The organism is Saccharopolyspora sp. CA-218241, from assembly GCF_050954615.1.
In the GTDB taxonomy this organism is placed as follows: domain Bacteria; phylum Actinomycetota; class Actinomycetes; order Mycobacteriales; family Pseudonocardiaceae; genus Saccharopolyspora; species Saccharopolyspora cebuensis.
In genome coordinates this window covers 1-113797 of the sequence record NZ_CP191860.1, presented here as the reverse complement: position 1 = coordinate 113797, position 113797 = coordinate 1, and the positions used below count along the sequence as shown (strand labels likewise).

Annotated in this window: 103 protein-coding genes, 4 tRNA genes and 3 pseudogenes (1 of these 110 cut by a window edge); 46 read left to right on the top strand and 64 right to left on the bottom strand. The window is 72.4% G+C overall.

The features are described 5' to 3' along the window. The 4 genes and pseudogenes from ACQP0T_RS00660 to ACQP0T_RS00645 all read right to left on the bottom strand — a co-directional run. On the bottom strand, positions 1-1070 hold the 5' portion of the coding sequence (locus ACQP0T_RS00660) for a cytochrome ubiquinol oxidase subunit I (protein ID WP_433870808.1). The gene continues 430 nt to the left of window position 1, outside the view; only the first 1070 of its 1500 coding nucleotides appear in the window; it begins with the start codon at positions 1068-1070; the stop codon falls past the left edge of the window. Positions 1071-1394: 324 nt separating this feature from the next. Beyond that, a complete protein-coding gene (locus tag ACQP0T_RS00655; protein WP_433873876.1) occupies positions 1395-2048 on the bottom strand; it encodes an IclR family transcriptional regulator in 654 nt (217 codons plus the stop codon). A gap of 40 nt (positions 2049-2088) precedes the next feature. Next, positions 2089-3293: pseudogene (locus ACQP0T_RS00650) on the bottom strand (fumarylacetoacetate hydrolase family protein). Continuing rightward, entirely contained in the window at positions 3290-4150 is an 861-nt protein-coding gene (locus ACQP0T_RS00645) for a hypothetical protein (RefSeq protein ID WP_433870807.1), read from the bottom strand. The pseudogene ACQP0T_RS00650 and the gene ACQP0T_RS00645 overlap by 4 nt, the downstream one beginning before the upstream one ends. A gap of 262 nt (positions 4151-4412) precedes the next feature. Here ACQP0T_RS00645 and ACQP0T_RS00640 point away from each other — a divergent pair, with 262 nt between their 5' ends. From ACQP0T_RS00640 to ACQP0T_RS00610, 7 genes are all read left to right on the top strand, one after another. Next, positions 4413-5192 (top strand): DUF2470 domain-containing protein, encoded by a 780-nt coding sequence (locus tag ACQP0T_RS00640; protein ID WP_433870806.1) that lies wholly within the window; start codon positions 4413-4415, stop codon positions 5190-5192. An 87-nt stretch (positions 5193-5279) separates the two neighbouring features. Beyond that, the gene (locus ACQP0T_RS00635; RefSeq protein WP_433870805.1) at positions 5280-6839 is read left to right on the top strand and encodes a trypsin-like serine protease; all 1560 of its coding nucleotides are present in this window, start codon (positions 5280-5282) and stop codon (positions 6837-6839) included. 224 nt (positions 6840-7063) lie between these two features. Continuing rightward, positions 7064-7903, top strand: coding sequence for a hypothetical protein (locus ACQP0T_RS00630; RefSeq protein WP_433870804.1), 840 nt, complete (start codon positions 7064-7066; stop codon positions 7901-7903). 66 nt (positions 7904-7969) lie between these two features. Continuing rightward, on the top strand, positions 7970-8245 hold the full coding sequence (locus ACQP0T_RS00625) for a hypothetical protein (protein WP_433870803.1): 276 nt from the start codon (positions 7970-7972) through the stop codon (positions 8243-8245). Beyond that, positions 8242-8742, top strand: coding sequence for a hypothetical protein (locus tag ACQP0T_RS00620; RefSeq protein WP_433870802.1), 501 nt, complete (start codon positions 8242-8244; stop codon positions 8740-8742). The genes ACQP0T_RS00625 and ACQP0T_RS00620 overlap by 4 nt, the downstream gene beginning before the upstream one ends. Before the next feature lie 151 nt (positions 8743-8893). Continuing rightward, entirely contained in the window at positions 8894-9379 is a 486-nt protein-coding gene (locus ACQP0T_RS00615; RefSeq protein ID WP_433870801.1) for a hypothetical protein, read from the top strand. A gap of 25 nt (positions 9380-9404) precedes the next feature. Next, the gene (locus ACQP0T_RS00610) at positions 9405-9680 is read left to right on the top strand and encodes a hypothetical protein (protein WP_433870800.1); all 276 of its coding nucleotides are present in this window, start codon (positions 9405-9407) and stop codon (positions 9678-9680) included. Positions 9681-9884: 204 nt separating this feature from the next. Here ACQP0T_RS00610 and ACQP0T_RS00605 read toward each other — a convergent pair whose 3' ends face one another. After that, the gene (locus ACQP0T_RS00605) at positions 9885-10232 is read right to left on the bottom strand and encodes a hypothetical protein (RefSeq protein ID WP_433870799.1); all 348 of its coding nucleotides are present in this window, start codon (positions 10230-10232) and stop codon (positions 9885-9887) included. Positions 10233-10335: 103 nt separating this feature from the next. Here ACQP0T_RS00605 and ACQP0T_RS00600 point away from each other — a divergent pair, with 103 nt between their 5' ends. The 3 genes from ACQP0T_RS00600 to ACQP0T_RS00590 all read left to right on the top strand — a co-directional run bounded on the left by ACQP0T_RS00600 (position 10336) and on the right by ACQP0T_RS00590 (position 13645). Then, positions 10336-11148 (top strand): CPBP family intramembrane glutamic endopeptidase, encoded by an 813-nt coding sequence (locus tag ACQP0T_RS00600; protein WP_433870798.1) that lies wholly within the window; start codon positions 10336-10338, stop codon positions 11146-11148. 79 nt (positions 11149-11227) lie between these two features. Next, positions 11228-12424, top strand: coding sequence for an arginine deiminase (locus ACQP0T_RS00595; protein WP_433870797.1), 1197 nt, complete (start codon positions 11228-11230; stop codon positions 12422-12424). Positions 12425-13084: 660 nt separating this feature from the next. Beyond that, on the top strand, positions 13085-13645 hold the full coding sequence (locus ACQP0T_RS00590; protein WP_345359859.1) for a ferritin: 561 nt from the start codon (positions 13085-13087) through the stop codon (positions 13643-13645). Between the two features lie 4 nt (positions 13646-13649). Here ACQP0T_RS00590 and ACQP0T_RS00585 read toward each other — a convergent pair whose 3' ends face one another. The 6 genes from ACQP0T_RS00585 to ACQP0T_RS00560 form a co-directional block, all read right to left on the bottom strand. Continuing rightward, complete coding sequence (locus tag ACQP0T_RS00585; RefSeq protein WP_433870796.1) at positions 13650-14159, bottom strand: hypothetical protein; 510 nt, start codon at positions 14157-14159, stop codon at positions 13650-13652. Next, positions 14159-14737, bottom strand: a complete 579-nt coding sequence (locus ACQP0T_RS00580) for a SigE family RNA polymerase sigma factor (protein WP_345359864.1) — start codon at positions 14735-14737, stop codon at positions 14159-14161. Before ACQP0T_RS00580 ends, ACQP0T_RS00585 begins: the two co-directional genes overlap by 1 nt. Positions 14738-15010: 273 nt before the next feature. Beyond that, entirely contained in the window at positions 15011-15952 is a 942-nt protein-coding gene (locus tag ACQP0T_RS00575; protein ID WP_433870795.1) for a DUF5926 family protein, read from the bottom strand. Between the two features lie 53 nt (positions 15953-16005). After that, entirely contained in the window at positions 16006-16824 is an 819-nt protein-coding gene (locus ACQP0T_RS00570; protein WP_433870794.1) for a glycerophosphodiester phosphodiesterase, read from the bottom strand. A 100-nt stretch (positions 16825-16924) separates the two neighbouring features. Next, a complete protein-coding gene (locus ACQP0T_RS00565; RefSeq protein ID WP_433870793.1) occupies positions 16925-17800 on the bottom strand; it encodes a DUF4328 domain-containing protein in 876 nt (291 codons plus the stop codon). 32 nt (positions 17801-17832) lie between these two features. Further along, entirely contained in the window at positions 17833-18189 is a 357-nt protein-coding gene (locus ACQP0T_RS00560) for a rhodanese-like domain-containing protein (protein WP_433870792.1), read from the bottom strand. A gap of 257 nt (positions 18190-18446) precedes the next feature. Here ACQP0T_RS00560 and ACQP0T_RS00555 point away from each other — a divergent pair, with 257 nt between their 5' ends. Further along, positions 18447-18659: a hypothetical protein gene (locus ACQP0T_RS00555; protein WP_433870791.1), complete on the top strand. Its 213-nt coding sequence runs from the start codon at positions 18447-18449 to the stop codon at positions 18657-18659. A 130-nt stretch (positions 18660-18789) separates the two neighbouring features. Here the strand turns inward: ACQP0T_RS00555 and ACQP0T_RS00550 are convergent, their stop codons facing one another. The 9 genes from ACQP0T_RS00550 to ACQP0T_RS00510 form a co-directional block, all read right to left on the bottom strand. Next, a complete protein-coding gene (locus tag ACQP0T_RS00550) occupies positions 18790-20322 on the bottom strand; it encodes a solute symporter family protein (protein ID WP_433873875.1) in 1533 nt (510 codons plus the stop codon). An 89-nt stretch (positions 20323-20411) separates the two neighbouring features. Beyond that, on the bottom strand, positions 20412-20783 hold the full coding sequence (locus tag ACQP0T_RS00545) for a DUF485 domain-containing protein (protein ID WP_433873873.1): 372 nt from the start codon (positions 20781-20783) through the stop codon (positions 20412-20414). Positions 20784-21015: 232 nt separating this feature from the next. Beyond that, complete coding sequence (locus ACQP0T_RS00540; RefSeq protein WP_433870790.1) at positions 21016-22773, bottom strand: cation acetate symporter; 1758 nt, start codon at positions 22771-22773, stop codon at positions 21016-21018. 75 nt (positions 22774-22848) lie between these two features. Next, the gene (locus ACQP0T_RS00535; protein ID WP_433870789.1) at positions 22849-23256 is read right to left on the bottom strand and encodes a hypothetical protein; all 408 of its coding nucleotides are present in this window, start codon (positions 23254-23256) and stop codon (positions 22849-22851) included. Beyond that, the gene (locus tag ACQP0T_RS00530) at positions 23253-24092 is read right to left on the bottom strand and encodes a LytR/AlgR family response regulator transcription factor (RefSeq protein ID WP_369775457.1); all 840 of its coding nucleotides are present in this window, start codon (positions 24090-24092) and stop codon (positions 23253-23255) included. Before ACQP0T_RS00530 ends, ACQP0T_RS00535 begins: the two co-directional genes overlap by 4 nt. Positions 24093-24429: 337 nt before the next feature. Beyond that, a complete protein-coding gene (locus ACQP0T_RS00525) occupies positions 24430-25323 on the bottom strand; it encodes a S49 family peptidase (RefSeq protein ID WP_345359891.1) in 894 nt (297 codons plus the stop codon). Positions 25324-25332: 9 nt separating this feature from the next. Next, the gene (locus ACQP0T_RS00520; protein WP_345359894.1) at positions 25333-26586 is read right to left on the bottom strand and encodes a GAF domain-containing sensor histidine kinase; all 1254 of its coding nucleotides are present in this window, start codon (positions 26584-26586) and stop codon (positions 25333-25335) included. Positions 26587-26752: 166 nt separating this feature from the next. Continuing rightward, the gene (locus tag ACQP0T_RS00515; RefSeq protein WP_433870788.1) at positions 26753-27604 is read right to left on the bottom strand and encodes an Fpg/Nei family DNA glycosylase; all 852 of its coding nucleotides are present in this window, start codon (positions 27602-27604) and stop codon (positions 26753-26755) included. A 36-nt stretch (positions 27605-27640) separates the two neighbouring features. Next, positions 27641-28078 carry a DUF983 domain-containing protein gene (locus ACQP0T_RS00510; RefSeq protein ID WP_345359900.1) on the bottom strand — a complete coding sequence of 146 codons (438 nt, stop codon included), beginning with the start codon at positions 28076-28078 and terminating at the stop codon, positions 27641-27643. A gap of 201 nt (positions 28079-28279) precedes the next feature. On the opposite strand from ACQP0T_RS00510, the gene ACQP0T_RS00505 reads away from it, so the two are divergent. Both ACQP0T_RS00505 and ACQP0T_RS00500 read left to right on the top strand, forming a co-directional pair. Next, the gene (locus ACQP0T_RS00505; RefSeq protein ID WP_433870787.1) at positions 28280-28678 is read left to right on the top strand and encodes a PPOX class F420-dependent oxidoreductase; all 399 of its coding nucleotides are present in this window, start codon (positions 28280-28282) and stop codon (positions 28676-28678) included. Positions 28679-28744: 66 nt separating this feature from the next. Beyond that, positions 28745-28817: transfer RNA gene (locus tag ACQP0T_RS00500), tRNA-Gly, on the top strand. A gap of 51 nt (positions 28818-28868) precedes the next feature. On the opposite strand, the gene ACQP0T_RS00495 is transcribed toward ACQP0T_RS00500, so the two are convergent. From ACQP0T_RS00495 to ACQP0T_RS00485, 3 genes are all read right to left on the bottom strand, one after another. Next, positions 28869-29078 (bottom strand): dodecin, encoded by a 210-nt coding sequence (locus tag ACQP0T_RS00495; protein WP_433870786.1) that lies wholly within the window; start codon positions 29076-29078, stop codon positions 28869-28871. 167 nt (positions 29079-29245) lie between these two features. Further along, a complete protein-coding gene (msrA, locus tag ACQP0T_RS00490) occupies positions 29246-29908 on the bottom strand; it encodes a peptide-methionine (S)-S-oxide reductase MsrA (protein WP_433870785.1) in 663 nt (220 codons plus the stop codon). Positions 29909-29925: 17 nt separating this feature from the next. Then, the gene (locus ACQP0T_RS00485) at positions 29926-31749 is read right to left on the bottom strand and encodes an acyltransferase family protein (protein WP_433870784.1); all 1824 of its coding nucleotides are present in this window, start codon (positions 31747-31749) and stop codon (positions 29926-29928) included. Between the two features lie 225 nt (positions 31750-31974). Here ACQP0T_RS00485 and ACQP0T_RS00480 point away from each other — a divergent pair, with 225 nt between their 5' ends. Beyond that, positions 31975-33135, top strand: coding sequence for a hypothetical protein (locus tag ACQP0T_RS00480; RefSeq protein ID WP_433870783.1), 1161 nt, complete (start codon positions 31975-31977; stop codon positions 33133-33135). Between the two features lie 37 nt (positions 33136-33172). Here the strand turns inward: ACQP0T_RS00480 and ACQP0T_RS00475 are convergent, their stop codons facing one another. Together ACQP0T_RS00475 and ACQP0T_RS00470 are read right to left on the bottom strand one after the other, a co-directional pair. Next, positions 33173-33502: a transposase gene (locus ACQP0T_RS00475; RefSeq protein WP_433870782.1), complete on the bottom strand. Its 330-nt coding sequence runs from the start codon at positions 33500-33502 to the stop codon at positions 33173-33175. A 122-nt stretch (positions 33503-33624) separates the two neighbouring features. Then, entirely contained in the window at positions 33625-36852 is a 3228-nt protein-coding gene (locus ACQP0T_RS00470; RefSeq protein WP_433870781.1) for a glycosyltransferase, read from the bottom strand. A gap of 209 nt (positions 36853-37061) precedes the next feature. On the opposite strand from ACQP0T_RS00470, the gene ACQP0T_RS00465 reads away from it, so the two are divergent. The 3 genes from ACQP0T_RS00465 to ACQP0T_RS00455 are packed head-to-tail and all read left to right on the top strand — an operon-like array spanning position 37062 to position 39452. Next, positions 37062-37340, top strand: coding sequence for a hypothetical protein (locus ACQP0T_RS00465; protein ID WP_345359924.1), 279 nt, complete (start codon positions 37062-37064; stop codon positions 37338-37340). After that, a complete protein-coding gene (locus ACQP0T_RS00460; protein ID WP_433870780.1) occupies positions 37324-38793 on the top strand; it encodes an ATP-binding protein in 1470 nt (489 codons plus the stop codon). Before ACQP0T_RS00465 ends, ACQP0T_RS00460 begins: the two co-directional genes overlap by 17 nt. Further along, on the top strand, positions 38790-39452 hold the full coding sequence (locus ACQP0T_RS00455) for a response regulator transcription factor (RefSeq protein ID WP_345359930.1): 663 nt from the start codon (positions 38790-38792) through the stop codon (positions 39450-39452). The genes ACQP0T_RS00460 and ACQP0T_RS00455 overlap by 4 nt, the downstream gene beginning before the upstream one ends. Before the next feature lie 340 nt (positions 39453-39792). On the opposite strand, the gene ACQP0T_RS00450 is transcribed toward ACQP0T_RS00455, so the two are convergent. After that, positions 39793-40935 carry a hypothetical protein gene (locus tag ACQP0T_RS00450; protein WP_433870779.1) on the bottom strand — a complete coding sequence of 381 codons (1143 nt, stop codon included), beginning with the start codon at positions 40933-40935 and terminating at the stop codon, positions 39793-39795. Positions 40936-41187: 252 nt separating this feature from the next. Between ACQP0T_RS00450 and ACQP0T_RS00445 the strand changes: the two genes are divergently transcribed. From ACQP0T_RS00445 to ACQP0T_RS00435, 3 genes are all read left to right on the top strand, one after another. Continuing rightward, entirely contained in the window at positions 41188-42087 is a 900-nt protein-coding gene (locus tag ACQP0T_RS00445) for an EamA family transporter (protein ID WP_433870778.1), read from the top strand. A gap of 401 nt (positions 42088-42488) precedes the next feature. Then, positions 42489-43970, top strand: coding sequence for an SLC13 family permease (locus ACQP0T_RS00440; protein ID WP_433870777.1), 1482 nt, complete (start codon positions 42489-42491; stop codon positions 43968-43970). A 26-nt stretch (positions 43971-43996) separates the two neighbouring features. Further along, positions 43997-45151 carry a glycerate kinase family protein gene (locus ACQP0T_RS00435; RefSeq protein ID WP_433870776.1) on the top strand — a complete coding sequence of 385 codons (1155 nt, stop codon included), beginning with the start codon at positions 43997-43999 and terminating at the stop codon, positions 45149-45151. 70 nt (positions 45152-45221) lie between these two features. On the opposite strand, the pseudogene ACQP0T_RS00430 reads toward ACQP0T_RS00435, so the two are convergent. Both ACQP0T_RS00430 and ACQP0T_RS00425 read right to left on the bottom strand, forming a co-directional pair. After that, positions 45222-47023: pseudogene (locus ACQP0T_RS00430) on the bottom strand (gamma-glutamyltransferase family protein). A gap of 143 nt (positions 47024-47166) precedes the next feature. Continuing rightward, on the bottom strand, positions 47167-48465 hold the full coding sequence (locus tag ACQP0T_RS00425; RefSeq protein WP_433873871.1) for a UDP-glucose dehydrogenase family protein: 1299 nt from the start codon (positions 48463-48465) through the stop codon (positions 47167-47169). A 205-nt stretch (positions 48466-48670) separates the two neighbouring features. On the opposite strand from ACQP0T_RS00425, the gene ACQP0T_RS00420 reads away from it, so the two are divergent. The 3 genes from ACQP0T_RS00420 to ACQP0T_RS00410 all read left to right on the top strand — a co-directional run bounded on the left by ACQP0T_RS00420 (position 48671) and on the right by ACQP0T_RS00410 (position 51793). Next, positions 48671-49615 carry an aldo/keto reductase gene (locus tag ACQP0T_RS00420; protein WP_433870775.1) on the top strand — a complete coding sequence of 315 codons (945 nt, stop codon included), beginning with the start codon at positions 48671-48673 and terminating at the stop codon, positions 49613-49615. A gap of 311 nt (positions 49616-49926) precedes the next feature. After that, a complete protein-coding gene (locus ACQP0T_RS00415; RefSeq protein WP_433870774.1) occupies positions 49927-50685 on the top strand; it encodes an SDR family NAD(P)-dependent oxidoreductase in 759 nt (252 codons plus the stop codon). Between the two features lie 61 nt (positions 50686-50746). Next, positions 50747-51793, top strand: a complete 1047-nt coding sequence (locus ACQP0T_RS00410) for an NAD(P)-dependent alcohol dehydrogenase (RefSeq protein WP_433870773.1) — start codon at positions 50747-50749, stop codon at positions 51791-51793. Between the two features lie 8 nt (positions 51794-51801). Here ACQP0T_RS00410 and fxsT read toward each other — a convergent pair whose 3' ends face one another. Together fxsT and ACQP0T_RS00400 are read right to left on the bottom strand one after the other, a co-directional pair. Further along, a complete protein-coding gene (gene fxsT / locus ACQP0T_RS00405; protein ID WP_433870772.1) occupies positions 51802-54168 on the bottom strand; it encodes an FxSxx-COOH system tetratricopeptide repeat protein in 2367 nt (788 codons plus the stop codon). A 43-nt stretch (positions 54169-54211) separates the two neighbouring features. Further along, complete coding sequence (locus tag ACQP0T_RS00400) at positions 54212-55834, bottom strand: TM0106 family RecB-like putative nuclease (RefSeq protein WP_433870771.1); 1623 nt, start codon at positions 55832-55834, stop codon at positions 54212-54214. Between the two features lie 155 nt (positions 55835-55989). Between ACQP0T_RS00400 and ACQP0T_RS00395 the strand changes: the two genes are divergently transcribed. Next, positions 55990-56595, top strand: coding sequence for a DUF6474 family protein (locus tag ACQP0T_RS00395; protein WP_433870770.1), 606 nt, complete (start codon positions 55990-55992; stop codon positions 56593-56595). Between the two features lie 54 nt (positions 56596-56649). Here the strand turns inward: ACQP0T_RS00395 and ACQP0T_RS00390 are convergent, their stop codons facing one another. The 3 genes from ACQP0T_RS00390 to ACQP0T_RS00380 all read right to left on the bottom strand — a co-directional run bounded on the left by ACQP0T_RS00390 (position 56650) and on the right by ACQP0T_RS00380 (position 57613). Then, a complete protein-coding gene (locus ACQP0T_RS00390; RefSeq protein WP_433870769.1) occupies positions 56650-56814 on the bottom strand; it encodes a hypothetical protein in 165 nt (54 codons plus the stop codon). Between the two features lie 95 nt (positions 56815-56909). Then, positions 56910-57305 carry a type II toxin-antitoxin system VapC family toxin gene (locus tag ACQP0T_RS00385; protein ID WP_433870768.1) on the bottom strand — a complete coding sequence of 132 codons (396 nt, stop codon included), beginning with the start codon at positions 57303-57305 and terminating at the stop codon, positions 56910-56912. Next, positions 57302-57613, bottom strand: coding sequence for a hypothetical protein (locus ACQP0T_RS00380; protein ID WP_433870767.1), 312 nt, complete (start codon positions 57611-57613; stop codon positions 57302-57304). Before ACQP0T_RS00380 ends, ACQP0T_RS00385 begins: the two co-directional genes overlap by 4 nt. A 124-nt stretch (positions 57614-57737) precedes the next feature. Here ACQP0T_RS00380 and ACQP0T_RS00375 point away from each other — a divergent pair, with 124 nt between their 5' ends. After that, complete coding sequence (locus ACQP0T_RS00375) at positions 57738-57941, top strand: DUF397 domain-containing protein (protein ID WP_433870766.1); 204 nt, start codon at positions 57738-57740, stop codon at positions 57939-57941. A 140-nt stretch (positions 57942-58081) separates the two neighbouring features. Here the strand turns inward: ACQP0T_RS00375 and ACQP0T_RS00370 are convergent, their stop codons facing one another. The 5 genes from ACQP0T_RS00370 to ACQP0T_RS00350 are packed head-to-tail and all read right to left on the bottom strand — an operon-like array spanning position 58082 to position 63365. Then, a complete protein-coding gene (locus ACQP0T_RS00370; protein WP_433870765.1) occupies positions 58082-59098 on the bottom strand; it encodes a glycine betaine ABC transporter substrate-binding protein in 1017 nt (338 codons plus the stop codon). Beyond that, the gene (locus ACQP0T_RS00365) at positions 59095-59862 is read right to left on the bottom strand and encodes an ABC transporter permease (RefSeq protein WP_433870764.1); all 768 of its coding nucleotides are present in this window, start codon (positions 59860-59862) and stop codon (positions 59095-59097) included. Before ACQP0T_RS00365 ends, ACQP0T_RS00370 begins: the two co-directional genes overlap by 4 nt. Next, on the bottom strand, positions 59859-61055 hold the full coding sequence (locus ACQP0T_RS00360; RefSeq protein ID WP_433870763.1) for an ABC transporter ATP-binding protein: 1197 nt from the start codon (positions 61053-61055) through the stop codon (positions 59859-59861). Before ACQP0T_RS00360 ends, ACQP0T_RS00365 begins: the two co-directional genes overlap by 4 nt. Continuing rightward, complete coding sequence (locus tag ACQP0T_RS00355) at positions 61048-61695, bottom strand: ABC transporter permease (protein ID WP_345360002.1); 648 nt, start codon at positions 61693-61695, stop codon at positions 61048-61050. Before ACQP0T_RS00355 ends, ACQP0T_RS00360 begins: the two co-directional genes overlap by 8 nt. Then, positions 61692-63365: a BCCT family transporter gene (locus tag ACQP0T_RS00350; RefSeq protein ID WP_433870762.1), complete on the bottom strand. Its 1674-nt coding sequence runs from the start codon at positions 63363-63365 to the stop codon at positions 61692-61694. Before ACQP0T_RS00350 ends, ACQP0T_RS00355 begins: the two co-directional genes overlap by 4 nt. 318 nt (positions 63366-63683) lie before the next feature. Between ACQP0T_RS00350 and ACQP0T_RS00345 the strand changes: the two genes are divergently transcribed. The 5 genes from ACQP0T_RS00345 to ACQP0T_RS00325 all read left to right on the top strand — a co-directional run bounded on the left by ACQP0T_RS00345 (position 63684) and on the right by ACQP0T_RS00325 (position 66638). Next, complete coding sequence (locus ACQP0T_RS00345; protein ID WP_433870761.1) at positions 63684-64268, top strand: hypothetical protein; 585 nt, start codon at positions 63684-63686, stop codon at positions 64266-64268. A gap of 60 nt (positions 64269-64328) precedes the next feature. After that, positions 64329-65042: a YcnI family copper-binding membrane protein gene (locus tag ACQP0T_RS00340; RefSeq protein WP_433870760.1), complete on the top strand. Its 714-nt coding sequence runs from the start codon at positions 64329-64331 to the stop codon at positions 65040-65042. Continuing rightward, positions 65039-65557 (top strand): copper resistance CopC family protein, encoded by a 519-nt coding sequence (locus ACQP0T_RS00335; RefSeq protein ID WP_433870759.1) that lies wholly within the window; start codon positions 65039-65041, stop codon positions 65555-65557. The genes ACQP0T_RS00340 and ACQP0T_RS00335 overlap by 4 nt, the downstream gene beginning before the upstream one ends. A gap of 281 nt (positions 65558-65838) precedes the next feature. Beyond that, positions 65839-66306 (top strand): hypothetical protein, encoded by a 468-nt coding sequence (locus tag ACQP0T_RS00330; protein WP_433870758.1) that lies wholly within the window; start codon positions 65839-65841, stop codon positions 66304-66306. Then, the gene (locus tag ACQP0T_RS00325) at positions 66303-66638 is read left to right on the top strand and encodes a winged helix-turn-helix domain-containing protein (RefSeq protein WP_433870757.1); all 336 of its coding nucleotides are present in this window, start codon (positions 66303-66305) and stop codon (positions 66636-66638) included. Before ACQP0T_RS00330 ends, ACQP0T_RS00325 begins: the two co-directional genes overlap by 4 nt. A 189-nt stretch (positions 66639-66827) precedes the next feature. On the opposite strand, the gene ACQP0T_RS00320 is transcribed toward ACQP0T_RS00325, so the two are convergent. The 3 genes from ACQP0T_RS00320 to ACQP0T_RS00310 all read right to left on the bottom strand — a co-directional run bounded on the left by ACQP0T_RS00320 (position 66828) and on the right by ACQP0T_RS00310 (position 69561). Further along, positions 66828-67115, bottom strand: coding sequence for a hypothetical protein (locus tag ACQP0T_RS00320; protein ID WP_433870756.1), 288 nt, complete (start codon positions 67113-67115; stop codon positions 66828-66830). Between the two features lie 146 nt (positions 67116-67261). Continuing rightward, complete coding sequence (locus ACQP0T_RS00315; protein ID WP_433870755.1) at positions 67262-68197, bottom strand: phosphotransferase enzyme family protein; 936 nt, start codon at positions 68195-68197, stop codon at positions 67262-67264. Between the two features lie 56 nt (positions 68198-68253). After that, positions 68254-69561 carry a helix-turn-helix domain-containing protein gene (locus ACQP0T_RS00310; RefSeq protein ID WP_433870754.1) on the bottom strand — a complete coding sequence of 436 codons (1308 nt, stop codon included), beginning with the start codon at positions 69559-69561 and terminating at the stop codon, positions 68254-68256. A gap of 121 nt (positions 69562-69682) precedes the next feature. Between ACQP0T_RS00310 and ACQP0T_RS00305 the strand changes: the two genes are divergently transcribed. Beyond that, positions 69683-70102: a hypothetical protein gene (locus ACQP0T_RS00305; RefSeq protein WP_433870753.1), complete on the top strand. Its 420-nt coding sequence runs from the start codon at positions 69683-69685 to the stop codon at positions 70100-70102. Between the two features lie 13 nt (positions 70103-70115). After that, positions 70116-70454: a hypothetical protein gene (locus ACQP0T_RS00300; RefSeq protein ID WP_345360032.1), complete on the top strand. Its 339-nt coding sequence runs from the start codon at positions 70116-70118 to the stop codon at positions 70452-70454. Between the two features lie 424 nt (positions 70455-70878). Here the strand turns inward: ACQP0T_RS00300 and ACQP0T_RS00295 are convergent, their stop codons facing one another. Continuing rightward, positions 70879-74349 carry an L-tyrosine/L-tryptophan isonitrile synthase family protein gene (locus tag ACQP0T_RS00295; RefSeq protein ID WP_433870752.1) on the bottom strand — a complete coding sequence of 1157 codons (3471 nt, stop codon included), beginning with the start codon at positions 74347-74349 and terminating at the stop codon, positions 70879-70881. Between the two features lie 508 nt (positions 74350-74857). On the opposite strand from ACQP0T_RS00295, the gene ACQP0T_RS00290 reads away from it, so the two are divergent. Beyond that, on the top strand, positions 74858-75436 hold the full coding sequence (locus ACQP0T_RS00290) for a TetR/AcrR family transcriptional regulator (RefSeq protein ID WP_345360610.1): 579 nt from the start codon (positions 74858-74860) through the stop codon (positions 75434-75436). Here ACQP0T_RS00290 and ACQP0T_RS00285 read toward each other — a convergent pair. Next, the gene (locus ACQP0T_RS00285; protein WP_433870751.1) at positions 75406-76584 is read right to left on the bottom strand and encodes an amino acid deaminase/aldolase; all 1179 of its coding nucleotides are present in this window, start codon (positions 76582-76584) and stop codon (positions 75406-75408) included. The two genes, ACQP0T_RS00290 and ACQP0T_RS00285, sit on opposite strands and share 31 nt — an antisense overlap. A 505-nt stretch (positions 76585-77089) precedes the next feature. Between ACQP0T_RS00285 and ACQP0T_RS00280 the strand changes: the two genes are divergently transcribed. After that, complete coding sequence (locus tag ACQP0T_RS00280; protein ID WP_433870750.1) at positions 77090-78406, top strand: D-arabinono-1,4-lactone oxidase; 1317 nt, start codon at positions 77090-77092, stop codon at positions 78404-78406. A 39-nt stretch (positions 78407-78445) separates the two neighbouring features. Here ACQP0T_RS00280 and ACQP0T_RS00275 read toward each other — a convergent pair whose 3' ends face one another. The 4 genes from ACQP0T_RS00275 to ACQP0T_RS00260 all read right to left on the bottom strand — a co-directional run bounded on the left by ACQP0T_RS00275 (position 78446) and on the right by ACQP0T_RS00260 (position 81763). Next, positions 78446-79102 carry an SDR family oxidoreductase gene (locus ACQP0T_RS00275; protein WP_433870749.1) on the bottom strand — a complete coding sequence of 219 codons (657 nt, stop codon included), beginning with the start codon at positions 79100-79102 and terminating at the stop codon, positions 78446-78448. Positions 79103-79713: 611 nt separating this feature from the next. Next, the gene (locus tag ACQP0T_RS00270; protein WP_433870748.1) at positions 79714-80346 is read right to left on the bottom strand and encodes a hypothetical protein; all 633 of its coding nucleotides are present in this window, start codon (positions 80344-80346) and stop codon (positions 79714-79716) included. A 249-nt stretch (positions 80347-80595) separates the two neighbouring features. Further along, positions 80596-81384 carry an IclR family transcriptional regulator gene (locus ACQP0T_RS00265; protein WP_433870747.1) on the bottom strand — a complete coding sequence of 263 codons (789 nt, stop codon included), beginning with the start codon at positions 81382-81384 and terminating at the stop codon, positions 80596-80598. Positions 81385-81680: 296 nt separating this feature from the next. Continuing rightward, a tRNA-Leu gene (locus ACQP0T_RS00260) sits at positions 81681-81763 on the bottom strand. A gap of 208 nt (positions 81764-81971) precedes the next feature. Here ACQP0T_RS00260 and ACQP0T_RS00255 point away from each other — a divergent pair. The 7 genes from ACQP0T_RS00255 to pknB are packed head-to-tail and all read left to right on the top strand — an operon-like array spanning position 81972 to position 91455. Further along, entirely contained in the window at positions 81972-83285 is a 1314-nt protein-coding gene (locus ACQP0T_RS00255; RefSeq protein ID WP_345360613.1) for an FhaA domain-containing protein, read from the top strand. 50 nt (positions 83286-83335) lie between these two features. Continuing rightward, a complete protein-coding gene (locus ACQP0T_RS00250) occupies positions 83336-83800 on the top strand; it encodes an FHA domain-containing protein FhaB/FipA (RefSeq protein ID WP_345360050.1) in 465 nt (154 codons plus the stop codon). After that, positions 83797-85233: a PP2C family protein-serine/threonine phosphatase gene (locus tag ACQP0T_RS00245; RefSeq protein ID WP_433870746.1), complete on the top strand. Its 1437-nt coding sequence runs from the start codon at positions 83797-83799 to the stop codon at positions 85231-85233. The genes ACQP0T_RS00250 and ACQP0T_RS00245 overlap by 4 nt, the downstream gene beginning before the upstream one ends. Continuing rightward, positions 85233-86675: an FtsW/RodA/SpoVE family cell cycle protein gene (locus ACQP0T_RS00240; RefSeq protein ID WP_433870745.1), complete on the top strand. Its 1443-nt coding sequence runs from the start codon at positions 85233-85235 to the stop codon at positions 86673-86675. The genes ACQP0T_RS00245 and ACQP0T_RS00240 overlap by 1 nt, the downstream gene beginning before the upstream one ends. Continuing rightward, positions 86672-88123 (top strand): peptidoglycan D,D-transpeptidase FtsI family protein, encoded by a 1452-nt coding sequence (locus ACQP0T_RS00235; RefSeq protein WP_433870744.1) that lies wholly within the window; start codon positions 86672-86674, stop codon positions 88121-88123. Before ACQP0T_RS00240 ends, ACQP0T_RS00235 begins: the two co-directional genes overlap by 4 nt. Positions 88124-88126: 3 nt before the next feature. After that, positions 88127-89500: a protein kinase domain-containing protein gene (locus ACQP0T_RS00230; protein WP_433870743.1), complete on the top strand. Its 1374-nt coding sequence runs from the start codon at positions 88127-88129 to the stop codon at positions 89498-89500. Then, on the top strand, positions 89497-91455 hold the full coding sequence (gene pknB, locus ACQP0T_RS00225; protein WP_433870742.1) for a Stk1 family PASTA domain-containing Ser/Thr kinase: 1959 nt from the start codon (positions 89497-89499) through the stop codon (positions 91453-91455). Before ACQP0T_RS00230 ends, pknB begins: the two co-directional genes overlap by 4 nt. Before the next feature lie 248 nt (positions 91456-91703). Here pknB and ACQP0T_RS00220 read toward each other — a convergent pair whose 3' ends face one another. The 3 genes from ACQP0T_RS00220 to ACQP0T_RS00210 are packed head-to-tail and all read right to left on the bottom strand — an operon-like array spanning position 91704 to position 93336. Next, positions 91704-92345 (bottom strand): aminodeoxychorismate/anthranilate synthase component II, encoded by a 642-nt coding sequence (locus ACQP0T_RS00220; RefSeq protein WP_433870741.1) that lies wholly within the window; start codon positions 92343-92345, stop codon positions 91704-91706. 22 nt (positions 92346-92367) lie between these two features. Beyond that, positions 92368-92523: a hypothetical protein gene (locus ACQP0T_RS00215; RefSeq protein ID WP_433870740.1), complete on the bottom strand. Its 156-nt coding sequence runs from the start codon at positions 92521-92523 to the stop codon at positions 92368-92370. 15 nt (positions 92524-92538) lie between these two features. Further along, positions 92539-93336: a class E sortase gene (locus ACQP0T_RS00210; protein ID WP_433870739.1), complete on the bottom strand. Its 798-nt coding sequence runs from the start codon at positions 93334-93336 to the stop codon at positions 92539-92541. Positions 93337-93597: 261 nt separating this feature from the next. On the opposite strand from ACQP0T_RS00210, the gene crgA reads away from it, so the two are divergent. Beyond that, positions 93598-93864: a cell division protein CrgA gene (gene crgA / locus ACQP0T_RS00205; RefSeq protein WP_345360077.1), complete on the top strand. Its 267-nt coding sequence runs from the start codon at positions 93598-93600 to the stop codon at positions 93862-93864. Positions 93865-93942: 78 nt separating this feature from the next. Beyond that, a complete protein-coding gene (locus ACQP0T_RS00200; protein WP_433870738.1) occupies positions 93943-94359 on the top strand; it encodes a PH domain-containing protein in 417 nt (138 codons plus the stop codon). Positions 94360-94629: 270 nt separating this feature from the next. Here ACQP0T_RS00200 and ACQP0T_RS00195 read toward each other — a convergent pair whose 3' ends face one another. Both ACQP0T_RS00195 and ACQP0T_RS00190 read right to left on the bottom strand, forming a co-directional pair. After that, on the bottom strand, positions 94630-95553 hold the full coding sequence (locus ACQP0T_RS00195) for a rhomboid family intramembrane serine protease (RefSeq protein WP_433870737.1): 924 nt from the start codon (positions 95551-95553) through the stop codon (positions 94630-94632). 36 nt (positions 95554-95589) lie between these two features. Further along, complete coding sequence (locus tag ACQP0T_RS00190; RefSeq protein ID WP_433870736.1) at positions 95590-96105, bottom strand: peptidylprolyl isomerase; 516 nt, start codon at positions 96103-96105, stop codon at positions 95590-95592. Positions 96106-96284: 179 nt separating this feature from the next. On the opposite strand from ACQP0T_RS00190, the gene ACQP0T_RS00185 reads away from it, so the two are divergent. The 3 genes from ACQP0T_RS00185 (at position 96285) to ACQP0T_RS00175 (ending at position 98091) form a co-directional block, all read left to right on the top strand. Then, positions 96285-96839, top strand: a complete 555-nt coding sequence (locus tag ACQP0T_RS00185; RefSeq protein WP_433870735.1) for a hypothetical protein — start codon at positions 96285-96287, stop codon at positions 96837-96839. A 497-nt stretch (positions 96840-97336) separates the two neighbouring features. After that, on the top strand, positions 97337-97546 hold the full coding sequence (locus tag ACQP0T_RS00180) for a helix-turn-helix domain-containing protein (RefSeq protein WP_345360092.1): 210 nt from the start codon (positions 97337-97339) through the stop codon (positions 97544-97546). Next, positions 97543-98091 carry a Clp protease N-terminal domain-containing protein gene (locus tag ACQP0T_RS00175; protein WP_433870734.1) on the top strand — a complete coding sequence of 183 codons (549 nt, stop codon included), beginning with the start codon at positions 97543-97545 and terminating at the stop codon, positions 98089-98091. The genes ACQP0T_RS00180 and ACQP0T_RS00175 overlap by 4 nt, the downstream gene beginning before the upstream one ends. Here the strand turns inward: ACQP0T_RS00175 and ACQP0T_RS00170 are convergent. The 12 genes and pseudogenes from ACQP0T_RS00170 to dnaA form a co-directional block, all read right to left on the bottom strand. After that, positions 98052-99290 carry an MFS transporter gene (locus tag ACQP0T_RS00170; RefSeq protein WP_433870733.1) on the bottom strand — a complete coding sequence of 413 codons (1239 nt, stop codon included), beginning with the start codon at positions 99288-99290 and terminating at the stop codon, positions 98052-98054. The genes ACQP0T_RS00175 and ACQP0T_RS00170 overlap by 40 nt on opposite strands. 880 nt (positions 99291-100170) lie before the next feature. Then, positions 100171-100243, bottom strand: a tRNA-Ala gene (locus ACQP0T_RS00165). 103 nt (positions 100244-100346) lie between these two features. Further along, a pseudogene (locus ACQP0T_RS00160) lies at positions 100347-100454 on the bottom strand (DLW-39 family protein); the annotation flags it as partial. Positions 100455-100507: 53 nt separating this feature from the next. Next, positions 100508-100581 (bottom strand) — tRNA-Ile (locus ACQP0T_RS00155). A 92-nt stretch (positions 100582-100673) separates the two neighbouring features. After that, a complete protein-coding gene (locus ACQP0T_RS00150; RefSeq protein WP_433870732.1) occupies positions 100674-101516 on the bottom strand; it encodes a DUF3566 domain-containing protein in 843 nt (280 codons plus the stop codon). Between the two features lie 36 nt (positions 101517-101552). After that, positions 101553-104051, bottom strand: a complete 2499-nt coding sequence (gene gyrA, locus ACQP0T_RS00145; protein WP_345360104.1) for a DNA gyrase subunit A — start codon at positions 104049-104051, stop codon at positions 101553-101555. 77 nt (positions 104052-104128) lie between these two features. Continuing rightward, complete coding sequence (gene gyrB, locus ACQP0T_RS00140; RefSeq protein ID WP_433870731.1) at positions 104129-106102, bottom strand: DNA topoisomerase (ATP-hydrolyzing) subunit B; 1974 nt, start codon at positions 106100-106102, stop codon at positions 104129-104131. A gap of 405 nt (positions 106103-106507) precedes the next feature. Beyond that, positions 106508-107065, bottom strand: coding sequence for a DciA family protein (locus ACQP0T_RS00135; protein WP_433870730.1), 558 nt, complete (start codon positions 107063-107065; stop codon positions 106508-106510). 82 nt (positions 107066-107147) lie between these two features. Further along, positions 107148-108323 carry a DNA replication/repair protein RecF gene (gene recF / locus ACQP0T_RS00130; RefSeq protein WP_433870729.1) on the bottom strand — a complete coding sequence of 392 codons (1176 nt, stop codon included), beginning with the start codon at positions 108321-108323 and terminating at the stop codon, positions 107148-107150. 186 nt (positions 108324-108509) lie between these two features. After that, a complete protein-coding gene (gene gnd / locus ACQP0T_RS00125; RefSeq protein WP_433870728.1) occupies positions 108510-109430 on the bottom strand; it encodes a phosphogluconate dehydrogenase (NAD(+)-dependent, decarboxylating) in 921 nt (306 codons plus the stop codon). A gap of 169 nt (positions 109431-109599) precedes the next feature. Next, on the bottom strand, positions 109600-110724 hold the full coding sequence (gene dnaN, locus ACQP0T_RS00120; RefSeq protein ID WP_433870727.1) for a DNA polymerase III subunit beta: 1125 nt from the start codon (positions 110722-110724) through the stop codon (positions 109600-109602). A gap of 1243 nt (positions 110725-111967) precedes the next feature. Then, positions 111968-113797 (bottom strand): chromosomal replication initiator protein DnaA, encoded by a 1830-nt coding sequence (gene dnaA / locus ACQP0T_RS00115; protein WP_433870726.1) that lies wholly within the window; start codon positions 113795-113797, stop codon positions 111968-111970.

Sequence of the window (113797 nt, the reverse complement as noted above, 5' to 3'; positions counted from 1 at the left end):
AACCGGAAGCCCCAGTAGGTCGCGGGCAGGTTCGGCACGTAGTCGACCGGCTGCCCGGCCAGCGACCCGAGCCGCGGGTCGTCCGGGTAGTGGGTGCCGAAGCGCTCCTGGTACTCCGGCAGCAGTTCCTCGACGCCCTTGACCTCGCTGTGCAGGTCGCCGTTGGCCAGCGCGGACAGCACGTAGGGCACCGTGATGCTCTTGACGCTCTCGCAGTCGGGACGGCTGACGTCGCCGACCGCGAACACCGAGAAGCCCGCCGGGGCCTCGGAGTGGCACAGCGCCTCGGCGGAGGCCATCTTCATCGGCTGCTGCTGGAACATCAGCTTGGCCTGGAAGTCACCGGAGATCGCCAGCCCGGCGAAGGCCACCACGCCGACCCAGGCGCCGAGGCGGATCGACCCGTGCCAGACCTTGCGGTCCTCGTCCTCCGGCGAGGAATCGCGGTGGTTCTTGGCGAGCTGCCAGGCCGCGATGCCGACCAGGAACGCCCCGGCCACCGCGAAGCAGCCGAAGATGGTGTGCGGGAACGCCGCCAGCAGCGTGTTGTTGGTCAGCACCGCCCAGATCGAGTTCAGCCGGGGCGTCCCGTCGACCACCTCGACGCCCACCGGGTGCTGCATCCACGAGTTCGCGGCCAGGATGAAGTACGCCGAGGCGACCGTGGCCAGCGAGAACGCCCACACGCAGGCCAGGTGGACGCCCTTGGACAGCCGGTCCCAGCCGAAGATCCACAAGCCGAGGAAGGTCGACTCGACGAAGAACGCGACCAAGCCCTCCATCGCCAGCGGCGCGCCGAACACGTCGCCGACGAAGCGCGAGTACGCGCTCCACGACATGCCGAACTGGAACTCCTGCACGATCCCGGTGACCACGCCCATGGCGAAGTTGATCAGCATCAACTTGCCCCAGAACTTGGTCATCTTCAGGTAGCGCGGGTTGCCCGTCCGGTACCACGCGGTCTGCATCCCGGCGACCAGCACGCCGAGCCCGATGGTCAGCGGCACCATCAGGAAGTGGTAGACGGTCGTGATCCCGAACTGCCACCGTGCGATGTCGAGCAATTCCACGGGTCCACCCTGCGTCCGGGCGGGGACCGCCCCGCAGGGGCGGGCGTCCCGATGTCACCGGACCAGGGGCCTGAGATCAGCGGGACCAAGGTCCCGCCGGGCGCCGCACGCGTCCTTCCGTTGTAGCACCCGCACGCCGACGGCGGAAGGCTTTCCAGCATCGCCGCTGGTCAACGCGGAACCCGGCCGCGCGCACCGGAAACCGCGCGGCGCCCGCTCCCGGCCCGCGAACCACCCGTTCGGGTGCTGAGTGAGGGGCACCCTTGACCAAGTAACTCGGGCAAGGGTGCCCCTCACCTCGCGAAGATCACCTGGTCGGGTGGGTCAGCGGAGGGAGTCCGCTACCGCTTCGGCCGCTTCCACCACCAGGGGGCCGATCTCGTCGGACTTGAGCGGTTGCAGCGCGACCACGCCGACGCTGGCGCGCAGGCCGGGGACGCCGCGGACCGGGGCGGCGATCGCGCAGGCGCCCGGCTGCGGATCACCGGTGCTGCTGAGCCAGCGCGGGCCGCCCGGCGGCAGGTCCACCGCCCGGCCCGCCGCGCCGCGCTGCACCGGGTGCCTGCTGCCCACCCGGTAGGACACGTGATAGCTGGTCCAGGACGGTTCCACCACGGCGATGGCCTGCGCCTCGGCGCCGTCGGCCACGGTGAGGTGCACGGTGGCGCCGACCCGTTCGGCCAGCGCGCGCAGCGCGGGCAGCGCGGCGGCGCGCAGCTGCGGCAGGACCTGCCCGGCCAGCCACAGGACGCCGAGCCCGAGGCGCACCTTGCTGCCCTCGCGGCGCACCAGCCCGCGGCGCTGCAACGGCCCGAGCAGCCGGTACACGGCCGCCCGGCTGACCCCGACCCCGGCGGCGAGCTCGCTGATGGTGGGCGCCTCGCTGTCGGCGTCGGCGATGGCCTGGAGCAGGCTCAGGCCGCGTTCGAGGGTCAGCGAGCTCTCCTTGGGCTGCGGGACCTCGCGCTGACCGCCCATCGGAGTGCGGATCGGTTCCGGGGTGGGCGGGGCCATCACGTCACCTCCGCACCGCGGCCAGGACCGTGCCGGTCACCTCGCCGAGCCCGACCACGGAGCCGTCCGGGCCGGGCGCGGTGCCGCTGATCGACACCCGGTCGCCGTCCTGCAGGAAGGTGCGCTGCTCGCCGTCCTCCAGGGTGATCGGCTCGGCCCCGCCCCAGGTGAGCTCCAGCAGGCAGCCGCGCTGCTCGCGCTCGGGCCGGAGACGGTGCCGGAGGCGAACAGGTCACCGGGCCGGGCGGTGGCGCCGCCGACGGTCAGGTGCGCCAACTGCTGCGCGGGCGTCCACGCCATGTGCTCGAACCGCGGCCCGGCGACGGGGGTGTCGTTGCAGCGCACCTCCAGCCGCAGGTCCAAGCCCCAGGGCTGGTCCTCGACGAGGTAGTCGTGCAGCGGGTGCTCCGGTTCCGGCGGGCTCACCCGGGCGTGCTCCAGCGCCTCCAGCGGGGTGATCCAGCCCGACAGCGAGGTCGCGAAGGACTTGGCCAGGAACGGGCCGAGCGGCTGCGACTCCCAGAGCTGGATGTCGCGGGCCGACCAGTCGTTGACCAGCGCCACCCCGAAGACGTGGTCGGCGAAGTCGGCGGTGCTCACCCGGGAGGTGGGCGTCCCGCCGCAGACGAACCCGACCTCGGCCTCGAAGTCCAGCCGCCGGGTCGGCCCGAACGCGGGGTTGACGTCACCCGCGGCGCGGCGCTGCCCGCTGGGCCGGTGCACGTCGGTGCCCGAGACGCACACCGTGCCCGCCCGGCCGTGGTAGGCCACCGGCAGGTGCGCCCAGTTCTCCGGCAGCGTCGCGGCGGCCCGCCGGAAGATCCGGCCGACGTTCTCGGCGTGGTGCCGGGAGGAGTAGAAGTCGACGAAGTCGGCGACGGTGAACGGCATCGCCACGGTGTGCCAGTCGGTGCGCACCAGGGTGGCGCCTGCCGGGGCGCGGTCGGCGGTGACCAGTTCGGTGAGCCGTTCCCGGAGTTCCCGCCAGGCGTCCCGGCCCGCCGCCAGCAGCGGGTCGAGCGAGGCGGCGGCGACCGGTTCGGCGAGTCGAGGACCCAGGTGCTCGGCGATGCCGCGCAGCGGGATGGCGTGGCGACCGACCCGGACCGCGACGCCGGGACCGGAACCGGTCACCAGCACCCCGTAGGGCAGCGTCTGCGGCCCGAACGGCCGGTCCGGGCCGAACTCCGGGTCCTCGATCCAGCTCACAGCAGTCCCAGTCCTTCCAGGTCCGCGACGGGGTCCGTCAGCGAGCAGCCGCCGTAGGAGGCGAAGACGTCCCGCACCGCGTTGGCCGCGTCCGTCGACAACGACCCTGCCTCCTCGGCGAGCGCGGCGCCGTCCGTGGCGACCAGGGCCTCCCGCACGTCGGTGCCGGACAGCGAGCGCGCGGTGGCCACCAGCAGGTTGAGGAAACCGTGGTGCTCGACGCCGGAGCGTTCCGCGCGCACCGCGGTGTGCAGGCCGGTGGTGGCCTTGAACGGCACGTCGAGGCTGCTGGCCACGACGAGGAAGTCCTTCACCACCTCCGCCGGCGGCACCGATTCGGTGGTCGGCCCGGAGACGCGCAGCTTGGGCCAGCAGCCGTGCTCGGCGACCCGGCGCACCCCGTCGAGCCAGCCCTCCCCGCCGCGGCGGGGTTCGACGACGCGGATGACGTCCTCCGGCACGAATTCCGAGACCCGTTCGAGCCAGACGTCGTCGACGTCGGACGGCGCGGGCATCTCGACCATCCGCAGCGAGAGCAGCTCCTGCCGCCCCTCGATGATGGACAGCGACTTCGGCACGCCGCCGAGCCCGCTGTCGCAGACCAGCGAGAGCGGGACGGGTTCGGCGGGCTTGATCTTCGCCAGTTCGGTGATCAGCTCGGCGAGCCGGGACGCCTGGCACAGCATCGGTCCCAGCACACCGGCGAACTTGCCGCTGCGCGCGTCGAGGTGGGCGCTCACCGCCTCCGGGACGGTCGCGGTTCCCGGTGGGAACAGCGCGGCGTCGTCGACCAGTCGGGCGAACAGGGGCGGGATGCCGCGCGGACCAGGCGCGCGAAGCTCAACAGCGCTTGACACGGCTGACACGCTAGTGCCGCATCGCCCAGCGAACAAAGGTGCCCGGAAAACGGACGCGGAAACGGACGCCGAAACGCTCGCGGACCGCACCGGAACCCGCCGGGCACCCCCATCATCCCCGCTTCGCCGGATTGGTCCGGTCCGGGCCCGCGAACTCACCCTCCGGTGCCTCCCGGCACGCCTGATGACCTGGTAGGACGGAACGACGACTTTCCTTCGCCGAGTGGTCTAGGTTAGGCTTACCTAAGTTGGAGGTGATCCCGTGGGCGAAACGACCACCCGGCGGCCCGCCACGCCGAGCCCCGCCGAACGTGCCAGGAGCATCGCCAGGCGCGGCGGTCGAGCCGCGCTGCTGCCGTCCGGAGAGACCTCGGCGCGGATCGTGCCCCTGCTGCACCACGTGCACCGCGACGGCACCGCCACCGTCCTGCTCGCCGACGAGCACCCCCTGGTCGCCACCACCTGGCAGGCGCCGCAGCGCGAACTCGCCGCCGTGCTGGAGGTCGCCGACCCCACGCCGGTGCGGCTGCGCGAGCCGGTGCGCGGCCTGCTGTGGCTCACCGGCCTGCTGCGGCCGGTCGAGCCCGAGCAGGCGCGCGAGCACGCGCTCGCCGTCGCCGAGGAACGCCCCGACAGCAGGCTGCTCGACGTCGGCCACGGCGCCAGCGTGCTGCGCCTGGACGCGGCCTCGATGGTGCTCGCCGACGCCGAGGACACCGGTCCGGTGGTGGCCGAGGATTTCCGCGCCGCCGCGCCCGACCCGTTCTGCCTGATGGAGGACGGCTGGCTGCGGCACCTCGACCTCGCCCACCGCGACGTCGTCGGGCTGCTGTCCCGGCACCTGCCCGAACACCTGCGCGGCGGGCACATCCGGCCGCTCGGGCTCGACAAGTGCGGTCTGCGGCTGCGCGTCGAGTCCGGCGACGGCGACCACGACGTGCGGTTGGCGTTCTCCCGCCCCGCCATGACCACCGCCGACCTCGGCCGGGAACTCCGCCACCTGGTCGGCTGCCCCTTCCTCGCCCAGCAGCGCACCGGCTGACGTCCCCGCCGGGCGCGGCGCTCGCCGTTGCCGGCCCATGACGTGGTGGTGGCGCCGCGCGGACGGGGACCGGCCAGGGTCGTGGGCATGAGACTCCGCCCTCGATCCTCCGCGCTGCTGGCCGGGCTCGCGCTGCTCATGACGATGGCGAGCGCGGCCCCCGCGTCCGCCATCATCGGCGGCACCGAGGCCACCCAGCCGTACCCGTTCATGGCCTCGTTGCAGTACGACTCGCCCCGCCCGGACGGGCACCGGTGCGGGGCGGTGCTCATCGACCCGGAGTGGGTGGTGACCGCGGGCCACTGCGCCAACACCCCGACCGGCGCCACGGCGGGCGTTCCCCGCGATTGGCAGGTCCGCGTCGGATCCCCGGACGTCGCCAGCGGTGGCGAAGTCGCCGAGGTCGACCGGTTCTACCGGCGCCACAACACGTACAACCCCGCCGGGGAGGACATCGCGCTGCTGCACCTGAGCGAGCCGGTGCAGGCCGAACCCGTGCGGCTCGCCGGGACCACACCCGCCGTCGGCACGCCCGTGCGGCTCCTCGGCTGGGGCGCGACCTCGCGGGACTGCTTCGGCGACTTCACCGACCCCACCTGCTTCCCCAGCGAGCTGCGCGAAGCCGATACCGAGATCGTGCCGCTCGGCCAGTGCCTCGACGACGACGGGAGCACCATGCCGCTGTGCGTCGGTCGGGCCGATCCGCCCGTCGGGGCGGCGAACATGGACTCCGGCGGGCCTGCCCTGGTCCGCGACGGCGACGGCTGGGCGCTGGCCGGAACGGTCATCGGTCCCGGCATCCGGGGCGCCGACCTGCCCGTCATGTACACCGACGTCTCGAAGAACGCCGACTGGATCGGCGGCATCGTGAACGGGACCGACGTGCCGCCGCTCAGCCCGATCCCGAACGTGGAAGGTGCCGCCACGGTGGGCAACTGCCACGGTTCGGTGGTGCGCACCGACACCGCGCGCCCCGAGGACCCGGCGCTGGCGCTGACCAACGGGCATTGCCTGCCGAGCGGACGGCCCACGCCGGGGACGGCGGTGGTGGACCAGCCCGCCGACCTGGCGGACCCGGTCACCATCAACGACTCCGCCGGCTACCCCCTGACCAGCGCCCGCGCGACCCGGCTGGAGTACGCGACGATGACCGGCACCGACATCGCGCTGTACCGGTTGGACAAGACCTACGGCCAGCTCGCCGCGGAGGGCGCGAAGGTCTTCGAGTTGTCCAGCACCCCGATGCGCGGTGGTGACCAGTTCCTCCTGGGCACCCGGAGCAGCCGTCCGGAGTGCGCGGTGGAGGCCGTGGTGCCGCACCTGCGGGAAGCCGGTTTCCAGCAGGACGACGCGGTGCGCTACGCCCCCAGCGACACCTGCGGCAGCAGGCCCGGCTACTCCGGTGCGGCGCTGCTGAGCCCCGACGGGAACGCGGTCGTGGGCATCAACAACACGTCCAACCGCGACGGCGAGCGGTGCACCGAGGGCAACCCGTGCGAGGTCGCCCAGGACGGGACCGCGACCGCGGTGCGGGGCCGCAGCTACGGCCAGCAGGTCCACCGGATCACCGCCTGCCTGACCGAGGGTTCGCGGGTGGACCTGTCCCGCACCGGCTGCACCTTGACCGGGGCCACCAAGAACCGCTGACCGGATTCGCACCCCGGCCCGGGTACCCGGGCCGGGGTGCTCAGCGCAGGTCGGGCCGGGGCACCGGCCATCGCCGGACTCCCCACCTCGGTCCCACCGCGCGGGGCAACCACCGATCACCTGAGTTCTTCATGATTTTTTCCTCCACCGCTTCCCGGCTTTCGGCTACGGTGATCAACAAGCGCCCGGCTGCGGACCCTCGAACGGAAGAGGCAAGTACTCCCATGCCCGATCAGGACGAGTTCGCGGAACGGCTTGCCGAGCGGAGGAGGGCGCTCGAAGCCGTCCGGGCGGGGGCCGAGGGCCCCGAGGCCCCGGCAGCCGAATCCGTCGGCAGGTCCGCTGACAAGCTGATCGAGATCACCGTGCGCGACCACCGGGTGGCCACGGTGGTGGTCCACCGCGCGGTCCCCGGCCGCCCCGTGCCCGAGATCAAGGAGCGCGTCGCCGAGGCGGCGAACTCCGCCCTCGCCCAAGCCCGGACGAAGGCCCCGTCCGCCACCGACCCGCTCCCCGACCTCGGCGCCATGCGGGAGCAGCTCCGCGAGGTCGACGAGCGCAGCGGGCGGCTCATGCGGATGGTCGGCTCAGCGATCGACGACGTGGTGGACCAGGTGGGCCGCCGCACCGGGATGCATGGCAACCCCGCGCCGGACGGGGTGGACGCGCTGCTCGGCCGAGCCGCGGGCGCACTGCGGGCGGCGGAGGACTCGCTGGCCGGCTTGCGCGGACCTCAGGTCACCGGAACCGGCCACGACGAAGGCAACGAGATCAGCGCGGCCGTCGACCCGGACGGCACGGTGTCCATCGCGTCGATGTCCACGGTGGCCCGGCACATGGCGAGCGAGGAGCTGGGCGGAGCGCTGCGCGAGGCCGTCAACGCCGCTTTGGCGGACTGGGAGTCGCAGCGCCGCGAGGCCATGCCGTCGGCCGACGACGTGGACGCCGAATCCTTGCAGCGGCTGTCCGACCAAGCGGCGGCGCTGGGCGAGCACAGCATCGAGCACCTGCGCGGGTACACCGCGAATCTGACCGCGATCATGCGCAGCATCGGCCCACCTTGACAGGGAGCACCATTGTCCGACGGAATCCAATTCACGGTCGCTTCGGTGACCCGTTCCGGAGAAGGCATGTCCGAGAGCTCGGAGCAGCTCCGGGACGAGCTCAGCCGGTTCCAGTCCACATTGGAGGGGTTCGGCAACCCGTTCGGGGAAGATGAGATCGGGTCCCTGATGCAGTCGGTCTACGACGTGATCCGCGAGGCCGCGATGGAATCCTTCGAGGACAACATCACCCGCGTCGGGGAGACCGGTGGCGAGGTCGTCGCGATGGCCGAGGACTACGCCGAGGTCGACCGGGCCAACAGCGACATGTTCGGCGAGCTGATGGGCGGGATGGGCCGATGACCACCGGGATGGTGCTGCCGTCCGAGCTCAGCGGGCTGCTCAACACGCTCGGCTTCACCTGGCCCGAGGGCGACGAGGGCAAGATCTTCGACATGGCCGGCGAGTGGTCGTCCTTCGGCGACGCGCTGCGCCCCCGGATCGACGAAGCGCACCAGCACGCCGAAGAGGTGTGGAAGCAGAACCAGGACAAGGCGATCGAAGCCTTCCGGTCCTTCTGGGACGGTGACGAGGCACCGAAGAAGAACCTCGACGACGGCGCCGAAGCGGCGGCCATGGTGAGCGCCGGCTTGCACGTCTGCGCCGGCGCGCTGATCGCGCTCAAGGTCGCGGTGATCGCCCAGCTGGTCGTGCTGGCGGTCCAGATCGCCCAGGCCATCGCCACCGCCGTGCCGACGTTCGGCGCGTCGCTGGCGCAGATCCCGATCTTCAAGGAGATCACCGGGTTGCTGATCGACCAGGCCATCGACGTCGCGATCAACGCCGTGCTCAATGGGTAAGCGCGGCGGAGGCGGCAACGCCGGCCTGTTCAACCACATCAAGGAATGGCTCCGCAAGAGCACCGGCCGCGGCAAGGAAAGCAAGGCACCCCCGCCGCCGAACCCCCCATCGACCCCGAACGGCTCCCCCCGGTACCCGAACCAGCGTCCCATGCTGGACAAGTACAAGGACGAGACGAGCCCGAACAACAGCCTCTTCCCGGGGCAATCGGTGCGACGGCTCACCCCGTCCGAGCTCGAAGCGCACCGGGTGTACCTCGACAAGAAGGGCACCATGCGCTCGGCCAATGACGGCAAGCCCTTCGACACCAAGGACGGGACCTCCGTCCACCGGGACGGCCGGGCCATCTTCACCATGGACGGCAACGGCAACATCTACGCCTCGAAGTACCAGGCATCGGGGAACTTCCACCATTCGACGCTCGGCAACGGCAACCCCGTCGCCTCAGCGGGAGAGATGTCGGTGACCAACGGCAAGGTCAACTTCGCCACGGCGACCAGCGGGCACTACCAGCCCCAGATCGACCACATGAAGAACCTCAACACCGAGTTCAACCGGCACGGCATCAATCCCCCGATCTACGACTACTCGGGGAACATCCAGATGAACAACCCGAAGCACAACCTGTTCAAGTAGGTGGCAAGGACGAGGATGTGATGCCATGACGATCGAGCACCCGGGCGAGATCAACGCGCTCGTCTACACGCTTTTCAGCGCTCCCGGACTCGAGCGGGAGGACGCCGCCAACCTGGTGCGGACCATCCTTCGCGGCGAGTACTTCCCGCGCGGACCGGCGGCGTACTCGAGAGCCATCGAGCAGGCCCTGGCCCAGCCGGACCCGGTGACCGCCGCCCTGGAGCCGCCGTACGACGAGGACCGGGTGCGCCGGTTCCTGCGCCTGATCCACGAGGAACTGGAGAAGGTCAAGCCCTGGTAGACCCGCCGCCGAGGGCCGGCTCGGCCCCGGCGGCGAACTACCGGCCGCGCCCGTGGTCGTCGAGCAGCGGCCCCGCCGTGACCGCGTCGGCAGGAAGGCCGCGGTGCCATCGGGGTTCCCCACGTCGTGCACCGGCGGTTGAGCGCGGGCCGACATCGCTGCGGCGGCTGATCCGGGAGGAGCGCGGGGCAGCGGGTGCGGGGTTCAGCGGGGCCGGGGCATCGGGCGGAACCGCCCGTCGCTGAACCGCAGCGGTTCCGCGCCGCCGCCGAACAGCACGGCCTCCTCCACCCGGCCCCACCGCGTGATCACCCACAGGAACGAGTGCGCGGCGATCCACGCGCGCCCCGCCGCTTCCGCGTCGAGGAACCGCACCGCGAGCCCGGCCGGACCCACGCCGCGCAGCTCCACCAGCACGCCGTCGCGCAGCCCCACCAGGTCGGCCGCGCCCAACGGCCCGTCGAGGACCTGGAACGGGCGCAGCGCGGTCATCGCCCGCACCGCGTGGTCGGCGTCGGCCCCGCCCCACAACAACACCCGCAATCCGTCCACACCGCTCCTCATCACCGCCACCACTGGTGTCGACGCCCAGCCCGGCCGCCGCGTTGTGCCGGGATCCTCACCGGATTTCCCGGTACGGGTAGTCTCGGCGCGCGTGAGCGGCACCTTGCGCAGTTGGCTCGTCCCGGCGCGTCCCCCGGAACCGCCCTCGGTGGTGGACCCGGCCGAGCGCCGCGCGATCGTCATCGAGCTGCTCGTGGTGTTCACCGTGACCCTCGGGCTCTCCGCGGTGCAGAGCCTGCTGTCGCTGATCGACGCGCTGCTGCGGCCCGAACCGCTGGCCGCCCAGAACGCCGCGATCAACGTCTCGCGCGCCGACCTCGGGATGCTCGACCTGCTCCAGCAGCTCACCAACGTGCTGCGGCTGTGCGCGTGGGGCGCGCTCGGCGCGCTGCTGCTGTGGCGCGGCGGGATGGCGCTGTGGCGGATCGGGTTGGACCGGTCGCGGCCGTGGCGCGACGCGGCGGGCGGCGCCGGGCTCGCCGCGCTGATCGGCGTCCCCGGGCTCGCCTTCTACCTGACCGCGCACTCGCTCGGGCTGAGCCTCACCGTGCAGCCGTCCACGTTGGACGAAGCGTGGTGGCGGGCGCCGGTGCTGGTGCTGTCGGCGTTCGGCAACTCCTTCGCCGAGGAGGTGCTCGTCGTCGCCTACCTCATCACGCGGCTGCGCCAGCTCGGCTGGTCGGAGAACCGGTCGCTGTGGTTCGCCGCGGTGCTGCGCGGCGGCTACCACCTGTACCAGGGCTTCGGCGGATTCCTCGGCAACGTCGTGATGGGCCTGGTGTACGGGCGGGTGTGGCAGCGCACCAACCGGCTGTGGCCGCTGGTCGTCGGGCACGCCCTGATCGACGTGGTCGCCTTCGTCGGGTACGCGGCGCTGCGCGGCAGGGTCGGCTGGCTGCCCTGATCCCCGGTCGGGCCCTGATCCCGGTCGGGAACCCGTCACGGACGGGTGATGGCGGGCGTCGGCGGCTAGGCTGCGCGGTGTGAGCGAACCGCAGGTCCGAAGCGAAGTAGGCCCGCTGCGCACGGTGGTGCTGCACCGGCCGGGCACCGAGCTCAAGCGCCTCACCCCGCGCAACAGCGATCAGCTGCTGTTCGACGCGATCCCGTGGGTGGACCGGGCGCAGCGGGAGCACGACGCCTTCGCCGAGGTGCTGCGCGGGCGGGGCGTGGAGGTGCTGCTGCTGCGGGACCTGCTGGCCGAGGCGCTGGCCGACGAGCGGGCGCGCGCGGCGGCGGTGCTGGCCGCGGTCGACGAGCTGCGGGTGGGCACCGACATCGCCGACGCGCTGTCCTCGCACCTCGCCGGGCGGGACGACGCGGCGCTGGCCGAGGTCCTGATCGGCGGGATGACCTTCGAGGAGCTCCCGGCCGGCGAAGGCCGTTCGCTGGTGCGGCGGATGCACCACCCGCACGACTTCGCGATCGAGCCGCTGCCGAACCTGCTGTTCACCAGGGACTCGTCGATCTGGGTCGGCGAACGGGTCGCGGTCGGCTCGCTGGCGCTGCCCGCGCGGCGCCGGGAGGCCGCGCTCACCGATCTGATCTACGCCTACCACCCGCGCTTCGCGCACGCCGGCCGCGCGTACGGGGCGCACTCGGCGCCGGTCGAGGGCGGTGACGTGCTGCTGCTGGACCCGGGCGTGGTCGCCGTCGGCGTGGGCGAGCGGACCACCCCGGCGGGCGCGGAGTCCTTCGCCCGCTCGCTGTTCGCCGACGACCTGGCGCACACCGTGCTCGCGGTGCCGATCGCGCAGGCGCGGGCGTCGATGCACCTGGACACGGTCTGCACGATGGTGGACCGGGACGCCGTGGTGATGTACCCGGCGGTGCAGCACTCGTTGCAGGCCTACGTGCTGCGCCCGCAGGACGGCGGGATCGACGTGGCCGGACCGGAACCGTTCCTGACCGCGGCCGCCGAGGCGATGGGGATCGACGCCCTGCGGGTGATCGACACCGGGCTGGACCCGGTGACCGCCGAGCGGGAGCAGTGGGAGGACGGCAACAACACGCTGGCGGTGGCGCCGGGCGTCGTGGTGGCCTACGAGCGCAACGTGGAGACCAACGCCCGCCTGGAGGAGGCCGGGATCGAGGTGCTGCGGATCGACGGCTCCGAGCTGGGCACCGGCCGGGGCGGGCCGCGCTGCATGTCCTGCCCGACCCACCGCGACGCCCTCTGAACCACCTCCCGGAAGGGGATGGAGTGAGGGGCACCCTTGTCCCAGTAAGGACCGCTTTCGCCAATGATCTGCGTGGCGGTGCGGGTGGCGGAACCTCAGCGGTCCCCTCGCTGCGCCGATCGCCTCCTGATGTACCAACGACGTACCCGGCGTCGGCGCTGTCCTCGCGAGAAGACCGCTGAGCGGTCACGTCCGAGCACGGGCCGCGCTGCCGGTTGACGGCCGCACCGCATGCGGCTCCGCCGCATTCTGAAAAGACCCCTAACTTGGGCAAGGGGGCCCCTCACCTACGGTTGTTCACCCGATCGAGCAGCGGTGCGCGGTTCGGTCGGGGTCGGTGCGGTTCCGGCGGAAGCGCGGGACACGCCGCGCGCGAGCACCGGAATGGCGTTATCTTTTTCCGCGGCGCGTTCCGTGACGGGGACCTCATTCCGCGAAGCGCATTCGCGAAGATCATTCCTGGGCGCGCCGGGGAATGGGAACTCCAGAGTGGCGATCACGGCTCTGACCTGCGGTTGTGGTACGGGGGTGGGGGGTCGGCTCGGTGAGGTTCGGTTTGCCTTGGTGAGGTGAGCCTTCCTTTTCCGAAATGAGGGTCACCGCATTCTTCTTAGGTTGCCCTGGGATGAAACTGGACTCATTCCAGAGTAGCTTGGGGGCATGGCATTCAGCGCGAAGAAGATCGAGCAGCACGAATCCGGTTTCCACCGCCTCCTCCAGGAGCAGGTGGCCAACGAGTTCGCCGCGTCGCAGCAGTACATCGCGCTCGCGGTGTGGTTCGACAACAACGACCTCCCCCGGCTGGCGAAGCACTTCTACGCGCAGTCGCTGGAGGAGCGCAACCACGCGATGATGATCGTCCAGTACCTGATGGACCGCGACGTCAGCCCGCGCATCCCGGGGATCGAGCAGGTCCGCAACGACTTCGGCGACACCCGCGAGCTGGTCGCGCTCGCCCTGGAGCAGGAGCGGGAGGTGACCCGGGAGATCGAGGCCCTCGCCCGCACCGCGCGCGAGGAGAACGACTACCTCGGCGAGCAGTTCGTGCAGTGGTTCCTCAAGGAGCAGGTCGAGGAGGTCTCCCAGATGTCGACCCTGCTCAACGTGGTCGACCGCTCCAACGGCAACCTGTTCGACGTGGAGAACTACCTGTACCGGGAGTCGGTCGGCGACGCGGGCGAGGACGCCACCGCACCGCCCGCCGCGGGCGGCGCGCTCTGAGCGCTCAGCCGGCGGGCTTGTCGTCGCGCTGGCTGGGCTGCGTGGTCGGCGGCTGGTCCTGGGACGACGGGACGTCCTGGCCGCTCGACTCCGGGACCGAGGAGGACGTCGGCGGCGGGGCGCTGGTCGTCTCGCTCAGCACCACCGGCTCCGTGGTCGTGGTGACCGGCGTGTGCCGGGGCGGCTCCCAGTCCGGCGGCTCGGGGACGAACGGGGGCGGCTCCTCGACCGGCGGCCGGGTCGTCTTCGGTTCGGACTCCGACGTGGAGGTGACCACCGGGTGCGGCACCGCGGGCCGCAGGTAATCCGGCGGGTCGGGCATCGCGACCAGCGCGATGCCGCCGCCGAACAGGGCCGCGGCGGCGACCGCGCCCCCGGTCAGCGCCGCGACGTGGTGGCGCCGCCTGCGGCGACGTGCGCGCTCGACCAGCGACCACTCGACCCCGGTCCGCACCGGGACGTCGAGCCGCTCGTCGTCGGACAGGACGCGACGGAGCTCGTCCTCCAGGTCCATCACACGTCACCTCCCTCCGCCAACGGCCCGAGCCGCTTGCGCAGTGCCGCCAGCGCCTTGCTGGCCTGGCTCTTGACCGTCCCGGCGCTGATCCCGAGGCTCTCGGCGATCTCGGCCTCGGACAGGCCCTCGTAGTACCGCAGCACCACCACCGCGCGCTGCCGCGGCGGCAGCGCCCGCAGCGCCGCCCACACCGGCTCGTCCTCCAGCCGGTCGTGGCGGGATGCGGCGGGCATGTCCGGGAAGTCGGCGAGCAGCGTCTCCCGCCGGGTCCGCCGCCAGCGGCTGACGTGGGTGTTGGCCATCGCCTTGCGCACGTACGCCATCGGGTCGGCGCAGCTGCGGTTGATCTTCGACCACCGCGCGCCCACCTTCTCCAGCACGGTCTGGACCAGGTCAGCCGCGTCGTGCGGGTTCCCGGTCAGCGCGTGGCCGTAGCGCATCAGCCCGGGCAAGGCCACCCGGACGAATTCCGCGAAGTCGTCTTCCGCCGACGCCATGTCCCCTCGACGCGCCCCCTCGCGCCACGCGCCCGTCGCCTCGGGAACGGCGGGCGCAGCGGGAAGCTGCGCGGTCATCCGCACCACCCCCTCCGCATCCACCGGCCGTACCCGAGCACGTCAGCGCGGTCCCCACCGTTGCCCGCGAACCCGGATACCACCCGTTCAGGGCAACGTGGTCTCCAGTTGATCGTCCGCCACCAGTGGACCACGGGCGGTCACCGCGACCGCCACCGGCACCCGGACGGGTGGTGCGCGCACAGGTGAGGGGCACCTTCATCCGGCATAGTCGGATGAAGGTGCCCCTCACCAGTCAGGGCCTGTCCCGCCTGCGGGCCGGTGCTCGCTCGATCAGCGGATGGTGACCTGGCGGCCCCGGAGGCCGTCGCGGGCCCGGCGCTCGGCGGCGTCCAGCGGCTCCGACTCCAGCGAGGCCAGCGCCTCGTCCAGCCGGCGGCCGAGCGCGGCGGCCGGTTCGTCCCACTCGCGGGCGTGCTTCTCGCGGTCCAGGTCCCACACCGGCACCAGCAGGCCGTGCGCCCGGAACGAACCCGCGTACCGGCTGTCCTCGTCCAGCGCCAGCTCGCCCCGCGCGCTCAACCGGGCCAGCGCCGCGACCAGCTTCTCCTCCGGCTCCGGCCGCACCCAGCGCAGGTGCGCCTTCTCCCCGGCGTCCACCCAGTACGCCGAGGTCACGCCCTCGGCCCGCAGCCGGGAGGTGGGCATGATCGCGGCGTTGGCGCGCTCCAGCGACAGCGCGACGTCGCCGGTGGGCTCCACGTCGTCGGGCATCCACCAGGAGAAGTCCTCGTGCACCTCGACGTCGAGCTCGGCCTCCGGATCCACGAGGTCCTGCAACCGGACCAGCTCGCCCCCGCCGGTCTCCGGCCCGACCACCGGCAGCGACGCGCCGGTCTCGGCGGTGCGCACCCACTCCACGGCGCGCGCCAGGTCGCGGCTGATGTCACCGGACTTGGTCTGCACCTGGAGCCCGACGAACGCGCGGTCGTCGTTGCGGCGCAGCGCCGCCGCGGCCATCGGCAGCACCGTGGCCAGGGTGAGGGACCCGCCGTCGCGCAGCGGCAGCGGCGCGGTGCCGGACGGCACGAACTCCCGCAGCGCGACGAGCTCCGTCTCCGCCGCCAGGCCTTCGAACGGCCGGGTCACGATGACGTCGGCCGCCCCTCCCGCGGCACCGTGGCAAGCCTTGTAGCGCTTGCCGGAACCGCACGGGCAGGGCTGGCGCCGACCGATCCCGCCGTCCTCGCGGGTGGGGGCAGTTCGCTTGGCCACGGAAGTCTCCTCGTCGTCGGCGCTGCTGGAGCGCCGACGCTACCGAAACCCGGTCAGGAACCGGACAGGTGGGAGCGGGTGGCGGCGGGCGCGTCGGTGGCCACGAACCGGACTCCGGCGTCGCGGCACAGCGCCACGTCGCGCGGATCATCCACCGTCCAGCAGTAGGTGTCCCGGCCGTGCGCGGCGATCCGCGACACCAGCCCGGGATCGCGGCGCACCACCCGGATGCCCGGACCGGCGAGATCGGCCCACGGCGGCAGCACGCCCCGGCGCAGCGCCCCGCGCGCCTGCTCGAACAGCAGCACGGTCGGCACCCCGGGGGCTTCGGCCCGGAACCGGCGCACCGCCGGGGCCGAGAACGACATCATCAGCACCGCCGACTCGTCCCGGACCGGCGGCGCGGCCAGGCCGTACCGGCGCAGCAGCCGCGCCAGCTCGCGCTCCACCAGTCCCCGGTAGCGCACCGGGTGCTTGGTCTCGATGAACAGCCGCACCGCGCGCCCGTGGTCGCGGACCAGGCCGAGCAGCTCCTCCAGCCGCAGCACGCCCTCCGGGCCCGTCGGCGGCGCCAGCCCGGCCGAGGAGCGGAACCAGCCGGTGAAGTCCAGCGCCGCCATCGACTCCGCGGTGCGGCGGCTCACCACCCCGCGACCGTCGGAGGTGCGATCGATGCGGCGGTCGTGCACGCACACCAGGTGCCCGTCGAGGGTCACCCGGACGTCGCACTCCAGCCCGTCGGCGCCCTGCTCCAGGGCCAGCTCGTAGGCGCCCCGGGTGTGCTCGGCGCGCTCCGCCGACGCCCCCCGGTGCGCCACGACTTCGAGGCTCCGCGTCGACACGCCGCCATTATGCGGAACCCGCTCGTCCACCAGCTCACCTCACCCTCACCCGTTCGATACCTGAGTGAGAGGCCCCTTCATCCGACCATGCCGGACGAAGGGGCACTTCCCCGGAAACCTCGGCGGGTGGTCAGCGGGGGGTGTCCTGGGGTCGGGGGGCCTTGGTGGGGCGCGGGGCGCCGTGGACGTCGAGGACGCGGAGGCGGCGGAGCTCGGTGGGGTCGACCGGGGCGACCAGCGCGGTGATCTCCTTGATCAGCCGGAGGGTGAGCAGCGCGAGGACCACGACCGCCGCGTTGTTGACCGCGTGCAGCAGCACCCCGTCGGCCATCGCCTGCACGCTGGTGCGGAACGCCCAGGCGAACGACAGCCAGCCGAGCAGCAGGGTCGTCGTCCACGCCGCCCACCAGAACCGGACCAGCAGCGACGGGGACGGCCGGGTGCCGGGGGCGCGGGCGCCCTCGCCGACCAGCACGGTGTGCTCCAGCTCGGCCAGCGCCGCTCCGGGCACGACGAGGTTCAGGCCGGGCACCAGGGTGCCGACGACCACCTGCCAGTCCGGGCGGGCGCTGGTGACGCCGGCCCGCTCGTTGGCCGCCACGCGGGTGCGCAGCGCCCACACCAGCACGATCACCGCGCTCACCGCGCCGAGCAGCCAGGTGAGCAGGCCGGTGGTGCCGACCAGGGCGTCGGAGATCGTCAGCACCACCCGGGACAGCGCCTCGTCGCGGCTGCGCAGCAGCAGCAGGTAGCGCCACACCTCGGCGACCGCCGCGAGCCCGGCGACCCCGGTGGTGATCCACAGCGCGGTCACGGCGGTGGCGCCGGAGGACTCCGCGCGGACCGTGGCGTCGGCCTGCGGGCGCAGCGGCAGCGCCAGCGGCCAGCGCCAGGCCAGCAGCGGGAAGCCCCACCGGGGGACCGCCGGGTACGACGGCGGACCGGTGTAGCGCGGGCGCCGGGCCGGGCGGCGGACGGGACGCGGGTCGCCGGGCGGCGTGGCCACCCACTCCACCCGGGTCCGCGGCGGTCGGCGGGTCACAGCACGCAGGGCTCGCCGGGGCCGTCGGACACCAGCGGCCTGCCGGTGGCCGCCCAGCCGTTCATCCCGCGCTCGACGTTGACCGCGTCCCAGCCGTTGGCGTTGAGGTAGGCGGTGACCCGCGCCGACCGGCCGCCGGAGCGGCACACCACGTAGAGCCGGTCGGCCTCCGGGATCTCGTCGAGCCGCTGCGGCAGCTCGCTCATCGGGAGGTGCACCGCCTCGGCGGCGTGCCCGGCGCGCCACTCGTCGTCTTCGCGGACGTCGAGCAGGGCGCTGCCTTCGGGGAGGTCCGCGGGCAGGTCTTCGGGCTGGACGCCGGGGATCTGATCAGGGGGAACCGGAGTAGTCACGTCCCCGATGCTGCCACGCGCGGCGTGGTGCGGGTGTGAGGACTGCCCCACGTCCGCGCGACCCCCGTTCGGGAGGTTCCTGCGGGGCGCTCATCACCCGGCCCGCCCGCTCGGCCGCAGCGATCACTCGGTCAAACGTTCGGGTGGGTGTCAGCCACTCGTTCGTATGACTTGACGGAATGTCGCACAACCGGAGGGACTTACTACTGCCTACGGTTCGCGGGTTCGAAATCGCTCCGATGGGAAGAAGGAATCTCGTGTCTCGACGTGCCATTCTGCGGTGGTCGGATGAAGGCGAGTGGGGGCACCTCGCGGTCGTCGAGGAAGGCCGGTCGCGGTTCTGCGGCTTCGTGCGGCTGTCCGAACCGCGCCTGCAGGTGCTGCTCGACCGCTCACCGGCCAGCCTGGACGACACCGAGGTCTGGGAGCTGTCGATCCCGCTCATCGCCGGGCAGCCAACCGCCGCCTGATCGCCGGACCCGCCGCGCCGAACCCGCGGCCGCCCACCGGCGAAAGCGCTCCGCGGCACCGCACCGCGCGACCGCCGGACGCGGACGGCCGGGACCGGGGCGGACCCCGGTCCCGGCCGTCGGCGCGGGTTCAGTGCGGGTTGGCCTTCTCCGCACCGGCGCCGGTCAGCGAGCGGACCTCCATCTCGGCGTACTTCTCCTTGTTGAACGGCTCCTTGCTCAGCACCGTGCCGAGGTAGCCGAGCAGGAACGACAGCGGGATCGAGACCAGGCCCGGGTTCTTCAGCGGGAACCAGGCGATGTCGATCCCCGGGAACATCGCGGACTCGTTGCCGGACACCGCCGGGGAGAACACGATGAGCACGATCGTCACCGCGAGCCCGCCGTAGATGCTCCACAGCGCGCCGGTGGTGTTGAACCGCTTCCAGAACAGCGAGTACAGCAGCGTCGGCAGGTTCGCCGAGGCCGCCACCGCGAACGCCAGCGCCACCAGGAACGCCACGTTCTGCCCGTTGGCCGCGATGCCGCCGAGGATCGAGACCACGCCGATGACGACCGCGGTGATCCGGGCGACCCGCACCTCCTGGTTCTTGTCGTCGACCGCGCCCTTCTTGATCACGTTGGCGTAGATGTCGTGCGCGAAGGACGCCGAGGCGGTGATGGTCAGGCCCGCGACCACCGCGAGGATCGTCGCGAACGCCACCGCCGAGATGAAGCCGAGCAGCAGCGGACCGCCGAGTTCGAGGGCCAGCAGCGGCGCCGCCGAGTTCACCCCGCCCGGGGCGTCCTGGATGGCGTCCGGCCCGACCAGCGCCCCGGCACCGTAGCCGAGCACCAGCGTGAACAGGTAGAACAACCCGATCAGCCAGATCGCCCAGACCACCGAGCGGCGGGCCTCCTTGGCGGTCGGGACGGTGTAGAAGCGCATCAGCACGTGCGGCAGACCCGCCGTGCCCAGCACCAGGGCGATGCCCAGCGACACGAAGTCGAGCTGGGTCGCCGGGCTCTCCCCGTACTGCGCGCCGGGGTTGAGCAGCGCCTCACCGCCCGGTCCCGCGGTCTGCACCGCCGCCCCGAGCAGCCCGGAGAGGTTGAAGCCGTGCAGCGCCAGCACCCAGACGGTCATCACGAACGCGCCCGCGATGAGCAGCGCGGCCTTGATGATCTGCACCCACGTGGTGCCCTTCATGCCGCCGACCAGCACGTACAGGATCATCAGCGCACCGACGACGGCGATCACCGCGGCCTGCCCGCCGGGGTGGGTGATGCCCAGCAGCAGCGCGATCAGCCCGCCGGCCCCGGCCATCTGCGCCAGCAGGTAGAAGAACGTCACCGCGAGCGTGGACAGCGAGGCGGCGGTGCGCACCGGGCGCTCCCGCATCCGGAAGCTGAGCACGTCGGCCATCGTGTAGCGGCCGGTGTTGCGCAGCAGCTCGGCGACCAGCAGCAGCGCCACCAGCCAGGCGACCAGGAAGCCGATCGAGTACAGGAACCCGTCGTAGCCGTAGACGGCGATCGCCCCGGCGATGCCGAGGAACGACGCCGCCGACAGGTAGTCGCCCGCGATGGCGATGCCGTTCTGCGGTCCGGTGAACGCCCGGCCCGCCGCGTAGTAGTCGGAGGCGGTCTTGGTGTTCTTGCTGGCCCGCAGCACGATCACCATCGTGACCGCGACGAACACGGCGAAGATGCCGATGTTGAGCCAGCGGTTGTCCGCGGTCTGGTTCTGCGCCAGCGCGGTCAGCGCGAGGTTCACTGCGCCGCTCCTTCCACGCGGTCCCGGATCTCCTCGGACACCGGGTCGAGCTGCCGGTTGGCGTAGCGGACGTAGAGGGTGGTGATGGCGAAGGTGGAGACGAACTGGAGCAGGCCCAGGACGAGGCCGACGTTGATGTTTCCGACCAGCCTGATGCTCATGAATCCGTGCGCGTAGTCCGCGAGGAGCACGTACACCAGGTACCAGGCGAGGAATAGGCCGGATACCGGGAAGACGAAGGCGCGCAACCGCCTTCGCAACGTGGCGAATTCAGGACTGCGCTGCGCGTCCGCCCAGGCTTCCGCGTCGATTTCCGATTCGGACCCGCTCTGGCCCGTGCTGCTCACGGCGTCCTCCCCCGCGTGCATGGCCCGGCGCGCTACCGCCTGCGACCTCGTCGTTCGTTGATCAAGGCGAAAAACTACGGAGTCGCGCGGGAGCTGTGAAGGCCCGTTGGGAGCAGTGCGGCTAACGATCGAATGAAGAAGTCCTGACCCATTGAGATCACCGAAATGCCCTTTTCGAAGCAGCATTGGGCCGTTCAGCGGATTGCATTCGGAGGAAATTCGCGCACGGAATTCGCGGTTCGGGTCTTTCGCGTCATTCCAGGCGGCGCTGGTGCCGGCCACCGGTGGGCGGCACCGTGTCCTCGCCCGGGCGGCGGGTCTGGTCGCGGACGAAGCCCAGCCGGTCGGGCGCGTGCATCCGGAGCATCTCCCGCCCGACCCCGGGCGGCACCCGGTGGGGGGTGGCCCGGCTGACCACGACCGTCACCGCGAAGGCGAGCGGCACGGTGAGCAGCGCGGGCTGCTCGATCAGGGTCGCGTACCAGGTGCCGGTCGGGCCGAACACCCGGTTGACGACCATGGCCAGCGCGACCAGCACGCCGCCGACGGTCATCCCGGCCGCCGCGCCCACCGCGGTCAGCCCGCGCCACCAGATGCCCAGCACCAGCAGCGGGCTGAACGTCGAGGCCGCCATCGCGAACGCCATCCCCACGCTGCGGGCGACGTCCTGCTCCAGCCCCGGGAACGCCAGCACCACCGGCGGCACGCAGGCCAGCACCGCGACCCACCGGAAGTCGCGGATGCGCCCGCGCAGCACGTCGGTGGACAGCACGCCCGCGACGCTCATGATCAGCCCCGAGGAGGTGGCCAGGAACGCCGCGAACGCACCGGCCGCGGTGACCGCGCCCAGCAGGCCGCCGACCCAGTTGCCGAGCATCGCGTGCGGCAGCATCAGCACGGCGGCGTCGGTGTCCCCGGTGACCAGGAGCTGCGGCACGTACAACCGGGACAGCAGCCCGAAGATCGTGGGGAACAGGTAGAACGCGCCGAGCATCGCCAGCACGTACAGCGTGGTGCGCCGGGCGCCCTGCCCGCTGGGGTTGGTGTAGAAGCGGGCCAGCACGTGCGGCAGGCCCATCGTGCCCAGGAACGTCGCGATCAGCACCGAGTAGGTCTCGATCAGCCCGGTGGGTCCGCCGTGCTGCGGGCGCAGCCAGTCGGCGTTGTTCGTCTCGCCGCCGACCACCACCGGCACGGCGGCGCCCTCCGGGAAGTGCAGCACCGAGCCCGTCGGCACCGAGTACTCCCCCGGCCGCAGGTACAGCGCGTCCGGCCCGTCGGCCAGCCACACCGGCGCGGTGACCTGCAACCGGACGTCGGTGTGCACGTGCACCGAGGTGTCCTCCGGGAACACCGGCGGCAGCGGCCGGTCCAGCGCCTGCGCGCGCGGTCCGCCGGTGGACAGGAACACCACGAACAGCGCGAAGGCGGGCAGCGTGATGGCGAACAGCTTCACCCAGTACTGGAAGGCCTGGACCAGGGTCACCGCCCGCATCGCGCCGGAGACCACGCTGGTCAGCGTGATCACCGCGACCACCAGCAGCGCGACCCAGTACGGCATCGGCAGGATCGCCGAGAGCGTCAGGCCGGCGCCCTGGAGCTGCGGCACCAGGTAGAACCAGCCGATCACCAGCACCAGCGCGGTGCACAGCGAGCGCAGCGGGCGCGAATCCAGCCGCGCCTCGGCGAAGTCGGGCAGCGTGAACACGCCGGAGCGGCGCATCGGCGCGGCGACGAACAGCATCAGCGCCAAGTAGCCCGCGGCGAAGCCGATCGGGTACCACAGCGCGTCGGCGCCGTCCTTGAGCACCAGCCCGGCCACGCCGAGGAACGAGGCCGCCGACAGGTACTCGCCGGAGATGGCCGCCGCGTTGCGCTCGGCCGGGACCATCTGCCGCGCGGTGGAGAAGTCCGAGGTGGTGCGCGCCGACCGGGAACCCCAGATGCCGATCGCGAAGGTCGCGACGACGATCAGCGCGACTCCCACGAGCGACCAGGCGTTCGGATCCATCGCACCGCCCTCGTTGCCAGCCGTCACCGTCGGGCCCAGCGGGCCGACCCGATCATCCCAACCGCGTCGCGGCGGTCATTGCTCGACCATGTGGACGAAATCGCGCTCGTGCCGCTCCGCCGTCCGGGTGCACAGGTAGCCGGCGACGACCAGGGCCGGGTAGGCGAGCACCCCGAGCAGCAGCCAGGCCAGCCGGATGCCGAAGACCTCGTAGGTGCCGAACGCCGGGAAGAAGTAGAACGCGGTGGGCAGCGCCAGCAGCACCAGCGCGACCGCTCCGCCGAGCAGCAGCGCGCTGCGCAGCTGGACCCGCACCAGGTGCTGCACCAGCACCTCGCCGACGCTGGTCTGCTCCTCCAGCTCGGACATCGTGCGGGCCACCTGGCGGGTGCGCCTGCGATCGGCGAGCACCACCCGCCTGCGGCGCGGCCGGGCCGGTTCGCCGTTGCGGTTGCGCAGCTCGAAACCGTGCTCCGGGCTCAATTCTGCTGCTCCCAGCCCTGCCGGGGCGCCCGCACCAGGCGGTCCTTGAGCTCGCGGGTGTGCCTGCGGCTGACCGGCAGTTCGCGCTGCGGCCCGCCGCCGAGCACCACCGAGTAGCCCGAGGACGACATCCGCAGCTCGGTCACCAGCGGCAGCGCCACCAGGTAGGACCGGTGGATCCGCAGGAAACCGGCGTCGGACCAGCGTTCCTCCAGCTGCGCCAAGGGAATCCGCACCAGGTGCGAGCCGTCGGTGGTGTGCAGTCGGGCGTAGTCGCCCTGCGCCTCCACCCAGCGCACCGACGACCGCGGGACGAGCTTGGTGGTGCCGCCCAGCTCCACCGGGATGACCTCCTCCTCGTCCGGGGCCTGCGCCGGGGCGGCCTCCAGGGCGCGCTTGACCCCGGCCTGGGCCTTGCGGCGCTCGATGGTGCGCAGCGCGCGGTCCACCCGCTCGGCGTTGGCCGGTTTCATGATGTAGTCGAGCGCGCCGACCTCGAAGGCCTCCAGCGCGTTCTCCTCGTGCCCGGTGATGAACACCAGCGCGGGCGGGTGCTTGAAGGCGGTCAGCACCCTGGCCAGTTCCATCCCGCTGAGCCCGGGCATCGAGACGTCGGCGAACACCGCGTCCACCACCGGGGCGTCCTGCTCCGGACCCGGTTCCTCGGTGCGCAGCTCGCGCAGCGCCTCGGCGGCGTCGAACGCCGTCAGCACCTTGGTGACCCGGGGGTTGCTGCCGAGCAGGAACTCCATCTCGTCCAGCCCGGCCGTCTCGTCGTCCACGGCCAGGACGACCAGCCCTCGCGAACTCCCCTGTGCGGTCACCGCAACGTCCATCCCTGCCATGCTCGGATGCCCCGTTCCCACCCCGTTGGATCACTCTGGCACCACGTCGGGCCGGAGAGTGAGCTGAGTCACTCATGCGCGGTTCCACGCTAGTGGTTAACCCGGCGCGGCCGGACACCAGGGGCCCACTTTCCCCGTTCCCCAACGGAAAGACACCCATGATCGCCCGAAAAGAGCAGTGCCGTGCCATCTCCCGGGTGGTTCCGTCCCCGAAAGCACGAACCCGCGCCACCCGTTCGAGAGATGAGTGAGGGGCACCTTCATCCGGCATGGTCGGATGAAGGTGCCCCTCACTCGGGAAATCCGGCGCGCGCGGTCGCCGGGGAGGTCACAGGCCGAAGCGGCTCCAGTGGGCCTTGTGCTCCAGCGCCTGGAACGCGGCCAGCAGCGATTCCGGTCCGCGCACCGAGTTCGCCACGCCGAGGCGGGCCAGCAGCGGCTTGCGCGGTTCGACGGTGAGCAGGTGGGCGTCCGGGAACTTCTCCTTCACCACGGTGCGCAGGGTGCCGAGGCCGTCGACGAGCCCGAGCTCGCGGGCCTTCCGCCCGGTCCACACCTCGCCGGAGAACAGGTCGTCGTCGGAGCCGGCCAGCTTGTCGCCGCGGCGCTGCCGGACCCAGTCGCGGAACTGTCCGTGCAGCTCCTCCTGCATCCCGTGCAGCCACCGGACGTCGTCCTCCTTCTCGGGGAGGAACGGGTCCAGCCGCATCTTGTTGGTGCCCGCGGTGTAGACCCGGCGCTCCACGCCGAGCTTGTCGAGCAGGCCGGTGAGGCCGAAGCTGGAGCTGATCACGCCGACGGAGCCGACCATCGAGGTGGGGTGCGCGTAGATCTCGTCCCCGGCGCAGGCCAGCCAGTACCCGCCGGAGGCCGCGACGTCCTCGCAGAAGGCGAGCACCGGGACCTTCTTCTCCTCGGCCAGGCCCCGGACCCGCTCGGCGACCAGCGCGGACTGGGTGGCCGACCCGCCGGGCGAGTTGATCGCCAGCGCCACCGCGCTCAGCCGCTCGTGGCTGAACGCGCGGCCCAGCGCGGAGTCGACGTTCTGCAACGAGATCGACTGGCGGTTCACCGGGGTCGGGTTGGGCGTGATGACGCCGTGCAGCTTGACGACGGCGACGACCGGACCGCGCTCGGTCCGCTCGGCGAGCTTGCCGGGGAGCTTGGCGGACAGCTTCTCGCTGAGCGCGTCGGTGAACTTCTGCGGAGCCTTGTCGGTCATGCCCCGACGTTACCGGCTGGCAGGCGCTCCGGCCGCGAGGTCGAGGCCCGGGTCGTCGAACTCGTGCGCGGCCAGCGGGCGCACCCCGGGCGCGTACTTCGGCACCCGCATGATGACCTTCATCCCGGCGCCCTCGTTGGTCTCCACGACCAGCCGGTACTCGTTGCCGAAGGTGGCCCGCATCCGGCTGTTGATGTTGCCCAGGCCGACGTGCGCGCCGGTGAGGTGGGCGTCGGCGAGCTCGGCGTCGAGCCGGTCCGGGTCCATCCCGATGCCGTCGTCGTCGACGCTGATCAGCGCCTCCGCCCCGTTGTCCTCGGCGACCACGGTGAGGGTGCCGCCGCCGGGCTTGTTGGCCAGCCCGTGCCGGACCGCGTTCTCCACCAGCGGTTGCAGCGCCAGGAACGGCATCACCACGGGCAGCACCTCGGGGGCGATCTTGAGCTGCACCTTGAGCCGGTCCGGGCCGAACCGGGCGCGTTCCAGGATCAGGTACCGGTCGACGTTGCGGATCTCGTCGGCCAGCGTCGTGTAGAGCCCGTTGGTGCGGAACGAGTAGCGGGTGAAGTCGGCGAACTCCTGGAGCAGGTCGCGCGCGTGGTCCGGGTCGGTGCGGATCAGCGAGCTGATCGTGTTCAACGCGTTGTAGATGAAGTGCGGCGAGATCTGCGCCCGCAGCGCCCGCACCTCGGCCTGGGCCAGCCGCTCCTTGGACTCCTGGAGCTCGGCGAGTTCGAGCTGGGTGGACACGAAGTCGGCCACCGCCGCGGAGGCGCGCAGCAGCCGCTTGCGGTCGAAGTTGGCGATCAGCGCCAGCGCGCCGACCGTCTCGCCCTCAACCTCCAGAGGTACCACGATGGCGTGGCGCATCGGGCACGGCCGGTGCGGGCACAGCAGTTGGCCGTGGTCGAGGAACTCCCGCTTGCCGGTGCGCAGCACCGCCTCGATCCTGGTCCGCAGGTCCGCGTAGTGGTGGTTGGCCTCGCCGTCCCAGCTCAGCAGCGTGCCCTCGGCGTCGATCAACCCGACCGCCACGCAGGCGCCGAGTTCCCGCAGGTGGGGCGCCGCCCGGTCGGCGGACTCCTGGGTCAGGCCGTCCCGCAGGTGGGGGGCGGCGCGGGTCACGCGTTGCAGCGCCGACAACGTGGCGTCCTCCACCGAGGTGGACACCCGTCTGGCGCGGCACAGCATGACGAACATTCCGAGCACGGCGAGCGCGGCGAGCGAGGTCAGCACCGTGCGCTCCGTCAACAGCTCCGGCACGGTCCCAATCTTCGTGGTCGGCACGCCCGGAATCAAGGCGACTACGCTGGGTGTCGCCATTCCATCGGTGAGCGGTCACCCGTGTTCTGGTCAGCGGAACCCGGTATCACCGTCCGGAGCAACGCCGAGCCTGGCGAGCTCGCGCGCACCTCGTGGCAGCGGTCCTTCACTTCAGCAGCCGCGACATCCGCCGGTCCGCGAGCGGCTTGCCGCCGGTCTGGCAGGTGGGGCAGTACTGCATCGAGCGGTCGGCGTAGGACACCTCGCGCACCGCGTCGCCGCACACCGGGCACGGCAGGCCGGTGCGGGCGTGCACCCGCATCCCGGAGCGCTTCTCGGCCTTGAGCCGGGCCGCGTCCTGCTCCAACGAGCGCCGCAACGCGTCCTGCAGGATCTCCCGCAGCGCGCCGTGCAGCCGCTCCACCGCCGCCCGGTCCAGCTTGGCGGGCGTGGCGAACGGGGACAGCTTCGCCGCGTGCAGGATCTCGTCGGAGTAGGCGTTGCCGATGCCGGCGATGGCCGACTGGTCGGTGAGCAGGTTCTTCAACCGCTCGGTGCGGCCGGACAGGATCGCCGCCAGCTCGTCGAGCTCCAGGCCCAGCGCGTCCGGACCGAGCCGCCCCAGCCGCTCCACCTCGGCGGGGCGGTGCACCACCCAGGCGGCGAGCTTCTTCTGGGTGCCCGCCTCGGTCAGGTCGAACCCGGGGCCGCCGAGGTGCACCCGCAGCGCGATCGGCCCCCGCCCCGGCTTCGGCGGCGCGGCCGGGAGCGCGTCGGACCAGCGCAGCCACCCGGCGCGGGCGAGGTGGAACACCAGGTGCGCGCCGTCGCAGTCGAGGTCCAGGAACTTCCCCCAGCGGGTCGCCCCGGTGACCTCCCGGCCGGTGAGTTCGGTGATCGGCGGCTGGAAGGTCTTGAGCACGCTCATCGACACCACGTCGACGCGCGTCACCGCCCGGCCCACGGCGTGCTCGCGCAGGTGCTGGGCCAGCGCTTCGACCTCGGGGAGTTCCGGCACTCCCCCAGTGTGCCCCAGCGCGGCCCGGCGGTCGCGCTACTCGGTGGGCTGCAGCTCCCCGTTCATGTCCGGCTCGGCGTAGAGCTCGATGTGCCGGGCCACCTGCGCGACCTCCTGGCGGACGTTGAGGAAGCCGCGCACCACGCCGACCCAGGTTTCCGGCGGGTTGTCGTCGGCGTCGCCGGGCGTGGACGCGGTGATCGTCCACGGGCGCCGCACCAGCCAGCGGACCGGGAAGAAGGCCGCCGCCGCGATCAGCGCCAGGACCAGCCAGATCGGCACGTACACCGCGGGCGGCGTCCACAGCACGAACAGCACCACCAGGAACAGCAGCGCGCCGCCCATCAGGATCGCGGGGGCCGAACCGCCGCTGACCTCGTGCTCGAAGTCATCGCCGGTGATCGGGTTCGACCACTCCAGGTTCGCCTTGATGTTCCACACGCGGCCGTCGGAGCCCCGGACACCCCGGTTCATCGTCGCCTCCCCGCCCACCCGGGCTGGTCGCATCGGATCTCGTCCCGCCGGGCCGACCTCCGGTCACCGAGCGTGCTGCAACGGTACCGCGTGCGGCATGGGCCCGATGGGTGAAAGTGAGCCCATTGTCGATCATGCCGCCGCCCGCGCCAAGCCCGCCGCGCGCCTACCGTGGAACCGTCCCCGACGAAGGGAGCGGCCGTGGACCTCGACGAATCCCACCGGATCGTCGCCGAGCAGCACCGCGCCGTGCTCGGCACGCTGCGCGCCAACGGCGAACCGCAGCTCTCACCGGTGCTGATCACCACCGGCGGCCCGGGCGTGCTCGCGGTGAGCACCACGGCGGGCGCGGCGAAGGTGCGCAACCTGCGCAGGCACCCGCGCGCCTGGGTGTGCGTGCTGCCCGAGGCGTTCTTCGGGCGGTGGATCCAGGTCGACTGCGACGCGGAGGTCGTCGACCAGCCCGAGGCGCTGCCGCTGCTGGAGGACTACTACCGCTCGATCTCCGGCGAGCACGAGGACTGGGACGCCTACCGCGAGGCGATGCGCGGCGAGGACCGGGTGCTGCTGCGGCTCACCCCCACCCGTGCGGTGGGCTGACCGACCCCCCTTCGAGGGGCTTGTCCGGATGGGTTAGAGTATTCCCATCACGCCGACAACGGCGGTGCGGATGTAGCGCAGCTGGTAGCGCATCACCTTGCCAAGGTGAGGGTCGCGGGTTCGAATCCCGTCATCCGCTCGCACTGGCGAAGGGCCCCGTCCGCGGACGGGGCCCTTCGCCGTTCGCGGCTCATTCGTCCAGGCGGAAGCCGATCTTCAGGCCGACCTGGAAGTGCCCGACCTGCCCGTCCGCCACGTGGCCCCGGATCGAGTCGACCTCGAACCACTCCACTTCGCGCAGCGTCCGCGACGCGCGTTCGATGCCCTTGCGGATCGCGTCGTCGATCCCCTCGCGGGAGGAACCGACGACGTTCGTCACCCGGTAGATGTGGTCGTCCATGCCCGCAGCGTGGGACCGCCCCGACCACCCCGCAACCGCGACCGGCCCGACCTCGCACCCCGCTCGCCGTCGCCCCGCACCCGTTCGAGAAGTGAGTGAGGGGCACCCTTGTCCGGCTATGTCGGATGAAGGTGCCCCTCACCCAGGTTCGGGTGGACCCGATCGGGTCAGGTGGAGACGCCGGTGCCGACCGGGCAGGCGACGCCGGTGCCCGCGATGCCGCAGTAGCCGTTCGGGTTCTTCGCGTCCGAGAGGTACTGCTGGTGGTAGGTCTCGGCGTAGTAGAACTCGCCCAGCGGCGCGATCTCGGTCGTGATGTCGCCGAGGTGCGCGGTGCGCAGCGCCTCCTGGTAGCGGTCCCGGCTGTTCTCGGCCTGGACCCGCTGCCGGTCGTCGGTGTAGTAGATCGCCGAGCGGTACTGGGTGCCGAGGTCGTTGCCCTGCCGCATCCCCTGCGTCGGGTCGTGGTTCTCCCAGAAGAGCTGGAGGACCTGCGGGTAGCTGATCACCTCCGGGTCGAACACGACGAGCACCACCTCGGCGTGCCCGGTGCGGCCGGAGCACACCTCCTGGTAGGTCGGGTTCGGCGTGTGACCGCCCGCGTAGCCCACCGCCGTGGTCCACACGCCCTCGGTCCGCCAGAAGATCCGCTCCGCGCCCCAGAAGCAGCCCATCCCGAGCACCGCGACGGACGTTCCCTCCGGGAACGGGGGCACGATCCGGCGATCCGGGAACACCGCGTGCTGCGGATCCACCGCCAGCGCGGTCGAACGCCCGGGCAGCGCCTCGTCCGCGTCGATCATCCGGGACTTGTCACCGAAGAGTGCCATGCCTCCAGGGTACGCGGTCAGCGCCGGTCGATCCGGTCCGAACGCGGGTCCCGGAAGCTGGGCCGGGTCGCCTCCTCGGCGGGCTCCGGCGCACGACCGTGCCTGCTCCCCGGTGGGCGCGGCGGCGCCGCCGGGCGCTCGGGAGGCGGCGGCGCGAGGTCCCCGGACAGCGACGCCTCGTCGGGCGCGCGCCACGGCCCCGGCCGGGGCGCCGCCGGACGTCCCGCGGGCGGGCGGGCGGCCGGACGCCGGGCCTGCGCGGGCGGTCCCGGAACGGGCAAGCCGTTCGCGGGGGTGCCTGGGGCGGGAGCGCCGTTCACCGGCGGGCCGGGAGTCCGAGTGCCGTTCAGCGGAGGGCCCGGAGCTCGACCGCCGTTCGACGCGGCGCCCGGGCCTGGAGCGCCCGGCGCGGGGATGCCCGGTGCGGGAGTGCCCGGTGCGGGAGTGCCCGGTGCGGGAGTGCCGGGTGGCCGCGCACCGTGCCGGGGCGGGCCGCCCCGGCCGGGCGCGGGCAGGCCGCCCGCCGGGGTACCGGGGTTCGGCAGGCCCGGCGGCGGGGTCGCAGGCGGGCGCGGCGGCCCCGGGCGGGCCGGAGCGGGCGGCGGTCCGGGGCGCCCCGGCTGCGGACGGCGGTGCGTCGGCGGCTCGGGGCGCACGTCCTCCTCCGGCTCCTCCCCGTAGTCGTCGCGGTCGTCGTAGTCGTCGTAGTCGTAGTCGTCCTCGTCGAGGTCGTCCTCGTCGTCCTTCGGGCCGACCGGATCGTGCCGCGGCGAGCGCTGCGGGGCGATGTAGTGCCGGAGCTGCATCGTCGGCTCCTCGACGAACTTCCACGACAACGTGCCCAGCACGTAGGCGATCGGCATCGCGCACACCAGCATCAGGTACTGGTTGGCGACCCCGGCCATGGCGAGCAGCTGCTGCACCGGGAAGCCCCACACGTAGACGCCATAGCTGCCGTTGACCCACAGCCCCGGCACGGTCAGCCGGGCGGGCCAGAAGTGCCCGACGACGATGACCGCGTAGCCCACCACGAACGTCATCAGGAAGGACGCCGCGACGCTGTTGGGCATCAACGCCACCACCGCGATCCCGGCGACCATCGCGGTCGGCGACAGCGGGATCCGGTAGAGGTTGAGCACCACGCCCAGCGCGAAGGCCACCAGGAACGCCACCAGCGACTCCACCGGGACCGCCAGCAGCGAGCCCGCCGACTCCGGTTCCGGCTGGTGCTCCAGGTGCCGGTCCCAGATCACCAGCGCGACCAGCGCCGCCACCGAGATCCAGCGGAAGCGGTGCTTGGCCGCGCCGATCAGCAGCAGGGCGTAGAGGCCGGCGTAGGCCAGCAGCTCCATCGGCAGGGTCCACAGCGAGCCGTTCACCGCGTCCGGCCACGGGTTGTCGGTGAACACGCCGGGGAGTTCGTGCTCCAGGGTGAGCAGTCCCGCGTTGTTGATCACATAGCCCCAGGTGTCCCGGGAGCCGAAGTAGTCGCCGAGCGACAGCGTGGTGATCAGCGGCCCGACGATCAGCGCCATCCCGATCGACACGGTGAGCATCGGCGGCCACAACCGCAGCACCCGCTTGACGGCGAAGCGCAGCGGGTGCGGATCGCGCATCCAGCTCTCGGTGATCTGGAAGCCGCTCATGGCGAAGAACCCCATGAGCACGCCTTCGTCCGGCTGCACCGGCCACTCCGGCGGGAACAGCTCCCCGGAGCCGACCAGCGGCGAGCAGTGCCCGTAGATGACCAGCAGCGCACCGATCATCCGGATCCAGGCGAAGCCGTGGTGCGGCTGGGCGAACGACTCAGGGTTGGTGTGAACGACCCGAGCGTCACCCACTCAGATCACCCCATCAGCTAAAAAAGGCCCCCACGACCTGCACGACGCCGGGTAGCGTATCTCCCACGAACGGGTTTGGGCGGTCATTGCCGCCAGTCGGACGCACCCGACCAGCCACCTGCTCCGATCGTTATCCGGCCGGTGCACCCGCGAACCTCGGCACCGTGCAGAATGGCGATCGATCGCATGTGGGGGCGTTTCGCGCGAACGGGAAAGGGCGCATCGGTGACCTGGCAAGACGAGCTGCAGAACCTCGACGCCGAGCTCGCGGCGGGGCGGATCTCAGCTGAAGAGTACCGCCAGCGGCGGGACGCGGTGCTCGGGCGGGCCCAGAACGGACCGTCCTCCGGTGGCTTCCCGCAGCAGGGCCCGAACTCCGGCGGCTTCCCGCAGCAGGGGCCGAACTCCGGCGGTGTGCCGCAGCAGAACCCGTTCCCGCCCGCGTTCAGCTGGGGCGAGGCGGCGCAGGCCGCCCAGCAGGACAACAGCACCCAGGTGGTGCCGAACCCGAACTCCGAGAGCACCCAGGTGGTCAACGTCGGCCAGCAGGGCTGGGGGCAGCAGGCGGCCTGGGGACCGCAGCAGTCGAGCTGGGGCAACGAGAGCGGCAGCACGAACACGCCGTGGGGCGGAACAGACATGCCCCCGCCGCCGCCCCCGCAGGACCGCGGCACCGAGCCCGCCTGGATGCGGCAGGGCCCGGAGGTCTTCGAGTCCGCGGGCAAGTCCAAGAAGGGCCTGTGGGTCGGCGTCTCGATCGGCGCCGTGCTGGTCGTGGTGCTCGTCGTCGCTGGCGTCTTCTACTTCACCAGCGGCGGGGAGGAACCCGATCCGCAGGCGCAGCAGACCCAGCAGGCACCTCCGCCGCCGCCGACGCCCGAACTGCCGGCTCCCCCGGCGGCCGAGCCGGCCCCGCCCGGTTCGGCCGAGGCGCTGATCCCCGCACCGGGACCGCCGCACACCTGGAGCGGCCCGCTCGACGTGCCCGCGCTGCAAGGCGCCAAGGGCGGTCTGCTGATCCCCGAGGTGCTGGAGCCCGCGTTGCAGGCCGGCCTGGTCGACGGCTGGTTCAACGGCAGCGACCCGAACGCGCCCGCGCCGCGGGTCACGCTGCTGGCGTTCCAGATGCCGGACGAGCAGGCCGCGCTCGACGTGGTCGAGAACTACATGGACCGCCAGACCGGGCTGTCCGAGGTGGACGACCTGTCGTACCAGGGCGTGCCGGTGGTGACCACGGGCAACACCTTCCGCACCGCCTACGTCGGCCACCAGTGGGCGGTCATCGTCGACGTCTCCGCCGACCAGGACGCGCAGGCGAGGCAGGTCTTCGACGACCTGCTCACCCAGCAGCTCAACCACCTCCCGCCCACCCACCTGGGCGAGTGACCGCTGAGGGGCGCCCCCGGCCTGCCGGAGGCGCCCCTCACCAGGGCTCGGGGAAGGCCATCGCCGACCGGGTGAAGTCCACCCGGTAGGCGGACGGCAACCGGTCCCGCAGGATCGGCCGCAGCTCCGCCCACACCCCGGTCCGCTGCCATTCGGCCAGCCGCCGCTGGCAGGTCGCACCGGAGCCGAACCCCACCTCCGGGGGCAAGTGCTCCCAGCGGAGACCGTTGTAGAGCACGAACAGGACGCCCTGCAACGTCGTGCGGTCGTCGGGATCTCCGGGGGACGTGTCCTGCGGCCGGGGCAGCAACGGCTCGACCATCGCCCAGGTCCCGTCATCGACCTCCCACGGCTTCTGGCGTGCCACGCCCCGCGAGTCGGATTCATCCCGAACCCACCCGGCACCTGCCTTCACCGAACGTGCCTTGAGTGAGGGGCACCTTCATCCGAGTAAGCCGGCTGAAGGTGCCCCTCACCTGGATCCGGGTGCTACGCCGGGCTGGTGCGGGGGTCGGGGCTGGTGCGGAGGTCGGCGGTGGTGAGGCCTTCGACGGTGGTGAGCAGCTCGGTGAGGCAGCGCTTCGAGACCTCCGGGCCGAACTGGGCCTCGATGGCGTCCCGGCCGGAGGCCGACATCCGCAGCCAGTGGTCGTCGTCGGTGAGCAGCCGGATCACGGCGGCGGCCAGCCCGGCGGCGTCGTCGGCGACCAGCACGTCGCGGCCGTGGTCCAGGTGCATCCCCTCGACGGCCATCGTGGTGCCCGCGACCGGCACGCCCAAGCTCAGGCTCTCGCCGACCTTGCCCTTCACCCCGGCGCCGAAGCGCAGCGGCGCGAGGGTGGCGCGGGCCCGGTCGTACATCGGCCCCAGGTCGGCGACCCAGCCGTGCACCTCGACGCCCGCTCCGGCCAGCGCGCGCACCTCCTCGGTCGGGTTGCTGCCCACCACGTGCAGCACCGCGTCCGGGCACACCTCGCGGACCAGCGGCATGATCTCCCGCGCCGCCCAGCGGGCCGCGTCGGTGTTCGGCGGGTGGTCGAAGCCGCCGACGAACACCACGTCGCGGCGGCCGTCGAGGGTCACCGGCGTGCGGTCCGGCAGGTGCACGTTGGACAGCACGCGCACGTCGGCGTCGGGCACCAGCTCGCGCAGCAGCCGCTGCTCGGCCTCGGAGACGACCAGGGTGACGTCGCAGGAGCGGGTCAGCCCCAGCTCCATCTCGCGGGAGGCGAAGGACTTGCGGCGCAGCGCGGCGGCGCGGTCCCGCTCGCCCTCCCGCTCGGCCAGCTCCGCCTCCCGGTCCAGCCGCAGGAAGTGCACGTCCACCGTGTCGTAGGCGATGACGGCCTGGGGAGCGCAGGTGCGCAGCTCCTCGACCAGGCTCCACGCGACCTGCGGCCGGGACAGCAGCGCCAACGAGATCTCCTGACCCGCCTCGGCGAGGAACGCCTGCTGGAGCTCCGGCGCGGGCAGCACGGTCACGCCGAGCTGCTGCAACTCCTCGGTGTAGCGCTTCGGCGCGGCGTGGTTGGCGGGGAAGAACACCACCCGGCAACCCAGCGCGACGAGCTGCTCCAGCACCCGGCTGATCCGCACCGAGCCGGAGTCGAAGTCCGGCCGCGGCACCTGGTGGTCCTTGACCAGCACGAGCGGACCGCGGTGCCCGCGGGTGCCGCGCTGCCGGGCCAGCCACAGCGCGGTCGGCGAGGCCTCCGGCAGGTGCTCGGCGGCGAGCACCTCGCCCCACTTCTCGACGAACACCTGCCGGTTGAGCTCCTGGTGCTTCTTCACCCCGGTGGTCTCGTCGGTGCCGTGGGAGACGCCTTCGTGGTGCACGACGACGGCCTTGGGCTGCACCACCGTGCGGTACCCGGCGGCGCGCACCGCGAAGGCCAGGTCGGTGTCCTCGTAGTAGGCCGGGGCGAAGCGGGTGTCGAACCCGCCGAGCTGGTGGAACACCTCGGCGCGCACCAGGATCGCCGCGCCGGAGCAGTAGTCGACGTCGCGCAGCACGTTGAACTCGGCGCCCTCGGCGGTCCGGTTCCGGCCGTAGTTCCAGCCGGTGCCGTCGGACCAGACGATGCCGCCCGCCTCCTGGAGCGTGCCGTCCGGGTAGACCAGCTTCGCCCCGACCAGCCCGATCCGGTCGTCGGAGTTCATCGTGTCCATCAGCACGTCGAGCCAGGACTCGGTGACGGTGGCGTCGTTGTTCAGGAAGAACAGGTGCTCGCCCCGGGCGTGCTCGGCGCCGAGGTTGCAGGCGCCGATGAAGCCGAGGTTGCGCTCGGCGCGGACCAGCCGGACGCCCTCGCACTCGGCGAGCTTGGCAGCGCTGTCGTCCGGGGAGGCGTCGTCGACGACGATCACCTCGAACGGCACCGTCACGTGGTGGCCGCCGAGGAACCGCAGGCACTGCCGGGTGTAGGACCACTTGCCGTGCACCGGGACGATCACGCTGACCACCGGGTGCTCGCTGCGCGGCACCGGCAGCGGTCCGGTGCCGACCTCCTCGACCGGCCGGGCGGCGCCGGGCTCGCGGCCCAGCGCGATCTCGTAGACGTCGCGGCGTCCGGTGCCGCGCGGCGCGACCCGCTCCACGAGCTGCCGGTACTTGGTCACCGCGCGCTGCACCAGCGCGGAGTTCTGCGCTTCGAGCTCGGCGTTGCGCTCGGTGAGCTCCTCGGCGCGGCGCTCGGCGCCGGCCACCCGGCCCTCCAGCCGGGCGATGGTGTCGGTGAGCCACTCGATGCGGACCTCGGCGCGCTCGGCCTGCTGCCGCGCTTCGAGCAGCTCGACCCCGGCGCCCTCGGCGCGCTCGGCCTCGACGCGGCGCAGCTCCTCCAGCCGGGCCACGGCGCCCTTGAGCTCCTCGGCGTCGGCCTGCACCGCCCGGTGCAGGTCGTTGAGCCGCGCGACGTCGGCGACCGCCCGGTCCCGCTCGGCGCGGACGTCGGCGCCGGGTTCGGGGCCGACCCGGCCGTCGGCGTCGAGCAGCAGCGCCGCGGCGGGCAGCTTCGGGAGCTGGCGGTCGGAGGCGACGCCGAGCAGGTAGGTGTGCGGCACGCCGGGCTCGACGGTCCAGCCGGTGCCGTCGCGGCGCAGCGTCTGCAACCGCACGCCTTCCACGACGGTGTCCAGGTCGCCGGGGTCGGTCGGCGTGAGCAACGACCCGGCCGCGACGTTCTGCTTGAGCACCGCGACGTGCCGGAAGGCGCCTTCGAGCAGGCCGGTGAACTCGGTGGCGGTGAGCTCCTCGACGTGGAACGGGTTGTCGGCGGCGTGGGCGGTGGTGTCCGGCGTGCTGATCAGCGCCAGGCCGCCGGCCGCGAGCCGGGCGCGGACCAGGGCGAGCACCGCGTCGTGGTCGGCGACGTGCTCGATCGCCTCGAAGCACACCACCACGTCGAACGGCGGCTCGTCGGCGAGCAGGTCGGCGTCGGTGAGCGAGCCGATCTCGAAGCGGACGTCGGGGTAGCGGGCCCGGGCGTGTTCGACGGCGGCCTCGTCGACGTCCACGCCGACCACCGCCGCGGCCTCGCGCGCCAGCAGGGCGGCGCCGTAGCCTTCACCGCTGCCGAGGTCGAGCACCCGCTTGCCGCGCACGTGGCGTGCGGCCAAGGCGTAGCGGTGGTAGTGCTCGTAGACGACCTGGAGGTCATCGGCCCACGGCACGCAACGTTCCCCGGTCCAGTCGAGCGGGGTGTCGGTCTCGTTCATCGAAAGTTCCTCATGACCTGCGCGAGTGGCGGAGCGAGCGCCGTTGCCGAAGGCAGGCTAGCGCTTCGGCGGGTCCGCTGTTCGGGGGACTGGTGAGGTCGTGGTGCTCACCCGGCGGGGTGGCGGTCGACGTGGCAGGTCGGCGCGGATGAAAGAGTTCTCATTCGCCCTTCATCTCCGCTTCCGAAGATCACGACACGCTGAGGACCATGAGATCGGTTCCCAGAGCGGCCCTGCTCCTCGCGGCGTTGGCGCTGCCGATCGCCGCCGTGCTGCTGAGCTTCGCCCTCACCGGCGGCCCGCGCAGCCCCGAAGTGCCCGCGAAGGTCGAGGTGGGCAGCTCGCCGGGACAGCAACCGCCCGCACCCCCGCCCGAGCCGAACCCGGGCTCGAACCCCGGCGCACCGCCACCGCCGCCGCCCGACCAACTGCCACCGCCGCCGCCCGAGGACGATGACGACGACGATGACGATGACGACGACGACTGAGCGGGCCACCGAGCCCGCCCGTCGGCAGGGCACCCGCATCCCGGCCCGCGCGCAGATCATGGGCTGGCTGCTGCTGGTGCTCGTCGTCGTCCTGATGGCGATCATGCTGATCGTCCGGCAACACCTCTACAACGACTCCGAGGACCAGGTCACCCAGGCGCTGGAGCAGGAGGCCGGGGAGTTCGTCGCGTTCGCCGAACGCGGCCGGGACCAGCGCGGGCAACCCATCGCCGGCGCCGAGTCGCTGTTCCTCAGCTACCTGGAGCAGCAGTACCCCGACCAGGCCGAGGCGCTGGTCGGGGTGTGGGAGACCCCGACCGGGCTCAGCCGACCGCTGTCGCAGGGCCAGGAGGACGAGCTGGAGCGGCTCGCCCGCGATCCGGCGCTGCTGGCCCGGATCACCTCCTCCCCGCTCCCGCACGGACAAGTCGACACCGCCGCCGGGCCGATGCGCTGGCTGCGGGTGCAGGCCGACACCGGCACCGGCGAGCGGGCCTGGTTCGTCACCGCCCACTTCACCGCGGGCAGCATCGCCGACACCGAGCGGACCGTCCGGATGCTGCTGCTGATCAGCGCGTTCGGCGTGCTGCTGGCCGCGGCGCTGTCCTGGGTGGTGGCCGGGCTGATCCTGGCGCCGATCCGGCAGGTCCGGCAGACCGCCGCCGAGATCAGCGAGCAGGACCTGACCCGGCGCATCCCGGTGGCCGGGCGCGACGACATCGCCGCGCTGTCCGACCAGTTCAACGCGATGCTCGACCGGCTGGAGGACGCCTTCCGCATCCAGCGGCAGTTCGTCGACGACGCCAGCCACGAGCTGCGCACCCCCATCACCATCGTCCGGGGCAACCTGGAACTGCTCGGCGACGATCCGGCCGAGCGCGAGGAGGTGGTCCGGCTCTGCACCGACGAGCTGGACCGGATGACCCGGATCGTGGAGGACCTGCTCATCCTGGCCAAGGCCGACCGGCCCGACTTCGTCCGCCCGGCCCCGGTCTCGCTGGCCGAGCTGACCAGCGACATCGAGGCCAAGGCGCGGTCGCTGGCCGACCGGCAGTGGTCGCTGGAGGCCATCGGCGAGGGCGAGGTGGCCGTCGACGAGCAGCGCGTCACCCAGGCGATGATCCAGCTCGCGCAGAACGCCGTGCAGCACACCCAGCCCGGTGCGCGGATCAAGGTCGGCTCCGCGCTGCGGCAGGGCGTGGTGTCGCTGTGGGTCACCGACACCGGTCCCGGCATCGCGCCCGGCGACGTGGAGAAGATCTTCGACCGGTTCGCGCACGGCCCCGGGCCGGGCAAGGGCGGCGCCGGACTCGGCCTGGCGATCGTCAAGGCCATCGCCGACGCCCACCACGGGCGGGTGCGGGTGCTCTCCGCCCCGGGTGAAGGCGCCACCTTCGGGCTCGAACTGCCCGCCTTCCCCCCGCACGCCCCGACCGAGGAGACCACGGCATGAGCAAGATCCTGATCGTCGAGGACGAGGACCGGATCGCCGCGTTCATCGAGAAGGGCCTGCGCGCGAACGGCTTCGGCACCACCGTCGTCGGCGACGGCGACACGGCCCTGGACTACCTGCTGACCGGGGACTTCGACCTGGTGGTGCTCGACCTCGGGTTGCCCGGCAAGGACGGCTTCTCGGTGCTGCGCGCGGTGCGGTCCCAGCACGTCACGGTCCCGGTGATCATCCTGACCGCGCGGGACTCGGTGCACGACACGGTCGCCGGGCTGGAGGGCGGCGCGGACGACTACATGACCAAGCCGTTCCGGTTCGAGGAGCTGCTGGCCCGGGTGCGGCTGCGGCTGCGGCCCGGCGACCGGGCGCCCGAGGTGACCGTGCTCCGCGACGGCGACCTGTCGCTGGACCTGCGCACCCGGCGGGCCCAGGTCCCGGAGGCCGTCGTCGACCTCACCGCCCGCGAGTTCGCCATGCTGGAGCTGTTCCTGCGCCACGCGGGCCAGGTGCTCTCCCGCGAGCAGATCCTGTCGCACGTCTGGGGCTACGACTTCGACCCGGGTTCCAACGTCGTCGACGTCTACGTCCGGGCGCTGCGCCGCAAGATCGGCGCCAAGCGCATCCGCACCGTCCGCGGCATGGGCTACCGCCTCGGCGCCTGAATCCCCCGGCATCCCGCACCGGCGCGGCCCGCACCGGCGCGGCCGGGGGAGCACCCGTTCGTGGCATGAGTGAGGGGCACCCTTGCCCAAATTACTCGGGCAAGGGTGCCCCTCACCTACTTCCCGAACGGGTGACGAACGGGCGCGTCGGGATCGGGACCCGCCACGGCACCTCGGCGCGGGGCGCGCGGGCGGGGCGTGTGCGCGGGCCGGAGCGGCGGCCGCTCCCCGCGTCGTCGCACCGCATGAGTTGTGAGTGAGGGGCACCCTGTACCGCGTGACTTGGTACAGGGTGCCCCTCACTCAGTTCACGTTCGGGTGACGGGCCGGTGAGGGGTGCTCAGGCTGGTGGGCGGTAGCGGAGGATCGCCGCCACCGGGCCTTCGCCGGGGATGTCCGGGCGGCGGACCGCCAGGACCCGCCCGTCGGTGAGCCAGACGCGCCGGGCGATCTCGTCCACCACGCCGTAGTCGGCGGCGGACTCGGCCGGGCTGGGGTCGCTCCCGGTGAAGGTGACGCCCCCCGCGTCGTCGACGTGGCCGGGCTCGACGCTGTCGATGTCGACGAAGGCGGTGTCCACCGCGCCGAGGGTGGCGAGCCGAGCGACCTCGGCGACGTCGGTCGCGGTGAGCGCCTGGCTGACGCGGGCGTCGAAGCGCTCGTGCACGGCGCGCAGCTCGTCGGCGTGGACGTCGTCGAGCACCGCGCGGGCGTGCGAGGCGAGCTCGCGATCGGTGCTCTCCTCGGGATTGCCGGTGAGCCCGACCGGGGCCAGCTCGGCCGCGCCGCAGATCGAGCGGAAGGTGCTCTGCAACGGCTCCGTCGCGGCCAGGATCAGCGGCATCCCGCTGCCGGTGACCAGCGGGCGCAGCGCCCGGTCGACCTCCCGCGCGTACTGGGTCAGGCGCAGCTTGCGGCCCTCGTCGCCCTGGAGGCGGCGGATCGGCGACCGGTCGTCGGTGTAGTAGTGCCCGAGGATCGTGTCGATGTTCTTCGGCAGGTCGCGGACCTCCACGTGCTTCGGGTCCATGTCCGAGACGATCTGGAGCACCCGCACCGAGTTCTGCGCCAGCGCGAGCAGCAGCGCGGTCTGCGGGAAGGTGACCGCGCGCAGCAGCGGTTTCACGTGGAACCTGTCGGCGACCTCGACGCCCGGCTGCAACCGGTTCGGCAGCCGGAACGTCCGGATCGAACCCGGCGTGGCGAAGACGGCGAGGCTGCGGGCCTGGAAGCGCCAGAACTCGGTGTCCTCGATCAGCGCGACCAGGTGTTCCTCCACCGCCGCCACGTCGTGCTTGTCCACCCCGCCCGCGCGGAGCTGGTCCAGCGCCTCGCGCCCGCGCCCGCGCAGTTCGAGCTGGTTCGAGTTGTCGATCGCGGTCGGGTCCGTGACGAGGTAGAGCGAGGCGCTGGCCCGATCGCGCGCCGCCAGCAGGGCGCTGATCTGCCTCCGGGTCGGGATGTCGGTGTGCAGGATCGCCATGAAGACCTCCCCGTCGGGCTCCGGTTCCGGACGCTACCGGCGGCGCCCGGCCGCCGCGATTTCGCGGAACCGTCGCTCCCCCGGACCGCCGGGCGGGGCGGGGCACCTAGGGTTGGGCCGTGAACTCGCACTGGCACCGCGTCCTGCCGCCCCCGTCCGCCTGACGGGCGGCGTCCTCCACCGCACCCCCGTCGTCGCGGGGGTGCCCTCGCGCGCCCGTTCGCCCGCGTCCCCGCGAACGGAAGAGTTCACATGGATCTGCACACGTCCGTCCCGCCGAGCCGGCTGCGCACCTTCGCCGCCGGACCGCTGCCGGTGCTCGTCGCTGCGGCGCTCTGGGGCACCACCGGCACCGCCGCGTCGTTCGCACCCGCCGACCCGGTGTCGATCGGTGCCGCGACCATGGGTTTCGGCGGCCTGCTGCTGCTCGCCCTCGCCGGGCGTTCGGCGCTCACCGCCGCCCGCGCCGCCGGGCCCGGCCTGCTGCTGCTCGGCGCGCTGGCGGTCGCCGTCTACCCGCTGGCGTTCTACACCTCGATGGCGCTGGCCGGGGTCGCCATCGGCACCGTCGTGGCGCTCGGCTCCGCACCCGTGTTCGCCGCGCTGCTGGAGCGCTGGGCCGACGGCGCCCGGCTCGACGGCCGGTGGGCCCTGGCCGCCGCGCTGTCCGTCCTCGGCGGGGCGCTGCTCATCACCGGTGGTTCCCCGGAGGGCGGCGGGGACGGGTCGGTCCTCGGCGTCCTGCTCGGGCTGCTGGCCGGGGCCACCTACGTCATCTACTCGTGGGTCGCCGGTCGGTTGATGCGGCGCGGGCACGGCTCGCGCGCGGTGCTCGGCGCGCTGTTCGGAGCCGGTGCCGCGGTGCTGCTGCCGGTGCTCGCGCTGACCGGCGGGGCGCTGTTGCGCTCGACGACCGGCGTGCTGGTCGCGGGTTACCTCGCGCTGGTGCCGATGGGGCTCGCCTACGTCGCCTTCGGGGCCGGGCTGCGCCGCACGCCGGTCCGCGTCGCCACCACGCTCACCCTGCTGGAGCCGCTGGTCGCGGCGGTGCTCGGCGTGGTCGTGGTCGGTGAGCGGTTCGGCGCGCAGTCCTGGCTCGGCATGGCGCTCCTCCTCGCCGGGCTCGTCCTGGCGGGCACCCGGCGCTCCTGACCCGCCGGAGGGGAACCTTCCTCGCACCGAGTGACAGGAAGGTTCCCCTCCTGCCACCGGTGACAGGAAGGTTCCCCTGCTGGCATCCGATGGCCTTCGGGGGCGCGGGCATTGCCTCACTCGTTCGGGTGGAAGTCGCGGGGCGCGCCGAGCGCGGCGATCGGGGCGGGCCCGGGGCCCGACGGTTTGCTCCACAGATCATGAACGCGGGCTGTGCACAACTGTGGATAACTCTCTCCACAGCTGTGCACAACCCACCCCTCACAGTCGCATTACCGCAGTTCAAGGACCTGTGGATAACTTCATCCACAGGACTGTGGACAACTGGGGCGAAGATGAATGTGAAGCGGTCCTCATGGTTGGTTCACGTGCGCCTCAGCAGTACGACCGACGCTGGCAACATGACCGAGGACCGCACGGACTACGCCACCGCTCCCCGGCCGTCGCGTCCCCGGCCCGCACCCGCGAACGCCGGCGCGGGATGGGCGATCGGCATCACCGCCGCCGCGCTCGCCGCGCTGGGCCTGGTCGCGCTCCCCTCGTCGAGCTTCAGCCTCGACGGCCTCAACGGCACCGGGCTGCTCACCCTGCTGCTCTTCGCCGCCGCGGTGGCGGGCTGGCTGCACCCGCGGCTCGACGACACCCACGTCGCGCTGGCGGCGGCCGCGACCGCGGTGCTGCTCGGCGCGCTGGACCCGGACGCGTTGTTCGCCACCCTCGGCGCGGAACCGATCTGGCTGCTCATCGCCGCCTTCGTGCTGGCCGCCGGGGTGAACACCACGGGTCTGCCCGCCCGGCTGGCGATCGGGCTGGCCGCCCGCGCCCGCGGACCGCGCGGTCTGGCGCACCTGATCACGCTCGGCGTGGTGCTCACCGCGCTGCTGATCCCGAGCACCAGCGGCCGGGCCGCGCTGCTGGTCCCGCTGCACCGCGCGCTGGGCACCGCGTTCGAGGGACGCCCGCTGCTGGTGCGCGCCCTGGCGCTGCTGCTGCCCACCACGGTGCTGCTCTCCGCCGTCGCGACCCTCGTCGGGGCCGGTGCGCACCTGATCACCAGCGAGATCCTCGCCGCGACCACCGGTGCGGGCATCGGTTTCGCCGAGTGGCTGCTGTGGGGACTGCCGTTCGCGGTGGTCAGCTCGCACCTGGCCGCGGAGCTGGTGCTGCTGCTGACCACCGATCACGCCGAGCGCCGCGCCCCGGTGCGGGTGGACGCCGCCGCGCTGCGCGCCGAGCTGGGCGTGCCGGAGCAGCGGACCCGCGCCGAGCTGCGCGCCCTGCTGCTGCTCGGCGGCGTCGTGCTGCTGTGGAGCACCGAGCCGCTGCACGGGCTGCCGCCCGCCCTGGTCGCCCTGGCCGGTGCGCTGCTGATCACCTCGCCGCGGATCGGCGTGGTCAAGCTCGGCAAGGCCGTCGGGGAGATCCCGTGGTCGCTGCTGCTGTTCATGGCGGCCACCGCGGCCCTCGGCGCGGCGCTGGCCGCCTCCGGCGCGGCGACCTGGCTGGCCGACCTGGTGCTGGACGAGGCGGAGGGCACCGCGCTGCTGATCGCGGTGGTCGTGGTGAGCACGGCCGCGCACCTGGTGGTGCAGTCCCGCTCGGCGCGCTCGTCGGTGCTGGTGCCGCTGGTCGTCGCGGCGGCGCTGGAGAGCGGGCTGAACCCGGTGGCGCTGGCGTTCGCCTCCACCGCCGCGGCCGGCTTCTGCCACACGCTGCCCTCGTCGGCCAAACCGGTCGCGATGTTCTCCCGGCTCGATCCGCCGCTGGCCTGCCCGCCGCGCGACCTGCTGCGGCTGTCCGCGCTGCTGGCGCCGCTGACCGGCGCGCTGGTCGTGGTGTTCGCCCTCGTCGTCTGGCCGCACCTGGGCCTTCCGCTGTTCTGACCCGCCCCGTCCACCGAGGAGAGATCATGATGCGTTTCGTCGTCGCCCCCACCGGGTTCAAGGAGTGCTTGGACGCCGATGCGGTGGCCGACTGGATCGGCGTGGGCATCCGCCGCGTCGTCCCGGCCGCGATCGTCGACACCATGCCGCTGGTCGACGGTGGTGAGGGCTCGGCCCGGTTGCTGGCCGGTTCCACCGGGGGCGAGCTGGTGCCCGTCGCGGTCACCGGCCCCGTCGGGGAGCGGATCGACTCGCACTTCGCCCTGCTCGGCGGCCCGGGGCCGCGCACCGCGTTCGTCGAGATGGCCGCCGCCGCCGGGCTCGCGCTGGTCCCCCCGACGCAGCGCGATCCCGGGGCGACGACGAGCCGGGGCGTCGGCGAGCTGATCAGCGCGGCCCTCGACCTCGGCGTCGAGCGGATCACCATCGGCTGCGGCGACTCCGGCACCTGCGACGGCGGGGCCGGGGCGCTGCGGGCGCTGGGCGCGCGGATCCTCGACGTCGACGGCCGGGAGACCGGGGAAGGCGGGCGGCACCTGGCCGAGGCGGCGCGGATCGACATCGCCGACCTCGATCCCCGGTTGGCGAAGGTGGAGCTCACCGTGGCGGTCAACCCGGACAACGTGCTGTGCGGCCCGGTCGGGGTCGCCCGCCGGTACGGGCCGCAGAAGGGGGCGACGCCGGAGCGGATCGAGCAGCTCGCCCGGGGGATGCGCCGCTGGTCGGCGCTGCTGGCCGAGCACAGCGGGACGGACTACTCCGGGCTGCCCGGCGGCGGTGCCTCCGGCGGGCTGGGCGCGGGGTTGGCCGGGGTGCTCGGCGCGCGGCTGGAGTCGCGGTTCGACGTCTTCCTCGACGGCGGCGAGCTGGTGCACCGGCTGCGGGCCGCGGACCTGGTGATCACCGCGGAGGGCTCGATCGACGCCTCCACCGCGCTGGGCAAGATCCCGGCCGAGATCGCGCGGCGGGCCAAGCGCCACGGCAAGCCGGTGATCGCGCTGTGCGGCACCATCGGTCCGGGCGCCGAGAGCAGCTACGACACCGGCATCGACGCCTTCACGGGCATCCTCACCGGCCCGGTCGAACTCGCCGACGCCATCACCCGCGCGCCCGAGCTCATCGCCGACGCGACCGCCCGCACCCTCCGGATGCTCCTCGTCGGCCGCGCCCTCACCGCCTGATCCACCCGCAGGTGCGGGGCACCTTCATCCGGCTTGCTCGGATGAAGGTGCCCCGCACTCACTTCCGGCGTCAGCGGCCCGCCGCGTAGCCCTGGGCGCCCGGGCGTTGGCCGCCGCGCGGAGCAGGCCGGTCTCCGGGTCGCGGGAGACCGCCGAGAGGCGGCCGAGGGCCCACTCCCCCGCGTCGAGGACGTCGTGACCCCGGCGGCGCAGCTCGTCGAGGCGGTCGGCGCCGAGGCGGGACTCGGCGACCAGCCGACCGGGTTCCCAGCCGCGCGGGTAGAACGAGGCCGGGAACGCGCCGGTGTGCCAGGCGGGGGCGTCGATGGCCTCCTGCAGGTTCAGCCCGCCGTGCACGTGGGCCAGCCAGAAGCAGAGCTGCCACTGGTCCTGCTGATCCCCGCCGGGGGTGCCGAAGGCCAGCGCCGGAACCCCGCCGCGCAGCGCCAGCGACGGGCTGAGGGTGATCCGGGGGCGCTTGCCGGGGGCCAGCGAGTCGGGCAGGCCCTCCTCCAGCCAGAACATCTGCGCCCGGCTGCCGAGGCAGAAGCCCAGCTCCGGGATGGTCGGCGAGGACTGCAACCAGCCGCCGGAGGGCGTCGCGGTCACCATGTTGCCCCAGCGGTCGACCACGTCGAGGTGCACGGTGTCGCCGCGGCTCTCCCCGGTCGGCGAGACGGTGGGCTCGCCGATGCCGACGCCGCTGGGGTCCTTCGGGGCCTCCAGGCCGCGCCCCTCGGCGACGTAGCGGGGCAGCACCGGGGTGCGGCCCCCGGGCGCGCCGGGGCGCAGTTCGAGGGAGGCGCGGTCGCCGATCAGCTCGCGCCGCGAGGCGGCGTACTCGCGGGAGACCAGGTCGGCGAGCACGGCGGGGTCGGCGGAGTCGCCGTACCAGGCCTCGCGGTCGGCGAAGGCGAGCTTGGCGGCCTCCACCGCGGCGTGCACGGTGTCGGCGTCGGCGATGCCGTCCTGGTAGCCGACCGGCAGCCCCTCCAGCAACCGGAGCTGCTGCGCCAGCGCGGGGCCCTGCGTCCAGATGCCGAACTTGGCCAGCGTCCAGTCCTCGCCCAGCTCGGCGGTCAGCGGCTCCTCGTAGGTGGCCTGGTAGTCGGCCATGTCCTGCGCGGTGAGCACCCCGGCGTGGTCGCGGCCGGAGTTGTCCCGGTGCGGGGTGGCGACGAACTTCTCCACCGCCTCGGCGACGAAGCCCTGCGACCAGGCGCGGCGGGCGGCGTCGAGCTGGGCCTCCCGGTCCGCCCCGGCGGCTTCGGCCTCGGCGAGCAGCCGTTCCCAGGTGTCGGCGAGCGCGGGGTTGCGCAGCAGGCCGCCCGGGGCCGGGGTGGCGCCGTCGGTGAGCCAGAGCTGCGCGGAGGTCGGCCAGTGCTCGGTGAACATGGCGCGGACGGTGTCGATCGTGGTGCGGATCTTCTCCACGGCCGGGAATCCGCCGCGGGCGTAGCCGATCGCGTACTTCAGCACCTCGCGGAGCGTCTTGGTGCCGTGGTCGCGCAGCAGCAACAGCCAGCCGTCCCAGGCGCCGGGGACGGTGGTGGCGAGGAAACCGGTGCCGGGCACCAGTTCCAGGCCGAGTTCGTCGCGGTAGTGGCCGAGGGTGGCTCCGGCGGGCGCCGGGCCCTGCCCGCACAGCGCGCGCGGGCGCGGGTCCTCCGCGGTGGCGAACAGCGCGGGCACCTCACCGCCCGGACCGTTGAGGTGCGGCTCGACGACCTGGAGGACGAAGCCCGCGGCGACGGCGGCGTCGAAGGCGTTGCCGTCGTCCTCGAGCACCGCCATGCCCGCCGCGGAGGCGAGCCAGTGGGTCGAGGCGACCATCCCGTGCGTTCCGGCGATTTCGGGGCGAGTGGTGAACACCTCGACACCTTAGGCACCTCTCACCCTTCCGGGCGATAGTGCGCGGGGACGGGATCGGAGTGAGGGACACCCTTGCCCAACACACTGGGACAAGGGTGCCCCTCACTCCGTTCACGACCACCCGGACGAGCGCGCGGCCCGGGTCAGACTCCGGTGGTGTCCGGGGCGGGGTGGCCGATGCCGTGCCAGACCAGACCCGCCCGGCCCAGCGCGTCCGGATCCAGGTGGTTGCGGGCATCGACCACCACCGGCGAGGCCATCAACCCCGCCACCCGCGCCCAGTCCATCGACCGGAACACCGGCCACTCGGTCAGCACCACCAACCCCGCCGCACCCTTGACCACCTCGTACGGATCCTCCACCAACGCGATCCCGTCCACCGGATGCGCCAGCCCCGGATCACACCCCACCAGCTCCGCCCCCCGCTCGGCCAGCAACCCCGCCACCGCCAACGCCGGCGACTCCCGCACATCATCGGTACCGGCCTTGAACGCCAACCCCCACAACCCCACGCGCTTACCGGCCACCGACCCCCCGCACGCGGCCACCACCTTGCCCACCACCCGCTCCCGCTGCCGCTCATTGGCCGCCACCGCCGCCCGCAACAACCCGAACTCGAACCCCACCGACTCCGCCACCCCCAACAACGCCGCCGTGTCCTTCGGCAAGCACGACCCACCCCACCCCGGACCCGGCGCCAGGAACGACCCCCCGATCCGCCGGTCGTACCCCATCCCCTCGGTCACATCCCCGATATCGGCCCCCACCCGCTCGCACAACTCCGCCACCGCATTCACATACGACAACTTCATCGCCAGAAAACAATTCGCCGCGTACTTCACCATCTCCGCACTCGCCGCATCCGTGAGCACCGTCGGCGCCCCCAACCGCGCGTACAACGCCGCCACCCGCTCCGCCGCGTCCTGCGACTCCGACCCCACCACGATCCGGTCCGGACGCAGGAAATCCTCCACCGCCGAACCCTCCCGCAGGAACTCCGGATTGCTCACCACCCCCACATCCGGCCGCCCCACCAACCCCCGCAACCGCGCCGCCGTCCCCACCGGCACCGTCGACTTCGTCACCAGCACCGCACCCGGAGCCAGCACCGGCCCCACCTCGGCCACCACCGACTCCACCACCGACAGGTCCGCCAAACCCCCCGCACCCATCGGCGTCGGCACGCACAGGAACACCACCTCCGCCCCCGCCGCCGCCTCCGCCGAACCCACCACGAACTCCAACCGCCCCGCCGACAACCCCTCCGCCACCAACTCCCCCAAACCCGGCTCCCGAATCCCCACCTCACCCCGACGCAACGCCGCCACCTTCACCGCATCCACATCGCTGCACACCACCCGATGCCCCAACGACGCCAGGCACGCCCCCGTCGTCAACCCCACATAACCGGTCCCCACCACCACAATCCGACGGGCGAACATCCCGGATCCCTCCCTCGACACGCTCGTGACCAGGGGCAGCGTGGCACAGCGGAGGCGCTCGCCGAGCCGCATCGGCAACTGTTCACCACCCGTACGTCCCAGGTGACGCGGTGGTGATCGGGCGTTCAGCCGTCCGCCGACGCCGGGCCACCGCCCGCCGACGACCGGCCTCGGCGCGCGCCGGGCCAGCACTAGGCTCCCGGGCGTGGAGCAGCGGCGGTTGGGCGAATCAGGTCTGGTGGTCAGCGCGGTCGGGCTCGGCTGCAACAACCTGGGCAGGCCGGGCACGGCGACGGAAACGCTGGCCGGGGCGCGGGAGGTGGTGGACGCGGCGCTGGACAGCGGGATCACGTTCTTCGACGTCGCCGACGTCTACGGGTCGCCGCGCGGGCGCAGCGAGGAGCTGCTGGGGCAGGCGCTGTCGGGTCGCCGGGAGCACGCGGTGATCGGCACCAAGTTCGGGCAGGACATGCAGGGCTCCAACGGTCCGGACTTCGGGGCGCGCGGGTCGCGCCGCTACCTGCGCCGGGCGGTGGAGTCCTCGCTGCGGCGGCTGGGCACCGACTGGATCGACCTCTACCAGTTGCACCGCCCCGATCCGCTGACGCCGCCGGCCGAGACCCTGGACGCGCTGGACGACCTGGTGCGCGAGGGCAAGATCCGCTACGTGGGGCTGTGCAACATGGCGGCCTGGCAGCTCGCGGACGCGGTGTGGACGGCCTCGGACGCGGGCGGCACCGTCCCGATCGCGGCGCAGAACCACTACTCGCTGCTGGCCCGGGAGGCCGAGCGGGAACTGGTGCCGGCGTGCCTGCGGTTCCGCGTCGGGCTGCTGCCGTACTTCCCGCTGGCCAACGGGCTGCTCACCGGCAAGTACCGGCGCGGTCAGACCGCACCGCCGGGCAGCAGGCTGGCCGAGCGCGGGCACCTGCTGGCCGACGCGCCGTGGGAGCGGATCGAGCGGCTGCGGTACTTCGCCGAGCAGGCGGGGGTGCCGATGACCGCGGTGGCGCTGGGCTGGCTGGCCGCGCAGCCGGTGGTCGGCTCGGTGATCGCCGGGGCGACCACGCCGGAGCAGGTGCGGACCAACGCCGCCGCGGGCCGGTGGCGGCCGGACGCCGCCCAGCTCGCCGAGCTGGACGCCCGGTGAACCGGGACGCCCGGTGAACGATCACCCGCCGTGACCGGCGGAATCCCTCGGACGGCGCGGAGAATGGCACCTGCGGCAGACGCGCGGCGCGGGCGGTGACGACCACCCTCGGGACATGGAGCTGATCGGGATCGCCGCCATGTTCGCCCTGCTCGCCCTGCTCGCCGCCGTGCCGCTGGTGGTGCTGCTCGCCGTCGTGGAGGGCAGGTCGCGCCGGGACCCGTAGCGCGGGACCGGGCGCTCGGGCTCCCGGGTGCTCGCCTCGGGGTGCTAGACAGGACGCCGGCACCCGGACGCGAGGAGCACACCTGATGTTGATCTCGGACACTGCGGCGATCGTCACCGGCGGGGCCTCGGGCCTCGGCGCCGCCACCGCGCGGGCGCTGGCGGGCAAGGGCGCGCTGGTGTTCGCCGTGGACCTGCCGGAGGCGATCAGCTCGGCCCCGGTGGTCGACGGCGTCACCTACGTGGCCGCCGACGTCACCGACGAGGACCAGGTCCGCACCGCGGTGGCGCAGGCGGCGGGCGGCGGCAACCCGCTGCGCATCGTGGTCAACTGCGCGGGCATCGGCCCGTCCGCCCGGGTGGTCGGGCGACAGGGCCCGCACGACCACGCCCTGTTCAGCAAGGTCGTCGAGGTCAACCTGATCGGCACCTTCACCGTGCTGCGGCTGGCCGCCGCGGCGATCGGCGAGACCGAACCGGACGCCGACGGGCAGCGCGGCGTGGTGGTCAACACGGCCTCGGTGGCCGCCTACGACGGGCAGATCGGCCAGGCCGCCTACGCGGCGTCCAAGGGCGGCATCGTCAGCCTCACGCTCCCGGCGGCGCGCGACCTGGCGTCCTCCGGCATCCGGGTGATGACCATCGCGCCCGGCATCGTGGACACCCCGATGATGGCCACGGTGAGCGAGGAGTTCCGGGCGAATCTGGCGGCGGGCGTACCGTTCCCGAAGCGGCTCGGCGTGCCCGAGGACTACGCGCGGCTCGCGGTGGGGATCGTCGAGCACGACTACCTCAACGGCGAGGTCATCCGGATGGATGGCGCGTTGCGCATGGCTCCCCGGTAGTCCTGCGGTCGACGAGCCCGCGCAGCACGATGGGCGCAGTCGGATCAGCGGGAGGAACGGCATGGGCCGGACCATGAAGGCGGTGCAGTACTACGAGGTCGGGCGCGGCCCGCACGTCGTCGAGATCCCGGTGCCGGAGCCGGGTCCGGGACAGGTGCTGCTCAAGGTGACCGCGGCGGGCATGTGCCACTCGGACATCTCGGTGATGAGCTGGCCGGCCGAGGAGATGCCCTACGAGCTGCCGATGACCCTCGGCCACGAGGGCGTCGGCACGGTCGCGGCGCTCGGGCCGGGCACGGTCGGCGTCGCGGAGGGCGAGTCCGTCGCGGTGTACGGGCCGTGGGGTTGCGGCGTGTGCTGGAAGTGCGCGCAGGGCAAGGAGAACTACTGCCTGCGCGCCGCCGAGCTGGGCATCCGGCCGCCGGGTCTGGGCCGACCCGGTGCGATGGCGGAGTACCTGCTGGTCGACTCGGCCCGGCACCTGGTGCCGCTGCACGGGCTCGACCCGGTGCAGGCCGCGCCGCTCACCGACGCCGGGCTCACCCCGTACCACGCGATCAAGACGTCGATCCCGAAGCTGGTCGCCGGGTCGACGGCGGTGGTGATCGGCGCGGGCGGCCTCGGCCACCTGGCGATCCAGATGCTGCGCGCCATGACGCCGTCGCGGGTGATCGCGATGGACATCGCCGACGACAAGCTGTCGCTGGCCCGCGAGGTCGGCGCGCACGAGGTGGTGCGCTCCGACCAGGACGCCGCGGGGCAGGTCAAGGAGCTCACCGACGGCCTCGGGGCGGAGGTCGTGCTGGACTTCGTCGGCAACGAGCCCACCGTGGCCGTCGCCGCGCGGTGCGCCGCGGTGGAGGCCGACATCAACATCGTCGGCGTCGCGGGCGCCCCGCTGCCGGTCGGCTTCGGCCTGCTGCCGTTCGAGGTCTCGGTGTCCTCGCCGTACTGGGGCAGCCGCTCGGAGCTGATCGAGGTCCTCGAACTGGCCCGCGGCGGCATGGTCAAGGCCCACGTCGAGACCTTCGGCATCGAGGAGACCCCGGAGATCTACGACCGCTTCCGCGAAGGCGGCATCCGCGGCCGGGCGGTCATCCTCCCCTGACACCGGGGCTACGACCGCTTCTCGCGCCAGAAGTCGAGGTTGTCGCGGGTCGTGGCCGTGTGCGGGTGGTCCGGGCCGAAGACCCGGACCACGTCGGGCAGCAGCGCCTCGAGCGCGTCGATCGCCGCCGTGACCTCTCCTCGCATGCCGTGCCATTGGGTCAGGTTGCCCCGCGTCATCAGCACGCTCGGGTGGTCGGCGCCCAGCACCCGGATCTCGTCGGCCAGCAGCGCCTCGCACTCCGCCACCGCACCCGCCGCATCGCCCGACCGACCGCGCCACTGCGCCAGATTGCCCCGCATCGCCAGCACGTCCGGGTGCTCGGCACCCAGCACCCGCACCCCGTCGGCCAGCAGCTCCGCCAGCTCGGCCGCCGCCACCGCGGCGTTCTCCGACCATCCACGCAGGTCTGCGAGGAGGCCCCGGATCGTCAGCACGTCCGGGTGGTCGGCGCCGAGCACCCGCACCGCATCGGCCAGCAACTCCTGGTACTCCGCGAGCGCGCCCGCCACATCACCCGACTGACCGCGCCACCGCGCCAGATTGCCCCGCGTCCGCAGCACGGTCGGGTCGTCGGCGCCGAGCACCCGCACCGCATCGGCCAGCACCGCCTCGTACTCCGCGAGCGCACCCGCCACATCACCCGACTCACCGCGCCACGTGGCCACGTTGTCCCGCACCACCAGGGCGCCGAGGTCCTCCGCACCCAGCACCCGAACCACATCGATCGACAGCGCCTCGGATTCCGCGAGCGCGCCCGCCACATCACCCGACTGACCGCGCCACCGCACCAGGTTGTTCCGCGTTCTCAGCACATCCGGGTGGTCGGCACCCAGTACCCGCACCCCGTCGGCCCACAGCGCCTCGTACTCCGCCACCGCACCCGCCACATCACCCGACTCACCCCGCCACCGCGCCAGGTTGCCCCGGGCGAGGAGGTGATCGTGGTGGTCGGCCCCGAGCATCGCGGCCGACCGCGCCACCAGCCGCTCGAAGTGCTCGCGCGCCCGGTCCACGAGCCCGTGCTCGCCCAGGCCGGTCCCGGCATCCGCCAGCACCGGGTGCGCTCGCGGCGTCCAGAGGTGCGCACCGGCGCAGCGCTCCAGCGCTTCGACGTCGTCGTACAGGGCCTGCGCCAGGGGCAGGTCGTGCGCGTGCGGCGGCCAGACGTCGAGGAGGGCATCGGCGGCGGTGCGGGCGACCGCGCCGAGCGCCCCGTCACCGAGCTCGTCGCGGGTGGCCCGCTGGACGAGGGCGTGCACGCGGACCGAGCGGTGCGGGTCGGTGGTGTCGTGGGTGGCCAGCCCCAGGCGGTGCAGGCACCGCAGTGCGCTGCGCACCTGGTCGGCCTCGACCTCCAGGGCGTCCAGGACCGGCTGCGCGGTGAACACCTCCTCGGGCACGCCGTGCGGGTCGAGGACCGAGGCGAGGTCGAGGACCCGGGGCGCCAGGCCGCGCGGCCGGGCGCGTTCGGCCAGCTCGATCGACAGCGACCAGGTGGCCGAGACGGTGGTCCGGTGGTCGTCCGGGAGGGCGTCGGGCTCGGGCAGCAGCTCGTCGAGCGTGCGGCGCCGCTCGGCGAACCTGGCGCGGTAGGCGGCGACGTCCAGGCCCTCGTCCAGCAGGTAGGCGGTGGCCTGCGACAGCGCCAGCGGGAGGTGGCCGAGGTCGTCGGCCAGGCCCGCCGCGTCGCGCTCGGGCACGTCGCCGAGACGGGCCCGCAGGTAGGCCAGCGACTCGGCCGGGCTGAACACGCCGACCTCGACGAGCCGCCGCCGGTCGCCGGTGAGCGCCGCATCCCGGCGCCGGGTGGTCGCCACCACCCGGCCGGTGCCGGTCAGCGGCGGCCACAGGTCGCGGACCTCCTCGGGGCCGCGCAGGTCGTCGAGCACCACGAGCCAGCGGCGGTCCAGCTCCGCGAGGCGTTCCAGGAACCGCCGGGCGCCGAGTTCGGGCTGGTCGCCGGAGTACCAGCCGAGGCGGTCGGCGGCGGTGGCGTAGGCGGCGACGATCGCGCTCGCCGAGCCCGCCGCCACCCACACCAGCAGGTCGAGCTCGCCCGCCCGCCAGGCGCGTTCGGCGTAGTCGGCGGCGAGCTGGGTCTTGCCCACCCCGCCGAGCCCGCTGAGCACCCGGGCCTCGCCGGTGAGCACCGCCGCCTCGCCGCCGGACACGGCCGCGACCAGCTCGGCGAGCACCGCGCGCGGCTGGAAGAACCCCGCCCGGCGCGGCACGACCCCGACTCGCACCGGGCCGACCCGCGCCGGCCATTCCCGTCCGGTGGGCGCGTGGAAGTGCACCCCGCCGTGCACGTCGCGGGCGTTGACCTGCGCGCCGACGTGGCCTGCGGTGGTGTTGGCGGTCCGGTGGTCCACGCCGCCCATGATCCCGCGCGGCGGCCGGTCCGGAGGCCGGTTCCTACAGCTCGGCGGCGAACGGGATGTCGTGGACGGCTTCGGAGGTCATCCAGCGGCGGATCGTCCAGGTCGCCCGGACGTCGTCCTCGTTGTAGCGCAGGATGCGGTCGCGCTGCCCCGGGTCCGGGTCGGCGCCGGTGAGTCCGACCGCGTCGCGGTACCAGCGCATCGAGTTCTCCCCGCTGGCCTCCGGATCGCGCCAGTGGAACCCGGCGCAGGGGGCGATGACCTTGAGGCCCTTGCCGTTGGGGCACAGGAAGTTCTCGCGGACCGAGGCGAACAGGTCGACCCACTGGTCGGAGCGGATGAACCGGCGGACCTCGGAGACCGGCGGCACGCCGGGCTTGCCCGCGAAGCGCTGGGCGGAGGCGAGCAGCCAGCGGTTCTCGGCGAGCTCGTTGTAGCAGTAGGCGCGGAAGGTCAGGCCGCGCCTGCGCGCCTCCCGGCGGACCCCGGTGAACCAGGCCCAGAACTCGGCGAACGAGCGGGCCTCGTCGTCGTCCGGCAGCGGCTCCCAGCTCGCGAAGGCGCGGTAGCCGGGTTCCTGCCCGACGTCGGCGCCGGACAGCCAGCTCCCCCACAGGTAGGCCCCGGCGTCGGCGTAGCTCTCCATGTCGACGTCGACCTCGACGTCGGCGCGGGGCACCGACACCGACCGCACCCGGCGCACCAGCGGCAGTTCCAGCCGCCACGCCTTGGCCAGCAGCACCAGGTCGGCCAGCCGGGGCGCGGCCAGCGGGGTCTCGACGGCGAGCGGGTCGAGCCCGGCGAGGTCGTCGACGGTGCGCACCCCGACCTCGCGCAGCGCGACGGCGTCCTCCCCGCGCACCACCAGGCTGACGTCCCGGTCCGCGGTGAGCTCGCGCTCGCACACCGGCCACCACGGGCAGCCCTTGCACTCGTTGACCCGGGACGGCTGGGCCTGCGGTTCGTCGCCGGTGGCGGCGGCGGTGGCCACTGCGAACCGGTCGGCGAAGCGGGCGTCGTACTCGTCGAGGGCGCTGCGCCCGCCGGGCCAGTTCGGCAGCGTCAGGTCGTGCCAGAGCACCGCGTCGCCGTCCACGCCGATCACCCCGCCGAGCCCGGCCGACGAGCTCATCCCGACGGCGTCGAGCATCCGGGTGAGGTGCGCGAGGCGGAGCAGGTCGCGGGGCTGCGCGCGGACCTTGCGGCGCTGGTCGACGTACGAGGCGGCGGGCACCGGGCGCTCCAGCGGCGAGAGGCGGGCGCCCATCCCGGGGTCGCTGATCTTGTGCCGCACGACCAGCACCGGCAGGTAGCCCGCGCCGTCGCGCACCAGCAGTTCCGCGCTGCCGCGCTTGCCGTCGACCGGCGGCAGGTGGGCGCCGGAGAGGTGGCCGACGCCCGCGCGCATCGCGGCCAGCGTCACCTCGACGCGGTCGTCGACGTCGGCGGCGAGCACGTCGATCCAGTCGGGGGCGAGCAGTTCGCCGAGCACGCGCGCCACGTCGGCGCGGTGCGCGGTGGCGTCGGCGATGCGCTGCTCGATGCCCAGGTCGAGCGGCGCGCGCGGGGCGTCGCGCATCGCCGGATCGTGCTCCAGGTGCACGCGACGGCGACACCGCGTCACCACGCCGGCGTCGAGCAGCACCTCATCTTCCACCCGGAAAGCGTATGCGGTGGGGCCGACCCGGCCGTTCGACACCCCGGCGCCGGGCGCGTCGGACACCCGGCGTGGCCGGGGGTGCGCGCAGCGTTCGCGGGCCGGGGCGCGCGGACTTAGCGTGACCGTGGGGCCGACGAGGGAGGTGGCGTCCGGTGCGTCGCAGCAGGGGCGGGCGGTCGGCGCTCGACCGCCTCGGCAGCGCGGTCGGGTCGGGTCGGGACACCCGGCTGGACCGCGCGGTGGGCAAGCAGCGGCTCAAGGCGGGCAAGCGGGAGGTCAAGCTCGGCAAGCAGCGCGCCAAGGCGCAGCAGCGCGGCGAGCTCGGCCGGTTCACGCCCGGCAACGCCAAGAAGGTGGTGGGCGTGACCAGGGTGCTCGCCCCGGTCGTCGCGCCGTACGCGATGTGGGCCGCCACCGCCGTGCGGGAGAACTACGACCGGTTCAAGGCACGGCGGATGGGCATCTCCGCCGACCAGCTCGGCAGCTACTCCGGCCGGGGCGCCGGACTGCACGCGCGGATCGACGGCGACGCGCAGGCGCTGGCCGCGCTGCGCACCCAGAGCGCCGGGCGCGGCACCGAGGAGCAGCAATCGGTGGACCAGTTCGCCGAGCGGACCAACGCGCGCCTCACACAGCTGATCAGCGCCGTGCGGGCCGCGGAGCGCGTCCCCGCCGGGCGCCGCCGGGCCACCCACCGCTCGGTGCACCGCGAGCTGAACCGGATCGAGAAGGAGCTGATGACCCGCTTCGGGCTCTGAGCGCCGAGTGCGGGGCACCTTCATCCGGCCAAGTCGGATGAAGGTGCCCCGCACTCAGGACGGACTCCCCGGAACGGGGGCGCGGGTGGGCGGCTCGGTGACGGCGACCGCGGGGTCGCCGGTGATCTCGACCCCGCCCGTCTCGATCCCCACCCCGGACAGCACCGCCACCACGACGGCGGCCAACGCCATCGCCGCGAGCACCTGCCAACCCGCCACGCTCCCACCTCCCGGACCCGACTCCTGGTGATCACGTCGCAGCCGGTGGCCGGGGCGTTACCCGCGGTCGCCACCCTCGGGCGTCCGGAGGACCTTCAGAGCGGCATGGCCACGAGGATGCCTTCGTCCTCGGCTGCCGCGGCCAAGCGCTTGTCGTAGGTGACCAGGGTGGGGCTGCTCCGCTGGACGAGCGCGGTGGCCAGGTGCAGGGCGTCCAGGCTGCGCAGGTGCTGTCCGTCGATCCCGGCGGCCAGCTCCAGCACGTCGTCGGCGACGGGGTGCAGGTGCAGGCCGCTGAGGAGCAACGCGGCTCGGGACCGATCGCCGCGGTCGGCTTCCACGCGCGTCAGCGCGCGCATCACCTCGACGCGCACCAGGGCGCTGGCGACGAGCGGCGTGCCGCGGTGCTCACCGAGCCAACCGGTGAGCGCTGCGGTCTCCTGCTCCGGGCGCACGAGCTTCATCACCGCGCAGGAGTCGAGCTGGATCACCGGTCGGTGTCCTCGCGGTCGGCCAGGATCGCATCGGTGCCCGCCGTGTCGAGCGAACCGGAGGGAGTCCGGGTCGGCGAGGCCAGCAGGTCGTCCCAGAGCCTTTCCTGCCGCTCCCGCCAATCGGGGTGAGCAAGCCCGGCGGCGGCCCACTCGTCCATCTGCTGGTGGTCCTCGTCCGGGGCGGTCATGATCGCCACCACCACGCCGTCCCGGGTCACGGTCATCCGCCGTTCCCGCTGGAGGCGGCTCAGGACCTGGCGGTGGCGATGGATGAGGTCCGAAATCGTGACCTGCGCATCTGCCATGCCACCACTGTAGCCAGGAGTCACTCGCTCCTCCACCGGGTAACCGGACGGTCGGCGGAGTTGCTCGGTGGCGTTCGGGCCACTCCGGCCTCATCACCGCTGCGATCGGTCGAACGGAGACGACATGACGTGGGCGGACGCCACCACACCGCGCGGTTGGCGGAAGTCGAGCCGCAGCCACACGGACAACTGCGTCGAGGTCGGCCGCGTCGGCGAGGGCGCCGCCGTCCGCGACACCAAGGACCGCGCCACCGGGTACTTCACCACCACCGGCGCCCAGTGGACCAGCTTCCTGACCGCGATCAAGACCGGCCGCTACGACACCTGAGCCACCCCGGAGGAGCCGCGCACCCGCAGCACCTCACCCGACAGGGACATGAGTGAGGGGCACCCTTGACCAAGTAACTCGGTCAAGGGTGCCCCTCACTCAGCAAAAGTCACCCGGGCGGGCGCTCTCGGTGGGTGGGGTCAGCCGCTCTGGTTCTGCGGGGAGTCGGGGAGCGTGACGAAGCCCTTCTCCACCATCCAGTCGCGGGCGACGTCGGCCGGGTCGCGGCCCTCCACGTCCACCTCGGCGTTGAGCTCCTTGAGCTCCTCGTTGTCCAGCGCCGCCGAGACGGGCTCGAACACCTCGGTGATCTGCGGGTAGCGCTCCAGGATCTCGGCGCGGGTGTTGATCCCGGCGTTGTAGCGCGGGAAGAACTGCCGGTCGTCCTCCAGCACCTTGAGGTCCAGCGCCTTGATCCGGCCGTCGGTGGTGAACACCTCGCCGAAGACGCAGGTCCCGTTGGCGGTGGCCTGGTAGATCGGGCCCTCCATCAGGATGCGGATCTTCGACGGGTCGGCCTTGAAGCCGTACTCCTTCTCGACGCCGGGCATCCCGTCGTTGCGGTTGGCGAACTCGGTGTCGAGGCAGAAGGACCCGGCCTCCGGGTTCTCCCGCACGAGCTCGGCCATGTCGGAGACCGTCTCCAGCCCGTACTTCTCCGCGTTCTCCTGGTTCACCGCGAACGCGTAGGTGTTGTCGACGCCGTAGGCCAGCGCCGTCCACGCCACGTCGTGCCGTTCCAGGTCCATCTTCTTGACGGCCTGGTACGCCTGCTCCGCGTCCGGGATCACCTCGGTCTGGCCGTTGTAGCTGACCCAGGACGTCCCGATGTACTCCCACAGCAGGTCGATCTGGTCGCTCTTGAGGGCGTGCCGCGCGCTGGACGAGCCGACGATGTTGGTCAGGTCCCGCACGTTGGCGCCCGCCGCGTCCAGCGCGAACTCGGCGATGTAGCCGAGCACGAGCTGTTCGGTGAACGCCTTGGAGCCCACCGTCAGCGTGACGCCCTCCAGCTCCGGCACCGGCCGGATCGAACCGGGTTCGACCTGGAGCGGGATCGCCGAACCGGACGACAACCCGCAGCCGGAGGTCACCAGCGCACCGGCCATCGCCAGCGACGCCAGCTTGATCGCACCTCGTCGGGTTCGCAGTTTCATCGCAGCCCCCTCGGCGACAGGTAGGTCTCGGCCAGCGCGCCCAGCCAGTCGACCAGCAGCGCCAGCGCCATCGCCAGCACGGAGCCGACGACCATCACGGTCCAGTTGTTCAGCTTGTACCCGGTGTCGATCAGCTCGCCGAGCCCGCCCGCGCCGACGAACAGCGCCAGCGTCGCGGTCCCGACCGCGAGCACCAGCGCGGTGCGCAGCCCGGCCAGGATGTACGGGACGGCCAGCGGGAGCTCGATGCGCAGCAGCACCTTGCCCGCCGACATCCCGATGCCCCGGCCCGCGTCGATCAGCGACGAATCCACCTGCTGCAACCCGACGATGGTGTTGCGCAGCACCGGCAGCAGCGCGTACAGCGCGATCGGCAGCACCGCGATCCAGAAACCGGTGCTCCCGCCGGTGAGCAGGAAGAACAGCACCAGCAGACCCACCGACGGGGCCGCCTGGCCGATGTTGGCCAGGCCGATCACCAGCGGCGCGGCCAGCCGCGCCCAGGACCGGCTGAGCAGCACCCCGAGCGGCACCGCGAGGAGCACCACGATCAGCGCGACCGCGAGGCTCATCAGGAAGTGCTGCCAGGTGAGGTTCAGGATCGTCGGCCCGTTGATGCTGCGGGCGGTGACGTCGTCGTCGTTGTTGGCGAACGCCCACGCCAGCACGCCCAGCACCAGGACCAGCACCGCGACCGGCTGGGCCAGCAGCCGCAACCGGTCCGCGCGGGACAGGCCCGAGTCGGCGGTGAGCTGAGCGGTCATGAGCTCGCTCCGGCGACGGCGGCCTCGTCCGGTTCGGCGTTCTCCTCGCGCAACGCCTTGATCGCGTTCATCACCGTGTCGATGTCGACCACGCCGGCGTACTCGCCGCGCTTGCCGGTGACCACCGCGACGCCGTCGTCGTCGGTGAGGATCGCTTCCAGGGCGTCCTGCAACGTGGAGGCCAGCGAGACGCTGTCCTCCACCGGGCGACCGGCCCGCTCCAGCGCCGACACCGCGCCGGCCTCCCGCGCGGTGGCCCAGCGCAGCGGCCGGTTGCGGCGGTCGAGCACCAGGCCGATCGCGCCGCGCCGGGTGCCGAGCCGCTCGGCCAGCGCCGAGGGCGCCTCGTCGGCCTTCGCGGTCGGCACCTCGGTGACGTCGATGTCGCGGACCCGGCGCAGGGTGAGCTGCTTGAGCGCGGCACCGGCGCCGACGAAGCCCGCGACGGTGTCGTCGGCCGGGTTGGTCAGGATCGCCTCGGGCGTGTCGTACTGCAGGATCTTCGACCGCTCGCCGAGCACCGCGATCCGGTCGCCGAGCTTGACGGCCTCGTCGAAGTCGTGCGTGACGAACACGATGGTCTTGCCGAGGTCGGCCTGCAGCCGCATCAGCTCGTCCTGGAGCACGCCGCGGGTGATCGGGTCGACCGCGCCGAACGGCTCGTCCATCAGCAGCACCGGCGGGTTCGCCGCCAGCGCGCGGGCCACCCCGACGCGCTGCTGCTGACCGCCGGAGAGCTGCCGCGGGAACCGCTTGGTGTACTCCGCCGGATCCAGCCCGACCAGGTCGAGCATCTCCTCGACCCGCTCCGCGATCCGCTGCTTGCTCCAGCCGACCAGCCCCGGGACCATCCCGACGTTCTCGCCCACGGTCATGTGCGGGAACAGCCCGGCCTGCTGGATCGAGTAGCCGATCTCGCGGCGCAACTTGTCCGGATCCAGCGCGAGCACGTCCTCGCCCGCGATGCTGATCTTGCCGGAGGTCGGCTCGATCAACCGGTTGATCATGCGCATGGTGGTGGTCTTGCCGCTGCCCGAAGGCCCGACCAGCACCACCGTCTCGCCGGCGGGGATGGTCATGGTCACCGACTCCACCGCGGGGGCCTGCTGCCCCGGATACCGCTTGGAGACCTCTTCCAGGTGGATCTCCACACCGTGCCCGCCGGTCGTACCGGGGTTGTTGTTGTCAGCCACGAATTCCCCTCGAAGTGGTCAGCCGTCCGATCAGCACGAAGACGGCGTCCAGCACCAGGGCGAGGACGATCACGCCGATGGTGCCCGCGAGCGCCATGTTCAACGCGTTGGCGCCGCCGAGTTGGGACAGTCCGCTGAAGATGCTGTTGCCCAGCCCGGGCCCCTTGGCGTACGCGGCGATGGCCGCGATGCCCATCAGCATCTGGGTGCTCACCCGCATGCCCGCGAGGATCGGGGGCCACGCCAGCCGCAGCTCGACCTTGGTGAGCACGGAGAAGCGGCTCATCCCGATGCCCCGGGCGGCGTCGACGATCGGCCGGTCGACCGTGGAGAGCCCGACGATCGTGTTGCGCACGATCGGCAGCAGCGCGTACAGCACCAGCGTCAGCACCGACGGCGCCACGCCCAGCCCCAGCACGGGGATGAGCAGGCCGAACAGGGCGAAGGACGGAACCGTGAGGACCGCGCTGGACAGCGCGGTGGCGATCGCCGCCCCGGCGGGGCTGCGGTAGACCGCAACCCCGACGAGGACGCCGACGATCGTCGCCAGCACGATGCACTGCACCACCATGCTGGCGTGCTGGTACGCGTCGACCAGCAGCTGCTGCCAACGCGAACCGACGTAATCGAGGAAACTCACGCCTTACCCGCTTCCTCGGTCCTGCCCTTGCCCTCGTCCTCGTCACCGAGGTCGTCGGAGTCGTCGGAACCGCTGCTCGCGGAGCCGTTCTCGTCCCCGTTGGGCTCGGCGGGAGTGGTGACGAGCTGGAACTCGCCCTCGTGCTCCTCCTCGCCGATGATGACCGCCTGCTCCAGGACCTCGGCGCCCTTGGCGTCGCGCAGCGTGATGTCGTCGCTGCGCAGGTCCTTCATCAACGCGACGCACATCAGCACCATGATCACCGCGAACGGCAGCGCACCGATGAACGTCAGGTTCTGGATGCCGGACAGCGCCGTGTCCCCACCGCCTCCGACGACCAGCATGATCGCCGCGACGGCACCGGTGGCGGCACCCCAGAAGATGACCACCCACTTGCTCGGCTCGATGGAACCGCGCTGGGACAGCGTGCCCATCACCACCGAGGCGGCGTCGGCACCGGAGACGAAGAAGATCGCCACCAGGATCATCACGATCACCGAGGTGGCCAGGGTCAGCGGCAGGTGCTCCAGCACCGCGAAGGTCTGCGCCTCCGCCGTGCCGTCGCCGTAGACGTTGTTGCCCGCCTGCTGGCTGTCGATCCCGGCGCCGCCGAAGATCGCGAACCACACCAGGCTCACCGCGCTGGGCACCAGCAGCACGCCGCTGATGAACTGGCGGATGGTGCGGCCCCGGCTGATCCGGGCGATGAACATCGCCACGAACGGCGTCCAGGAGATCCACCACGCCCAGTAGAAGACCGTCCAGCCGGCCAGCCACTCGTGCATGGGGTCGCCGCCGGTGGCACCCGACCGCGACGCCATCTCGCCGAAGTCGCTCAGGTAGGTGCCCAGCGAGGTCGGCAGCAGGTTCAGGATCAGGATGGTCGGGCCGACCACGAACACGAAGATCGCCAGCACCGCGGCGAGCACCATGTTGATGTTGGACAGCCACTGGATGCCCTTGGCCACGCCGGACACCGCAGAGGCGATGAAGCAGACCGTCAGCACCGCGATGATCAGCACCAGGACCGTGGTCGAGGCGCTGTCCGGGTCCAGCCAGCCCGCGGCCTCCATGCCGCTGCGGATCTGCAGGGTGCCGATGCCCAGCGACGCCGCCGACCCGAACAGGGTGGCGAACAGCGCCAGGATGTCGATCAGCCTGCCGATCGGCCCCTCGGCGTTGCGCTTGCCGATGAGCGGGCGGAACACGCTGCTGATGAGCTGGCTGCGCCCGCGGCGGAAGCTGCTGTAGGCGATCGCCAGACCCGCCACCGCGTAGATCGCCCACGGGTGCAGGGTCCAGTGGAACAGCGAGGTCGCCATCGCCGTCCGGATGGCCTCGTCGGTCTCGCCGGGCACGGTGCCCGGCGGCGGCGAGACGAAGTGGCTCAGCGGCTCGCTGACGCCGAAGAACATCAGCCCGATGCCCATCCCGGCGCTGAACATCATGGCGATCCACGAGACCGTCCGGAACTCCGGCTTCTCGCCGTCGTCGCCCAGCGGGATCCGGCCGTACTTGCTGAAGGCCAGGAACAGGGCGAAGAACACGAATCCGGTGGCGGCCAGCACGAAGCCCCAACCGGTGTTCAGGATCAGCCAGTCCAGCGCGGCCTCCGACACGCTGCTCAGCGAGTCGGTGCTCGCCACGCCCCAGCCGACCAGGACGAACATGATGGCCGCTGTGACACCGAACACGACCCAGTCGGTTCGGGGCCTACCACCGATGTAATCGGGTTTTCCGGGTAATTCCGTGGGTGCCGCCGTGGCGGTACCGCTGTGTTCAGGTTCGCTCGACACAGGTTACGGCGTCGAAAACCGACGCCCCCTCCTCTCCGTCGTCAGTCACGACGATTCGGAACCGTGTGCTCGTGCACGTGTGCAGGGTTTGATCCCGACCGTCTGCAACCTATAAACCGTGACCCAAACGGGTGAACAAGGCAAGCTCACCAGCGTTCGACGTGGCCGAACCGACATCTAGACTTGACCGTCGTGGTGGTCTACGTGGCTCCTGCGCAGGGCCTTGTGCGGGTCCTGCGCGGTGCTGTGCTGGCCATCACATCGTCATCACTGTCCGTAGCGGCACATGCCGCCGCGGGCGGCGCGTTGCCTGGTCCGGGCAGCACCGCAGTGATCATCTCCCTCATCGCCGGTGCCGGTGCGGCGCTCGCTGGTCGCAAGCGCGGGTCGTGGAGCATTCTAGGGGCCTTGGCCGTAAGCCAGGGGGCACTTCACGCATTTCTCCAGCTCATGGGCACTCACCAGCACGGCAGCGGGGTCGCTCCGATGCCGTTCTCGCCCTGGGAGATGACCGCCGGGCACGCCGCCGTCGCGGTCGGCACCGCCCTCGTCATGGCCCACGCGGAGCGCGCGCTGTTCGTGGCCGCCTCGCTGCTCGGACGCCTCCTGCCGCGCCGGCCGTCACCACTCCCCGTAGTCGCCGACGTGTGCGCGATCATGATTCCGGCGCCCGTCGTGCGCGTTCTCGCGGAGTTGATCGGGCAGCGCATTCACGGGCTTCGCGGCCCGCCCGGAACTCCCGTTTCCGATCACGATTCGGTGCCATCCGACACCTGATCGTTGTCAATTCGCATTCGCGCCACTATTCGCGCGCGATACCAGAACGGGAGAACAATCTTGTCCGAGAAGTCTCTCGGCGCGCGGTTCGCCGCCGCCGGAGCGATCAGCGCGCTGCTCGCCTTCGCCGGCGCGGGCACCGCGTCCGCCCACGTCAGCGCCCAACCCGGGGAGGCCCCGAAGGGCGGCCACGCCACCCTCGCGTTCCGGGTGCCCAACGAGCGCCCGGACGCGGGCACCGTGGCGGTCCGGGTCACCCTGCCGACCGACACCCCGCTGAGCTCGGTGCGGACCAAGCCGCTGCCCGGCTGGACCGCCTCCGTGGAGAAGGTCACCCTGGACCGGCCGGTGCAGGTCGCCGGGGCCGAGGTCACCGAGGCCGTGCGCGCCATCACCTGGACCGCCCGGCCCGGCACCCGGATCGACCCCGGGGAGTACCAGGAGTTCGAGGCCAGCCTCGGCACGATGCCCACCGACACCGACACGCTGGTGCTGCCCACCGCGCAGACCTACGACAGCGGTGAGGTGGTCCGCTGGGACCAGCCGCCGGCCCCGGACGGCTCCGAACCGGAGCACCCGGCGCCGACGCTGACCCTGGTCGAGTCCGAGGGCGGCCACTCGCACGGCGGCGGCTCCCACCAGGAGGACGGCGCCGCGGCGGCGGGCGGCGGCTCGGACGACACCGCCCGGTGGCTGGGCGGGGCCGGTCTGGTCGTCGGCGCGCTCGGCCTCGGCGTGGGCGCCGGCGCGCTGCTGCGGAGCAGGCGCTCATGAGGCGGGCGCTGGTGGTGACGGCCCTCGCGGTCGCCGCCCTGCTCGGCGGGGCGGGTCCGGCGTTGGCGCACAACGTGCTGGTCGGCAGCGACCCGGCCGAAGGGGCGCGGCTGGAGACCGGGCCACGGGAGGTGGTGCTCACCTTCGACCAGCCGGTCCGCGCGGGTGAGGACTACAACACCGTGACCGTGGTCGGCCCCGGCGAGACCTACTGGACCGACGGGCAGGTGCGGATCGAGGGCAACTCGGTCGTCGCGCCGGTCCGCGAGCTCGGTCCGGCCGGGGAGTACGTGATCGGCTACCGCGTGCTGTCCAACGACGGCCACCCGGTGTCCGGCAAGGTCACGTTCAGCGTGGCCCAGGCCGGTTCGGGCACCCCGGCACCGCCGCCGGAGGCCGCGTCCCAGGAGGAGGGCACCGGCGGGATGCCGGTCTGGCCGTGGATCGCGGGCGCCGCGGTGCTCGTGGTCCTCGGGATGGTGCTGGCCCTGCGCCTGGGCAGGCCGAAGAAGTGACGTTCGGGCCCGGCCCGAAGTCTGAGTGAGGGTGCCCCTCACCTGGTTCCCGCCAGGTGGGGGCACTTTCTCGTCCGGCACGTCCGCTCGGCGGCGCCACGCCGGGCGGGCGGAACCCGCGCCGAGCGGTCGGCACCTGTCCTCGGGCCACCCGGCGTCCGCGCCCTGACCAGCGATGATGACGTGCGCGGTCGGCGACCCCCCGGGTACGTGTGGCATCTACTTCCCACATCGGTTACGCTTTCCATATTGCAAGTACATGCGAGAGGGGAGCCTTCCCGATGTCCGAGAAGTCCGAGCTCGACCAGGTCGCCGACGCACGCCGCCGCCTCGCGGCCCACGCCGAGTTCTCCACCGCCTACTGGGTGGTCAACGGCGCCCTCCTGGTCCTCGTGGCCGGCCTCCCGATCTGGTTCTCCTGGCTGGACGGGTCCGGTTCGCAGTACCTCCAGTGGGCGCTGGTGGCGGTGGTGCTCGCCGCGGCCGTCCACTCCTGGTCCCGGCGCCGCCGCTCCGGGGTCTACCTCCCGAAGCGGATCTACTCCTACCCCACCGCCCGGCTGATCTGGCTGGCCGGAATCGCGATCGCGCTGGTCGGGTTCGGCAGCCTCTTCGCGCTGGTCGAGAACGGGCAGCGGCAGGTCGCGTTCGTCGTGTACCCGGTCCTGGCGCTCGCCGTGCTCGTCATCCAGATCAAGACCCGCTCGGCGATGCGCCGGGACATCGAATCGGGCAAGGTCAAGCCGTGACCGGCCACGATCCCGGACCGGACCGGACGCCGGACGAGGGCGCGGGGCGGAACCCGATCTTCGAGACCGGACCCCGGCTGGCGCTGTGCGCGCTGCTGCAGGGCGCGAAGTGGGTCGACTTCGCCACGGCCCGCGACATGCTGGGCGCGAGCGACTCCGCGGTCTCCAAGCACAGCCGCACGCTCGAGGAAGCCGGCTACCTCGAAGTGCGCAAGGGCTCGGTGGGCCGCCGGCCGCGGACCTGGTTCCGGCTGACCAAGGAGGGCCGGGTCGCGATCCGCGGGCACCTCGACTGGCTCGCCGGCCTGCGCGACGCCCTCGACTCGACCTGAACCGCAGACCTGGGCCGCCAGACCTTGAGCCGCAGTCCCGTGCACGGCTTCCGCCGCCGTGCACGGGACGAGCACGTGCGCGGACCGGTCGGCGGGATCGGGCGATCACCCCGCCGGGGGCCGTCGGGCCGAAGAACGCCGTCCGGGCTCCCGCTGGGCGGAATATCCCGGATCTCGGTGAGCGGTAGCTCAGATTCGGTGAGTTGCTCCATCCGGGTGGAGCGGATCGCCTTCGAGGCGCCGGAGCGCGGCGCGGCCCCGGGTCTCCAGCTCCCGGCGGGTGATCCAGCCCTGGCTGAAGTGCCGGTACGCCTGGCTCAGCCCGACGAGTTCGGCGAGCCGGTCGGCGGCGCGTTCCCGCAGGTCGTCCGGGAGTTCGGGCAGCAGCGCGAGCTGCGCGTCCACCACCTCGTCCAGGACCCGCGCGGAGCGCAGCGCGCGGCGACGCCGGAGGGGGAGCGACTTGAGGAAGTTCATGGGTAACCCGTTCGCGCCGAGGTGCAGCCCGTTCGCTCGTATGGTTTACCCGCTCGACGCGGCTTTCGTCACCATCCATCACCGAATGCCCGCACAAGCCAGGAGTTTTTCCCCCGAACGGCCCAGCGCATTCGGACGCATGAGCACTAACCGTACGGGGCCCACTGGGTTTCGAAGTCCCGCTCCCGGATCGCCCGCAGCCGGTGCCGCAACTGCTCCCGGACGCCCGGGTTGCTCCGCAGGATCGGCAGCGCGCTCACCGCGATCTTGAGCTCCCGCAGGTCGCGCAGCACCGGGAACCCGGGCCACGTGGTGACATCGCGGCCGTAGGCGGCGGCGAACCGCTCGTAGCGCTCCGCCGGGTGCCCCATCCGGAGCCTGCCGACCGCCAGCGGCGTCAGGTCCCACTCCGGCGGGCCGACGCACATCGAGTCCAGGTCGCACAGCACCGGCCCGTCCGGCCCGGCGATCACGTTGCCCAGGTGCGCGTCGCCGTGCACCACCGTCCACGGCAGCGACAGGCTCATCTCCTCCAGGCGGCGCTCCACGTCGGCGCAGTGCCGCTCCAGGAAGCGCCGGTCCCCGGGGTCGAGCTCCTCGGCGTCGGCGAACTTGCGCCGCACGTCGCGCAACGGCTGCCACCAGGGCAGCACCGCGGGCGCGGGCAGCTCGTGCAACCGGCGCAGCAGCCCGCCGAGGTGCTCGGCGGTCGCCGCCCCGACCTCCGGGACCGCCTCCCACAACGTCGCGACGTGCTCGCCGACCCGCACCGGCTGCTCCACGCCGGGCAGCAGCCGCACCGCCGGGACGTCGTGCTCGGCCAGCCAGCGCGCCGCCGCGACCACGTGCCCGGCGCGGTGCGCCAGCGACGGCGCCAGCACGATGCGCACCACCACGGGGTGCTCGCGCAGCCGGAAGACCGCGTTGTTGACGAAGCGCAGCAGCCGGGCGCCGCGGGGATCGAGACCGGCCGCCGCGCAGACGTCGGCCAGCGCCACCGCCAGCTTCGGGCCGCTGTAGCGCCCCGCGGGCGCGGAACGGGACGACCGCTCGCCGGTGCCCGAGCGGACTTGCGAAACCATGTGCTCCAACCGGGAAGAACCCGCCGCGGCGGGGGTCGTGCGCGAGGACGTCCGGATCAGGCGTCGCGGAACAACCGGACGTCCTCGACCAGCTCGCGGGCGTCGGGGTTCATCCGGTGCCGGGCCGCTTCGAGCTGCAGCGGGCGCATCCGGTCCACGATCCGCTGCGACTTGACCCGCTCGGCGAGCTGCAGCGCCTTGCGGCCGGTCCGGATGCCCTCCTGCAGGTCACCGGAGCGGATGTGGTTCGTCGCCTGCATGCTCAGCCCGAACACGTGCGAGCGCTGCATGCTCGGGCCGTAGGAGGCGTTGGCCTTCATCGTCGCGGCCACCGCCAGCGGCGCGTGCTTCTCCGGCGAGTACACCGCCAGCGCGTCCTGCGCCGAACCGATCATGCAGTGCAGGTCGTTGGCATCGAAGAAGCGCACCCAGTCCGGGGCCTCGCGGCCGTCGTGCCGGGCGAACTCGTCCTTGGTGCGGCCGAGCATCTGGTGCACCTGGTCCGGCCGGTTGAGCATCCCGTAGGCCCACGCCTGGTTGGCGCTGAGCACCGCGACGGTCAGCGCGCAACCGGACTCCTGGGCGGCGACCTGGCCGAGCTGGAACAGCTTCAGCGCCTCGTTGGGCTCCTGGTAGTGCAGGTAGACCCGGCCCATCCGGTAGAGCACGCAGGCCACCAAGCCCTCGTCACCGGCCTGCTTGGCGAACTCCAGGGCCTTGCCGAAGTGGCCGCGCGCCGGGTCGAGCAGCCCGGTGTCGAAGGACGTCCACCCCGCCAGGCTGTGCATGTCGGCCAGCGCGACGAACAGGTGCCTGCGCACCTGCTCGGTGGCGCTGGCGTCGAGGAGCTGCTGGGCCCAGGACAGCTGCGCGACCACCGCGTCGCGGCAGGTTCCGCCGCCGTAGCGGTAGTCCAGGTCGCGCAGCGCCTTGGTGGCGGCCTGGATCTGCTGCACGTCGGTCATGCCGATCCGGGTCGGTGCCGGCGTTTGCGCGCTGGCGGGGTTCCACGCGCTCGCCTCCACACCGAGCACCGCCGCGCCCATCGTCACGGTCGCGGCGTGGGACAGAAAGTTCCGGCGTTTCACCGACTCGTCCTCCTCAGCCTCGGGGTTCTTCGCCGAGCCGACCCGGACCGCCGTGGCCCCGTCGTAGGCGAGGCCCATGAACCCCCTCGGGATACCCAGCCCGTCAGCGATGCGCGCCAGCACGTCGTAGGCCATGACCTGCCGACCCTTGAGGATCTCGGACACCTCGGACTGCGACTGCCCCGTCGACGCCGCGATCTGCCGCTGCGAGACCCCGTGCCTGCGGAGCTGCTTGTAGATCTCGCTGACATCGCGCCGCGCCAACGCGTCCCGCATCTCCCGTTCGTTCCAGGTATCGGGAGTAACGGGCGAGCCGCTCGAACCGATGATGTTCATTTAGACCCCCTGACGCTCTGCACGGGCGTTGGTCGCAGAGTAAGGGCACTCCGTCAATGCGGTGAAGTGCGTTTCGGTAGAGGTGATCGGCAGGGCCGAAGTCCGCCGACCGTTCGTCGTCGCCGTCGGCCCGGTCGTCGCCTACCCGCTAGCCGCGGTGGCCGACGCACTCCAATCTAGTCATCAGCAAGCAACCGAGCACGGACGGGGAAAGGCGGAACCGGTGGACACCACATCGCGGCAGGAGCAGGAGGGGATGGGCCGTCCGGCCGAGTCCGCTCCGGCGCCCGCCGACCGCCGCCGCTGGTGGCGCGTCGACTGCCGCGACGTGACGGGTTCCCGCCGCTTCCTGACCGTGCTGGTCAACCGGGACAGGGTGGTCCTCGTCGGACCGCCCGGCAATTCCTCGGCGCTGACCCGCACCGGAACGGTCCGGGTGAGCACGGCGCTGCGGGATGCCGCTTCTCAGGCGAGAAAGTGACGGTGACGCTTCGGTGGACGAGATACTGGGTCAGGTGCTGCGGCGCGCGGTGTGGGAGCGGCTGGACTTGCTGTCCGAACTGGCCGACCGCGCGGACGCCCCTTCCCTGCTCTCCGTGGCGCGCTCCGAGCTCCCCCGGCTCACGGAGGGGTGGCGGACGCTGCTGGCCGCTCACGACGCCGACGACAAGGGCAACTGCCCGGAGTGCTCGAGCCGCTGGCGCCCCCAGAAAGCACCGTGTTCGGTGTGGCGCTCGGCCTACGAGCACCTGGTGAGCGGTGGCCTGGCCCCCCGTCCCGCCCGGCACCTGCGACCCGCGCCCGACGCGCGACCGGCGGCGCAGGTGCCGTAGACCGGCGGACCCGGGACCGGAAAGCACCACCCCCTCCCCGACCGGTTCCCGGGCCCGCCTGGCGGCGGTCGGCGACGCACCAGCCGTGCGCCCCCGACCTCGGCACCGCGTTCGCCGACCGCCGCTGAAGAACTCCACAGGGGTCCAGATTTCCGCGGGCCGGTGCTGACGCACTCCCCTCCCCCGACCGGTGCTGGTCCGCGGACTCCACCTCTCCGGCTGCCGTTTCCCCGGACGGCCCGGAGGTGGGAAGGCACTGGTGGCTCGTCCCCCCGACACGGGCCACCAGTGCCTTCCGCTTCATCCCCCCGCCTGCGCCGTCAACCGGTCAGCGGCGGGTCCCTTCGGCGAGTGAGGGGCACCTTCATCCGAGTAAGCCGGATGAAGGTGCCCCTCACTCAGGTCACTTCCGGGTCAACGCGTCTCATCGGCGGCGGAGGCGGATCCTGGCGGCGAACTCCGGATCCAGGCGCACGCCCCCGGACACCGCCGGTGGGGGTTCCGCGCCCCGCTGGGCCGGTACCGGCCCCTGGCCCGGCTCCGGCAGTTCGGTGCGGTCGGCCGGGACCATGAGCCAGGGCTGGCGGGGTCCGAGCAGCGGCGAGTACACCGGCACGAATCCCTGGTCCAGCGTCGAGATGGCGAAGTCCACCGCCACCTGGCCCCGGCCGTCGACCACCCCGGTGCCCTGCCACGGCAGCAGCCCGGACCCGCCGAGGTAGGTGAAGCCGAGGCATCCCGGGCGCGACGCGGTGACGGTGAGCCGGACCCGGTGGCCGAACATCCGCTCGTAGCCGAGGTCCTCGTCGACCTGCAACGTCGCCAGGTAGCGGATCGCGGCGCGCCACGCCCGGCGCAGCACCGCCGACCGCTCGGCGCGCACCGCGGCGGGCACCCCGCGATCGGTGGTGTTGTAGATGTCGGCGTAGACCGCCGCCGACCAGGCCAGCCGGTCGCCGCCGGGCGGCTCGCCCACCGGCACCGAGTAGATCAGCGACATCAGCATCTCGCGGAACAGCCCGACGATGTGCGGGCGCAGGCCGGTGATGCCCGCGGTGCGCTCGTGCACCCGCTCCAGGGTGCGCAGCGGCTCGTCGGTGATGTCGAAGTCCCGCAGCGAGTCCGCGAGCAGCGCCCGGTAGCGGCTGATCCGCGCCGCGCGCACCGCGTGCAGGTCCGGCCCGAGCCGCTGCCCGGCCACCTCGTCGATCTCCTCGACCGTGGTGCAGTCGGCGATGCCCACCAGCTCGACGTACTCGCGCAGCTTGCGGCGGTACGCCTCGGTGATGGCGGGCGGGCGGCTCCGGAAGTGCCGCCCGTCGCTGAGGATGTTGAAGTGCAGCCCCGGCGGGTGGATCGCGCTGACCGCCCGCTGCAGCTCGCGCAGCCGGGCCAGCCCACCGAGCTCGGCCAGGTCGGGCAGCGGCCCGGCGGCCTTGAGCCGGTTCAGGCACTGCTTGACCGGGAAGCCCAGCAGCACCACGTCGATCGGCCGGTCCTGCCGGAGGAACGGCTCGACGTCCCGGCGCAGGTCCTCGACGGGGTAGTGCGCCCGGGCGCCCTTGATGAACTGCTTGCGGGTGAGCACGTGGTGCAGCGCCCGGATCACCCGGTCCCGGCGGTCGGGCAGCGCGCGGCACCGGTCCAGGCCGAACTTGGCGGCGGCGCCGCGGGCGACCCGGGCCGCGGCGCGGTCCCCGTCGGCCAGGATCGACCCGACGATGGACAGCGACTCCGACTCGCTCAGGTGCACCGCCCAGCGCCGCGCGAGCCGGTTCTGCCGCAGCGCGCCGACCTGCAACTCCTCCAGGGAGTGCGTGTGCGACAGGCGCGGTCCCGACCGCGGCCGGGGGCTGGTCTCGAAGGTCGCGATCACCGCGTCGGTGTCCACCGCGGGTTCCTCCGGCGGGTGCTCGGTGGCCAGTCCGGGCGCGGCGACGGCCACCGGCAGCGCGCCGGTGAACTCCTTGGCCACCGCGAGCCGGTTGGCCACCAGGTCGTCGAACACCGCCACCACGTCGACCGGGCCGAGGTCGCGCAACCGCTCGACGGTGAGCTCGCAGCGCGGGCGGGTGCGGTCGTCGGGCAGGAACAGCAGCGTCGCGGCGGGCACCCCGGCGGCGCGCAGCACGTCCTCGGTGTGCTCCCGGTAGCGCTCCCGCCTGCCGGTGCAGAACACCACCCGGCCGCCCGCGTCCTGCACGTCCCACACGAACCGGGCCAGCCCGGCGTTGACGCCGTCGCCGCGCAACCGCTCCTGCGGCCGGGACAGGAAGGCGCGCAGGAATTCGGTGCGCACCTCGTGCCAGTCCACCTCCGGGTACCGGCCGCGCAGCCCGCAGCGGTCCACGAAGTGGCGCCAAGTGGAGACCGCGTGGGTGGGCAGCACCGGCAGCGCGCCGGGTCCGGAGAACTCCGGGATGCCCTCCGGCGCACCGGGGCGCGGACCGGACACCGAGCGCACCGCGTCGAGGATGCGCTGCAACGGCAGCAGCGCGCACAGGTCGACGTCGATGACCACGGCGGGCTGCGGCAGTCCGGGATCCCACCGCCGCCGCCGGGTCCGCTCCTGCACCCGGCCGAGCACGTCGGTGAGCACCGCGTGCTGCTCCTCCGGCACCGAGTGCACGAAGCACCGCAGCGGATGCCGCCCGCCGAGCAGTTCCGCGGTGCGCGGGGCGAGGTAGCGCAGCTCCTCGCCGATCACCCGGTCCACCGCCCGGCGCACCGACCGGTAGCCGGGTCCGGTCCGGCCGAACCCCTCGCTGAGCCGGTCCAGGGTGCCGACCAGCGCCTGCACCCCGGCGGCGACCTCGGCCTCGGTGGGCCGCTCCGACACCCGCGCGCAGTCGGTGACCACCACCCGGCCGGTGGCCTCCAACTCCGGGGACAGCTCGAAGCCGACCCCGGCGGCGTCCAGCGAGAACAGCCCGAGCCGGTGGCCGTCCAGGGCGAGCCGGAAGGTGCGCAGCAGCGGCCGGACGAAGTGCTCCAGGAAGTGGTCCAGGCCGTCCTCGTGCCGCTCGAAGCGGTTGCCGACGACCGTGCGCAGCAGCTTCGGCGGCTCTCCCGGGCCGCCGAGCAGCGCGGCGAGCGGGGCGACCACGGTGCCGCCGGGATGCGCGGGATGCGCGGGTGCCGGGTCGGGGACGCGGGCCAGCGCGGCCGTTCCGCTGCCCGCGTCGACCACCGCTGCCGGGGTCGGCTGCGTCGCGCAGTGCATCCGCAGCACCGGGTCGGACTCCACCGCCGCCGCCAGCCGCCGCCAGCCCCGGATGCGGTGCAGCACCTCGGTCCGGTCACCGACCGCGTCGAGCTGCAACGACCGCCCCGCGTGGGCCGCCGGCCGCGGCGCGGTCCCGGTCAGCGCGGCGACGCAGTCGCGGACCAGGTGGTCCTCCGGCCCGGCGGTGATCACCTCGCCGGGCGGGGCGGGCGCGGCCGGCCGGGCGGCCCCGGGCAGCGAAACACCGGTCAGCGAACCCCCGGGCAGCGAACCGGTCAGCCGCCGCAGCCACTCCGGGTCGTAGCGCTGCCGGGTGCGGCGCAACCGGATCAGCGCCCGGTAGAGGTCGGTCCAGCGCGGTTCCCGCCCCAGCGGCAGGCCGCGCCCGGTGCCGAGCCCGGTGAGCAGCAGCCGACCGCACCGGTCGCGGTCCAGCCGGAGGCCGTAGCGCCCGGCCGCGAGCAGCGCGTCGGCCTCGGCCGGGTCCAGCGGCGACCACGGGTCGGGCGCCGGCGGCGGCTCGGTGTCCCGGTGGACCGGGTGGAGTTCGGCGAGTCGGGCGGTCACGGGGCCGTGCGGCCCGCCGCTCGGCGGTCTGCTGGTGCGGGTCCTGCCGTGCGGGCAGCCGACGTGGCGCGCCGCCCGCTGATCCCCCCTGCTGGTGTCCATCGAGCCAGCACAGCACGATGAACGCACCGGAAACGAGAGGCGTCTGCGCAGTAACCCACGTTGACCTTCCTGCCGCGGAGCACGACGACGGACTCACGCTAGATAGTGACCTTGCGCGCTGACAACATGACTGAATGCATATGCCGCAGCCGTAACGCGGCGCTCCCGTCCGCCGATCGCCCCGGCGCCGGGGGCTCCGCCGCTGGAAGGAACGGTCAAGATGTCTGACCCGGAATCACCTGTTCGTATGATCAACTTTCGGCGAGTCCGGGACGCGTGCGGGCATTTCGACCGGGAAACTGTCCAGAGCACCGGATTCGAGGACAATCCTCACCGGACCGTCGTCGTCCCGACCGTCGAGCACCCGCTCGGCAGCCCCGCCGCCGCCGGCGGTGGGCGATCGGCGGCGCGGGCCGGGTCGCGTGATCGAGGAGTCGCCTTGCCAGCCGAAGCAACCCCCTTGCGCCGCAAGCCCGTCCAGCAACGCAGCGCGCAACGCGTCGAGAAGATGCTCGTCGCCTGCGCCCAACTCATCGACGAGGTCGGCTACGACGGGTTGACGACGACCCTGATCGCCGAGCGGGCCGGCGTGGCGGTCGGTTCGCTGTACCAGTTCTTCCCGGACAAGCGGGCGGTCGTGCAGGAGCTGACGCTGCGCAACCTGGACCGCTTCGTGCGCACCATCTCGGCCCGCTTCGAGGAGCTGGAGCTGGAGCACTGGTGGGACGCGGTGGGCGCGGTCTTCGACGTCTACCTCACCATGCACCGCGAGGTCCCGGCGTTCAGCAGGCTGCACTTCGGCGACGTGGTGGACCTGCGGCTGCTCGACCCGGGCAAGGACAACAACGCGGTCATCGCCGAGCAGCTCACCACGCTCATCTCGGCGCGGTTCGGCATCGAGCTGACCGACCTGGCGCTCCCGCTGGCGGTGGCGGTGGAGGCCGCCGACGCCATCCTGCACATGGCGTTCCGGCGCGATCCGGCGGGCGACGACGCGCTGGTCGCCGAGGCGAAGGAGCTGGTGCGCGGCTACCTGTCCACCCGGATGCCCGCGGATCAGCCGAAGCACCTGCCCTCGCCCCGGTAGGTCGGGGTGGCTTCGACCGGCCCGTCCGCGCCGATCAGGTGGTAGTGGGTGAACCGCTCGGCGAGCTCCCCCGCCTTGGCCGGCCGGAACCACACCCGGTCGCCGAGGCGGAGCCGCCGGGCGGCCGGACCGGTCACCGGCGTCTGCACCTCGCCCGCGCCTTCGGTGCCGAGCAGCCGGAGCCCGGCGGGCAGGTGCGGCGCCGGCACCTTGTCCGCGCCCGCCGGGCCGGAGGCGATGTAGCCGCCGCTGAAGGCGGTGACGACCCGGCGGGTCGGCCGGTGCACCACGGGCAGCGCGTACAGCAGCGCCGGCTCGGGGTGGAACGCGCGGTACCGGTCGAACAGCGTCGGGCCGATCAGCCCGGATCCGGCGGCGACCTCGGTGATCGCGCCGTCGGCCCGGGTGCGCTCCAGGCTCCCGGTCCCGCCGCCGTTGACGAACTCGAGCGGGGCCAGCGCGCCCACCGCGCGCACCACCTCGGCCCGGCGGTCGGCGAGCTCGGTCGCCGAGCGCCGCTGGATCCAGCGCAGCACCGCACCGCGCACCGGCGCGCCGGTCGGCGCGTCGCCGAGCCCGGCGATCTGGCCCTCGTAGGCCATCAGCCCGACCAGCCGGAAACCGCGGCGCCGCACCAGTTCCTCGGCCGCCCGGCGGGCCTGGGCGGCGGTGTGCACCGGCGAGCGGCGGGTGCCCACGTGGACGCCGGGCAGCGGCCGCCAGGACGCGTCGACCTCCAGGCAGAGCCGGATCTCCGGGTGCGCCGCGCCGAGCGCCGCGTCGATCACGTCGAGGTGCTCCGCGGAGTCGACCACCAGGGTGATCGCCGCCGCGGCGGCGGGGTCGGCGGCCAGCGCGCGCAGCGCGGCCCGGTCGGCCGTCGGGTAGGCGACCAGCAGGTCGTCCGAGGTCCCGCACCGGTGCAGCCACAGCGCTTCGGCCAGCGAATAGCACATCAGCCCGGCGAAACCGGGCCGGTCGAGCACCCGGCGCAGCAGCTCGCGGCAGCGGACCGACTTGGTGGCGATCCGGATCGGCACCCCGGCCGCCCGCCGGACCAGGTCGTCGGCGTTGCGGTCCAGGGCGTCGAGCCCGACCACCGCGAAGGGCGGGTCGAGCTCGGCGGTCACCGCATCGAGCGTGCGCACACCACCAACGGTAAGCCGCGAACCCTTGTTATGCGAATCCGTTTCACATAACTTGCCCCAATCAGCACCCACCGCGCCCGCCCGGAGGTGTCCGGCCCATGCCGCAACCCCCACCCGAAGCGAGGCGCCCGCCCGGACCAGCCACCCCGGCACCCGCCCGGGAAGCAGGAGCAGGTGAGGGGCCCCCTTGCCCCAGCGAGGACCGCTTCCAGGATGGCCTGCGTGGCGGTGCCGGTAGCGGAACCTCAGCGGCGGTGCCGGTTGCGCGCCTCACCGCATGCGGCTCCGCCGCATTCCGAAAGGACCTCAAACTCGGGCATGGGTGCCCCTCACCTGCCCCTCGAACGGGTGAGGACGGGGGCTTCAAGGTGGTTTGCGGAGGCCGCTTCACCCGGACGGTTGATGAGTGCGGGGCACCTTCATCCGACATACCCGGAGGAAGGTGCCCCGCACCCGGTTCCCGGAGCGCGGGTCGGGCGGGGCTGGTGGTGATGGGGGCGTCGTGGTGAGTTCTTGGTCGAACTGGGCGGGCACGTCCGCCGCCGAACCGTCCGGGCGGCTCCGGCCGCTCGACGTCGACGCCGCCGCCGAGGCGCTGCGCGCCGCCGTCCGCGACGGGCGGACCGTCCGGCCGCTGGGCAGCGGCCACTCGTTCACCGACATCGGCGCACCCGAGGGCGCGCTGGCCCTGGACCTGTCGGCGTGGTCCGGGATCGTGCGCGCCGACCGGGACAGCGGCCTGGTCACCGCGCGGGCGGGCACCCCGCTGCACCGGCTCAACGCCGAACTCGACGCGCTCGGGCTCGCCCTGCCCAACCTCGGCGACATCGACCGGCAGACCGTGGCCGGCGCGCTGGCCACCGGCACCCACGGCACCGGCGCCCGGCTCGGCGGGCTCGCCGCCCAGGTCGCCGAGCTGGAACTGCTGCTCGCCGACGGCACCACGCGGCGCTGCTCGCCGACCGCGCACCCGGAGCTGTTCGCCGCGGCGCGGGTCGGGCTCGGTGCGCTCGGCGTGGTCACCGAGGTCACCCTGCGCTGCGTCCCCGCGTTCGCGCTGGCCGCCGACGAGCGCCCGGTACCGCTCGACGCCGTGCTGGAGGGGTTCGACGAGCTCGTCGACGGCAACGACCACGCCGAGTTCTACTGGTTCCCGCACAGCCCGCTCGCCTTGGTCAAGCGGAACAACCGGCTGCCCGCGGACGCCGAGCCCGCGCCGCTGCCGCCGTGGCGGCACCACGTCGAGTACGAGCTGCTGGAGAACCGGCTGTTCGGCGCGGTGTGCCGGGTCGGCCGGGCGCTGCCCGGGCTGGTCCGGCCGCTGAACCGGTTGTGCGGCGCCACCTGGTCGGCCCGCTCCTACAGCGACCGCTCGCACCGGGTGTTCACCACCCCGCGCAGCGTGCGCTTCGTCGAATCCGAGTACGCGGTGCCCCGCGAGTCGCTGGTCGACGTGCTGCGCGAGCTGCGCGCGGCGGTGCGCGGGCTGGAGCACCCGGTGATGTTCCCGGTCGAGGTGCGGGTCGCCGACGCCGACGACGCCTGGCTGTCCACCGCGCACCGGCGCCGCAGCGCCTACGTCGCGGTGCACCAGTTCGTCGGGATGCCCTACCGGCACTGGTTCTCGGTGCTCGCCGACATCGCCGACGCCGCGGGCGGCCGACCGCACTGGGGCAAGCTGCACCGGCTGGACGCCGCGGCGCTGCGCGAGCGGTACCCGAGGTTCGACGACTTCGGCCGAGTCCGCGCCGAGGTCGACCCCGGCGGCACGTTCCGCAACCCCTACCTCGACCGCGTCCTCGGTCCCCGGCCCTGTGGATAACTCGCCGGACCGGTGGAGCACCGAACGGGCGAACCGGGCTCAGCTCAGGGTCGCCCGGACCGCCTCGTCGATCGGCACGTCACCGCCGACGACCTCCAGCGCCCGGTGCGAGGTGCGCGGCTGGTCGAGCAGCGCGACCACCACCGAGGCGACGTCGGCGCGGGTCACCTCGCCGCGCTCGACCGAGACCTCCAACCGCACCCGGCCGGTGGCGTCGTCGTCGGTGAGCCGCCCCGGGCGCAGGATCGTCCAGTCGAGGTCGCGCTGCCGCAGGTCGGCCTCCGCCGCGCGTTTGGCGTCGAGGTAGGCGCCGAAGACCTCACCCACGTCCGGCGGGTTCGGCCGGGTGGTCCCCATCGCGCTGATCTGCACGAACCGCCGGACACCGGCCCGTTCCGCGGCCTCGGCGAGCAGCACCGAGCCGCCCCGGTCGACGGTGTCCTTGCGGGGCGCGCCGCTGCCCGGACCGGCCCCGGCGGCGAACACCGCGGCGTCCGCGCCGGTGATCAGACCGACCAGCTCGCCCGACTCCGCGGCCTCCAGATCGACGATCGCGGGCTCGATGCCGTCGGCCCCCAGCTCGTCGGCGTGGTCCTGGTTGCGGACCAGCCCGAGGACCGAGTCACCGCGTCCGACGAGCTCGCGTCCGAGTTGGCGGGCGATCTTCCCGTGGGCTCCGGCAATCACGATGCGCATGGTCCTCACGGTACTGACGGCGCGCGGTTCCGGCGCGGCACCGACCTGTGGACAACTCCCGCGGACCTGTGGACAACTCCACGGTGCCCACCGGCATCTCGCGCCCGATCCCGGTGGGCACCGCACGCGTCGGACCGGCCCTCGGGGCGGCCGGGGACGCGGAGGCCACCGCGTCGACGGGCAGCCTCCTCAGCGGCGCCCCTCGGGGGTGGGGACACCGCGGGCGCTGCGGGCGGCAGCGCGGTCGGGACGGGGGAGTCCCGCGAACACCGGTCCCGGGAAGCCCCGCACAGCGGCGAAGCAACCAGAACCGGCTCAACACCAAGCAACCGACAAGGCAACCACACGAGCACAAAGCAACCGCCAGACAAGCGGCGAAGCAACCACACGCGCCACCCGCAACCACCGTCAGGCAAGCGGCGAAGCCGCTTCCGCTTTACCCCACCTGAGCAACTGGCACCGCCACGGGTTCTCAGCGGCCTTCTCGCGAGGACGCCCTGACGCTGTGTACGGGTGGTACATGAGGAAGGGCGCCCGGAGCGAGAAGGCCGCTGAGGTTCCGCCACCCGCACCGCACCGCACCGCAACCCGGCCACAACGCCTTCCAGACGTCAACCTCTCGAAGGGGCTGGTACTTCTGTTGCTACCAACTGCCCGTACACCACCTCGTTCACCCAGCGCGAGATGGCGGTGTCCTCCCCCGGCTCCGCGAAGCCGCGGCCGGGCAGTTCCACCCGCACCTCGTCGGCGTCCGCGCTGAGCACCGCGATGCCGAACTGCCGGGCCCGGATGAGGCAGGTCTCGGCGAAGTCCGGGGCGACCGCGACGCTCTTGGGCACCACGATCGCGGTCGCGGCGAACCGGGCGAAGGGCACTGCCGCGGTGAGCGCGGTGCGCCAGTGCCGGGCCGGGGCCAGCAGGCCGCTGATCCGGGCGGCGGCCGGCGGCACCCGGCCGGACATCTCGGGCCAGACCCAGGTGGCGATCTCGGCGCGGTCCAGCACCGGGGCGCTGCCCAGGCACAGCCGCTCGGCGTGGGCCTCGGGCACCAGCTCGGCGACGGCCACGACGCGGCGGCCGAGGAGCTTGACCGGGGGCAGCACGCTGCCCGGCCAGCCCAGCGGATCCACCGCGGCCTCGAGGAGCGTGCCCATCGCGGTGGAGAAGCCCAGCGGTGACCGATCCCCGGCCGGGTCGACCCGTGCCTCGCCGTCGATCGCGGTACGTCCCGGTGTTCCGGTCACGACTTTCCGCCTCCTTTGAAGCACCTCGCTTGCACTTCCGCGGGCCCGCCGCAGCGGGCCTCCCCGATTTGAACAGCTCCTCCGACGGACCGCGCTGTCCAGCGGGGGTGCTGCGACCGGCGGCGCGCTTGGATCGGTGACTGGTCGACGAATGACAACGGGACTTCAGCCCAGCGATGCCGCCATTCAGGTGAGCGACCGCGGCGCTGCTCCCGGTCGCGCCACGCGGATCACCGGCGAAGGCGGTCGCTAGCGGGAGACCGCGTCGTGCCCGGCGCGCTCGTGCTCCAGCAGCCGCTGCCGGATGCCCTCGGCGGCCGGGAACAGCGGCTTGACCAGCTTGGCCACGTCGGCGCGGACGCTGTGCGCCACGATCCCCAGCGCGGCGATCACCTCGCCGGTCGCGCCGAGCACCGGCACCGCGACCGAGCAGTTGCCCAACGTCATCTCCTCGTTGGCCCGGGCGAAGCCGCGGGTCCGCACCGCGTGCAGCTCCTGGTTCAGCCGCCCCGGCTCGGTGATGGTGTACGGCGTCCGGCGGGCGAGCCCGCGTTCGCAGCACTCGTGCACCACCGACGCGGGCGCGTGCGCCAGCAGCACCTTGCCGACCCCGGTGGCGTGCAGCGGCAGCCGTCCGCCGGTGCGGGACAGGATCGGCACCGCGCGCGGGGTGGACAGCTTCTCCACGTAGACCGCCGCGAGTTCGTCGCGCACCGCCAGGTGCACGTTGTCGTGGGTGCTGGCGCACAGGTCCTGGAGGAACGGCAGCGCGACCTCGCGCAGGCTGCTGTTGACCGGGGCCAGCAGGCCGATCTCCCACAACCGCAGGCCGATCGCGTACCGGCCGTCGCCGTCGCGGGTCAGCGCGCCCCACATCTCCAGTTCGCGGACCAGGCGGTGCGCGGTGGCCAGCGGGATGGCCGCGCGGCGGGCGATGGCGGTCAGGGTCAGCCGGGTGTGCTCGACGTCGAAGGCGGTGAGCACGCTGAGCGCTCGGGCCGTCACCGACCGGCCCGGATCCCGACTGTTGCCCGCCATCTCGCCTCCCGTGGTCCGCGAATGGCGTTCAGCCCAGCACAACCGGACCCGGGAGCCAAGACCTCGGAACCTCTTCGCGGACCGGCCCGCGCGGTGGCGCCGGCGCGCTGTGGAGAAGGCCACAGGTGGCGGGAGTGCCAGAGACCACAGCCCGCGGCGCTCAGCTCCTGGCGAACGAAGAATCGCGCGAAAACCGGGCTTCGGCGCACGAAGGGAACGCATCGGGCGCGAATCGGGGCGGTGAATCGGAGCGGGCGCGAAAAAGGCCCCCGGTCGAAACCGGGGGCCTTTCCGAGTGGGCGAGGAGGGAGTTGAACCCTCACGTCCTTACGGACACACGGACCTGAACCGTGCGCGTCTGCCATTCCGCCACTCGCCCGTGGCTTGGTCCGAACTCTACACCGCTCGATTCCGGACCCTGGCACCGGGGTCGCTTTCGCGTCCGCTGCCCTGTTGGCTGAGGCAGATTAGCACGCGCTGACGAGCCGCTTCGGCGGGGGGTCGCGTCAGTTGGGAACTGGGCGGTGTCCCGGCCCGTTGACCCGGATACGATGGTGGCAGGAGTCGTACGCGTGGAGGGGATTGCCGTGGGCCTCGTGCAGCGCTTCGAGCGCCGGCTCGAAGGCATCGTGGGAAACAGCTTCGCGCGGGTGTTCGGCGGACAGGTCGTCCCCCAGGAAGTCGCGCAGGCGCTGCAACGGGAAGCCGAATTGCAGGTCCGCGAGCTCGCCGGGGGCCGGTTGCTCGCGTGCAACCACTACGTTGTGCAACTGAGCCCGTCCGATCACGGTCGGCTCGCCGACGACGAGGACCGGGTGACCGATCTCCTCGCCGATTGCGTTCAGGAGCACCTCACCGAGCAGGGGTGGGACACATATGGTGACGTCGTAGTCTCCCTGGAGCGCTCTGAGACGCTGCACACGGGACAGTTTCGAATCAGCTCGACCGTCGACCCCGACGTGACTCGACGGCCGGCACAACCGCGTACCGCAGGAGACCGACCCATGAGCCAGCCACCAGGCCACTACCCCCAGGGAGATCCGTACAACCAGCAGGGTCAGTACGGCTACGACCAGGGCTACGGCCAAGGCCAGTACGGACAGCAGCCGGGGGCCTACGACCAGGGCTACGGCCAGCCCCCGGCCGGCTACGACCAGGGCTACGGTCAGCCGCAGCCCGGCTACGACCAGGGATACGGCCAGCCGCCCGGGTACGGGCAGCCCGGCGGTTACGACCAGGGTTACGGTCAGCCCGGCGGCTACGACCAGGGTTACGGCCAGCCGCAGCCCGGATTCGACCCCGGCTACGGCCAGCCGCCCGCCGGTTACGGCCAGCCGCCGCAGCCCGGGTACGACCAGGGTTACGGTCAGCCCCCGGCCGGTTACGACCAGGGCTACGGGCAGGGTTACGGTCAGCCGCCCGCCGGCTACGACCAGGGCTACGGCCAGCCGCAGCCCGGATTCGACCCCGGCTACGGCCAGCCCCCGGCCGGTTACGGCCAGCCCGGTGGCGGCTACCCGCAGTCCGGCGGTTTCCCGGAGCAGGGCTACGGCCAGCCCGGCGGGGCGTACCCGCCGAGCGCGCCGGGCGGCTACCCGGAGGCGCGCCAGGTCACCGCGACGCTGCACCTGGACGACGGCTCGAACCGCTCGTACACCTTGCAGCACGGGTCGAACATCATCGGCCGCGGTCAGGAGGGCCAGTTCCGGCTGCCCGACACCGGCGTGTCCCGCAAGCACATCGAGATCACCTGGGACGGGCAGAGCGCGATGCTGGCCGACCTCGGTTCGACGAACGGCACCACGGTGAACGGCACTCCGGTGCAGACTTGGCAACTGGCGGACGGGGACGTGGTCCGGGTCGGGCACTCGTCACTGGTCTTCCGCGCCCAGCAGGCGTGAGAGCACCCCGGCTCCCACGCGTCCGGATCGAGTAGGAACGGTCACAACAGGTGCCAGAGCTGGTGATGCAGCTGACCAGAGCAGGGTTCCTCGCCCTGCTCTGGTTGTTCGTGCTGGCCGCGCTCCGCGTGGTCCGGTCCGATCTGTACTCGGCCTCCGGGATGCGCGTCCCGATGCCCGGTGCGAGCCGGTCCCCGAGCAAGAAGCCCGGGAACAAGAGCAAGTCGCCCCGACAGATGGTGGTGACGCACGGAGCTCTGGCCGGCACGCGCATTTCCCTGGACGGCCGTCCGATCCTGATCGGGCGAGCCGACGACTCCACGTTGGTGCTCGACGACGACTACGCGTCGACCCGACACGCCAGATTGTCGCTTCGCGGCAACGACTGGTACGTGGAGGATCTAGGCTCCACTAATGGCACATACCTCGATCGGGCGAAGGTCACGGGACCGACGAAGGTTCCGCTCGGCGTTCCGATCCGAATCGGCAAGACGGTGATCGAGCTGCGCTCATGACCCTCGTCCTCCACTACGCAGCCCGCAGCGACCGCGGCCTGGTGCGCTCCAACAACCAGGACTCGGTCTACGCCGGCCCACGACTCCTCGCCCTCGCGGACGGCATGGGTGGCCATGCCGCCGGAGAGGTAGCCAGCAAGGTCGTCATCGCGGCCCTCGCGCCGCTCGACGACGACGAACCGGGCGATGATCTGCTCGGCCAGCTCCGCGACGCCGTCATGGCGGGCAACGGGGCGATCGCCGAACTGGTCTCCGGTGACCCGGACCTCGAAGGGATGGGCACCACCCTGACGGCGGTGCTGTTCGCCGGTACCAGGCTCGGCCTGGTGCACATCGGCGATTCCCGCGCGTACCAGGTCCGCGACGGCGAGTTGACCCAGATCACCCACGACGACACCTTCGTGCAGTCCCTGATCGACGAAGGCCGGATCACCGAGGAAGAAGCCGCCAACCACCCGCAGCGGTCCCTGCTGCTGCACGCGTTGACCGGTCACGAGGTGGAACCGAGCCTGGCGATCCGGGAAGCCCGCGCCGGTGATCGCTACCTGCTGTGCTCGGACGGTCTCACCGGTCCGGTCAGCACGGAGACGATCGCCGACGCGCTGCGCATCGCCGATCCGCAGCAGTGCGCGGACCGGCTGATCGAACTCGCGCTGCGCGGTGGCGGTCCGGACAACGTCACCGTCATCGTCGCCGACGTCGTCGACGTCGAGTTCGGCGACGACGCCCCGATCGTCGGGGGCGCGGCGGGAAATGGCGATGAGCACCCGCAACCCGATTCGTCTGCGGCCCGGGCCTCCGCGGTGGCACCGCGGCAGGTGTCGCAGCGTTTCGAGCCCACCTCACCACCGGAGCAGCCCCGGCGCCGCCGGCGCTGGCTGCGTTCGCTGCTGGTGACCTGTGGCGTGCTCGTCGTGCTGGCAGGAGCCGTGCTGGTCGGGCGTTGGTGGGTGCTCAACCAGTACTTCATCGGGGTCAACGACACCGATGAAGTGGTGATCTTCCAGGGGTTGCAGGGCAGCCTCGTCGGGGTGTCGCTGAACCGGCAGGTCGAGGACTCGTGCCCGCAGGGCTCGGCCGCCGACTGCACCCCCATCACCATCGACGACCTGCAGGAGGCCCAGCGGCCCGACGTCCGCAACGGCATCACCGAGGTCAACGGCCTCGACGCCGCGCGGGACGCGATGCTGCGCCTGCGGATGACCGCGCTGCTGCCCGAGTGCAAGGAGCCGGAGCAGCAGGTCCCGGGCCAGCAGACGCCGGGGCAGCCCCCGCCGCCGGGTGAACCGCCGCAGGGCGAGCAGCCCCCCGGTCCCCCGCCGGAGGGCGAGCAGCCCCCGGGCCCGCCGCCCGGGGAGACGACCACTCCCGGCGCCACGCCCCTGGAGGCCGAGGAGCAGACGCCGGGCGTGACCTGCCGGACGGTGAGCTGATGTCGCAACCGACCGCCGCTCCCCGACCGGCCGGCGGCGGTGACGCCCCGGCCGCGCAGGTCAAGAACCGCCGCGGTACCGAACTGGTCATGCTGGTCTTCGCCGCGCTGATCGTCACCTTCGCGCTCACCGTGGTGGAGCTCAGCCAGGAGAACACGGTCACCAGCGAGCTGTTCTACTACGGCGCCGCGTACCTGGTGCTGTTCGGCGCGGCGCACCTGGCGGTCCGCCGCTGGGCGCCCTACGCCGATCCGCTGATCCTGCCGCTGGTGGCGCTGATCAACGGGATCGGGCTGGTGATGCTGCACCGGCTGGACCTCGCCGAGGTCCCCGGTGCGCCCTACACCGCCAGCCAGATCCTGTTCACCACGGTGGGCGTGGTGCTGTTCGGCCTGGTCCTGGCGTTCATCACGGACCACCGGACGCTGGCCCGCTACGGCTACACCTGCGGGCTGGTCGGCCTCGCCCTGCTGGCCCTGCCCGGTCTGCTGCCGGCGAGCATCTCCGAGTCCAACGGGGCGAAGCTGTGGATCCGGCTGGGTCCGCTCGGTTCGATCCAGCCCGGCGAGTTCGCGAAGATCCTGATGCTGGTGTTCTTCGCCTCGTTCCTGGTGTCCAAGCGCGAGCTGTTCACCACCGCGGGCCGGCGCTTCCTCGGGGTGGACTGGCCGCGCGCCCGCGACCTCGGTCCGCTGCTGGTGGCCTGGTTGCTGTCCATCGGCATCGTGGTGCTGGAGAAGGACCTGGGCACCTCGCTGCTGTTCTTCGGCATCGTGCTGGTGATGATCTACATCGCCACCGAGCGCGCGGTGTGGGTGTTCCTCGGCCTGTCTCTGTTCGCGGCGGGCTGCCTGCTGGCGTTCAACCTGTTCACGCACGTGCAGGAGCGCGTGAACACCTGGCTGGACCCGCTGGCGATCCCCGAGGACCCCGATTCCTACGACCCCGGCTACCAGCTCCGCAACGCGCTGTTCGGGCTGGGCAGCGGAGGCATCACCGGCTCCGGGCTGGGCAGCGGGATGCCGGACCGCACGCCGCTGGCGTTCAGCGACTTCATCATCCCGGCGCTGGGTGAGGAGATCGGCCTGATCGGGCTGATGGCGCTGTTCATGCTGTACGTGCTGCTGATGATGCGCGGGCTGCGCAGCGCGCTGGCGGTGCGCGACTCGTTCGGCAAGCTGTTCGCCGGCGGGTTGTCGTTCACCCTCGCCCTGCAGCTGTTCGTGGTGGCCGGTGGCGGCACCGGGCTGATCCCGATGACCGGTCTGACGGCGCCGTTCCTGGCCGCCGGTGGTTCGTCGATGCTGGCCAACTACATCCTGGTCGCCCTGCTGCTCCGGGTCTCCGACGCCGCTCGCCGACCGCAGGAGACGCCGAAGCCGAAGCCGAAGCAGGCGCCGATCGCCGAAGCACATACCGAACTGGTGGAGCGTCCGCGATGAACAAGCCGCTGCGCCGCGTGGCGCTGGCCATGATGGCCATGGTGCTGCTGCTCATGGGCAACGTCACCTACATCCAGGTCATCCAGGCCGACGAGCTCAAGGACGACCCGCGCAACAGCCGCTCCCGGATCGCCGAGTACGAGCGGCAGCGCGGGCAGATCATCGCGGGCGGGCAGTCGCTGGCGAACTCGGTGGAGACCGACGACCAGCTCAAGTACCTGCGCCAGTACCCGAACGGGCCGATGTTCGCGCCGGTCACCGGGTTCTACTCGTCGATCTACGGCTCCAACGGCATCGAGCGCGCCCGCAACGACGTGCTCAACGGCACCGACGACAGCATGGCGTTCCGCAACTTCTCGGACCTGATCACCGGGGAGCCGCAGCGCGGCGCCAACGTCGAGCTGACGATCAACCCGGCGATGCAGCAGGTCGCCTACGAGCAGCTCACCCAGAACGGCTTCCAGGGCTCGGTGGTGGCGCTGAACCCGTCGTCCGGGGAGATCCTGGCGATGGCCAACGCGCCGTCCTACGACCCGAACCGGCTGGCCACCCACAGCACCGAGGACGCCAGCACCGCGTGGCAGGAGCTCAACCAGGCCGAGGGCGACCCGATGGTCAACCGCGCGGTCTCCACGATCTACCCGCCCGGTTCGGTGTTCAAGCTGATCACCACGGCCGCCGCGCTGGAGAACGGCTACACGCCGAACAGCAAGGTCGAGGACGCCGCCTCGATCCCCTTGCCGCAGAGCACCACGCAGCTGCCGAACTACGGTGGCACGCAGTGCGCGGGTGACACCCTGTCCGAGGCGCTGGCGCACTCCTGCAACACCGCGTTCGCCAAGATCGCCGGGGACATCGGCGCGGACGCGCTGCGCGAGACCGCGGCGAACTTCGGGTTCGGCCAGGAGGTCAACATCCCGATGGGCGTGGAGAACTCCAGCCTCGGCCCGATGGCCGACGAGGCCGCGCTGTACCAGAGCGCGATCGGGCAGCGCGACGTGCGCACCACGCCGATGATGAACGCGATGATGACCGCGGCCATCGCCAACGACGGCACCATGATGAAGCCGCAGCTGGTCAAGAGCACCCGGGCGCCGGACATGAGCGAGCTGGACAGCTTCCAGCCCGAGGAGCTGCGCCAGTCGGTCAGCCCGGAGATCGCGCACACGATCCGCGAGATGATGCTGGAGTCGGAGAAGAACACCAAGGGCTCCGGCAAGATCTCCGGGGTGCAGATCGCCTCCAAGACCGGGACCGCCCAGCACGGCGATCCGGAGGACAAGCCGCACGGCTGGTACGTGGCGTTCGCCCCCGCCGAGAACCCGCAGATCGCCGTCGCGGTGATCGTGGAGAACGGCGGTGACGAGGGGGCCGAGGCGACCGGCGGGTCGATCGCCGCCCCGATCGGCCGGGAGGTCATCCGGGCCGGTCTCCAGGGAGGTGGCTGATCGGTGCTGACCTCCGGCCAGTTGCTCGCCGAGCGGTACCGGCTGGAACGCCGGATCGCCGTCGGCGGCATGGGCGAGGTGTGGCAGGCGGTGGACATCCGGCTGGACCGGACGGTGGCCATCAAGGTGCTCAAGCCGGAGCTGTGCGGGGACGCCGAGTTCCTGCACCGCTTCCGCACCGAAGCCCGCACCACCGCCTCGCTGAACCACCCGGGGATCGCCGCGGTGCACGACTACGGCGAGACCGCCGCCGTCCCGGACGGTCCGCAGGACACGGCGTACCTGGTGATGGAACTGGTCGAGGGTGAGCCGCTGGCGGCGATCCTGGCGCGCGAGGGCCGGGTCAACACCGACCACGTGCTCGACATGCTGGAACAGGCCGGGCTCGCGCTCAAGGCCGCGCACGAACGCGGCCTGGTGCACCGCGACGTCAAGCCCGGCAACATCCTGATCACCCCGGAGGGGAAGGTGAAGCTGACCGACTTCGGCATCGCGAAAGCGGCCGACGCGGCACCGGTCACCCGCTCCGGGATGGTGATGGGCACCGCGCACTACATCGCCCCGGAGCAGGCGCTGGGCGCCGACGCGACCCCGGCCAGCGACGTGTACTCGCTGGCGGTGGTGGGCTACGAGTGCCTGATGGGCCACCGCCCGTTCCTGTCGGACAACGCGGTCACGGTCGCGATGATGCACATCCGGGACCTCGCGCCGCCGCTGCCGCCGGACGTGCCGCCGGGGGCCCGGGCGCTGATCGAGGCGACGATGGCCAAGGACCCGCGGCGCCGCTACGGCGACGGGGGCGAGTTCGCCGCCGCGGTCGCCAGCGTGCGGGGCGGCGGTCCGCTGCCCACCCCGGCGTCGCTGGCCGCGATCCCGCCGCAGCGCAGGGGCGTCACCGGGCCGCAGCAGCTCCCGGCGCAGCTCCCGCCGATGGGCAACACCTACCCGCCCGGGCTGATCCCGCCGCAGGCCCCGGCGCCGGCCCCCGCACCGGCGCTCCCGCCGCGCTCGACGCAGCCGCGCGGTGGGAGGATCGCGGTGTGGATCGTGCTGGCGGCGTTCGCGCTGGTCGTCCTGATCGCCGTGGGGTATGCCACCTACTGGATGCTGGTGGAGAACCGGTCCGGTGCGCTGCGACCGGCTCCGACCAGCGCGTTCGGCGTCGAGCGGGTCGATCCGCTCGCGGGGGCCGACCTGGATATCGGTTCGCGTTTGCGCCACACTGCGCAGCACGCGACCGCGAACGCGTACGAGGCCACTTCGAGCACAACCGAGGTCGGGGGAACCGCGAACGTCGTGCTGGCCGCATCACCCGGGCACGACGGACCGCCTGTGATGGGACGATCGTTGACAAGGATCGGAACGACGCATCGATGAGTTCACCGCGACTGCTCTCCAACCGCTACGAGATCGGTGACACGCTCGGGTACGGCGGTATGTCGGAGGTCTTCCGCGGCCGGGACATCCGGCTCGGGCGGGACGTGGCGGTCAAGATCCTGCGCGCCGATCTCGCCCGCGACCCCACGTTCCAGCTCCGGTTCCGGCGCGAGGCGCAGAACGCCGCCGCGCTGAACCACCCGGCGATCGTCGCCGTCTACGACACCGGCGAGACGGAATCCGACCAGGGTCCGCTGCCCTACATCGTGATGGAGTACGTCGACGGCCGGACGCTGCGGGACATCGTCAAGACCGAGGGCCCGCTGTCGCCGCGCCGCGCGATGGAGGTCATGGCCGACGCCTCGGCGGCGCTGGACTTCAGCCACCGGCACGGCATCGTGCACCGCGACGTCAAGCCGGCGAACATCATGATCACCCGCTCCGGCGCGGTGAAGGTGATGGACTTCGGCATCGCCCGCGCGCTGGCCGACGGGCAAGCCGCCGTCACCCAGACCGCGGCGGTGATCGGCACCGCGCAGTACCTGTCGCCGGAGCAGGCGCGGGGCGAGTCGGTGGACGCGCGCAGCGACGTCTACGCCTCGGGCTGCGTGGTGTTCGAGCTGCTCACCGGGGAACCGCCGTTCACCGGCGACTCGCCGGTGGCGGTCGCCTACCAGCACGTCCGGGAGGACCCGCGCAAGCCCTCCGACGTGGTGCCCACGGTGCCCGCCTCGTTGGACGCGGTGGTGCTCAAGGCGCTGAGCAAGAACCCGGCCAACCGCTACCAGTCGGCCGCCGAGATGCGCGCCGACCTGGTGCGGGTGCTGTCCGGGCAGCGCCCGAAGGCCCCGATGATCATGTCGGAGGACGAGCGCACCGCGATGATGGCGCCGAGTTCGGCGACCGAGGTGATCTCCTCCGGCAGGCACCGCACCGACGAGGGCGGCGAGCCGCCGGAGGTCGACGAGGAGGAGCGCCGCGGCCGCCGCAAGCGCTGGCTCTACGCCGGGGTCACCGCGGCCTGCGTGATCGTGTTCGCCCTGGTCGCCTGGCTGGCAGCCACCGTGTTCACCAGCGAGGAGGAACCCGCCGCGGTCCAGGTCCGCAACTACGTGGGCATGGAGAGCAACGTCGCGCTGGCGCAGGCCCGCGCGGACGGCTGGAACGCCACGGTCACCGAGTGCGCCTCCGAGATGGAGAGCGTGGACAAGGTGGTGGAGCAGACCCCGCGCGCCAACACCCGGGCAGTCCAGGAGGGCCGGACCCTGACGCTGTGCAAGGGCGTCGGTCCGGAGCAGATCCAGGTGCCGGACCTGGCCGGGCTCACCACCCAACAGGCGTCCCAGCGGCTCGCGGAGGTCGGGCTCGGCCTCGGCGACACCGAGTACCGGGAGACCGACAACGAGTCCGAGATCGGCAAGATCATGAGCTGGGAGCCCCGGGGCGTCGCCGTCTCGGAGGGCACCGCGATCAAGGTCGTCGTCGGCAAGGAGATCGAGACGATCTCCGTGCCGGACGTGCGCGGGGACACCTACGCGACCGCCGAGGCGTTCCTCCGGGGCCGCGGGTTCACGGTGAACAAGCAGGTCACCGACTCCGCCGAACCGGCCGACACGGTGATCAACCAGAGCCCCTCGGGCGGCTCCGAGGTGCGGCCGGGCTCCGAGATCACCCTGGTGGTGTCCAACGGGCAGCAGATCCAGGTGCCGTCGTTGCAGGGCATGTCGCCCCAGCAGGCGGAGCAGGCGCTCAAGGACCTCGGCTGGACCGGCCAGCTCAACGAGTCCGACGAGACCACCAACGACGAGAACCTCGACGGCAAGGTCGTCCGGAGCACCCCGTCCGCCGGGCAGAAGATCAACAAGAACCAGTCGGTGACGATCTACGTCGGGGAGTACGAGAGCAGCCCGACCAGTCCCACCACCCCGGACGGCATCCTCCCGCCGTTCAACTGACAAGCTGAGTGGTTTCTCGGAGGGCGTGCGTGGCGGTGCCGGTGGCGTAACCTCAGCGGTCTTCTCGCTCCGGGCGCCCTTCTTGATGGGCCAATACACGGCATCGGGGCGTCCTCGCGAGAAGACCGCTGAGCGGTGACCTCCGAGCACGGACGGCGGTGCACGCTGCGTGCCTCACCGCATGCGGCTCCGCCGCATCCGAAAGGACCCCAACCGGGGCGAAGGTGCCCCTCATTCGGTCCGCGCCGTCAGGTTCGGGCGGCGGCGGCGACCTCGCGCATCCCGCGCTCCAGCTCCGCGACCCGGGGTTCGTCGACCGGGTGCCCGGCGGCGGCCATCCAGTTCGCCAGCATCCGGTGCCCGCCGTCGGTGAGCACCGACTCGGGGTGGAACTGCACGCCCTCGACCGGCAGCTCCCGGTGCCGCAGCCCCATCACGATGCCGGACTCGGTGCGCGCGGTGACCTCGAACTCCGCGGAGACGGTGTCGGCGCGCACGATCAGCGAGTGGTAGCGGGTCGCGATGAACGGCTCCGGCAGACCGGCGAACACGCCCGCGCCGGAGTGGCGGATGTCGCTGACCTTGCCGTGCAGCAGCTCGGGTGCGCGCTCCACGACCCCACCCCAGGCGGCGCCGATCGCCTGGAGCCCCAGGCACACGCCGAACACCGGGCGGCGCTGCTCCGCGCACTGCCCGACCAGCTCCATCGTGCGGCCCGCGCGGTCCGGGGTCCCCGGGCCGGGGCTCAGCAGCACCCCGTCGGCGGCGGCCACGTCGTCGTCGGTGACGACGTCGTTGCGGCGCACCTGGCAGTCCGCGCCGAGCTGGGCGAGGTACTGCACGAGGTTGTAGACGAAGCTGTCGTAGTTGTCGACGACGAGTACGCGCACGCGGCCAGGGTACGCGCCGAGGTCAGCCCGTGGTGACCGCGCTGAACGGCAGCCGCGGCTCCAGCCACGGGAACACCGCGAACAGCAGCACCGCCACCACCGCGGCGACCAGCAGCACCGCCTGCACCGCGCGCACCGGCACCGGTCCGGGCAGGTGCCGCCAGATCCACCCGTACATCAGCGTTCCTCCAGCTCAGCGTTCCTCTAGCTCGGGCGGGCGCAGCTCGGGGTGCGCGGCGTCCTTCGGGTACTGCGCGGCGAGCACCCCGTGCACGATGAGCCGCTGCGCGGCGGAGAACTCGGGGTGGCAGGTGGTCAGGGTGATCAGCCGGGTCCGCCGGTCGGACGGGAGCACGCCCTGCGGCGCGCCGGGCACCGGGTGGATCACCTCGCCGCTGCTGGGGTCCACCACGCGCCTGCCGACCGCGGTGTCGTAGGGCGGGCCGATCGGCGCCACCCCGGCGCAGCGCGGGTCGCCGCCGCGCCCGGACCAGCCGGTCGCCTCGTCGGCCATCGGCAGCACCCGGTAGACGTACCAGGCCGCGACGGTCTCCACGACCAGCGCGTCGCAGGACTCCAGCTCGTCGAGGTCGTTGAACGGGGCGCCGCGGCCGATCCGGTGCCCGGCGACGGCGAAGTTGCCCCGTTCACCCGGTAGGGCGGTGCTCGGGTAGTGGCCGGGTCCGGCAGCGAGGGTGTCCTGGTCGGTGCCTTCGAGCACGGTGAACCGGTGGTCGGGGCCGAAGCGGGGGATGTGGAGCTGGGCGAACCCCTCCCCCGCCACCGGCACGACCGGCTCGGTGATCGGCTGCGGCCCGCGCTCCTGCCAGCGCTGCTGGAGCTCCCGACCGGCCTCGGCCTGCTGCCGCGCGGTGAACAGGTCGGTCACGTGGAGCGTGTAGAAGACGAAGAGCAGCACCACCAGGCCCACCGTGATGAGCAGCTCGCCGAAGACCTGCACGGCGAAGCGCCCCCGCGCCGGTCGGCGCACCGGGGGTGAGGTCTCGGTCGCGTTCCGCTGTTCACCGGAGGAGCCCAACGGATACCTCTCTGGTCACGGGATGGGCCACGGGTGCTCGATCAGCTTCGTGATTACGTTAACGTGGTAGGTGGACAACGAGCCGCAACCGCGCCGGTTCCGGGCGAGTTCGCGCACCCGTTCCGGGCGCGGCCGGTGGACGCCGCCCACAACACGAGCGAGTCAGCCCCGAGCACGAGCGGCCCCGCGCCGCACCACCTGGCGAGGACACGAATGCCGAAGTCCAAGGTCCGCAAGAAGGATTCCCCCGCGCCGGTCACCGACCGCCGCACGCCGGTGAAGGCGAAGACCTCCGGCCCGTCGCACCCGATCTACGTCGCGGTGATGCTGGGCATGATGCTGGTCGGGCTGCTGTGGCTGGTGGTGAACTACCTCGCGGCCGAGCAGATCCCGTTCATGGCCGAGCTCGGGGCGTGGAACTTCGCCGTCGGCTTCGGCTTCATGATCATCGGGCTGTTCATGACGATGCGGTGGCGCTGACACCTGCCGTACGCACCGCGTATGTGAAACACACTCATGTAAGCCATCCCCATTGGGGATAACCCCTGTGGATAACTCGTGAGCAGCTCTCGGGAAAGCGCGCGCAGCTGGTCGCCACCGCTGCCGCTGGTGCTCTGCGGCTGGGTTTTCGCGCTGGTCGCGGCGCTGTGGTGGCTGAGCCTGGACGCGGCGGTGGACCGGCTGTTCGTCGGCACCCTGGTCGTCGTGCTGGTCGCCGCGGCGGCCTTCGGATCCTGGTGCCGCCCGAGGCTCACCGCCGACGACGCCGGCCTGCTGCTGCGGGGCATCACCGGCGCGCGGCGACTGCCCTGGTCGGAGGTCACCGTCCGGGTCCGCCGGGACCGCCGCATCGGCCGCACCGTCGCAGTGCTCGAACTCGACCTGACCGACGGCTCGCTGTTCGTGCTGACCAGGCTGGACCTGGGGGTGGACCCGGCCGACGCGGCCGAGGAGCTGGCAGCGCTGCGCCCCTGACCCCGACCCTCAACGACAACACCCGTTCGAGTGGAATCCGCCAGCTGAGGGGCACCCTTGTCCGAGTTGGGGGTCCTTTCAGCATGCGGCGGAGCCGCATGCGGTGCGGCCGTCAACCGGCACCGCCGCCCGTACTCGGAGTTACCGCTCAGCGGTCCCCTCGCGAGGACAGCCGCGACGCCGTGTACGTCGTTGGTACATCAGGAGCGGCTCCCGGAGCGAGAGGGCCGCTGAGGTTCCGCCACCCGCACCGCCACGCAGGGGCGGTCGTCAGGGGCGGATGCCGCACCTGGTGTCGATGCCCGAGCCCCAGCAGTCCAGCGCTCCGAACTGGAGATCCCGGGTCACCAGCATCGCCACCAGGACCAGCAGCAGGGCGATCAGCACCCCGGCCTGCACGGCGTTGCGGCGTCCCCGCGGCGCGTAGACCAGGGCGGCCGTCGCGGCGACGCCGATCACCAGGCCGCCGACGTGGCCGAGCAGCGAGATGCCCGGGATGGTGACGCTCACCACGAGGTTCAGCGCGATCACGATCAGCACCGGGCGCAGGCTCAGCTTCGTGCGCAGCGCGACGATCGCGATCCCGCCCATCAGGCCGTAGACCGCGCCCGAGGCGCCGGCCACCGGGCGGAGCAGTTCGCCGAACAGGAACACCGCCGTGCTGCCGCCCAGCAGCGACAGCAGGTAGACCGCGCCGAACCGGAGCTTGCCGAGCACCATCTCCAGGTCCCGGCCGAGCACCCACAGGGCGAGCATGTTCATCGCCAGGTGGATGAGCCCGATGTGCAGGAAGCCGCTGCTGAGCAGCCGCCACCACTGGCCGCCCGCGGTGAGCAGCGGGTACAGCGAGAAGTCCGCGAACAGCGCCGACGAGTGGTTGGCCGTGGCGCTGCCCGCCTGCACCGCCGTGGCCAGGAAGAACGCCACGTTGATCAGGATCAGCGCCGGGACCACGACCGGCTTGCGGGACAGCCGCGCCCCGGCGACGGTGACCGCCTCGCGCGCCCCGCGTCGACCCTCGTTGACGCAGTCGACGCACTGGTACCCGACCGACGCCTCCCGGAGGCATTCCGGGCAGGCCGGTCGTTCGCACCGGGTGCAGCGCAGACCGGTGGGCCGATCGGGGTGCCGCGCGCAGCCCGGGAGCTGCTGCGGCGCCCCGTCGGCCCCGGAAGGCTCAGGCGGAACAGTCACGTCGCCGTCCTCGCAGCAGGAGCGGGCGCCTGGGCGTCAGGCTCCGCGCTCGATGGTCACCTTCTCGATGACGATGTCGTTGAGCGGGCGGTCCGCGGTGCCGGTCGCGGTGCTCGCGATGGAGTCCACCACATCGCGGGATTCCTGGTCGGCCACCTCGCCGAAGATGGTGTGCTTGAAGTTCAGCCAGGTCGTCGCGGCGACCGAGATGAAGAACTGCGAGCCGTTGGTGTTCGGGCCCGCGTTGGCCATCGCCAGCAGGTAGGGCTGGGTGAACTGCAGCTCCGGGTGGAACTCGTCGGCAAACTTGTAGCCCGGGCCACCGCGTCCGGTACCGGTCGGGTCACCGGTCTGGATCATGAAGCCTTCGATGACGCGGTGGAAGATGACCCCGTCGTAGAACGGTCCGGAGCGCTCACCCCGGGCGTTCGGCTCGGTGTACTCGGCCGTACCTTCGGCCAGGCCAACGAAGTTGGCCACGGTCTTGGGCGCCTGGTTGGGGAACAGGTTGACCCTGATGTCGCCCTGCGTGGTGTGCAGGGTCGCGGTCACAGTCGTCCCAACGAGCGATCCGTTGTCTTCAGCCACCCGTCCATCCTGCCATCGGAAAGCGCGCAGCCGGTCTCTGGGTGCAGTATGGGTGGTGATCGACGCCCGCGGAGCCGGGGTGACGGGTGCGACGGCCCCCGTGACAGGTCGGCGCACCGCTGGTGACAGCGAACGGAGGCACGATGGACGAGGTGAAGGCGATGTCCCGAGCCGGGGAGAGCGTCGGCAAGGCCGTGGGGACCGGAGTGCAGCAGGCCAGGATCGGCACCAAGCGGGCCGGCGAGGTCGGCGTGGCGCTGTCCAAGCAGGCCGCGGCCCGCGCCGAGCAGGAACTCGCCGAGCGGGGCTTGTCCACCGACGAGCTGCAGGAACTGCTCGCCCAGAAGACGACCGGCATGTCCCGCAAGCAGCTGGCCAAGCGCGCCCGCAAGGCGCGCAAGCAGTGGGACAAGAAGACGGCCAAGTCGCGCGAGCAGCTCGCCCGCAACACCGAGGCGGCCCGCCGCGAGCTGGCTGCCCGGATCGAGCCGGCGCCGCCGAAGCGCCGCAAGTGGCCGTGGCTGCTGCTCGCCCTCGCCGCGCTCGGCGCGGTGGCCGCGGTGGCGCTGTCCCGCCGCCCGGAGGAGTTCCCCGTCGCCGAGGCCGACCAGGACCTCACCAAGCGCGACGGCAACGGCCACCACCCCGACTCGGAGCGGCTGGCCGCCGAGAGCGGCAAGAGCGACCACCTCCCCTGACCCGCGCGAGGGCGCGGACGGCGCGGGGACGCGCCTCCGGTCCGCCTGGGCCTCCCCGCACCCGGCAGCCGTCCGCGCCCGCGCGGTTCGGCGCGCGGCAGCAACCCGCGCATGGGCGACGCGCGCCTGCGTGACGCCTGCACGGGTGAACTTCGGCGCAAGCCAATGGCCTGGGTTCCGCCCGGCCCCCGCAGGACGGGCGACCCGCGCGCCCGGCGACCCCGGACGCTCGGCGGAACGACCGCCCGACGCTCCCGCACCGGGTCGTCGGCCGAGCGCGGCATCGACACCCCGAGCACCCGGCCGCCCGGGGAAGCGCCACGTCCCCGCCCGCTGCCGGTGATGGCACGACGACACCGCCCGCCGGTCGGCACCACCCGTTCGAGTGCTGAGTGAGGGGCACCTCCATCCGGGTAAGTCGGATGAAGGTGCCCCTCACTCAGCTCGGGCCGTCAAACCACGTTGACATGGTGAGTTGGTCAACCTACGTTGACGCCATGACTGAAGCGACGGATCTGGCCTCGGCGGCGGGCAGCCCCGATCCCCGGACCGGGCTCCGGGCGGTCGCCGCGCTGCGCAAGCTCCTCGAACGGCTGGAGGCGGTGCAGGTGCGCAGCGCCCGCGCGCAGGGCTGGTCGTGGCAGGAGATCTCCGCCGAGCTCGGCGTGTCCCGCCAAGCGGTGCACAAGAAGCACGGGAGGCGATGATGTTCGAGCGGTTCGCGGCGAACGCCCGCCGGGCGGTGCGGCAGGCCGTCGAGGAGGCCCGGCGGCAGGAGCGCGACGAGATCGGCGGGGAGCACCTGCTGCTCGCCCTGCTGCGCGACCGGACCGGGGAGGCCGGAGCGCTGCTGGCGGGCCGCGGGGTGCGGTCGGCCGACGTCGAGGACGCCTACGCGCGGTCCCGGCGCCGTGGCGGGCTCAGCGAGGCGGAGTCCGATTCGCTGCACGGCATCGGGATCGACGTGCGCGAGGTGGTGGCCGCTGTGGAGCGGTCGCACGGCGCGGAGGCGCTCGTCCGGCGGCGCCGTCGCCGACGCGGCCTGTTCGCCGGGCACCGGCCGTTCACCGCCGAGGCCAAGGCGGTGCTGGAGCGGTCCCTGCGCGAGGCGCTCGAGCACGGCGACCGCTCCGTTCGCGACCTGCACCTGCTGCTCGCCCTGCGCACCGGCGGCGGCGTCGCCGCCGAGGTGCTGGCGGAGCGCGGGGTCGACTACGCCGCGGTGCTCTCCTCGGTGCGCCGGTCGGCCTGAGCCGGTCGCCGCACCAGCGCCGCGCCGAGCGCGCCCAGCAGACCGATCACCGCGAACGCGTAGAAGCCCCACGGGTAGGCGACCCCGGCCGTAAGCATCGCGCCCCCGAGCAGCGGCCCGCAGATCGCGCCGATCCGCCCCATCCCGGCCGACCAGCCCAGCCCGGTGGCCCGGTTCGCCGCCGGGTAGACCCGCCCGATGTAGGCGTAGACGAGCACCTGCGAGCTGAACACGAAGCAGCCCGCGACGAGCACCGCGACGTAGACGCCGATGCCCGGCAGCCGGATGCTCAGCGCCGCCAGGAAGACCGCCGAGGCGAGGAACCACCCGACGGTCGCCGGCCGCGGACCGACCCGGTCGGCGACCCGCCCCGCCACGACGAGGCCGATCACCGCGCCGACGTTCAGCGTCAGCAGCAGGCCCAGCGCGGCGCCCAGCGGGTAGCCCGCGGCCCGCATGATCTCCGGCAGCCAGGTGTTCAGCCCGTAGACCAGCAGCAGACCCATGAAGGACGTCACCCAGAAGGCGAGGGTGGCGCGGGCGAACCCGCCGCGGAACAGCGAGGCGACCGCCGCGGCGGCCCCGCCGGAGGAACCGCGCGACGGCGCGGCCAGGAACGACTCCGATTCCGGCAGGTAGCGCACCATCAGCGGCACCAGCACCAGGGCCGGGGCCGCGCCGATCAGGAACATCGCGGGCCAGCCCAGGTTCGGCAGCACGGCGATGCCCAGCAGCGCGGTGAGCACCGCACCGACGTGGTAGCCGGTCATGATCGTGGTGGTGGCGCTACCGCTGCGGCCCGGCTTGGCGTACTCGGTGACCAGGGCGATCGCGGTCGGCAGGCAGCCACCGAGACCGAGTCCGGCGAGGAAGCGCAGCAGCCCGAAGACGAACGCGGACGGCGCCACCGCGCACAGCGCCGTGAGCAGCGAGAACGAGCCGACCGCGAAGATCAGCGCCTTGCGGCGGCCGACGACGTCGGTCACGGTGCCGATGGCCAGCGCGCCGATGGTCATCCCGACCAGCCCGGCCGTGGACACCAGCGAAGCCGACGCCGGGGTGAGCCCCCACTGCCCCTCGTCCAGCAGCACCGGCAGCACGCTGCCGAGCACCACCAGGTCGAACCCGTCGAGCAGCACCGCCGTCCAGCACAGCGGCAACACCCACCGGGCGTCGCGAACCGTTCCCCGAGCCGACATGACACCTCCACCTGCCTCATCGCAGCACGACCGCCCCGAACCCGGACGCGGCCCGTCGGGGAATGCTGCACCGACGAGAAGGTGACACCAGCGACGACCTTCCACCCAGCAGAAATCCAACCCCACTCGTAACCAGAACTCGACCTGCAGCAAGCAGCAGCACCAGAAGGCACGGCCAGAACCGGAAACCCAACAGCCGCGCGACACCGAAGACGAAGCCGCTCCAACAAGCGGCCGTACCCGCGCAACAACCCGATCCCCACGAAAGGCCAAGCAAGAACCAGCCCGAGAACGAAAAAGGTGCGGAGTCGACAAACCGACCACCGCACCGCAGAAACCCGCAGGGCTCCAACCCCCGGTCACCACCCGAAGCGACCGAAGACACCCAACCCGCGCAACAACCCCAAAGAAACCCCAGCCCCACACCAGGGGGGGCTGGTCCAAGGCCAGGCCAGGAACAACGAAAATGGTGCGGAGCCGACGGAAGTCGACCACCGCACCGTGGGGGCCCGCGGGGGCTCGGCCCCCGCGACAAGCACAGGCGGGCCACGGCGAAGCCGCCCCAGCCCCACACCACGGGGGCTGGTCCAAAACCAGGCCAGAAACAACGAAAAGGTGCGGAGCCGACGGAAGTCGACCACCGCACCGTGGGGGCCCGCGGGGGCTCGGCCCCCGCGACAAGCACAGGCGGGCCACGGCGAAGCCGCCCCAGCCCCACACCACGGGGGCTGGTCCAAAACCAGGCCAGAAACAACGAAAAGGTGCGGAGCCGACGGAAGTCGACCACCGCACCGTGGGGGCCCGCGGGGGCTCGGCCCCCGCGACAAGCACTGGCGGGCCACGGCGAAGCTGCTCCAGCGAGCAGCATCCGCCGCCTCGGTGGAGACGAGGGGAATCGAACCCCTAACCCCCGCCTTGCAAAGGCGGTGCTCTGCCAATTGAGCTACGTCCCCGGATCGGTACCGGGCCGCCTGAGGCGGCGAAAATCCCGGCGGCCGGTGCGAACTCGCCCGAACCGCCGGGACTACCGGATCTGGGGTTGCCGACTCACGCCTCGGCGGTGGCCTCGCGCCACAGGTCGGCCTCGGCCTTGGCGGCCTTGTTGCGCCGGATGACGAACAGGACGACACCGGCAACGGCGGCGAGTGCGAGCAGCTTCTTCATTCCGGTCGCCTCCTAGTGGGCACGAAGCCTGTGACGTCCCAGTCTCCTGGGGGTGGGCCTAGAAGGACTTGAACCTTCGACCTCTTCGTTATCAGCGAAGCGCTCTAACCGCCTGAGCTATAGGCCCCTGTTCCGTTCTGCACCTACAGTACAGCACGGATCATCCGGTCGGCGCCGGGGGGTGGCGTTCCCGGCGGCCCGGGAACGCCACCCGCGACGTCACTCGCGCTCGGACAGGGTGACCTCGACGCCCCCGGCGAGGTCGGCGGCCACGTTGTAGATGAACGAGGCGACCGTCGACAACGCGGTGATCAGCACGATGTTGATCGCGCCGATGATCATGGCCACGCCGAACACCCGGCCCGCGCTGATCAGCGGTTCGCTGGCCGCATCCTCCGGCTGGGTGAGGTCGGTGAAGGTGCCGTTGAGCTGTTCCCAGACGCCCATCCCGTCGAGCACCCCGTAGAGCACCGCGACGGCGATCATCCAGACGAAGAACATCGCGACGCTGAGCACCAGGGCGAGCTTGAGCACCGACCACGGGTCCAGCCGCTTGATCTGGAGGCTGGCCCGCCGCGGTCCCCGGCTGGGCCGGCGCGCGGCGGTGCCGCTGGCCTGCCCGGCCGCCCCGGCGCCGCCGGTGAAGGAGACCTTCGTGCGCCCGGCGTCCGGCAGCTTGGTGCGGACCGTCTCCTGGTCGTGCACCGGCTTCGGGATCGTCTGGGTGTCCTCGGCGTCCGGCCCGCCGAACAGCGCGCCGCCCGCCCCGGGCGAGCCCGCCGCCGACTGCTGGGGCGCGCTCTGCTGGGCGTCGACCGCGACCGAGGTCGCGGCGCCGCGCTGCCACGGCGGCGGCACCGCGGTGCCCTCCGGCTCGTCGGCGGGTGCCGACTCCTGGCCGGAACCGGACCCGGCCGCCGACTCGGCGGAGTCGGACCGGGAGGTGCCCGGTCCGGCGGGGGCGGCCTGCGCGCTGTCGGCAACCGTCTGCGTGCTGGCCGACGTCCGGTCCCCATCCTGCGGTTGCGAATCCGGGCGATCCGGTTTCTCGGAACTAGTCACGATCGGTCCTTCACTGATCGTCGGCGGCGGTGGTGGTTACTTCTGCTGCTGCTCCGGCCCCGCAGTGTCCGGGTCCGCGGCCTCGTCGGCATTGCGAGCGATGGCCACGAGCGCGTTGCCCTCGTCCAGGTTCATCAGACGAACTCCCTTCGTCTGCCTGCCTGCCTTGCGCACCTCCTTGGCGGAGGTCCGGATCACGCCACCGGAGGAGGTGATCGCGTAGAGCTCATCGTCCACGTCGGCGATGAGCGCGCCCACCAGCCTGCCACGCCTGGTGTCGTGCTGGATGGTCAGCACACCCTTTCCGCCGCGGCCCTGCACGGGGTAGTCATCGATCGGGGTGCGCTTGGCGTATCCCCCGTCCGTGGCGACCAGCAGGAACCGGTCGGGCCGCACGACGCCCATCGCGAGCAGCTCGTCACCCTGGTTGAACCGCATCCCCAGCACGCCCGAGGTGGCGCGGCCCATCGGGCGCAGCGCTTCGTCGGTGGCGTGGAAGCGGATCGACTGCCCCTCGGCCGAGACCAGCAGGAGGTCGTCGTCCGACGAGCAGAGCACGGCGCCGACCAGCTCGTCGTCGTCCTTGAGGTTGATCCCGATGAGTCCACCCGATCGGTTGGAATCGAAATCGGTCAGCTTGGACTTCTTGACCAGGCCCTGCTGGGTGGCGAGGACCAGGTACGGCGCTGCCGTGTAGTCCTTGATCTGCATGACCTGGGCGATCTGCTCGTCGGGCTGGAACGCCAGCAGGTTCGCCACGTGCTGACCGCGCGCGGTCCGGTTGGCCTCCGGCAGTTCGTAGGCCTTGGCGCGGTAGACCCGGCCCTTGTTGGTGAAGAACAGGATCCAGTCGTGGGTCGAGCAGACGAAGAAGTGCGACACGATGTCGTCCTGCTTGAGCTGCGCGCCCTGCACGCCCTTGCCGCCGCGCTTCTGCGAGCGGTACAGGTCGGTCCGGGTCCGCTTCGCGTAACCCGTCCGCGTGATGGTGACGACCACGTCCTCGGTGGCGATGAGGTCTTCCATCGAGACCTCGCCCTCGTAGGGCACGATCTTGGTCCGCCGGTCGTCGCCGAACTTGTCGACGATCTCCTTCAGCTCGTCGCGGATGATGGCGCGCTGCCGCTCCGGCTTGGCCAGGATGTCGTTGAGGTCCTCGATCTCCCGCTCGATCTCGGCGAGCTGGTCGACGATCTTCTGCCGCTCCAGGGCCGCCAGCCTGCGCAGCTGCATCTCCAGGATCGCGTTGGCCTGGACCTCGTCGACGTCGAGCAGCGAGATCAGGCCCTGGCGGGCCTCGTCGACCGTGGGCGAGCGGCGGATCAGCGCGATGACCTCGTCCAGCGCGTCCAGCGCCTTGACCAGGCCGCGCAGCACGTGGGCCCGCTCCTCGGCCCGGCGCAGCCGGTACCGGGTGCGCCGCACGATGACGTCGATCTGGTGCTGGACGTAGTACCGGATCACCTGGTCCAGCCGCAGCGTGCGGGGCACGCCCTCGACCAGCGCCAGCATGTTGACGCCGAAGGTGGTCTGGAGCTGGGTGTGCTTGTACAGGTTGTTCAGCACGACCTTGGGGATGGCGTCGCGCTTGAGGGTGATCACGATCCGCATCCCGCGCCGCGAGTTGGACTCGTCGGCGATGTCGGAGATGCCCGAGATCTTGCCGTCCCGGTGCATCGTCGCGATGCCCTCGATCAGGTTGTCCGGGTTGACCTGGTAGGGCAGCTCGGTGATGACCAGCGTGGTGCGGCCCTTGCTGTCCTCCTCGATGGTCACCACGGCGCGCATCTTGATCGAGCCGCGACCGGTGCGGTAGGCGTCGGCGATCGCGTTGGTGCCCAGGATCAGGCCGTGGGTCGGGAAGTCCGGCCCCTTGACCCGGGCGAGCAGCGCCTCCAGCAGCTCGTCGTCCTCGGCCTCCGGGTTGTCCAGCGCCCACATGACGCCCTCGGAGACCTCGCGCAGGTTGTGCGGCGGGATGTTGGTGGCCATCCCGACCGCGATCCCGCTCCCGCCGTTGACCAGCAGGTTCGGGAACCGCGACGGCAGCACGTCGGGCTCCTGGGTGCGGCCGTCGTAGTTGTCGGAGAAGTCGACGGAGTCCTCTTCGATGTCGGCGAGCATGTGCATCGCCAACGGGGCCAGCCGCGACTCGGTGTAGCGCATGGCCGCGGCCGGGTCGTTGCCCGGCGAGCCGAAGTTGCCCTGGCCGTCGATCAGCTGGTGCCGCATCGACCACGGCTGGGCCAGCCGCACCAGCGTGTCGTAGATCGCCGAGTCGCCGTGCGGGTGGTAGTTGCCCATCACGTCGCCGACGACGCGGGAGCACTTCACGTACCCGCGGTCGGGGCGGTAGCCCGAGTCGTACATCGCGTAGAGCACCCGGCGGTGCACCGGCTTGAGGCCGTCCCGCACGTCCGGCAGCGCCCGCGCCACGATCACGCTCATCGCGTAGTCGATGTAGGAGTTCTGCATCTCCTGCTGGATGTCGACCGGTTCGACGCGGCCCTGATCCGGCGGCAGGATTTCGGTCACGAGGCAACGTTCCTTTCAGGTGTTCGGGAGGTGGGCACCGCGGCCCGGGGCGGTTCGCCGACCGCCCCGGGCGGGGCTCACACGTCGAGGAAGCGCACGCCCTTGGCGTTGCGCGTGATGAACGAGCGCCGCGCCTCGACGTCCTCCCCCATCAGCACGCTGAACAGCTCGTCGGCGGTGGCCGCGTCGTCGAGCGTGACCTGCATCAGCAGCCGCGTGTCCGGGTTCATGGTCGTCTCCCAGAGCTCGTCGGCGTTCATCTCGCCGAGGCCCTTGTAGCGCTGGATGCCCTCCTCCTTGGGCAGCTTGCGCCCCTGGGCGGCACCGCGCTCGAGGAGCTGGTCGCGCTCCCGGTCGCTGTAGGCGTACTCCGGTTCCGACCGCGGCCACTTGATCTTGTAGAGCGGCGGCTGCGCGAGGTACACGTGCCCGGCCTCGATCAGCGGGCGCATGAAGCGGAACAGCAGGGTGAGCAGCAGCGTCCGGATGTGCTGGCCGTCGACGTCGGCGTCGGCCATCAGCACGATCTTGTGGTAGCGCAGCTTCGAGATGTCGAACTCGTCGTGGATGCCGGTGCCCAGCGCGGTGATGATCGCCTGGACCTCGGCGTTCTTGAGGACCTTGTCGATCCGCGACTTCTCCACGTTGATGATCTTGCCGCGCAGCGGCAGGATCGCCTGGAACCGGGACTCCCGGCCCTCCTTGGCCGAACCGCCCGCCGAGTCGCCCTCGACGACGTAGAGCTCGCACTCGTCGGGAACGTTGGACTGGCAGTCCTTGAGCTTGCCGGGCAGGCCGCCGATGTCCATCGCGCTCTTGCGCCGGACGAGCTCCTTGGCCCGCCGGGCCGCCATCCGGGCCTGCGCCGAGCCGACCGCCTTGTTCACGATGGTCTTGGCGTCGGCCGGGTTGCGCTCGAACCAGTCGGTCAGCCACTCGAAGGCGGTGGTTTGCACGAACGACTTGACCTCGGTGTTGCCCAGCTTGGTCTTGGTCTGGCCCTCGAACTGCGGCTCGGAGACCTTGACCGACACGATCGCCGCCAGGCCCTCGCGGACGTCGTCGCCGGTGAGGCTGCCGTCCTTGTCCTTGAGGAGCTTCTTGTCCTTGGCGTAGGAGTTGACCACCCGGGTCAGCGCCGAGCGGAAGCCCTCCTCGTGGGTACCGCCCTCGTGCGTGTTGATCGTGTTGGCGAAGGTGTAGACCGACTGGTTGTAGCCGGAGTTCCACTGGAGGGCGACCTCCAGGTCGTGCCCGTTGCCGGCGGAGCTGAACGACACGACCTTCTTGTGGATGGGCTCCTTGGTGGCGTTGATGTGCCGGACGAAGTCCTCCAGGCCACCCGGGTAGTGGAAGACCCGCTCGGTGGCGCGGGCCGAGGTGCCGCTGGCGTCCGCGCCCGACTCGTCCTCCTCCGGGACCCGCTCGTCGCGCAGCACGATGGTCAGGCCCTTGTTCAGGAAGGCCATCTCCTGCAGTCGGCGGGACACCGTCTCGGCGTTGTAGCGGGTGGTCTCGAAGACGTTCGGGTCCGCCCAGAAGGTGATCGTGGTGCCGGTCTTGGGGGTCTTCTCGCCGCGCTGCACCTCGGACACCGGCTTGGAGTCCTCGTAGCGCTGCCGCCACACGTACCCGTCCCGGATGACCTCGGCCTCCAGCGCGGTGGACAGCGCGTTCACCACGGACACGCCGACGCCGTGCAGACCACCGGAGACCGCGTAGGAGTCGCCGCCGAACTTGCCGCCCGCGTGCAGCACGGTGAGCACGACCTCCAGGGTCGGCTTGCGCTCCACCGGGTGCATGTCCACCGGGATGCCGCGGCCGTCGTCGACGACCCGGACCCCGCCGTCGGCCAGCAGGGTGACCTCGACCCGGGTGGCGTGCCCGGCCATCGCCTCGTCGACCGAGTTGTCCACGACCTCCTGCACCAGGTGGTGCAGGCCGCGTTCGCCGGTGGAGCCGATGTACATGCCGGGGCGTTTGCGGACGGCCTCAAGGCCCTCGAGAACGGTGATGGATGAAGCGTTGTAGTCGCTCTTCTTCGGTGCCACGGGCCTCGATTTCTCCTTGAGCCGACGATGCCAGTCTGGGGTTGCGGGCCAGGCCCCTCCGACGGCGGCGCAGGCCGGGGTCGGTGGGATCCCGGTCGGTGCCGGTCCTGATCGGTGCGGGCCCGGTCCCTGCGGACCTGGTCCTGGGCGGCTCGGTGACCGGGCCGCTCACCCCCGGGCGCGGCCGTTGTCGGTGAGTCTCGACCACACCCCGTTCACGATTCTACTGGTCCCCCGCGACAGAAGCGGGGCAAGGACACCCCTGACTTGCTCACAGAGCGGATAACTCGAACCCGGACACCATCCGACGGCCTCGCGGGCGGATCGGCGAGCCCACGACTCGATCGGACGGCTCCCCGGCGCCACCCTCGCCGGCACGCTCAGCGAGAACCACCACCGGCGCCCTCAGCCGTAGGTGTCGCGCGGCCCTCTGCCGGACACGTGCCGCGGACCTCGCCGCCAGCTCGGCGCGGCCGGGCCCTGGACCTTGATCCGGCGCACCACGTCACCGCCCACCCCGTCGGCGATCCGCTTGAGGATCTGCCGTTGCAGCAGCCGGAGCTGGGTGGCCCACGCGGTCGACTCGGCCTGCACGGTGAGCTCGCCCTCCTTCAGCGCCACCGGCCGGGTGTGCTGGGCGATGTCCCCGCCCACCAACGTCGGCCAGCGGGCGAAGACCTGACCGCCCGCGAGCTGGTCGGTCCACCCCCGCTCGGCGGCGATCCGGGACGCCAGCCGCCCGAGCGGCTGCGGGTCCCGGTCGTCCGGTCGGGCCCCGGACCAGCCCCGGCGCTTGCGGCGGCCGGGGCCGACCCGAGCCTTGCGAGCGGTGGACCGGCGCGCCGCGGACTGCTCCTTGGCGGCCTGGAGCGCGGCCCGCGCGAGGTCCGGACCGCGCAGCGCGGAGCCGTCCGAGCCCGCCGCGGCCTCGGCGGATGGCGCCGGGTTATCCACAGCATCCACAGAGTTATCCCCAGATGTGGGTAGTCGCGGCTGATCCGCCCCCGCGGGCGTCACGCTGCGTGCAACCGCAGATCGCGATCGGTTAGCGGACACGTCGCACCTCGCCTTCGCGCACGTCGAACCGCGCGCCGGAGAGCTCCTCCGGGACGTCCTCCACGACCGCCGCGGTGACCAGCAGCTGTTCGGCACCGGCGACCAGCTCGGCCAGTCGCGCCCGGCGGCGGCGGTCCAGCTCGGCGAACACGTCGTCGAGGATCAGCACCGGTTCCGCGCCATCCTCGGTGAGCAGGTGGTAGGAAGCCAGCCGCAACGCCAGCACGAACGACCACGATTCGCCGTGGCTGGCGTAGCCCTTGGCGGGCAGCTCGCCGAGCAGCAGTTCCAGGTCGTCGCGGTGCGGCCCGACCAGCGACACGCCGCGCTCGATCTCCTGGGACCGGACCCGCTCCAGCTCCGCCAGCATCGCCGACTCCAACACCGCCGGATCGGCGCGCTCGCCGAGCGGATCGCCGTACCCGGCGGGCAGCGCGTCACCGAGGCTGCTGCGGTAGTGCAGGTCGGCGACCCGACCGGACGGCCTGGTCGCCTCCTCGGTCGCGGCCACGCTGGCGTACGCGCTGGTCACGTGGGGGGCCAGGGCGGCGACCAGGTCCAGCCGCCCGGCCAGCAGCTCGGCCCCGAAGCGCGCCAGGTGGCCGTCCCAGACCTCCAGGGTGCGCAGGTCGGCGGACCCGCCGCCGCGCCGCGCGCCGCCCGCCGTCTTCAGCAGCGCGCTGCGCTGCCGCAGCACCCGCTCGTAGTCGGCGCGCAACCCGGCGTAGCGGGGGGCTCGGGCCACCAGCAGGTCGTCCATGAACCGGCGGCGTTCCCCCGGATCGCCGCGCACGATCGCCAGGTCCTCCGGGGCGAACAGCACCGTGCGCAGGATGCCGAGCACGTCGCGCGGCTTGGCCGCCGCGCCGCGGTTGATCCGCGCCCGGTTGGCCTTGCCGGGGCTGATCTCCAGCTCGACGAGCAGTTCGCGGCCCGCGTTCACCACGGCGCCGCGCACCACCGCCCGCTGCGCGCCGTCGCGGACCAGCGGGGCGTCCTGGGCGACCCGGTGGGAGCCGAGCGTGGCGAGGTAGCCGATCGCTTCGACCAGGTTCGTCTTGCCCTGGCCGTTGGCGCCGACCAGCACGGACGGGCCGGGGTCGAGCGCGAGGTCGGCGTGCGGCCAGGAGCGGAAATCGGTGACTTGCAGATGGCGGACGTGCACGGAGGTCCTACCTGGAGCAGGGACGGAGGCGGGCGGTCGCCGGACCACCGCGGGGCGGTCCGGCGACCGCGACGTCGAGTCGAGGCATCGCCTTGTCGACATGTCGGGCCGTCGACGAGCCGACTCGTCGACGACGGCGACCAGGACGCGACCTCCCGGCGGGCACCGCCGGGGAGCGCCCTCGCGTCAGCCCTCGGACTTCTGCACGCTGTGCCCGCCGAACTGGTTGCGCAGCGCGGCGACCGCCTTCATCGCCGGGGAGTCGTCCTGCCGGGAGGAGAACCGGGCGAACAACGAGGCGGTGATCACCGGGGTCGGCACCGCGTTGTTGATCGACTCCTCGACGGTCCAGCGGCCCTCGCCCGAGTCGCTGACCCAGCCGCGCAGCTCGGACAGCTCCGGGTCCTCCTCCAGCGCGCGGACCAGCAGGTCCAGCAGCCAGGAGCGGACCACGGTGCCCCGGCTCCACGCCTTGATGGTGGCGGGCACGTCGGTGACCACGTCGGAGGCGGCGAGCAGCTCGAAGCCCTCGGCGTAGGCCTGCATCAGGCCGTACTCGATGCCGTTGTGCACCATCTTGGCGTAGTGCCCGGCCCCGACCGGACCGGCGTGCGCGAAGCCCTCGTCGCGCGGCCCCTCCGGCCGCAGCGCGTCGAAGATCGGCATCGCGCGCTCGACGTCCTCGGCGTCACCGCCGGCCATCAGGCCGTAGCCGTTGGCCGCGCCCCAGACGCCGCCGGACACGCCGACGTCGAGGTACTTGATCCCGTGCTCGGCGAGCAAGGCGGCGTTGCGCTGGTCCTCGGTGTACTTCGAGTTGCCGCCCTCGATCACGAGGTCGCCCGCCGCCAGCAGCCCCGCGAGCTGCTCGATGGTCTGCCGGGTCGGGTCGCCGTGCGGAACCATGATCCACACCACCCGCGGGCCGGACAGCCGGCTCACCAGCTCGTCGATCGAGGCCACGTCGCTGACGTCCTGATTGCGGTCGTAACCCACGATGTCGTGCCCGGCGGCGCGCAGCCGCTCGCGCATGTTGAAGCCCATCTTGCCTAGACCGACAAGTCCGAGTTGCACCGGATCTCCCTTTGCGAAGCGAATTTCTGGCATGGGTGGCCACTGGGAGGTGACCGGTCGCGGGCGGTGGTGACGACCGCGACCGATTCTGGGCTCTCCCGGAAAGCGGCGGTGGCCGTGCGGGGCCGGACGCGGGGAGCGTTCCCGGGACGACGCCCGAGGTCGCTCCCCGCGGCCGCGCGGATCTTTCCGGGAGCAGTCCTCAGCCCGGCAACCGCACCGGCATCAGCAGGTACAGGTAGCCCTCGGCCACCTGTCCATCTTCGCCGACCGGTTTCAGCAGCGCCGGGCGGTTCGACGTGGTGAACTGGAGCTGGGCCCGGTCGCTGCGCAGCGCCCCGAGCCCGTCCAGCAGGTAGGCCGGGTTGAACGCGATGGTCAGCGGCTCGCCGACCAGCTCGACCGGGAGCTCCTCCTCGGCGCTGCCCTCGTCGTCGCCACCGGCGGTGAGCCGCAGCCCGTCCTCGGTGAACTCCAGCCGCACCTGGGTGCCGCGCTCGGCGACCAGCGAGACGCGCTTGATCGCGTCGGCGAGCGCCCCGACCTCGACGTTGGCGGTGACGGCGCTCTCCGCGGGCAGCAGCTGCCGGTACTTCGGGAACTCGGCGTCGAGCAGCCGGGTGGTGTTGCGGCGGGTGGCCCCGGACAGGCCCAGCAGCCCGTCACCGGAGGCCAGCGACATCTCCACCTTGGCGCCGCCGGTGCCCAGCGTCTTGGCCGAGTCGGCCAGCGTCTTGGCCGGGACCAGCACCGCGGTGTCCTCGATGGACGTGCCCGGCTCCCAGGTGAACTCGCGCATCGCGAGCCGGAAGCGGTCGGTGGCCACCATCGTCAGCTTGTCGGCGTTGATCTCCACCCGGATGCCGGTGAGCATCGGCAGCGTGTCGTCCTTGCCCGCCGCGATCGCGACCTGGGCGACGGCTTCGCCGAGCAGGTCGCCGGGCACCGAGCCGGCGTGCTCGGGCATCGCGGGCAGCTCCGGGTAGTCCTCCACCGGCATCGTGGGCAGGGAGAACCGCGAGCTGCCGCAGGTGATCGTGACCCGGGAACCGTCCACAGTGAGCTCGACGGGGCGGGGCGGCAGGGCCTTGGTGATGTCGGCGAGCAACCGGCCCGAGACCAGGGTGCGGCCGGTCGAGTCGATCGAGGCCTCGACGGTCACCTGGGCGGAGACCTCGTAGTCGAAGCCGGAGATGGTCAGCGCTTCGCCGGAACTCGCGTCGAGCAGCACCCCGCCCAGCACCGGGACCGGTGGGCGCGACGGCAGGCTGCGCGCGACCCAGGCGACGGCATCGGCGAGACCGTCACGTTCCACGCGGATCTTCATGGATGTCCTTTCGGTTCCAGCCATAGCTGAAGCTGCCGAGAACTCGCTGGAAGCAGCTCATCGGGGGTCGGTCTGCTTCAGGCGTCACGGACGGACGCGTTGCCCCGTGCCGCGGAGCGGAGAACCTGCGGAGCGGTCCTCACGGGAGTTCCACCGTAGAGCGTCTTCCCCGATCTCCGCATCCGGGTCCGCCGCACCCGCCGGACGCTCGGAGCGAGTTATCCACCGATTCGCCGCTGCCTTACTTCTGTTCTCTTTTTTCATGAAGGAGAAGAGAAGAGCGCAGTAGTAGTAGGTCCTGTGAGTTGTGGGGACAACCGCCGTTGTCGCAGGTCGCACGGCGCGGCGTGCTGTGGATGAACACGGGATGTGATCGTGGACTGCTGCAAGCGGGTGGTGGACAACTTCCGGCCCGTTCGAGTCCATCCACAGCCGCGCCGAGTTCTCCACACCGCTGTCCACAGCTCGAGGCCCAGTTGTACCCAGGCCCTGTCGATAGCCGCCCGTCGCCCGGTCGGGTTGTGGGCGGATCTGTGGGCCAGCTGTGCTCAACTCCCCGCCAGCCTGTGGGCAGCTCGCTCCGCGCTGTGCACAGCCTGTGGATGGTCTGGGGAAAACACCAGGTCAGCGCTGTGGATCGTGGTGCTGTGGACAACTGGGCTTCACCGCGCGTTTTTCTCCCGGCGGGGTGAGGCGAAAGCCACCCGGTTCCCAGAAAAGAATCCGCCCGGATCCGCGCGCCGCGAGCCCGTAGCGCGCTCGCCCGGCCGCGCACCGTGCGCGGACGGGCACTTCGGGTGCTACTCCGGGCGGTGCGCCGCGGGGTGGGAGACGCGCGCGGGCGGCCGGATCTTTCCGGTGGAGGGGTGGGACGCGGCCCCATCGGTCCGGCAGAAAGGTTCGTCCGTGCCGCGCCCGTCCCCGGGGCCGGGCGCGGCACGGGGACGGCTCAGCGGGACGCCGGTCCGGCTCAGCGGGGCGCGGCCGGGGTCGCACCGGAAGCGCCGGGACCTTTCTCCCGGGCCGGTCCGGTCGCGTCGGGGTGGTCCGGCAGAAAGGTCCCGGCGGGCGCGCCCGGAGGTCGGGTCCCGCCGGAGGCCGCAGTGGTGACCGGAAGGTTCCCCCGCTGCCGCCGGTGACAGGAAGGTTCCCCCGCTCGTACGGGAGCCGAAGGGGTGCGGAGACGAACCGGCGCGCGGGCGGTGCTCGACCGCCCGCGCGCCGCGGTGGGTGGTGCGCCGGTTCAGCGCGACTGCTGCTTGATCCGCGCGGTGAGCTCCTGCACCTGGTCGTAGACCCGGCGCCGCTCGGCCATCTCCTTGCGGATCTTCTTGTCGGCGTACATCACGGTGGTGTGGTCCCGGCCGCCGAAGTACTGGCCGATCTTGGGCAGCGAGGAGTCGGTCAGCTCGCGGCACAGGTACATGGCGATCTGCCGGGCCTGGGCCAGCGCCTTGGTCTTGCCCGGTCCGCACAGGTCGTCGATCGTCACGCCGAAGAACTCCGCGGTGACCGCCATGATCGTCGGCGCGGTGATCTCCGGGACCTGCGAGTCCGGGATGAGGTCGCGCAGCACGATCTCGGCGAGCTGGAGCTCCACCGGCTGCCGGTTCAGCGAGGCGAACGCGGTCACCCGGATCAGCGCGCCCTCCAGCTCGCGGATGTTGCGCTCGATCCGGGAGGCGATGAACTCCAGCACGTCGGCGGGCGCGTTCATCCGGTCCTGCGCGGCCTTCTTGCGCAGGATGGCGATCCGCGTTTCCAGCTCGGGCGGCTGGATGTCGGTGATCAGCCCCCACTCGAACCGGGTGCGCAGCCGGTCCTCCAGGGTCCGCAGCGCCTTCGGCGGGCGGTCCGAGGAGACGACGATCTGCTTGTTGGAGTTGTGCAGCGTGTTGAAGGTGTGGAAGAACTCCTCCTGGGTGCCTTCCTTGCCTTCGAGGAACTGGATGTCGTCGACCAGGAGCACGTCGACGTCGCGGTACCGCCGCTGGAACGCGACCTGCCGGTCGTCGCGCAGCGAGTTGATGAAGTCGTTGGTGAACTCCTCGGTGGAGACGTAGCGCACCCGCATCCCCGGGAACAGCCGCTGCGTGTAGTGCCCGACGGCGTGCAGCAGGTGCGTCTTGCCGAGCCCGGACTCCCCCCAGATGAACAGCGGGTTGTACGCGCGGGCCGGGGCCTCGGCGGCGGCGACCGCGGCGGCGTGCGCGAAGCGGTTCGACGAGCCGATCACGAAGGTGTCGAAGGTGTACTTCGCGTTCAGCCTGGTCTGCGAGGTCGGCGGCGCGTGCTTCGGCGCGGTGAACGGCTGGCCCTGCCCCTGCGGCTCGCCGCTGCCCCGGTTGAACGACGGCCAGGACTCCGTTTGCTGCTGGGGCTGCTCCGGCTCCTCGTCCGGCTCGTCCTCCGGTTCGGCGTCGGCCTCCGGGAGCTGCGGGATCTCACCGCCGGGCCACTTGAACTCGGTGGTCGGGAAGTCGAGGTCCTGCTGCTTGGGTTCCGAGGGGCGCCACGGGTGGTCCGCGGTGATCGCCGGGATCGAGCCGGTGTGCGCGGTGGGGCCGAAGGACTCGGAGCCGAACGCCTCGGTGCCGTACTTGTCCGGGACGTACTTGTCGGCGGGGAAGCCCTCGGTCCCGTAGTTCTTCTCGGGGGCGTACTTGTCCCCGGAGTAGGTCTCCGGCCACGCCGGCTGCGCACGGCCCAAACCGCTCTGCGGCAGGGGTGGCGCCGACGGCTCCGACGCGCGCGGCGGCGTCCAGACCTCGGGGCCGCCCGGCGCGGCGACCGGCCGGGTCGGGCCGGGGGTGGTCGCGTCGACCTTCACGGCGAGGGACACGTCGCGGCCGAGGCGGCGGGAGAGCGCATCGGTGATGGGGTCCCGCAGCGCGCGCTCGATGGCCTCCTTGGCGAAGTCGCTGGGCGCGGCGAGCAGTGCGGTACCGTCGAGCAGGCCGATCGGGCGGGTCACCCGCATCCACGCGCGTTGCTGCGGGGAGAGCGTGCCGGAGGACAGCTCCTGGACCACCTCGTCCCAGACCCGGACGAGATCCGCTTGGTGGTCGGACAC

Excerpts from the sequence above, each read along its gene's own strand:
- ACQP0T_RS00470 (WP_433870781.1), bottom strand. The coding sequence starts at position 36,852 with ATGAACGAGACCGACACCCCGCTCGACTGGACCGGGGAACGTTGCGTG.
- ACQP0T_RS00170 (WP_433870733.1), bottom strand. The coding sequence starts at position 99,290 with ATGTCGGCTCGGGGAACGGTTCGCGACGCCCGGTGGGTGTTGCCGCTG.
- ACQP0T_RS00510 (WP_345359900.1), bottom strand. The coding sequence starts at position 28,078 with ATGAACCGGGGTGTCCGGGGCTCCGACGGCCGCGTGTGGAACATCAAG.
- ACQP0T_RS00215 (WP_433870740.1), bottom strand. The coding sequence starts at position 92,523 with ATGTACGGGTGGATCTGGCGGCACCTGCCCGGACCGGTGCCGGTGCGC.
- ACQP0T_RS00315 (WP_433870755.1), bottom strand. The coding sequence starts at position 68,197 with ATGGTTTCGCAAGTCCGCTCGGGCACCGGCGAGCGGTCGTCCCGTTCC.
- msrA (WP_433870785.1), bottom strand. The coding sequence starts at position 29,908 with ATGGCACTCTTCGGTGACAAGTCCCGGATGATCGACGCGGACGAGGCG.
- ACQP0T_RS00410 (WP_433870773.1), top strand. The coding sequence starts at position 50,747 with ATGGGCCGGACCATGAAGGCGGTGCAGTACTACGAGGTCGGGCGCGGC.
- ACQP0T_RS00375 (WP_433870766.1), top strand. The coding sequence starts at position 57,738 with ATGACGTGGGCGGACGCCACCACACCGCGCGGTTGGCGGAAGTCGAGC.
- ACQP0T_RS00625 (WP_433870803.1), top strand. The coding sequence starts at position 7,970 with ATGTCCGAGAGCTCGGAGCAGCTCCGGGACGAGCTCAGCCGGTTCCAG.
- ACQP0T_RS00440 (WP_433870777.1), top strand. The coding sequence starts at position 42,489 with ATGACCGAGGACCGCACGGACTACGCCACCGCTCCCCGGCCGTCGCGT.
- ACQP0T_RS00380 (WP_433870767.1), bottom strand. The coding sequence starts at position 57,613 with ATGGCAGATGCGCAGGTCACGATTTCGGACCTCATCCATCGCCACCGC.
- ACQP0T_RS00455 (WP_345359930.1), top strand. The coding sequence starts at position 38,790 with ATGAGCAAGATCCTGATCGTCGAGGACGAGGACCGGATCGCCGCGTTC.
- ACQP0T_RS00335 (WP_433870759.1), top strand. The coding sequence starts at position 65,039 with ATGAGGCGGGCGCTGGTGGTGACGGCCCTCGCGGTCGCCGCCCTGCTC.
- ACQP0T_RS00350 (WP_433870762.1), bottom strand. The coding sequence starts at position 63,365 with ATGTTCGTCCTGGTCGGCTGGGGCGTGGCGAGCACCGACTCGCTGAGC.
- ACQP0T_RS00185 (WP_433870735.1), top strand. The coding sequence starts at position 96,285 with ATGGACGAGGTGAAGGCGATGTCCCGAGCCGGGGAGAGCGTCGGCAAG.
- ACQP0T_RS00320 (WP_433870756.1), bottom strand. The coding sequence starts at position 67,115 with ATGAACTTCCTCAAGTCGCTCCCCCTCCGGCGTCGCCGCGCGCTGCGC.
- ACQP0T_RS00545 (WP_433873873.1), bottom strand. The coding sequence starts at position 20,783 with ATGCACGCGGGGGAGGACGCCGTGAGCAGCACGGGCCAGAGCGGGTCC.
- ACQP0T_RS00540 (WP_433870790.1), bottom strand. The coding sequence starts at position 22,773 with ATGGATCCGAACGCCTGGTCGCTCGTGGGAGTCGCGCTGATCGTCGTC.
- gnd (WP_433870728.1), bottom strand. The coding sequence starts at position 109,430 with ATGCCAGAAATTCGCTTCGCAAAGGGAGATCCGGTGCAACTCGGACTT.
- ACQP0T_RS00655 (WP_433873876.1), bottom strand. The coding sequence starts at position 2,048 with ATGGGCGGTCAGCGCGAGGTCCCGCAGCCCAAGGAGAGCTCGCTGACC.
- ACQP0T_RS00590 (WP_345359859.1), top strand. The coding sequence starts at position 13,085 with ATGGCATTCAGCGCGAAGAAGATCGAGCAGCACGAATCCGGTTTCCAC.
- ACQP0T_RS00425 (WP_433873871.1), bottom strand. The coding sequence starts at position 48,465 with ATGTTCGCCCGTCGGATTGTGGTGGTGGGGACCGGTTATGTGGGGTTG.
- ACQP0T_RS00330 (WP_433870758.1), top strand. The coding sequence starts at position 65,839 with ATGTCCGAGAAGTCCGAGCTCGACCAGGTCGCCGACGCACGCCGCCGC.
- crgA (WP_345360077.1), top strand. The coding sequence starts at position 93,598 with ATGCCGAAGTCCAAGGTCCGCAAGAAGGATTCCCCCGCGCCGGTCACC.
- ACQP0T_RS00495 (WP_433870786.1), bottom strand. The coding sequence starts at position 29,078 with ATGGACGACCACATCTACCGGGTGACGAACGTCGTCGGTTCCTCCCGC.
- ACQP0T_RS00450 (WP_433870779.1), bottom strand. The coding sequence starts at position 40,935 with ATGGCGATCCTGCACACCGACATCCCGACCCGGAGGCAGATCAGCGCC.
- ACQP0T_RS00610 (WP_433870800.1), top strand. The coding sequence starts at position 9,405 with ATGACGATCGAGCACCCGGGCGAGATCAACGCGCTCGTCTACACGCTT.
- ACQP0T_RS00550 (WP_433873875.1), bottom strand. The coding sequence starts at position 20,322 with ATGGTGATCGTGCTGCGGGCCAGCAAGAACACCAAGACCGCCTCCGAC.
- ACQP0T_RS00295 (WP_433870752.1), bottom strand. The coding sequence starts at position 74,349 with ATGGACACCAGCAGGGGGGATCAGCGGGCGGCGCGCCACGTCGGCTGC.
- ACQP0T_RS00465 (WP_345359924.1), top strand. The coding sequence starts at position 37,062 with ATGAGATCGGTTCCCAGAGCGGCCCTGCTCCTCGCGGCGTTGGCGCTG.
- ACQP0T_RS00585 (WP_433870796.1), bottom strand. The coding sequence starts at position 14,159 with ATGGACCTGGAGGACGAGCTCCGTCGCGTCCTGTCCGACGACGAGCGG.
- ACQP0T_RS00460 (WP_433870780.1), top strand. The coding sequence starts at position 37,324 with ATGACGACGACGACTGAGCGGGCCACCGAGCCCGCCCGTCGGCAGGGC.
- ACQP0T_RS00415 (WP_433870774.1), top strand. The coding sequence starts at position 49,927 with ATGTTGATCTCGGACACTGCGGCGATCGTCACCGGCGGGGCCTCGGGC.
- ACQP0T_RS00370 (WP_433870765.1), bottom strand. The coding sequence starts at position 59,098 with ATGAAACTGCGAACCCGACGAGGTGCGATCAAGCTGGCGTCGCTGGCG.
- ACQP0T_RS00290 (WP_345360610.1), top strand. The coding sequence starts at position 74,858 with ATGCTCGTCGCCTGCGCCCAACTCATCGACGAGGTCGGCTACGACGGG.
- ACQP0T_RS00275 (WP_433870749.1), bottom strand. The coding sequence starts at position 79,102 with ATGCGCATCGTGATTGCCGGAGCCCACGGGAAGATCGCCCGCCAACTC.
- ACQP0T_RS00180 (WP_345360092.1), top strand. The coding sequence starts at position 97,337 with ATGACTGAAGCGACGGATCTGGCCTCGGCGGCGGGCAGCCCCGATCCC.
- ACQP0T_RS00620 (WP_433870802.1), top strand. The coding sequence starts at position 8,242 with ATGACCACCGGGATGGTGCTGCCGTCCGAGCTCAGCGGGCTGCTCAAC.
- ACQP0T_RS00580 (WP_345359864.1), bottom strand. The coding sequence starts at position 14,737 with ATGACCGCGCAGCTTCCCGCTGCGCCCGCCGTTCCCGAGGCGACGGGC.
- ACQP0T_RS00240 (WP_433870745.1), top strand. The coding sequence starts at position 85,233 with ATGTCGCAACCGACCGCCGCTCCCCGACCGGCCGGCGGCGGTGACGCC.
- ACQP0T_RS00245 (WP_433870746.1), top strand. The coding sequence starts at position 83,797 with ATGACCCTCGTCCTCCACTACGCAGCCCGCAGCGACCGCGGCCTGGTG.
- ACQP0T_RS00525 (WP_345359891.1), bottom strand. The coding sequence starts at position 25,323 with ATGACCGACAAGGCTCCGCAGAAGTTCACCGACGCGCTCAGCGAGAAG.
- ACQP0T_RS00175 (WP_433870734.1), top strand. The coding sequence starts at position 97,543 with ATGATGTTCGAGCGGTTCGCGGCGAACGCCCGCCGGGCGGTGCGGCAG.
- dnaN (WP_433870727.1), bottom strand. The coding sequence starts at position 110,724 with ATGAAGATCCGCGTGGAACGTGACGGTCTCGCCGATGCCGTCGCCTGG.
- pknB (WP_433870742.1), top strand. The coding sequence starts at position 89,497 with ATGAGTTCACCGCGACTGCTCTCCAACCGCTACGAGATCGGTGACACG.
- ACQP0T_RS00445 (WP_433870778.1), top strand. The coding sequence starts at position 41,188 with ATGGATCTGCACACGTCCGTCCCGCCGAGCCGGCTGCGCACCTTCGCC.
- ACQP0T_RS00265 (WP_433870747.1), bottom strand. The coding sequence starts at position 81,384 with ATGGCGGGCAACAGTCGGGATCCGGGCCGGTCGGTGACGGCCCGAGCG.
- ACQP0T_RS00435 (WP_433870776.1), top strand. The coding sequence starts at position 43,997 with ATGATGCGTTTCGTCGTCGCCCCCACCGGGTTCAAGGAGTGCTTGGAC.
- ACQP0T_RS00635 (WP_433870805.1), top strand. The coding sequence starts at position 5,280 with ATGAGACTCCGCCCTCGATCCTCCGCGCTGCTGGCCGGGCTCGCGCTG.
- ACQP0T_RS00615 (WP_433870801.1), top strand. The coding sequence starts at position 8,894 with ATGCTGGACAAGTACAAGGACGAGACGAGCCCGAACAACAGCCTCTTC.
- ACQP0T_RS00235 (WP_433870744.1), top strand. The coding sequence starts at position 86,672 with ATGAACAAGCCGCTGCGCCGCGTGGCGCTGGCCATGATGGCCATGGTG.
- ACQP0T_RS00310 (WP_433870754.1), bottom strand. The coding sequence starts at position 69,561 with ATGCGGGACGCGTTGGCGCGGCGCGATGTCAGCGAGATCTACAAGCAG.
- ACQP0T_RS00630 (WP_433870804.1), top strand. The coding sequence starts at position 7,064 with ATGCCCGATCAGGACGAGTTCGCGGAACGGCTTGCCGAGCGGAGGAGG.
- ACQP0T_RS00530 (WP_369775457.1), bottom strand. The coding sequence starts at position 24,092 with ATGGACGTTGCGGTGACCGCACAGGGGAGTTCGCGAGGGCTGGTCGTC.
- ACQP0T_RS00365 (WP_433870764.1), bottom strand. The coding sequence starts at position 59,862 with ATGACCGCTCAGCTCACCGCCGACTCGGGCCTGTCCCGCGCGGACCGG.